General features: G+C 68.5%; 107 protein-coding genes, 2 tRNA genes and 1 other RNA gene (1 of these 110 running past the window's edge). 45 read left to right on the top strand and 65 right to left on the bottom strand.

Annotated elements, in window-relative coordinates:
- From FEI13_RS00540 to FEI13_RS00510, 7 genes are all read right to left on the bottom strand, one after another.
- A protein-coding gene (locus FEI13_RS00540; protein WP_138178723.1) for an alpha/beta hydrolase family protein crosses the window boundary here: on the bottom strand, positions 1-964 show its 5' portion. It extends 86 nt beyond the left edge of the window; 964 of the gene's 1050 nt are visible here — the first part of the coding sequence; the start codon lies at positions 962-964; its stop codon lies beyond the left edge, outside the window.
- Between the two features lie 10 nt (positions 965-974).
- Positions 975-1661 carry a BamJ family beta-barrel-assembly machinery protein gene (locus FEI13_RS00535; protein WP_138178722.1) on the bottom strand — a complete coding sequence of 229 codons (687 nt, stop codon included), beginning with the start codon at positions 1659-1661 and terminating at the stop codon, positions 975-977.
- 146 nt (positions 1662-1807) lie between these two features.
- Entirely contained in the window at positions 1808-2251 is a 444-nt protein-coding gene (locus FEI13_RS00530; protein ID WP_138178721.1) for a universal stress protein, read from the bottom strand.
- A 33-nt stretch (positions 2252-2284) separates the two neighbouring features.
- Complete coding sequence (locus tag FEI13_RS00525; protein ID WP_138178720.1) at positions 2285-3568, bottom strand: TRAP transporter large permease; 1284 nt, start codon at positions 3566-3568, stop codon at positions 2285-2287.
- 30 nt (positions 3569-3598) lie between these two features.
- Positions 3599-4177 (bottom strand): TRAP transporter small permease, encoded by a 579-nt coding sequence (locus FEI13_RS00520; protein WP_138178719.1) that lies wholly within the window; start codon positions 4175-4177, stop codon positions 3599-3601.
- Between the two features lie 199 nt (positions 4178-4376).
- A complete protein-coding gene (locus FEI13_RS00515; protein WP_138178718.1) occupies positions 4377-5399 on the bottom strand; it encodes a TRAP transporter substrate-binding protein in 1023 nt (340 codons plus the stop codon).
- 103 nt (positions 5400-5502) lie between these two features.
- Positions 5503-6018: a TIGR02444 family protein gene (locus tag FEI13_RS00510; RefSeq protein ID WP_138178717.1), complete on the bottom strand. Its 516-nt coding sequence runs from the start codon at positions 6016-6018 to the stop codon at positions 5503-5505.
- A 53-nt stretch (positions 6019-6071) separates the two neighbouring features.
- Between FEI13_RS00510 and FEI13_RS00505 the strand changes: the two genes are divergently transcribed.
- Positions 6072-8015 (top strand): ATP-binding cassette domain-containing protein, encoded by a 1944-nt coding sequence (locus tag FEI13_RS00505; RefSeq protein WP_138178716.1) that lies wholly within the window; start codon positions 6072-6074, stop codon positions 8013-8015.
- A 105-nt stretch (positions 8016-8120) separates the two neighbouring features.
- Here FEI13_RS00505 and dtd read toward each other — a convergent pair whose 3' ends face one another.
- The 4 genes from dtd to thiD all read right to left on the bottom strand — a co-directional run bounded on the left by dtd (position 8121) and on the right by thiD (position 11062).
- Positions 8121-8558, bottom strand: coding sequence for a D-aminoacyl-tRNA deacylase (dtd, locus tag FEI13_RS00500; RefSeq protein ID WP_138178715.1), 438 nt, complete (start codon positions 8556-8558; stop codon positions 8121-8123).
- 70 nt (positions 8559-8628) lie between these two features.
- Positions 8629-9207, bottom strand: a complete 579-nt coding sequence (locus tag FEI13_RS00495) for a chalcone isomerase family protein (protein WP_138178714.1) — start codon at positions 9205-9207, stop codon at positions 8629-8631.
- A 113-nt stretch (positions 9208-9320) separates the two neighbouring features.
- Positions 9321-10166, bottom strand: coding sequence for a universal stress protein (locus FEI13_RS00490; RefSeq protein ID WP_138178713.1), 846 nt, complete (start codon positions 10164-10166; stop codon positions 9321-9323).
- 83 nt (positions 10167-10249) lie between these two features.
- The gene (gene thiD, locus FEI13_RS00485; protein ID WP_138178712.1) at positions 10250-11062 is read right to left on the bottom strand and encodes a bifunctional hydroxymethylpyrimidine kinase/phosphomethylpyrimidine kinase; all 813 of its coding nucleotides are present in this window, start codon (positions 11060-11062) and stop codon (positions 10250-10252) included.
- Between the two features lie 63 nt (positions 11063-11125).
- Here thiD and FEI13_RS00480 point away from each other — a divergent pair, with 63 nt between their 5' ends.
- Entirely contained in the window at positions 11126-11557 is a 432-nt protein-coding gene (locus FEI13_RS00480; protein WP_138178711.1) for a YqaA family protein, read from the top strand.
- A 91-nt stretch (positions 11558-11648) separates the two neighbouring features.
- Here FEI13_RS00480 and FEI13_RS00475 read toward each other — a convergent pair whose 3' ends face one another.
- The 6 genes from FEI13_RS00475 to FEI13_RS00450 all read right to left on the bottom strand — a co-directional run bounded on the left by FEI13_RS00475 (position 11649) and on the right by FEI13_RS00450 (position 17291).
- The gene (locus tag FEI13_RS00475; protein WP_138178710.1) at positions 11649-12758 is read right to left on the bottom strand and encodes a TRAP transporter substrate-binding protein; all 1110 of its coding nucleotides are present in this window, start codon (positions 12756-12758) and stop codon (positions 11649-11651) included.
- A gap of 212 nt (positions 12759-12970) precedes the next feature.
- Positions 12971-14374 carry a TRAP transporter large permease gene (locus tag FEI13_RS00470; RefSeq protein ID WP_138178709.1) on the bottom strand — a complete coding sequence of 468 codons (1404 nt, stop codon included), beginning with the start codon at positions 14372-14374 and terminating at the stop codon, positions 12971-12973.
- Complete coding sequence (locus FEI13_RS00465) at positions 14374-14931, bottom strand: TRAP transporter small permease subunit (protein ID WP_138178708.1); 558 nt, start codon at positions 14929-14931, stop codon at positions 14374-14376. Before FEI13_RS00465 ends, FEI13_RS00470 begins: the two co-directional genes overlap by 1 nt.
- A gap of 115 nt (positions 14932-15046) precedes the next feature.
- A complete protein-coding gene (locus FEI13_RS00460) occupies positions 15047-15883 on the bottom strand; it encodes an endonuclease/exonuclease/phosphatase family protein (RefSeq protein ID WP_138178707.1) in 837 nt (278 codons plus the stop codon).
- Between the two features lies 1 nt (position 15884).
- Complete coding sequence (locus FEI13_RS00455; RefSeq protein ID WP_138178706.1) at positions 15885-16517, bottom strand: thiol:disulfide interchange protein DsbA/DsbL; 633 nt, start codon at positions 16515-16517, stop codon at positions 15885-15887.
- 153 nt (positions 16518-16670) lie between these two features.
- Positions 16671-17291, bottom strand: coding sequence for a c-type cytochrome (locus FEI13_RS00450; RefSeq protein ID WP_138178705.1), 621 nt, complete (start codon positions 17289-17291; stop codon positions 16671-16673).
- Between the two features lie 238 nt (positions 17292-17529).
- Here FEI13_RS00450 and yihA point away from each other — a divergent pair, with 238 nt between their 5' ends.
- Positions 17530-18168, top strand: a complete 639-nt coding sequence (yihA, locus tag FEI13_RS00445; protein ID WP_138178704.1) for a ribosome biogenesis GTP-binding protein YihA/YsxC — start codon at positions 17530-17532, stop codon at positions 18166-18168.
- 45 nt (positions 18169-18213) lie between these two features.
- Here yihA and FEI13_RS00440 read toward each other — a convergent pair whose 3' ends face one another.
- Genes FEI13_RS00440 through argH form a run of 7 tightly spaced genes read right to left on the bottom strand, consistent with a single transcriptional unit; the run spans position 18214 to position 24324 of the window.
- Positions 18214-18942 carry an HAD family hydrolase gene (locus FEI13_RS00440; RefSeq protein ID WP_138178703.1) on the bottom strand — a complete coding sequence of 243 codons (729 nt, stop codon included), beginning with the start codon at positions 18940-18942 and terminating at the stop codon, positions 18214-18216.
- A complete protein-coding gene (locus FEI13_RS00435) occupies positions 18939-19856 on the bottom strand; it encodes a tyrosine recombinase XerC (protein ID WP_138178702.1) in 918 nt (305 codons plus the stop codon). The genes FEI13_RS00440 and FEI13_RS00435 overlap by 4 nt, the downstream gene beginning before the upstream one ends.
- Complete coding sequence (locus FEI13_RS00430) at positions 19853-20569, bottom strand: DUF484 family protein (RefSeq protein WP_138178701.1); 717 nt, start codon at positions 20567-20569, stop codon at positions 19853-19855. The genes FEI13_RS00435 and FEI13_RS00430 overlap by 4 nt, the downstream gene beginning before the upstream one ends.
- A gap of 30 nt (positions 20570-20599) precedes the next feature.
- Positions 20600-21433: a diaminopimelate epimerase gene (gene dapF, locus FEI13_RS00425; RefSeq protein ID WP_138178700.1), complete on the bottom strand. Its 834-nt coding sequence runs from the start codon at positions 21431-21433 to the stop codon at positions 20600-20602.
- Positions 21433-22713, bottom strand: a complete 1281-nt coding sequence (gene lysA, locus FEI13_RS00420; RefSeq protein WP_138178699.1) for a diaminopimelate decarboxylase — start codon at positions 22711-22713, stop codon at positions 21433-21435. Before lysA ends, dapF begins: the two co-directional genes overlap by 1 nt.
- A gap of 1 nt (position 22714) precedes the next feature.
- Positions 22715-22915 (bottom strand): LPS translocon maturation chaperone LptM, encoded by a 201-nt coding sequence (gene lptM, locus FEI13_RS00415; RefSeq protein ID WP_138178698.1) that lies wholly within the window; start codon positions 22913-22915, stop codon positions 22715-22717.
- On the bottom strand, positions 22915-24324 hold the full coding sequence (gene argH, locus FEI13_RS00410; RefSeq protein WP_138178697.1) for an argininosuccinate lyase: 1410 nt from the start codon (positions 24322-24324) through the stop codon (positions 22915-22917). Before argH ends, lptM begins: the two co-directional genes overlap by 1 nt.
- Positions 24325-24557: 233 nt before the next feature.
- Between argH and hemC the strand changes: the two genes are divergently transcribed.
- The 5 genes from hemC (at position 24558) to FEI13_RS19025 (ending at position 29317) form a co-directional block, all read left to right on the top strand.
- Positions 24558-25499 carry a hydroxymethylbilane synthase gene (gene hemC, locus FEI13_RS00405; RefSeq protein ID WP_138178696.1) on the top strand — a complete coding sequence of 314 codons (942 nt, stop codon included), beginning with the start codon at positions 24558-24560 and terminating at the stop codon, positions 25497-25499.
- Entirely contained in the window at positions 25499-26293 is a 795-nt protein-coding gene (locus tag FEI13_RS00400) for a uroporphyrinogen-III synthase (RefSeq protein WP_138178695.1), read from the top strand. The genes hemC and FEI13_RS00400 overlap by 1 nt, the downstream gene beginning before the upstream one ends.
- 6 nt (positions 26294-26299) lie before the next feature.
- Positions 26300-27751, top strand: a complete 1452-nt coding sequence (locus FEI13_RS00395; protein WP_138178694.1) for a uroporphyrinogen-III C-methyltransferase — start codon at positions 26300-26302, stop codon at positions 27749-27751.
- Entirely contained in the window at positions 27748-28992 is a 1245-nt protein-coding gene (locus FEI13_RS00390; RefSeq protein ID WP_138178693.1) for a heme biosynthesis HemY N-terminal domain-containing protein, read from the top strand. Before FEI13_RS00395 ends, FEI13_RS00390 begins: the two co-directional genes overlap by 4 nt.
- 151 nt (positions 28993-29143) lie before the next feature.
- Positions 29144-29317, top strand: a complete 174-nt coding sequence (locus FEI13_RS19025; protein ID WP_158294499.1) for a hypothetical protein — start codon at positions 29144-29146, stop codon at positions 29315-29317.
- On the opposite strand, the gene ybiO is transcribed toward FEI13_RS19025, so the two are convergent.
- A complete protein-coding gene (gene ybiO / locus FEI13_RS00385; protein ID WP_420841543.1) occupies positions 29314-31632 on the bottom strand; it encodes a mechanosensitive channel protein in 2319 nt (772 codons plus the stop codon). The genes FEI13_RS19025 and ybiO overlap by 4 nt on opposite strands.
- A gap of 268 nt (positions 31633-31900) precedes the next feature.
- On the opposite strand from ybiO, the gene FEI13_RS00380 reads away from it, so the two are divergent.
- Positions 31901-32284, top strand: coding sequence for a fluoride efflux transporter FluC (locus tag FEI13_RS00380; RefSeq protein WP_138178691.1), 384 nt, complete (start codon positions 31901-31903; stop codon positions 32282-32284).
- A complete protein-coding gene (locus FEI13_RS00375; protein WP_138178690.1) occupies positions 32281-32670 on the top strand; it encodes a fluoride efflux transporter FluC in 390 nt (129 codons plus the stop codon). The genes FEI13_RS00380 and FEI13_RS00375 overlap by 4 nt, the downstream gene beginning before the upstream one ends.
- A 40-nt stretch (positions 32671-32710) precedes the next feature.
- Here FEI13_RS00375 and FEI13_RS00370 read toward each other — a convergent pair whose 3' ends face one another.
- Positions 32711-33184 (bottom strand): methylglyoxal synthase, encoded by a 474-nt coding sequence (locus FEI13_RS00370; RefSeq protein WP_138178689.1) that lies wholly within the window; start codon positions 33182-33184, stop codon positions 32711-32713.
- Positions 33185-33586: 402 nt separating this feature from the next.
- On the opposite strand from FEI13_RS00370, the gene gap reads away from it, so the two are divergent.
- Both gap and FEI13_RS00360 read left to right on the top strand, forming a co-directional pair.
- The gene (gap, locus tag FEI13_RS00365; RefSeq protein ID WP_138178688.1) at positions 33587-34609 is read left to right on the top strand and encodes a type I glyceraldehyde-3-phosphate dehydrogenase; all 1023 of its coding nucleotides are present in this window, start codon (positions 33587-33589) and stop codon (positions 34607-34609) included.
- 114 nt (positions 34610-34723) lie between these two features.
- A complete protein-coding gene (locus tag FEI13_RS00360) occupies positions 34724-35470 on the top strand; it encodes a sulfite exporter TauE/SafE family protein (protein ID WP_138178687.1) in 747 nt (248 codons plus the stop codon).
- A 3-nt stretch (positions 35471-35473) separates the two neighbouring features.
- On the opposite strand, the gene FEI13_RS00355 is transcribed toward FEI13_RS00360, so the two are convergent.
- The 13 genes from FEI13_RS00355 to tmpA form a co-directional block, all read right to left on the bottom strand.
- Positions 35474-36769 carry an aspartate kinase gene (locus FEI13_RS00355; RefSeq protein WP_138178686.1) on the bottom strand — a complete coding sequence of 432 codons (1296 nt, stop codon included), beginning with the start codon at positions 36767-36769 and terminating at the stop codon, positions 35474-35476.
- A 144-nt stretch (positions 36770-36913) separates the two neighbouring features.
- On the bottom strand, positions 36914-38068 hold the full coding sequence (gene nspC, locus FEI13_RS00350; protein WP_138178685.1) for a carboxynorspermidine decarboxylase: 1155 nt from the start codon (positions 38066-38068) through the stop codon (positions 36914-36916).
- 6 nt (positions 38069-38074) lie between these two features.
- Positions 38075-39274, bottom strand: coding sequence for a saccharopine dehydrogenase family protein (locus FEI13_RS00345; RefSeq protein ID WP_138178684.1), 1200 nt, complete (start codon positions 39272-39274; stop codon positions 38075-38077).
- A gap of 291 nt (positions 39275-39565) precedes the next feature.
- The gene (locus FEI13_RS00340) at positions 39566-41011 is read right to left on the bottom strand and encodes an aldehyde dehydrogenase family protein (protein WP_138178683.1); all 1446 of its coding nucleotides are present in this window, start codon (positions 41009-41011) and stop codon (positions 39566-39568) included.
- Between the two features lie 15 nt (positions 41012-41026).
- Positions 41027-41752, bottom strand: a complete 726-nt coding sequence (locus FEI13_RS00335; protein WP_108446074.1) for an ABC transporter permease — start codon at positions 41750-41752, stop codon at positions 41027-41029.
- 1 nt (position 41753) lies between these two features.
- Positions 41754-42461: an ABC transporter permease gene (locus FEI13_RS00330; protein ID WP_108446073.1), complete on the bottom strand. Its 708-nt coding sequence runs from the start codon at positions 42459-42461 to the stop codon at positions 41754-41756.
- A 77-nt stretch (positions 42462-42538) separates the two neighbouring features.
- Entirely contained in the window at positions 42539-43312 is a 774-nt protein-coding gene (locus FEI13_RS00325) for a transporter substrate-binding domain-containing protein (protein ID WP_138178682.1), read from the bottom strand.
- 33 nt (positions 43313-43345) lie between these two features.
- Positions 43346-44140, bottom strand: coding sequence for an ATP-binding cassette domain-containing protein (locus FEI13_RS00320; RefSeq protein WP_138178681.1), 795 nt, complete (start codon positions 44138-44140; stop codon positions 43346-43348).
- Positions 44137-45375: a pyridoxal phosphate-dependent aminotransferase gene (locus tag FEI13_RS00315; RefSeq protein WP_138178680.1), complete on the bottom strand. Its 1239-nt coding sequence runs from the start codon at positions 45373-45375 to the stop codon at positions 44137-44139. Before FEI13_RS00315 ends, FEI13_RS00320 begins: the two co-directional genes overlap by 4 nt.
- A gap of 81 nt (positions 45376-45456) precedes the next feature.
- Complete coding sequence (locus tag FEI13_RS00310; protein WP_138178679.1) at positions 45457-46413, bottom strand: glycine betaine ABC transporter substrate-binding protein; 957 nt, start codon at positions 46411-46413, stop codon at positions 45457-45459.
- Between the two features lie 69 nt (positions 46414-46482).
- Complete coding sequence (locus FEI13_RS00305) at positions 46483-48084, bottom strand: 5-guanidino-2-oxopentanoate decarboxylase (protein ID WP_138178678.1); 1602 nt, start codon at positions 48082-48084, stop codon at positions 46483-46485.
- Positions 48081-48692 (bottom strand): HD domain-containing protein, encoded by a 612-nt coding sequence (locus FEI13_RS00300; RefSeq protein WP_138178677.1) that lies wholly within the window; start codon positions 48690-48692, stop codon positions 48081-48083. Before FEI13_RS00300 ends, FEI13_RS00305 begins: the two co-directional genes overlap by 4 nt.
- Positions 48689-49807 (bottom strand): 2-trimethylaminoethylphosphonate dioxygenase, encoded by a 1119-nt coding sequence (gene tmpA / locus FEI13_RS00295; RefSeq protein ID WP_138178676.1) that lies wholly within the window; start codon positions 49805-49807, stop codon positions 48689-48691. The genes FEI13_RS00300 and tmpA overlap by 4 nt, the downstream gene beginning before the upstream one ends.
- A gap of 102 nt (positions 49808-49909) precedes the next feature.
- Here tmpA and FEI13_RS00290 point away from each other — a divergent pair, with 102 nt between their 5' ends.
- Positions 49910-50947, top strand: a complete 1038-nt coding sequence (locus FEI13_RS00290) for a GlxA family transcriptional regulator (RefSeq protein ID WP_138178675.1) — start codon at positions 49910-49912, stop codon at positions 50945-50947.
- 87 nt (positions 50948-51034) lie between these two features.
- On the opposite strand, the gene ssrA is transcribed toward FEI13_RS00290, so the two are convergent.
- Both ssrA and smpB read right to left on the bottom strand, forming a co-directional pair.
- Positions 51035-51414, bottom strand: a transfer-messenger RNA (tmRNA) gene (ssrA, locus tag FEI13_RS00285).
- Positions 51415-51454: 40 nt separating this feature from the next.
- Positions 51455-51946, bottom strand: a complete 492-nt coding sequence (smpB, locus tag FEI13_RS00280) for an SsrA-binding protein SmpB (RefSeq protein WP_138178674.1) — start codon at positions 51944-51946, stop codon at positions 51455-51457.
- A 129-nt stretch (positions 51947-52075) separates the two neighbouring features.
- On the opposite strand from smpB, the gene FEI13_RS00275 reads away from it, so the two are divergent.
- Both FEI13_RS00275 and FEI13_RS00270 read left to right on the top strand, forming a co-directional pair.
- Complete coding sequence (locus tag FEI13_RS00275) at positions 52076-52510, top strand: type II toxin-antitoxin system RatA family toxin (protein WP_138178673.1); 435 nt, start codon at positions 52076-52078, stop codon at positions 52508-52510.
- Positions 52500-52814, top strand: coding sequence for an RnfH family protein (locus tag FEI13_RS00270; protein ID WP_138178672.1), 315 nt, complete (start codon positions 52500-52502; stop codon positions 52812-52814). Before FEI13_RS00275 ends, FEI13_RS00270 begins: the two co-directional genes overlap by 11 nt.
- A gap of 55 nt (positions 52815-52869) precedes the next feature.
- On the opposite strand, the gene FEI13_RS00265 is transcribed toward FEI13_RS00270, so the two are convergent.
- Positions 52870-53298 carry an outer membrane protein assembly factor BamE gene (locus FEI13_RS00265; RefSeq protein ID WP_138178671.1) on the bottom strand — a complete coding sequence of 143 codons (429 nt, stop codon included), beginning with the start codon at positions 53296-53298 and terminating at the stop codon, positions 52870-52872.
- A 72-nt stretch (positions 53299-53370) separates the two neighbouring features.
- Here FEI13_RS00265 and fur point away from each other — a divergent pair, with 72 nt between their 5' ends.
- Positions 53371-53817 (top strand): ferric iron uptake transcriptional regulator, encoded by a 447-nt coding sequence (fur, locus tag FEI13_RS00260; protein ID WP_138178670.1) that lies wholly within the window; start codon positions 53371-53373, stop codon positions 53815-53817.
- Between the two features lie 115 nt (positions 53818-53932).
- Here the strand turns inward: fur and recN are convergent, their stop codons facing one another.
- Positions 53933-55606 (bottom strand): DNA repair protein RecN, encoded by a 1674-nt coding sequence (gene recN / locus FEI13_RS00255; protein ID WP_138178669.1) that lies wholly within the window; start codon positions 55604-55606, stop codon positions 53933-53935.
- A 236-nt stretch (positions 55607-55842) separates the two neighbouring features.
- On the opposite strand from recN, the gene grpE reads away from it, so the two are divergent.
- The 3 genes from grpE (at position 55843) to dnaJ (ending at position 59754) form a co-directional block, all read left to right on the top strand.
- Entirely contained in the window at positions 55843-56466 is a 624-nt protein-coding gene (grpE, locus tag FEI13_RS00250) for a nucleotide exchange factor GrpE (RefSeq protein WP_138178668.1), read from the top strand.
- Between the two features lie 121 nt (positions 56467-56587).
- Entirely contained in the window at positions 56588-58516 is a 1929-nt protein-coding gene (gene dnaK / locus FEI13_RS00245; protein WP_138178667.1) for a molecular chaperone DnaK, read from the top strand.
- Between the two features lie 92 nt (positions 58517-58608).
- The gene (gene dnaJ / locus FEI13_RS00240; protein ID WP_138178666.1) at positions 58609-59754 is read left to right on the top strand and encodes a molecular chaperone DnaJ; all 1146 of its coding nucleotides are present in this window, start codon (positions 58609-58611) and stop codon (positions 59752-59754) included.
- Positions 59755-59829: 75 nt separating this feature from the next.
- Here dnaJ and corA read toward each other — a convergent pair whose 3' ends face one another.
- On the bottom strand, positions 59830-60795 hold the full coding sequence (gene corA, locus FEI13_RS00235; RefSeq protein ID WP_138178665.1) for a magnesium/cobalt transporter CorA: 966 nt from the start codon (positions 60793-60795) through the stop codon (positions 59830-59832).
- A gap of 195 nt (positions 60796-60990) precedes the next feature.
- Between corA and FEI13_RS00230 the strand changes: the two genes are divergently transcribed.
- Together FEI13_RS00230 and FEI13_RS00225 are read left to right on the top strand one after the other, a co-directional pair.
- A complete protein-coding gene (locus FEI13_RS00230; RefSeq protein ID WP_138178664.1) occupies positions 60991-61269 on the top strand; it encodes a DUF2218 domain-containing protein in 279 nt (92 codons plus the stop codon).
- Positions 61266-62171: a DMT family transporter gene (locus tag FEI13_RS00225; RefSeq protein WP_240036374.1), complete on the top strand. Its 906-nt coding sequence runs from the start codon at positions 61266-61268 to the stop codon at positions 62169-62171. The genes FEI13_RS00230 and FEI13_RS00225 overlap by 4 nt, the downstream gene beginning before the upstream one ends.
- Here the strand turns inward: FEI13_RS00225 and FEI13_RS00220 are convergent.
- On the bottom strand, positions 62168-64102 hold the full coding sequence (locus FEI13_RS00220) for an MBL fold metallo-hydrolase (protein WP_204758326.1): 1935 nt from the start codon (positions 64100-64102) through the stop codon (positions 62168-62170). The two genes, FEI13_RS00225 and FEI13_RS00220, sit on opposite strands and share 4 nt — an antisense overlap.
- A gap of 123 nt (positions 64103-64225) precedes the next feature.
- On the opposite strand from FEI13_RS00220, the gene dapB reads away from it, so the two are divergent.
- The 4 genes from dapB (at position 64226) to greA (ending at position 70320) form a co-directional block, all read left to right on the top strand.
- Positions 64226-65029 carry a 4-hydroxy-tetrahydrodipicolinate reductase gene (gene dapB / locus FEI13_RS00215; RefSeq protein WP_138178663.1) on the top strand — a complete coding sequence of 268 codons (804 nt, stop codon included), beginning with the start codon at positions 64226-64228 and terminating at the stop codon, positions 65027-65029.
- A gap of 387 nt (positions 65030-65416) precedes the next feature.
- Positions 65417-66562 carry a glutamine-hydrolyzing carbamoyl-phosphate synthase small subunit gene (carA, locus tag FEI13_RS00210; protein WP_138178662.1) on the top strand — a complete coding sequence of 382 codons (1146 nt, stop codon included), beginning with the start codon at positions 65417-65419 and terminating at the stop codon, positions 66560-66562.
- 54 nt (positions 66563-66616) lie between these two features.
- Entirely contained in the window at positions 66617-69847 is a 3231-nt protein-coding gene (gene carB, locus FEI13_RS00205; RefSeq protein ID WP_138178661.1) for a carbamoyl-phosphate synthase large subunit, read from the top strand.
- The gene (gene greA / locus FEI13_RS00200; RefSeq protein ID WP_138178660.1) at positions 69844-70320 is read left to right on the top strand and encodes a transcription elongation factor GreA; all 477 of its coding nucleotides are present in this window, start codon (positions 69844-69846) and stop codon (positions 70318-70320) included. The genes carB and greA overlap by 4 nt, the downstream gene beginning before the upstream one ends.
- Positions 70321-70445: 125 nt before the next feature.
- Here greA and yhbY read toward each other — a convergent pair whose 3' ends face one another.
- A complete protein-coding gene (yhbY, locus tag FEI13_RS00195; RefSeq protein ID WP_138178659.1) occupies positions 70446-70772 on the bottom strand; it encodes a ribosome assembly RNA-binding protein YhbY in 327 nt (108 codons plus the stop codon).
- A gap of 192 nt (positions 70773-70964) precedes the next feature.
- Here yhbY and rlmE point away from each other — a divergent pair, with 192 nt between their 5' ends.
- The 15 genes from rlmE to pnp all read left to right on the top strand — a co-directional run bounded on the left by rlmE (position 70965) and on the right by pnp (position 86502).
- Positions 70965-71645, top strand: coding sequence for a 23S rRNA (uridine(2552)-2'-O)-methyltransferase RlmE (rlmE, locus tag FEI13_RS00190; protein WP_138178658.1), 681 nt, complete (start codon positions 70965-70967; stop codon positions 71643-71645).
- A gap of 200 nt (positions 71646-71845) precedes the next feature.
- Positions 71846-73810, top strand: coding sequence for an ATP-dependent zinc metalloprotease FtsH (gene ftsH, locus FEI13_RS00185; protein ID WP_138178657.1), 1965 nt, complete (start codon positions 71846-71848; stop codon positions 73808-73810).
- A gap of 65 nt (positions 73811-73875) precedes the next feature.
- A complete protein-coding gene (gene folP, locus FEI13_RS00180; protein WP_138178656.1) occupies positions 73876-74739 on the top strand; it encodes a dihydropteroate synthase in 864 nt (287 codons plus the stop codon).
- Entirely contained in the window at positions 74732-76081 is a 1350-nt protein-coding gene (gene glmM / locus FEI13_RS00175; RefSeq protein ID WP_138178655.1) for a phosphoglucosamine mutase, read from the top strand. Before folP ends, glmM begins: the two co-directional genes overlap by 8 nt.
- A gap of 80 nt (positions 76082-76161) precedes the next feature.
- Entirely contained in the window at positions 76162-76911 is a 750-nt protein-coding gene (gene tpiA / locus FEI13_RS00170; RefSeq protein WP_138178654.1) for a triose-phosphate isomerase, read from the top strand.
- A 4-nt stretch (positions 76912-76915) separates the two neighbouring features.
- A complete protein-coding gene (secG, locus tag FEI13_RS00165; RefSeq protein ID WP_138178653.1) occupies positions 76916-77275 on the top strand; it encodes a preprotein translocase subunit SecG in 360 nt (119 codons plus the stop codon).
- Between the two features lie 22 nt (positions 77276-77297).
- Positions 77298-77384 (top strand) — tRNA-Leu (locus FEI13_RS00160).
- A gap of 107 nt (positions 77385-77491) precedes the next feature.
- Positions 77492-77568 (top strand) — tRNA-Met (locus FEI13_RS00155).
- Positions 77569-77786: 218 nt separating this feature from the next.
- The gene (gene rimP, locus FEI13_RS00150; RefSeq protein ID WP_089847546.1) at positions 77787-78245 is read left to right on the top strand and encodes a ribosome maturation factor RimP; all 459 of its coding nucleotides are present in this window, start codon (positions 77787-77789) and stop codon (positions 78243-78245) included.
- Between the two features lie 43 nt (positions 78246-78288).
- On the top strand, positions 78289-79782 hold the full coding sequence (gene nusA / locus FEI13_RS00145) for a transcription termination factor NusA (protein ID WP_138178652.1): 1494 nt from the start codon (positions 78289-78291) through the stop codon (positions 79780-79782).
- Between the two features lie 27 nt (positions 79783-79809).
- Positions 79810-82350 carry a translation initiation factor IF-2 gene (gene infB, locus FEI13_RS00140; RefSeq protein ID WP_138178651.1) on the top strand — a complete coding sequence of 847 codons (2541 nt, stop codon included), beginning with the start codon at positions 79810-79812 and terminating at the stop codon, positions 82348-82350.
- Between the two features lie 18 nt (positions 82351-82368).
- Positions 82369-82794: a 30S ribosome-binding factor RbfA gene (gene rbfA / locus FEI13_RS00135; protein ID WP_138178650.1), complete on the top strand. Its 426-nt coding sequence runs from the start codon at positions 82369-82371 to the stop codon at positions 82792-82794.
- Complete coding sequence (gene truB / locus FEI13_RS00130; RefSeq protein ID WP_138178649.1) at positions 82794-83711, top strand: tRNA pseudouridine(55) synthase TruB; 918 nt, start codon at positions 82794-82796, stop codon at positions 83709-83711. Before rbfA ends, truB begins: the two co-directional genes overlap by 1 nt.
- A gap of 79 nt (positions 83712-83790) precedes the next feature.
- A complete protein-coding gene (gene rpsO, locus FEI13_RS00125) occupies positions 83791-84060 on the top strand; it encodes a 30S ribosomal protein S15 (protein WP_108446032.1) in 270 nt (89 codons plus the stop codon).
- Between the two features lie 306 nt (positions 84061-84366).
- Positions 84367-86502, top strand: a complete 2136-nt coding sequence (gene pnp / locus FEI13_RS00120) for a polyribonucleotide nucleotidyltransferase (RefSeq protein WP_193555702.1) — start codon at positions 84367-84369, stop codon at positions 86500-86502.
- Between the two features lie 167 nt (positions 86503-86669).
- Here pnp and FEI13_RS00115 read toward each other — a convergent pair whose 3' ends face one another.
- The 11 genes from FEI13_RS00115 to dksA all read right to left on the bottom strand — a co-directional run bounded on the left by FEI13_RS00115 (position 86670) and on the right by dksA (position 99035).
- The gene (locus tag FEI13_RS00115) at positions 86670-87845 is read right to left on the bottom strand and encodes an acetyl-CoA C-acetyltransferase (protein ID WP_138178647.1); all 1176 of its coding nucleotides are present in this window, start codon (positions 87843-87845) and stop codon (positions 86670-86672) included.
- Positions 87846-88141: 296 nt separating this feature from the next.
- Positions 88142-88522: an aspartate 1-decarboxylase gene (panD, locus tag FEI13_RS00110; RefSeq protein ID WP_138178646.1), complete on the bottom strand. Its 381-nt coding sequence runs from the start codon at positions 88520-88522 to the stop codon at positions 88142-88144.
- A 35-nt stretch (positions 88523-88557) separates the two neighbouring features.
- Positions 88558-89406, bottom strand: coding sequence for a pantoate--beta-alanine ligase (panC, locus tag FEI13_RS00105; protein WP_138178645.1), 849 nt, complete (start codon positions 89404-89406; stop codon positions 88558-88560).
- A 25-nt stretch (positions 89407-89431) separates the two neighbouring features.
- On the bottom strand, positions 89432-90223 hold the full coding sequence (gene panB, locus FEI13_RS00100; protein WP_138178644.1) for a 3-methyl-2-oxobutanoate hydroxymethyltransferase: 792 nt from the start codon (positions 90221-90223) through the stop codon (positions 89432-89434).
- Between the two features lie 113 nt (positions 90224-90336).
- The gene (gene folK / locus FEI13_RS00095; RefSeq protein ID WP_138178643.1) at positions 90337-90837 is read right to left on the bottom strand and encodes a 2-amino-4-hydroxy-6-hydroxymethyldihydropteridine diphosphokinase; all 501 of its coding nucleotides are present in this window, start codon (positions 90835-90837) and stop codon (positions 90337-90339) included.
- Between the two features lies 1 nt (position 90838).
- Positions 90839-92236 carry a polynucleotide adenylyltransferase PcnB gene (gene pcnB / locus FEI13_RS00090; protein WP_138178642.1) on the bottom strand — a complete coding sequence of 466 codons (1398 nt, stop codon included), beginning with the start codon at positions 92234-92236 and terminating at the stop codon, positions 90839-90841.
- Between the two features lie 874 nt (positions 92237-93110).
- Positions 93111-94499, bottom strand: coding sequence for a sigma-54-dependent transcriptional regulator (locus tag FEI13_RS00085; RefSeq protein WP_138178641.1), 1389 nt, complete (start codon positions 94497-94499; stop codon positions 93111-93113).
- On the bottom strand, positions 94477-97437 hold the full coding sequence (locus tag FEI13_RS00080; RefSeq protein WP_138178640.1) for an ATP-binding protein: 2961 nt from the start codon (positions 97435-97437) through the stop codon (positions 94477-94479). The genes FEI13_RS00085 and FEI13_RS00080 overlap by 23 nt, the downstream gene beginning before the upstream one ends.
- Positions 97427-97603, bottom strand: coding sequence for a hypothetical protein (locus FEI13_RS19150; RefSeq protein WP_166462108.1), 177 nt, complete (start codon positions 97601-97603; stop codon positions 97427-97429). Before FEI13_RS19150 ends, FEI13_RS00080 begins: the two co-directional genes overlap by 11 nt.
- A 12-nt stretch (positions 97604-97615) precedes the next feature.
- The gene (gene gluQRS, locus FEI13_RS00075; RefSeq protein ID WP_138178639.1) at positions 97616-98509 is read right to left on the bottom strand and encodes a tRNA glutamyl-Q(34) synthetase GluQRS; all 894 of its coding nucleotides are present in this window, start codon (positions 98507-98509) and stop codon (positions 97616-97618) included.
- A gap of 88 nt (positions 98510-98597) precedes the next feature.
- Positions 98598-99035, bottom strand: a complete 438-nt coding sequence (gene dksA, locus FEI13_RS00070; protein ID WP_108446021.1) for an RNA polymerase-binding protein DksA — start codon at positions 99033-99035, stop codon at positions 98598-98600.
- 218 nt (positions 99036-99253) lie between these two features.
- Between dksA and FEI13_RS00065 the strand changes: the two genes are divergently transcribed.
- Positions 99254-100414, top strand: a complete 1161-nt coding sequence (locus FEI13_RS00065; RefSeq protein WP_138178638.1) for a pyridoxal phosphate-dependent aminotransferase — start codon at positions 99254-99256, stop codon at positions 100412-100414.
- Positions 100414-101187, top strand: coding sequence for a DNA/RNA nuclease SfsA (gene sfsA / locus FEI13_RS00060; protein ID WP_138178637.1), 774 nt, complete (start codon positions 100414-100416; stop codon positions 101185-101187). Before FEI13_RS00065 ends, sfsA begins: the two co-directional genes overlap by 1 nt.
- Here the strand turns inward: sfsA and FEI13_RS00055 are convergent.
- From FEI13_RS00055 to FEI13_RS00025, 7 genes are read right to left on the bottom strand one after another with little or no spacing between them, the layout of a single operon-like run.
- Entirely contained in the window at positions 101146-101505 is a 360-nt protein-coding gene (locus FEI13_RS00055) for a Rieske (2Fe-2S) protein (RefSeq protein ID WP_138178636.1), read from the bottom strand. The genes sfsA and FEI13_RS00055 overlap by 42 nt on opposite strands.
- The gene (locus tag FEI13_RS00050; RefSeq protein ID WP_138178635.1) at positions 101502-101954 is read right to left on the bottom strand and encodes a DUF4426 domain-containing protein; all 453 of its coding nucleotides are present in this window, start codon (positions 101952-101954) and stop codon (positions 101502-101504) included. The genes FEI13_RS00055 and FEI13_RS00050 overlap by 4 nt, the downstream gene beginning before the upstream one ends.
- 43 nt (positions 101955-101997) lie before the next feature.
- Complete coding sequence (metW, locus tag FEI13_RS00045) at positions 101998-102594, bottom strand: methionine biosynthesis protein MetW (RefSeq protein ID WP_138178860.1); 597 nt, start codon at positions 102592-102594, stop codon at positions 101998-102000.
- Positions 102594-103751 (bottom strand): homoserine O-succinyltransferase MetX, encoded by a 1158-nt coding sequence (metX, locus tag FEI13_RS00040; RefSeq protein ID WP_138178634.1) that lies wholly within the window; start codon positions 103749-103751, stop codon positions 102594-102596. The genes metW and metX overlap by 1 nt, the downstream gene beginning before the upstream one ends.
- A 36-nt stretch (positions 103752-103787) precedes the next feature.
- On the bottom strand, positions 103788-104381 hold the full coding sequence (locus FEI13_RS00035; protein ID WP_138178633.1) for a YggT family protein: 594 nt from the start codon (positions 104379-104381) through the stop codon (positions 103788-103790).
- A gap of 57 nt (positions 104382-104438) precedes the next feature.
- Positions 104439-105263: a pyrroline-5-carboxylate reductase gene (proC, locus tag FEI13_RS00030; RefSeq protein ID WP_138178632.1), complete on the bottom strand. Its 825-nt coding sequence runs from the start codon at positions 105261-105263 to the stop codon at positions 104439-104441.
- A gap of 55 nt (positions 105264-105318) precedes the next feature.
- Positions 105319-106023, bottom strand: coding sequence for a YggS family pyridoxal phosphate-dependent enzyme (locus tag FEI13_RS00025; protein WP_138178631.1), 705 nt, complete (start codon positions 106021-106023; stop codon positions 105319-105321).
- A gap of 63 nt (positions 106024-106086) precedes the next feature.
- Here FEI13_RS00025 and FEI13_RS00020 point away from each other — a divergent pair, with 63 nt between their 5' ends.
- The gene (locus FEI13_RS00020) at positions 106087-107118 is read left to right on the top strand and encodes a type IV pilus twitching motility protein PilT (RefSeq protein ID WP_138178630.1); all 1032 of its coding nucleotides are present in this window, start codon (positions 106087-106089) and stop codon (positions 107116-107118) included.
- Between the two features lie 25 nt (positions 107119-107143).
- Positions 107144-108286 (top strand): PilT/PilU family type 4a pilus ATPase, encoded by a 1143-nt coding sequence (locus tag FEI13_RS00015; RefSeq protein WP_138178629.1) that lies wholly within the window; start codon positions 107144-107146, stop codon positions 108284-108286.
- Positions 108287-108317: 31 nt separating this feature from the next.
- Here the strand turns inward: FEI13_RS00015 and FEI13_RS00010 are convergent, their stop codons facing one another.
- Positions 108318-109448 carry an anhydro-N-acetylmuramic acid kinase gene (locus FEI13_RS00010; RefSeq protein ID WP_138178628.1) on the bottom strand — a complete coding sequence of 377 codons (1131 nt, stop codon included), beginning with the start codon at positions 109446-109448 and terminating at the stop codon, positions 108318-108320.
- 113 nt (positions 109449-109561) lie between these two features.
- On the opposite strand from FEI13_RS00010, the gene tyrS reads away from it, so the two are divergent.
- Positions 109562-110761, top strand: a complete 1200-nt coding sequence (gene tyrS, locus FEI13_RS00005; protein WP_138178627.1) for a tyrosine--tRNA ligase — start codon at positions 109562-109564, stop codon at positions 110759-110761.
- Positions 110762-111083: the final 322 nt, after the last annotated feature.

The following is a 111083-nucleotide window of genomic DNA, read 5'->3' as shown; positions in this document are numbered from 1 at the left end:
GGTCGAGCTGCCAGGCGCTTTCGGCGAAACCCCACCAGTCCCAGCAGCCCTGGGGATTGGGCAGGCTGGTCTCTGTCTGGGGATAGAGCACCACCCGCTCGTTGGCCGCGGCCCAGTCGTTGAGGCCGCTGTGGCGCACGAAGGCCTCGCCGATCTGTTCGGCGGCCATGGCGCAGCCGTGCAGCGCTACGGTGAGCGCACAGCCTCCCGCCTCGCAGCGCTCCGGCACGTAGACATAGCCGCTGTCGCCGAGTCCCCGGGCATCGAAGTCCGCCTGGTCGAAGGCGACCAGGCGGCCGGCGACCTCCCGGGTCTCGGGCGGTGCGAGTTCGCCATGCAGCCAGCCTAGCGCCTCGCCGGCGATGTCCCGGTCGCAGGACAGCAGATGCGTGCCACCGCCCTTGCGACAGTCCGCGAGCTCCTGCATGGGCGCCTGCGTGTCTGCCGCCACCGGCCAGCCGTGGCCCGCCTGCTCGCTCTCCACCAGGCTGAGTTGCTCCTCGGGCGAGGCCAGCCAGCCGCGGAACTGCTCGGCGAGGGCCTGGCCCAGCGCCGGGGCCACGGTGTCGTCCTGGCCGCCCTGCCAGATGAAGACCCTGAGATCGGCGAGCGCCTCGACCTCACCGACCAGGTCGCGCTCGCGATAATCGCGGTAGCGTTCCGCCAGGATGTCCAGGTCGGGCAGGCCCTTGTGGGTCCCCATGCACTGGCCCAGGGCTAGGCTCAGGGAGCCGCGAGCGCAGGCCCAGGGGCCGGCGGCGAGGACGCCGAGCCCCTGGAAGCGCTCCGGCCAGGCCACCGCCAGCTGGGTGGCCATGTAGCCCCCCGAGGAGACGCCGATCACGCTGGTATCGTCCGCGGCGAGTGAGAGGCGGGGCAGGGCGTCAGGCGTGGGCTGGGCGACCGCCGGGACCGCCAGGCTCAGGCAGAGGCTGGCGGTCGACAGGGCCCGGAGAGGTCGCATTGCGGCCGGATCATTCACCTGTGACGTCGAGCAGCTCGACCTTGAAGATCAGGGTCTCGTGGGGACCGATGGGGCCCTGGCCCTGAGCGCCATAGGCGAGCGCGGAGGGAATCACCACTTCCCAGGTATCGCCCACGCTCATCAGCTGCAGGGCCTCCTGCCAGCCCTCGATGACCTGGCCCACCTGGAAGCTAACCGGCTCGCCGCGCTGGTAGGAGCTGTCGAAGACGGTGCCGTCGATCAGTGCGCCCTGGTAGTGGACCTGGACGGTATCGCCGGCCGCGGGCGTGGCGCCGTCGCCGCTTTCCAGTTCGCGATACTGCAGGCCGGAGTCGGTGACCGTCACGCCCTCCTGCTCGGCGTTCTCGGCCAGGTAGGCCTCGCCCTCGGCGCGGTTGGCGGCGGCCTTCTGCTCGGCCTCGGCTTCGCGGGTGGCCATGGCCTGCTGCTGGAAGGCGGTCAGGGCCTCGGCCATCTCCTGGTCGCTCATCTCCAGCTCGTCGCCGCCGAAGACGTCGCGAATGGCCTGGGTGAAGGCGTCGATGTCGAGGTCCTCAACGTCCTGCTGGATGCTCTGGCCCAGGGTCACGCCGAGGCTGTAGCTCAGCTTCTCGTCCTCGGTTTCCGGTGCGGCGAGGGCCAGCGGGGCGGCGGTCAGCAGGGCCGCGAGGGAGGCGGTGGTCAGCAGTGTCTTCATGAAACAACCTTGTGGTCCGGCGCCGTGGCGCCGTGGATGGATAGAATAAGCAAGATCGGAATGCTGGGACTCTAACAGTGCCGAATCGGTTCCGCACCCGCGAACGATGCCGGCAAACCGGTCCGCTGGCGCCCCGCGGCGGGGGGTCAGGTGATCAGGGTGGGGCAGTGGGCGGAGCCGGCCACCCGCTGGGCGACGCTACCCAACAGCAGGCTCTTGTCGCCATTGGTGCCCTGGGAGCCGATCACGATCAGGTCGCACTCGCGCTTGCGGGCGAAGCGCACGATGGTACGCGATGGCCGGCCGCCCTTGACGAAGGCGCGCACTCGCTCCGAGGGCACCCCGAGTTCCACGGCCTGAGCCTTGGCATGCACCGCGATCTCGGTAGCGTACTCCTTGAGCACGTCGTCAGGGAGATCTAGCTTGTCGGGGCGCACCATCGAGAGCGAGGCCTCCAGCAGGCTGTGGTGCTTGAAGACACACAGGATGTAGAGCTCGGCGCCGGTGAGCATCTGCAGGCCCGAGCCCTTCTCCAGGGCCTTCATGGCGCCCTTGGAACCGTCTACCGGGACCAGTATGCGATTGAACATGATCATCGTTCTCCTAAGGCCAGGACGCGAGACTTACCGGAAGGCCAGGTCGCGAAGGAAGAGGGCGATCTGCGGAAACAGGATCAGCAGAGCCGCCGCCAGCACCAGGATCAAGATAAAGGGCGGCGTGCCCTTGATCACGTCCAGGTAGGGCCGCTTGAAGATGGCGATCGCGGTGAAGATGTCACAGCCGAAGGGCGGCGTCGCCGAACCGATGGCCACCTGCAGGGTGATCAGGATACCGACCAGCACCGGGTCCAGGCCGGTGGCCTCGACGGCGGGGGCGAAGATCGGCGTCAGCACCAGGATCACCACGATGGGATCGACGAACATGCACGCCACGAAGAAGGCGATGCAGATGGCGATCAGCACGCCGGTGGGGCCCGCCTCGTGAATGCCTGCTGCCGCCAGGAGCTCCTGGGGGATCTGGGCGAAGGAGATGATCCAGGAGAAGCCGTTACCCACCGCGACCAGGATGAACACCACGGCGGTGATCAGGCCGGTGGACTTGGCGATCGCATAGATGTCCGGGAGCTTCAGGGAACGGAAGATCAGGAACTCCAGGAAGATGGCATAGAGCACGCAGGCCGCCGCCGCCTCGGTCGGGCTGAACACACCGCCGTAGATGCCGCCGACGATGATCACCGGGAAACCCAGCGGCCACAGCGCCAGGCGCACCGCGGTGAAGCGCTCGCCCCAGCCCGACTTCGGCTCGGTGGGAACGTGGCGCAGGGTGGCGTAGATCACGCAGTAGACGGAGAACATCAGCAGGATCAGCAGCCCCGGGCCGATGCCGGCGATGAACAGCTCGGCGATGGAGGTCCCCGAGATGACCCCGTAGATGATCATGCCGATGCTCGGCGGGATCAGGAAGGCGATGTCGCTGGAGTTGATGATCAGCGCCAGGGTGAAGGAGTCGGAGTAGCCGGCCTTGAGCATCTTGGGGCGCAGGGGCGAGCCGACGGCCACCACGGTGGCCTGGGTGGAGCCCGACACCGCGCCGAACAGGGTGCAGGAGGCGGCGGTACTGACCGCCAGCCCGCCCTTCACGTGGCCGATGAAGGACATCACCATGTTGATCAGGCGCTCGGCCGACTGGCCCCGCGTCATGATGTCCGCGGCGAGGATGAACATCGGCACCGCAATCAGCGACGCCGGCCGGATGCCCGCCATCATCTGCTGGATCAGCGTATCCATCTGGCCCAGGCCGTTGAACATCATGAAGAAACCGATGACCGCCGCGGTGATCAGCGGGATCATCATGGGAAAGCCCAGCAGCAGCAGGGCGATCATGGTGGTAACCATTATTGTCGTCATCGTGCGTTCCCCCGGGCTCTCTGCCCTCCGTCAGACTTCCGTTTCCGTATCCTTGTAGCCGTCGAGCACGCCGGTCGACAGGTAGACGTCCCGCGAGGTCAGGTTCTTGATCGCGGTGAGCAGGTACTGGATGCCGGTGATCAGGAAGCCGAGCGGTGCCCAGACGTAGATGATCCAGATCGGGAAGCCCAGTGCCGGCAGGATCCTGCCCTTGCCGTAGAGATCCAGGATGTAGATGACCGAGTAGTAGAGCAGGAAGAACATCACCAGCGAGGTGACCAGCGCGATGAAGATCATCAGCGCCTTGCGCCCGCCGACGGGCAGGGCATCGTAGATGGCCGACATGCGGATATGGCGGCCGTGCCGGGCGGCGTAGCCGATGCCGGCGAAGGTGATCATGATGATCAGGATGCGGTTGATCTCGCCAGAGAAGTAGATGCTGTCGCCGAACACGAAGCGGGCGATGACGTTGGCGATGGTGTTGAAGGCCATCAGCAGCACGCCGAGCGCCAGGATGACCGCCTCGAGCTTGCTGATGAAGGTGTCGATGGTGCCCAGAAAGCCCGGCAATCCCGAGCGGTAATGCTTTTCGGACTCTTCTTCGGTCATGTCCGCGCTCCCTTTCAGCATGCGATGCGGGAAAACAGGGATTCCCTCAGGGCCAGCATACGCGTCGCGATCGGGCACCGAGACCCGAGACCTCAACGCTTTGTGTACGCTCGCCCGTGCCCGGAAATTCCCTGTCCAGAAACAGCAGGGGGGTGGCCCGGGCAGGCCACCCCCCTGTTAGGGCCGACGTCGGTTGCGGTTACTCCGCGTCGCTGCTCACGGCCTCGAGATCGGCCTTGAACTGCTCGAGCAGTTCCTTGCCTCTCTCGCCGGTCATGTCGATGAACTCTTCCTCGACCTGGGGCGCACGCTCCTTGAAGGCCTGGATCTGCTCATCGTCGAGACGCGTCACGGTGACCTCGTCGGAGGACGCCTGGATCTTTTCCAATGACTCTTCGGCCAGTCCCTGAATGTGCTCGATGGTGTGGTCGTAGGCCGCATCGGAGGCGGCACGTACCAGCTCCTTGTCCTCGTCGGAAAGGCCCTCGAAGAAGTCCTGGTTGGCCATCATCGCGGTGGTGAACCAGCCATGGCTGGTGAAGGTCAGATGCGGCGACACCTCGTAGAGGCCGCCGGACTCGATCCAGAAGATCGGGTTTTCCTGGCCGTCGATGATGCCGGTCTGCAGGCCGCCGTAGACTTCGCCCCAGGGCAGTGGCGTCGGCGTTGCGCCGAAGGCGCTGTAGGTCTCAGCCAGCAGCGGGTTGGTCATGGTGCGGATCTTCTTGTTCTCGAAGTCCGCCGGCGAGGTGATCGGCTCATCGGCGGTGACCACCATCTCGCCTTCCGGATACATCTGTAGCAGCTCCAGGCCCTGCTCGGCGTAGAGCTTCGGGAACATCTCGTTGATGGCCTTGCTCTCGTCGAAGAACTCGAGCACCTGCTCCATGTCGGTGGGCATCAGATAGGGGATGAAGAAGATCTGTGCCTCGGGGATCAGCGCGCCGGTAAAGCCAGGAGACTGGTTGACGAACTGCAGGATGCCGTTCTGGGTCTGCTCCATGATGTCGTCGGACTCACCGAGCTCGCCGAAGCGATAGATCTGCAGCGTGTGATCGGAGTTGGCCTCAATGTAGTCCTTGAAGGCGACCGCGAAGACGTCCTGGACGTCGCCATCGTACTCTTCGTGGGCATAGCGCCAGTTATCGGCGACGGCGGCGGTGGACATGCCAATCATCAGGGCGCCAATACCGGCGCTCGTCAACAGCTTCTGTGACTTCATTCTTGTGATCCCTCTACAGGTTTAACCCGTGATGGGATGATCCATCGGCGGGTGTCTGGTGAACATGGCATTCACGCGACTGATTTTCAGGCTAGCGTGGCGGCTATGAGGGGTCAAGCTGGCTTATTAGCATCTTAAGTTTGTTGAGGTTCGGCGCGTCGTGAAGCCGCAGGCGATCGGCGAGGAGCCCCAGCGGGTCGGGAAGCGGTGTGGGTAATCGGCGGATGCCGCGCCCGCTCAGGGCCAAGCGCTGCAGGCGAGAGAGGGCCTCGCGCTCGGCCTGGAGCTCGGCCTGCTGAAGCGTGCGGCGCAGCTCAGCGATGCCCTCGTCTTGCCGTGCCTCGGCCTTGAGGGCCCGGCGTAGATGGCGCAGCGGTGCCGTGACGTCGCGCTGCCAGTGGCGCACCGCGTCGGGGTCGGCATCCGAGGTCAGGCCGTGGCGATAGAGCCAGCAGTGCCAGAGCAGCTCGCAGACATCCAGGCCGGCCTCGTCCTGCAGCGTCAGGCAGGCCCCCTCGACCCCGTCGCGCCCGTAGAGGGCCAGCGCGAACTCCCAGAGTGGGTCGCGGCGCAGACGGGCCCGCAGAGCGTCGGGCAATTGGGTAGAATCGTGGGTCATGACACGCTGTCGCCCCTGGGCGGCGGCCTCACCGACTGCCGAGTGGAGCCTGCATGATCGCACTGCGCCAAGTTTCCCTGCAACGCGGCACCCAGACCCTGCTGGAGGGGGCCGACCTGACCCTGCACGCCGGCCACAAGGCGGGAATCGTCGGGCCTAACGGCGCGGGCAAGTCCAGCCTGTTCAAGCTGTTGCTCGGCGAGCTGGCCCCGGACAAGGGCGAGGTGGAGATGAGCGGCGGGCAGCGCATCGCCCACATGGATCAGGAGGTGGAGGCCCTGGAGCGCTCCATCGTCGACTATGTGCTCGACGGTGACCGCGAGCTGCGTCGCACCGAGGCGGCCCTCGATCAGGCCCGCCACCGGGAAGAGGCCCACCGCGAGGCCGAGCTGCACGGCGCCATCGAGGCGCTGGACGGCTACAGCGCACCGGCCCGCGCCGCCCAGCTGCTGGTGGGGCTGGGCTTCATCCAGGCCGACCTGGACCGGCCGCTGTCGGCCTTTTCTGGCGGCTGGCGCATGCGCGTCAACCTGGCGCGCACGCTGTTCAAGCCGTCCGATCTGCTGCTGCTCGACGAGCCCACCAACCACCTGGACCTGGATGCGTTGCTGTGGCTCGAGCAGTGGCTCACCCGCTATCCTGGCACCCTGTTGCTGATCTCCCACGATCGTGACTTCCTCGACGCGGTGTGCGACCACATCGTGCACTTCGATCGCCAATCGCTTGCGCTTTATCGCGGCAACTACTCCACTTTCGAGCGGACCCGCGCCGAGAAGCTGGCCCTGCAGCAGGCCGAGGCCGCCAAGCAGCAGGCCCGCCGCGAGGAGATCGAACGCTTCGTAGCGCGGTTCCGCTACCAGGCGACCAAGGCGCGCGCCGCCCAGAGCCGCCTGAAGATGCTCGAGCGCATGGGCGACATCGCCGTGGCCCACGCCGACTCGCCCTTCCACTTCACCATTCCCTCTGCCGACAAGGCCTCCCACCCGCTGCTGGTGCTCGACGAGGCGCGGCTCGGCTATCGTCACGCCGATGGCCACGAGACGGCGCAGCTCGACGACGTCAAGGTGACCCTGCTGCCGGGCCAGCGCATCGGCCTGCTGGGCCCCAACGGGGCCGGCAAGTCGACCCTGATCAAGTCGCTCACCGGCGATCTGCCACTGCTGGCCGGGCGACGGGTGCCCGGCGAGCACCTGGCGATCGGCTACTTTGCCCAGCACCAGCTGGAGGGGCTGGATCTGGCCTCCACGCCGTTCCAGCACGTGCAGCGCCTCTCGCCCACCGCGGCGGACCTGGACATCCGCAAGTTCCTGGGTGGCTTCGGGTTCCACGGCGATGATGTGTTCTCCGAGGTGGGGCGCTTCTCCGGTGGTGAGAAGGCGCGCCTGGCGCTCTCCCTGGTGGCCTGGCAGAAGCCCAACCTGCTGCTGCTCGACGAGCCTACCAACCACCTGGACCTGGAGATGCGCGAGGCGCTCACCGAGGCGCTGGCGAGCTTCGCGGGCACGGTGATCATCGTCTCCCACGATCGCCACCTGCTGCGGGCCACCGTGGACGAGTTCTGGCGGGTGGCCGACCACGGCGTCACGCCCTTCGACGGCGACCTGGAGGACTACCGGGCCTGGCTCAAGAGCCGTCTGGAGGACGAGCGCCGCGAGGTCCGGGCCGACAAGGCCGAGCGCCAGGAGGCGGGGAGCGCGCCTCGGGAGGATCGCAAGGCGACGCGCCGGGCGGCGGCGGAGCTGCGTGAGAAGCTGCGCCCGCTCAAGCGCGACCGCGACCGGGCCGAGCAGGCCATGGAGAAGGTCCAGGCCGAGCTCGCCGGGGTCGAGGAGGGCCTGGGGGATGCCGACCTCTATACCGACCCGGCGCGCAAGGAGGAGCTCACCGAGCGCCTCGGTCGCCAGGGCGAGCTCAAGTCGCGTCTGGAAGACTTGGAACAGGCCTGGCTGGAGGCCGAGGAGGCGCTGGAAGAAGCCGCGCTGCGCGCGGAGCTTTAAGCGGTAAGAGCGCCGCTTCGCGGCTGGAAGCTAGAAGAAAACCCCTTGGACCGAGTTTGGAAGTGACATGCTGGCTTCCAGCTTCCAGCTTCCAGCTTCCAGCTTTCAGCTTTCGAGCAGGAAGGTGACCGGTCCGTCGTTGATCAGCGAGACCTGCATGTCGGCGGCGAATTCGCCGCTCGCCACCGTCGGCCAGGCCGCCCGGGCGCGCTCGAGCAGGTAGTGGAAGAGGCGCTCGCCCTCGGCGGGCGGTGCCGCGCTGGAGAAGCTCGGCCGCAGCCCCTTGCGGGTGTCGGCGGCCAGGGTGAACTGCGAGACCAGCAGCAGTCCACCCTCGGCCTGCTGCAGGTTGAGGTTCATCTTGCCGGCCGCGTCGGCGAAGACGCGGTAGTGCAGCAGCTTGTGCAGCAGCCGGTCGGCCGCGGCCTCGTCGTCACCCTTCTCGACGCCCACCAGGGCCAGCAGTCCCGGGCCGATGGCGCCCACCTCCCGGTCTTCCACCTCTACGCTGGCGCGTCGCACGCGCTGGATCAGGGCCTTCATCGGATGGGCTCTCCTTGCGGATGTCTCGGGCGGTCAAGCCTAGCACGGCGGCTTCCTCGAGGGCCGCCCCTCAGCGGCCCAGCAGGTCGTCCCGGAAGCCCTCGCCCAGCGGGTCGTCGCCCAGCCAGATGCCGAACAGCGCGTTGGCGAGCGCCTGGTCGCCGCCTGAATAGAGGAGCTCGCCGTTCAAGGCGAGGGTCAGGGCCTCGCCGTCCCAGCCCAGGGCGTAACGGTCGCCGGGGCTGACGTCGCGATAACGCCCGTTGAAGGTGGAAAGGCTCGACGCGAGGCGGGCGAATTCGTTGTCGGGCAGGGACTTCTGCACCCGCTCGCGGGTCACCTCGGCGAAGTCGCCGGCCTCGATGGCGTGGAAGTACTCGAGCTCCAGGCGGCGCGGCACCTCGGATTGCGGCGCCGGGCGGGGGTAGCCGGCGGCCTGGTAGTAGGCGCCGGCATAGGCGTCCCAGATCATGTAGCGAAAGAGGCCGTGGCCGATACGCTCGTAGCGGCGCTCGTCGACCTCCAGCGTGGCGGGGAAGCGGGCGCCCTCGACCTCGACGGACGCCCGCTCGGCAGACACGGCCGCAGTGGGCAGCGCGGTCGCCAGGGCCGCGAGCAGCAGGACGCCGCGGGTGCGGAACGAAGCCATGGGGTGGACCTCACGCGACAGGGTGTGTTTCGTACTGACACCGGAGTAGCGTATAGGTTCTGTACAGCTACGTGTAGCCCTCTCGTCGGATGGCCCTCTAGATGGATGATCCTCTACCAGGCTCGACAGAGCATGATGTCGCAGTGGGGCTCCGAGAGCAGGCGCTCGGTGATCTGGCTCTGGCGGCCCAGCTGCCCGCGGCTGCCCAGCGCGAGCAGGTCGGGCGGCTGGCGACGCAGCCGGGTCATCAACACCTCCAGGGGGTCGCCCTGCTCGAGCACCAGCTCGAGTTCCGGGACGTCGTCGAGCTCGCCCATCAGCTGCTCGGTCTCGCGTTCGAGATGGGTGCGCAGCCGCTCCACCTCGCGGTCGCGCCAGCGGGCGTAGTCGCCGTTCGAGCCCAGCTCGCGCTCGCCGGGAATGTCCCAGGCGTGCAGCAGGGTCAGTCGCGCCTCGGGGAAGCGCCGCAGCGTCTCGCGCAGGGTTTGGCGGGAGGTCAGCGAGAAATCCACCGGCACGAGGATGTCGTGCCACGCCTGAGTCGCCAGGTGGCTGACCGAGAGCACCGGGCAGGGGGCGCTGCGCAGCACCCGGGCGAGGGTGGTGCCGGCCACCAGGTCGGGCTGCCCGCGCTTGCGATGGGCACCGAGGATGATCATGTCGGCCTGGCGCTCGTGGGCCTCGCGGATGATCTCGGCATAGGGTGCGCCGGCCATGGTCTGGATCAGGCTCTGAGGCTCGGGCAGGGCATAGTCCTCACGCAGGTCTGTGAGGGTGGTGCGGATGTCTGCCACCACGGCCTCCTCCAGGTCGTGGAGGACGCGACGGGGCAGGTAGGGGTCTAGCACATGGATGATGTCGAGGCGAGCGCCGCTCTCCACCGCGAGGCGCACGGCGCGGGCGAAGGCGGCGCGATTCTCGGCGGAGAGGTCGCTGGCGAACAGCAGGGTCTGGCTCATGATGACTCCCTCCCGGACAGGAAGATCTCGATGGCACCGCTCTCAGCATGGGTGGCCCCGGGGAAGGGCGCAAGGCCGCCTGCCTACCACCAGGCATGGAAGTGATGCACCGGGCCGTGTCCCCGCCCCACATCGAGGCGATGGCTCTGCTCGAGCGCCCGCGACAGCCAGGCCTTGGCGGCGGCCACCGCCTCGGGTAGGGCGTCGCCCAGGGCCAGGCGCGCGGTGATCGCCGAGGAGAGCGTGCAGCCGGTGCCGTGCAGGTTGCCGGTATCGATGCGTGGGCCCTCCAACCACGTCATGGCGTCGGCCGTGATCAGCAGGTCCGGGCAGGCCTTGCCGCGCAGTTGGCCGCCCTTGAGCAACACCGCTCCGGCGCTCAACTCACGCAGCGCGGGGGCCATCGCCTGCATCCCGTCGCGGTCCTTGGGTACCGGGCGGTCGAGCAGCACCGCCGCCTCCGGCAGGTTCGGGGTGATCAGGTCGGCCATCGGCACCAGGCAGTCGCGCACCGCGGCGATGCCGGCGTCGTCGACCAGGATGTCGCCGCTCTTGGCCACCATCACCGGGTCGAGCACCACCCAGCGTGGCCGCCGGCCGGCAAGGCCCTCGCGGATCGCCTCGGCCACCGGGTGGCTGGCCACCATGCCGACCTTCACCGCGTCGATGGCGATGTCGTCGAGCAGGGTGTCGAGCTGGGTGGCGATGAAGTCGGCCGGCACCGGGTGCACGCCGGTGACGCCGCGGGTGTTCTGCGCGGTCAGGGCGGTGATCACGCTGGTACCATAGCTGCCCAGGGCCGAGAAGGTCTTGAGGTCGGCCTGGATGCCGGCGCCGCCGCCGGGATCGGAGCCGGCGATGGTCAGGGTATTGGGAATCGAACGGGGGGTGGCCATTAGCGTCTTGTCATTGCTTTCGAAGGGAACCGATAGCCTACTGCAGGGAGGGGGCGCGGTGCCATGCTGATGCTGTTCCTGGTGGCGCTGGCCAGCGCCACCCTGCTGCCCGGCGGCTCCGAGGTGTGGCTGGCGCGACTCTGGTGCCAGGGCGAGCCGGGGTGGTGGCTGTGGGGCGTGGCCAGCGTCGGCAACACTCTGGGCAGCCTCGTCAACGTGGGCCTAGGGCGCTATGCCCGCCATTTCCAGGATCGCCGCTGGTTTCCGGTCTCGCGGCAGGGGTTGGCGCGCGCCGAGCGCTGGTACCTCCGCTTCGGCGAGTGGAGCCTGCTGGCGTCCTGGGCGCCGGTCATCGGCGACCCGCTCACCGTGCTGGCCGGTATCCTGCGCCTGCCCTGGTGGCGGGCGATCCTGCTGATCGCCGTGGCCAAGGGCGCGCGCTATGCCCTGGTGCTGTGGCTCGCCGAGGCCTGGCTGGCCCCGCTGTGCGCCTGACTGTGTGGCTGACCGCTTGACTGACTAACAGGCCGACAACGATGAGGGGCCACCCGCAGGCGGCCCCTCGTCGGTGCGCTACCTGCCGGGATCAATCGCCGGTGGTGTCGCCTTGCGGGTTGCGAGCGTTGTAGTAGGCCTGCTCGGAGATGGCGTGATAGTTCACGACCTTCTCCTGGAAGGCCTGGTAGGAGTCGTAGATCTTCTGGGCCATCTCGCTGGACTCGGCGAGCTCGGCGACCACGTCGGCGGAGTGCTCCTTGGCCTGGGCCAGCACATCGGCCGGCAGGCGGCGCAGCTCCACCTCGTGCTCGTCGACCAGGGTCTCGAGGGCGTCGTTGTTGCGCGCGGTGTACTCGTCGAGCACATCGGCGTTCACGTCGCGCACGGCAGTGCGCAGGATCGCCTGCAGGTCGGCGGGCAGCGACGCCATGGCCTCCTCGTTGACGATCGCCTCGAACATCACCGTCGGCTCGTGCCAGCCGGGATAGTAGTAGTACTCGGCGGCCTGGTGCAGGCCGAAGGCCAGGTCGTTGTAGGGGCCGATCCACTCGGTGGCGTCGATGGCGCCGGACTGCAGGGAGGTGAAGATCTCGCCGCCCGGCATGTTGACGATGGCCACGCCCATGCGGTCCATCACCTCACCGCCGAGGCCCGGCATGCGCATCTTCAGGCCGTCCAGGTCGTCGACGGAGGTGATTTCCTTGTTGTACCAGCCGCCCATCTGCACGCCTGAGGCACCGGCGGCCATGACGTCGACGCCGAAGTCGTCATACAGCTCGTTCCACAGCGTCAGACCATCGCCGTAGTGCAGCCAGGCATTCATCTCCTGGGCGTTCATGCCAAAGGGCACGGCGGCGAAGAACTGCGCCGCCGGGGCCTTGCCTTTCCAGTAGTAGGAGGCGGAGTGGCCCAGCTCGGCGGTGCCCCCGGCGACCGCGTCGAACACCTCGAAGCCGGGGACCAGCTGACCGGCGCCGAACACCTCGATAGTCAGCCGGCCGTCAGACATTTCCTCGACCAGCGTGGCCAGCCGCTCGGGCCCCTGGCCCACGCCGGGGAAGTTCTTCGGCCAGGAGGTGACCATCTTCCACTCGAAGGTCTCCTGGGCCTGGGCGGTGTTGTCGATGCTGGAGACCAGCAGCAGGCCGGATGCGCCGGCGCTCATGGCCATGGCCATGGCGAGTGATCTGAGTTTCATACGGTGCCTCTCGTGTTGTGGGACTTGGTGTCGAGATGCCCTAGGGGACGGTTGGCGGTCAGACAGTCGGGGCGTGCCCGCCGTGAACGGCGCTCGCGCCGGTTCAGGACGCTGGCACTATAGCGAACCGGGCCGCCTGTGCTGCTAACTCTCAGTCCACGCTCGGTGTCAGACAGCGCCGCGCCCGGGCCAGGCCCGGGCGAACGTGCGTGCTAGAACTGGTCCGGCAGCCAGGTGGCGAGCCCGGGGAAGAAGGCCAGGGCCAGCAGCATGGCCAGCTGCAGCACGATGAACGGCATGACGCCCCTGTAGATCGCCGAGGTGGGCACCGAGTCCGGCGCCACACCGCGCAGGTAGAAGAGCGCGAAGCCGAAGGGCGGCGTGAGGAAGGAGGTCTGCAGGTTGATGGCGATCATGATGCCGAGCCAGATGGGATCGAGGCCCATGGCCAGCAGGATCGGCCCGACGATCGGCACCACCACGAAGGTGATCTCGATGAAGTCGAGGATGAAGCCGAGGAGGAAGATCACCAGCATCACGATCAGCGTCGCCCCGACCACGCCGCCGGGCATGCCCTCGAAGACCTCGGTCACCAGCTCCTCGCCACCGTAGGCGCGGAACACCAGCGAGAACAGCGCCGCGCCGATCAGGATCAGGAACACCATGGTGGTGACGTGGGTGGTGGAGCGCAGCACCTCCTTGAGGGTGGCGAGGTCCAGACGGCGATAGGCCAGGGCCAGCATCAGCGCGCCGAAGGCGCCCACGGCCGAGGCCTCGGTGGGGGTCGCGAAGCCGCCGAGGATCGAGCCCAGCACCACCACGATCAGCACGATGGGCGGCACCAGCCCCTTGAGCAGCAGCAGACCGAGGCCGCCCTCGTGGCCGAGTTCTTCCATCAGCTCACGGCGGTCGACGGCCGGCGCGGCGCTGGGCTTCCACCAGGCGATCACGGCGACATAGGCGATATAGAACACCACCAGCACCAGACCGGGTATCAGCGCGCCCATGAACAGGTCGCCCACCGAGACCGTCTTGGGGCTGAAGATGCCCATGGAGAGCTGAGCCTGCTGGTAGGCCGAGGAGAGCACGTCGCCCAGCAGCACCAGGGCGATGGAGGGCGGGATGATCTGGCCTAGGGTGCCCGTGGCGCAGATGGTGCCGGTGGCCAGCGGCATGCTGTAGCCGCGCTTGAGCATGGTCGGCAGCGACATCAGGCCCATGGTGACCACGGTGGCGCCGACGATGCCGGTGGAGGCGGCCAGCAGCATGCCGACCAGGGTCACCGAGATGCCCAAGCCCCCGCGCAGCGAGCCGAACAGCAGGGCCATGGCCTCGAGCAGGGTCTCGGCGACCTTCGACTTCTCCAGCAGCACGCCCATCAGCACGAACAGCGGCACCGCCAGCAGCGTCTGGTTAGTCATGATGCCGTAGAGGCGATTGGGGAAGGCGCCCAGGTAGCCGGCATCGAAGTGGGCATCGATGCCCAGGGACTCGAGCCCGAGGCCGAGGCCGGCGAAGGCCAGCGCGGTGCCGGCCAGCGACAGCGCGACCGGGTAGCCGGCCATCAACACCAGGCAGATGACGACGAAGAGGACCAGTGGCATGAACTCCAACATCACAGGTGCTCCTCGTGGGTCTCGTCGTCATGGGTGGCGGCCAGGCGCCCGGTCAGCACGTAGACGTTCTTCACGGCCTCGACCAGGGCCTGGAGGATCATCAGGCCGGCGAACAGCGGGATCAGCGTCTTGAGCAGGAAGACGCCGGGAATGCCGCCGGAGTCGGGCGAGCCCTCGAGGATCGCCCAGGACTTGCCGACGTAGCCCAGGCTCGACAGGATCACGAAGCCCATTACCGGCAGCAGCAGCAGCAGGGTGCCGGCGAGGTCGACCAGCGCCTTGCGCTTCGGCGTCATCGCCCGATAGAAGATGTCCACCCGCACATGGCCGTCGTGCTTGAGGGTGTAGGCGGCGGCCAGCATGAACACCACGGCGTGCATGTACATCACCGACTCCTGCATGGGGATGCTGTTGACGCTGAAGGCGTAGCGCAGCACCACGATCAGGAACTGGATGAGCATCATCACAAGGATCAGCCAGGAGAGGCTGTTGCCTAGCCGCTCCGAGGCGCGGTCGAGCCAGGCGATGATGCCCGGCAGCTCGCGGGATTGGGCCATGGGGTGGTCTCGCTGTGTCGATCTGGGCATGTGAAGGGGCGGATGGTCGCACACCGGAGGCGGACTGACCGCCGCGGCGACCAACGCTGACTATACGTTACCGACCCACTGAGCGTCAGTGTCGACGGCGTTCGCTCGTCTGCCGGCCGGCGGCCAGACAGCTGGTCAGGCAGGCATCGGGCAGCCGCACGTCCACGGCGATGGGCAGGTGGTCCGAGAAGAGGTGCTCGAGCACCCGCACCTCGTCCGCCTGGAGCGAGTCGGAGAGCAGGATGTGGTCCAGGGCGCGGCGCGGCTGCCAGGAGGGGTAGCTGAGCGGAGGGCGCACCGGGTGCAGCGGCAGCGAGGCGCGGAAGCGTTCGTGGCCGTGCAGCTGGTCCGGGGTGCAGTTGAGATCGCCCATCACCACCACGTGGCGCAGCGGGCGGATGATCTCGCTGAGGTAGTCGAGCTGTCGCACCCGGCCGCGATGGCTCAGCGCCAGGTGGGCGACGAACAGGTGCAGGGCATCGGGGCCCTCGCCGTAGCGGACATGGATCGCCCCGCGGCCGGGCAGGGTCCCAGGCAGGCGGTGCTCCTCGATGCGTGATGGCGTCAATCGCGAGAGCAGCCCGTTGCTGTGCTGGGCGATATGGCCCAGGTTGCGGTTGAGCTGCTGGAAATGGTGGGGAAAGCCGGCATGGGTGGCGAGGTATTCCACCTGGTTGATGTGGCTCGAGCGGAAGCTTCCGCCGTCGGCCTCCTGGAGGCCGACGATGTCGAAGCGGCCGAGTACCTCGCCGATCATGTTCAGGCGCTGCCGCCGTTTCGGGTGCGGGAGGAAGTGCTGCCAGCTGCGCGTCAGGTAGTGATGGTAGGCCGAGGTCTGTATGCCCACCTGCAGGTTGAAGGTGAGCAGCTTCAAGTGGCCGCCCTCGAGTAGCGGTGTCCTTGCCTCGGCCAGGTGGGGCATCTCAGTCAGCGCGCTCCTCGCGGACCTTGTCGACCAGTGCGCCGGCGATCTGCGGCATGTTGCCGAGGCTGCCAGCGGTGCTCGGCGAGACTAGGTAGCGGCCGTCGACGATCAGCGCCGGCACGCCCATCAGCTGCATCTGGCGCATGCGCGCATGGGCCTGGTTTACCTTGCCCTTGACGCCGAAGGAGCCCAGCGCCTGCTTGGCCTCCTCCTCGCTGACGCCGTAGTCGCTGAAGAACTCGGCGATGGCATCGGGATCGGTCAGGCTGCGCCCTTCCTCGTGGATGGCGTGGAAGAAGTCATCATGCAGGTCGTCGAGGATCCCCAGCTGTTCGGCGGCATAGAAGGCGAAGGCATGGGTGTTCCAGTCGCCACCCATGGTGGCCGGCATGCGCTGGAAGGCGACATCCTCGGGCTGCTCGGCCACCCAGGCGTTGAGCGGGTCCTCCAGGTTGTAGCAGTGCGGGCAGCCGTACCAGAAGGCCTCGGTCACCTCGACCCGCCCGTCCTCGACCTGCGTCTCCACCGGGTTCTCGAGCACCGTATAGTGCTCGCCCTCGACGAGAGGGGCGGCGGATACCAGGGATGACAGGCCAAGGCCGGCCAGGGCGACCATCAGGGTCTTCAGCATGGGAGCTCTCCTTGAATGAAACTTGATCCGAGTGCCGGCGGGCGGCACGTCGCTGGGTTTGATGCCCCGGCGCCGTCCGGGTTCCCCACAGACACCGAGGGCGGCCAGCGGCCGCCCTCGAAGCACCGGTGCCCGGCGGGGCCAGGGCGGGGTTCAGTGCAGGCCGCGCACGTAGTTGGCTACGGCGGCCATATCGCCATCGCTCATCTTGGTGGCGATGCTGCGCATGATGGCGGCGGGGTCGTTGGCCCGCGCGCCGGTGGCGAAATCCTGTAGGGTGGAGACCACGTAGTCATGCTTCTGGCCGGAGAGCGCCGGGTAGACCGCGGAACCGATGCCTTCGCCGGTCGGGCTGTGGCAGGCCGAGCAGGCCGGGATGCCCTTGGCCATGTCGCCGGCGCGGTAGAGCTCGCGGCCGCGTTCGATCAGCGCCTCGTCGTCCTCGGCCTGGCCCAGGGCCGGGTCCATCTCGGCGAAGTACTTGGCCACGTCCCAGGCGTCCTGGTCGGAGAAGTTGTCCACCTGGCCGGCCATCTGCGCCACCATACGATTGCCGTCGCGGATGTCCATGATCTGCTTGGCCAGGTAGGAGGCCTGCTGGCCGGCCAGGTTGGGGAAGGCGCCGGAGGGGCTGATGCCCTGCTGGCCGTGACAGGCGGCGCAGGCCTGCGCCTTGTCCCGACCGGCTGCCGCATCGGCGTCCGCTTGAAGGTCGGCATGGGCCACGCCGACCGCGCCCATGGTGATTGCCAGGCTTGCCAGTAGCTTTCTCATCGCAGTTCCACTATCCCGTTACGTTGTTGGCCGGTACGTACCCCGGGTGCCGCCCGGGTTGGATCCGGGTGCCCTGTGGCCGGTCGTCGCCGACGCGGTGGTCGGTCGCTGGCGGCCGAAGCACGGTGGTATACTGACGCGCCCCGGGTCGCAGACAAAGACACTGCATTATAACGGAACACCCGAGCCGCGGGAATGCAAGCCGTGGCGCCCTTGATCAACGTCAGGATTCTCCCGCATGTCGCGACTCAACTCTCGTTTCAATTACCAGGCCGCTTGTTTCCTCACCAGCGCCCCGACCCTGGCCAAGTGCCCGCCGGACGACGGCGCCGAGGTGGCCTTCGCCGGCCGCTCCAACGCCGGCAAGTCCAGCGCCATCAATGCCCTGACCCGGCAGAAGGCGCTGGCCCGGATCTCCAAGACGCCGGGGCGCACCCAGCTGATCAACTTCTTCGGGCTCGGCGAGGACAGCGACCACCGGCTGGTCGACCTGCCGGGCTACGGCTATGCCAAGGTGCCGGAGCAGGTCAAGCTGGAGTGGCAGCGCCACCTCTCCGACTACCTGCGTCGGCGCGGCTCGCTGCGCGGCCTGGTGCTGGTGATGGACGTGCGCCATCCGCTCTCGGAGTTCGACCAGACCCTGCTCGGCTGGGCCGACGAGGCCGAAATGCCGGTGCACATCCTGCTGACCAAGGCCGACAAGCTGAAGAGTGGCGCGGCGAAGAACGCCCTGCAGCAGGTGCGCTCGCGGCTGCATGAGTGGGAGGACCTGGTCAGCATCCAGCTCTTCTCCGCCCTCAAGAAGCAGGGCATCGAGGAGGTGCATGCGCGTCTCGACCAGTGGCTGCTCGATGCGCCGGTGCCTGCCGCCGACTGACAGCGCTCCTCGCGGTATCTGCTCTAGCGTCTGCTGGTGTCGCGACTACGTCAGGTCGGCCAGCAGGGCCGGCAGCTCGCGGACATGCGCCAGCCGGTGCACGCCCTCGGGCAGCGCCCCCGCCGGCGCGTGCGGGGCGATCCACACCGCCCGCATGCCCAGGCGCCGCGCCGGCAGCACGTCTTCCTGCCAGGAATCCCCCACATGCAGCGCCCGCGAGGGCGCGGTCTCGAGCCGCGCCAGGGCCGCCAGGAAGGGGCGGGCGTCGGGCTTGGGGGCTTGGATCTCGCCGGCGGCGATGGCCACCCGGAAATGCCGGTGTAGCGCCAGGCGGTGCAGCGCCAGGTTGCCGTTGGTGATGGCGCCCAGCCGGTAGCGGTTGCCGAGCCCTTTGAGCAACGGCTCCACCTCGGGGTGGGGCGCGACGTCCAGGCGCAGCGCATGGAAGCGCCCCATGGCGGCCAAGGCCCACAGCCAGGCGGCGCTGCGCGGTAGCCCGTAGGCCTCCAGTAGTTCGACCAGGGCGCGTTCGCGCAGCCAGCTGAAGTCGCCCCGCCGCGGCGGGAAGCGCTCGGCCAGCCGGCCGCGCGCCGCCTGATAGGCCGCCAGGGGATAGCGCTCGGCGAAGCGTCCGCGTGACTCGCCGCGGCGCGCCAGCCAGTCCGCCAGTGCCTCGTCGAGCCAGGCATAGTGGCCGGTCTCGGTGCGCTCCATTACCCCGCGGTTGTCCCACAGGGTGTCGTCCAGGTCGAAGGTGATCGTCCGCAGGCTCATGAGGGCTCTCCGCTGTCGTTGTCGCGGCGTCGCGCCCGCGGATGTGCGGCGTCGTAGCTCGCCGCCAGGTGCTGCCAGTCGAGCCGGGTATAGACCTGGGTGGTGGCGAGGTCCGCGTGACCCAGCAGCTCCTGCACGGCGCGCAGGTCCTGGCTCGACTCCAGTAGGTGGCTGGCGAAGGAGTGGCGCAGTCGGTGCGGATGGAGATGCTCGGCGAGCCCTCGCACCTTGGCCAGCTCGGCGAGGCGCCGCTGGATGCCGCGATGCCCCAGCCGTCCCCCGCGCACGCCCACGAACAGCGCCTGGGCGTCGCGTTCGGCGAGCCGGCCGCGCACGCTGAGCCAGGCGTCCAGCGCCTGGCGGGCTCGACGGCCCACGGGGACCTGGCGGGGCTTGCCGCCCTTGCCGAGCACCCTGACCCGCTGGCGCTGGAGATCAGGGAGATCCAGCGCCGCCAGCTCGGCCAGGCGCAGCCCGCTGGAGTAGAAGAGTTCCAGCATCGCCTGGTCGCGGCGCGCCAGCGGCGAGTCGTCGTGGGGCGTGTCGAGGAAACGCGCGAGCTGATCCACGTCCAGCGGACGCGGCAGATGGCGGGGCTGGCGCGGGGCCTTCACCAGCGAAGCCGGGTTGTGCGCCAGCCGTCCCGTCTCCACCAGGTGGGCGGCGAAGCGCGAGATCGCGGCGCGGCGCCGGGCCAGGCTGCGCGGAGCCAGGCCGCGCAGCCGCTCACCGCCGAGGAAGCGGCGCAGCAGGGCGGCATCGAGCCGTGACCAGTCGTCGATGGCCTCGGCGACGAGGAAGGCCGTCAGGGCCGAGAGATCGCGCCGATAGGCGTCCGCCGTGGCGGGGCTGGCCGTGCGCGCCAGCCCGGCGAGGAAGGCCTCGACCGCGGGGAAAAGCGTCTCTTTGCTCACGACGAGGCGGGCGCCATGCGCACCAGCAGGCGCGCCACCACCTCGCCCACGTAGTCGGTGAACAGGGTATCCATGCTGGCGCGGAAGTGGTCCGGATCGGGGCTCGCCAACACCAGGTAGCCCAGCGGTTCGCCCAGGGTCAGCCGCGCCATCGCGCAAGAGCCGGCCTTGGCGGGCGCCGGCACATGGGGCAGCAGGCGCTTCCAGTCGGTGGGGGTCAGCCGCGTGCAGCGGCTGGGACGACCGTCGAGCAGCGCCGCGAGGCGCTGTCCGGCGTGATCGTCGAGCACCTGTCGGGGCGCCTGGGGCGGATGGGGCTCGGCATCGGTGAGGCTGGCCGGGCACCACAGCGCCACCGCCGGGGTGTGGAAGTGCTCACTCAGCTGGGTGGCCAGCGCCTGGCCCAGGGCGTCGTTGTCCTCGGCCTCGAGCAACGCGAGGACCAGCGCGCGGGTGCGTCGGTACTGGCCCTCGTTGAAGCGGGCCGACTCCAGCAGCTGCTCCAGGCGCCATTCGGCCTGCTCGGCGCGGGCGCGCAGGTCATGCACCAGCCGTTCGAGCAGCGACGTAGCGCCGCGGGTCTCGGGATGGGGCACCTTGAGCTGCTGCAGCAGCCCCTCGCGACCGACGAAGAAGTCCGGGTGACAGGCCAACCACTCGGCCACCCGGTCGGGATCGAGGGTCTTGCGCGGGTCGGGGGCGGCATGGGTCATGGGCACTTCTCCTGGGGTGGCGGGGACGGCTCAGTTCAGCACGACGCGGCCGTCGAAGACGCGCTCGGCCGGTCCGGTCATGATCAGCGGCGCGGCGTCGCCGCTCCACTCGATGCAAAGGTCGCCGCCGGGCAGGTGCACGGTAACGGGGCTCTCGAGCAGCCCCTGGCGGATGCCGCTGGCCACGGCCGCGCAGGCGCCGGTGCCGCAGGCCAGTGTCTCGCCGCTGCCGCGCTCATAGACGCGCAGGCGGATCTCGTGGGGCGACACCATCTGCATGAAGCCGGCGTTGACCCGCTTCGGGAAGCGCGGGTGGGCCTCGATGGCCGGCCCCAGCCGCTCGACGGGGGCCGTGTCGACGTCCGCGACCCGCAGCACGGCGTGGGGGTTGCCCAGGGAGACCACGCCGATCTCGAGGCGCTCGCCGTCTACCTCCAGGGCGTGCACGACGCGGTCCTCGGCGGCGTCGAAGGGCAGCGCCTCGGGGGCGAAGTGCGGGGGCCCCATGTCGACGCGCACCCGGCCATCGTCCTCGACCGCCAGGGTCAGCGGGCCGCCGGCGGTCTCGACGTGGATCTCGTGCTTGTGGGTCAGGCGCTGGTCGCGGACGAAGCGCGCGAAACAGCGCGCCCCGTTGCCGCAGTTCTCGACCTCGCTGCCGTCGGCATTGTAGATCCGGTAGCGGAAGTCCATCTCCGGGGCGCGGGGCGGCTCGACCACCAGCAGCTGGTCGAAGCCGATGCCGAAGCGCCGGTCGGCCAGGCGGCGGATCTCCTCCTCGGTGAAGCGTGCCCGCTGGGTGACCAGGTCGACCACCATGAAGTCGTTGCCGAGGCCGTGCATCTTGGTAAAGTGCAGGAGCATCAGCGGGCCTCTTCCGCGTCGTCGGGCAGCAGCGACTCGCCGGCCCACAGCGCCTCGAGGCGCTCGCGGCGACGCACCAGGTGGGCCCGGTCGCCGTCGACCATTACCTCGGCGGGACGCGGGCGGCTATTGTAGTTCGAGGCCATCACGAAGCCGTAGGCCCCGGCGGAGCGCACCGCCAGCAGGTCGTCGGCGGCGATGGCGAGCTCGCGGTCCTTGCCCAGGAAGTCACCGGTCTCGCAGACCGGTCCGACCACGTCATAGATGGCGGCGTCGCGCGGGTGACGGGTATCCACGGCCAGGATAGCCTGCCAGGCCTGATAGAGCGCCGGGCGGATCAGGTCGTTCATGGCCGCGTCGACGATGGCGAAGTTCTTGGTCTCGCCAGGCTTCAGGAACTCGACCCGCGTTAGCAGCACGCCGGCGTTGGCGGCGATGGAGCGGCCCGGCTCGAAGAGCAGGGTCAACCGCTCGCTGCCTGGCCACGCCGAGAGCCGCTCGAGCAGGGCGGTGGCGTAGTCGAAGGGCGCCGGCGGGCGCTCGTCGCGGTAGGGCACGCCCAGCCCGCCGCCGAGGTCGAGATGCTCGATCTCGATGCCGCGCTCGCGCAGTCGCTCGAGCAGCACCAGCAGGCGGTCGAGGGCGTCGAGGAAGGGCGCGAGCTCGGTGAGCTGGGAGCCGATATGGCAGTCCAGGCCGACCACCTCGAGATGGGGCAGCGCGGCCGCCAGCTCGTAGGCGGCCAGCGCCTCGTCCACCGGGATGCCGAACTTGTTGTCCTTGAGCCCGGTGGAGATGTAGGGGTGGGTGCCGGCGTCGACGTCCGGATTGACCCGCAGCGAGACCGGGGCCCGCAGGCCGAGCCGGCCCGCCACCGCGTTGAGGCGCTCGAGCTCGGGGCGCGACTCGACGTTGAAGCACTTGATGCCCGCCTCCAGCGCGCGGGCCATCTCGGCCTCCTGCTTGGCGACGCCGGAGAAGACCACCCGGGCCGGCTCGCCGCCGGCGGCGAGCACGCGCTCGAGCTCGCCCACGGAAACGATGTCGAAGCCGGCGCCCATCTTCGCCAGCAGGCCCAGCACCGCCAGGTTGGAATTGGCCTTCACCGCATAGCAGATCAGGTGCGGGTGACTGCCCAGGGCCTCGGCGTAGGCGCGGTAGTGGCGCGCCAGGGTCGCCCGGGAGTAGACGTAGCAGGGCGTGCCGAACTCGTCGGCGATGCGGGTGAGCGGCACGTCCTCACCGTAGAGGACGCCGTCGCGGTATTCGAAGTGGTCCATGCTAGCTCTCGTCGTCGCGGGCGGTGTCATCGTCCTGCCGGGTGGCGGCGTCGTCCGACGTCGCCTGCTCGCCGGCAGGGTCATAGCGTTCGGCGGCCGCTTCGTCGCCGGGCAAGTAGAGCGGACCCTTCTGGCCGCAGCCGGCCAGCGCGAGGGTCAGGGCCAATGCCAGGGCCAGGGCGGCGGGGAAGGAGCGTCGCATCAGGCCAGGCCCGCCAGGGCATCGCGGGCGCGCTGCGCCGCGGCCCGTACCTGATCCGGGGCGGTGCCGCCGATATGGTTGCGGGCCGCCACCGAGCCCTCGAGGGTTAGCACCTCGAAGACGTCCGCCTCGATGGTGTCCGAGAACTGGCGCAGCTCTTCGAGGCTCATCTCGGAGAGGTCCTTGCCCTCCTCGAGCCCGAAGGCCACGGACTGGCCGACGATCTCATGGGCGTCGCGGAAGGCCACGCCCTTGCGCACCAGGTAGTCGGCCAGGTCGGTGGCGGTGGAGAAGCCGCGGCGGGCGGCCTCGGCCATGTTGGGTTTCTTCGACTCGATGGCCGGGGCCATGTCGGCGAAGGCGCGCAGGCAACCCTTGACGGTGTCCAGGGTGTCGAACAGCGGCTCCTTGTCCTCCTGGTTGTCCTTGTTGTAGGCCAGCGGCTGGGACTTCATCAGCGTCAGCAGGCCCATCAGGTGGCCATAGACGCGTCCGGTCTTGCCGCGCACCAGCTCCGGTACGTCGGGGTTCTTCTTCTGAGGCATGATCGAGGAGCCGGTGCAGAAGCGGTCGGGCAGGTCAATGAAGTCGAACTGGGCGCTGGTCCACAGCACCAGCTCCTCGCTCATCCGCGACAGGTGCATCAGCAGGATGCTGGCGAAGGCGGTGAACTCGATGGCGAAGTCCCGATCGCTGACCGCGTCGAGGCTGTTCTCGGCGGGCCGCTCGAAGCCCAGCAGCTCGGCGGTGACGTGGCGATCGATGGGGTAGGTGGTGCCGGCCAGCGCCGCGGCGCCCAGCGGCAGCACGTTGACCCGCTTGCGGCAGTCGAGCAGGCGCTCGTGGTCGCGGGCCAGCATCTCCTGCCAGGCCAGCAGGTGGTGGCCGAAGGTCACCGGCTGGGCGGTCTGCAGGTGGGTGAAGCCGGGCATGATGGTGTCGGCCTCGCGGTCGGCCAGCGTGATCAGCCCCTCGCGCAGGCGCGCCAGCACGGCGGCGACGGCGTCGATCTCGTCGCGCAGGAAGAGGCGGATGTCGGTGGCCACCTGGTCGTTGCGTGAACGGCCGGTATGCAGCTTCTTGCCGGTGATGCCGATCTTGTCGGTGAGGCGCGCCTCGATGTTCATGTGTACGTCTTCCAGGGCCACCGACCACTCGAACTCACCGCGCTCGATCTCGCCGCGGATCTCGTCGAGGCCCTGGAGGATGGCGTCGCGCTCCGCGTCGGTCAGCACGCCGACCCGCGCCAGCATGGTGGCGTGGGCGACGGAGCCCTGGATGTCGTGGAGGGCGAGGCGCTGGTCGAAGCCGACCGAGGCGGTGAAGCGTTCGACGAAGGCGTCGGTGGGCTCGCTGAAGCGGCCCCCCCAGGACTGATTGGTGCCGGGGTTGGAAGGACTCGGGCTCATCGGGCTGGGCATCCTGCTTGACGATAGGGGTGGTGGGCGCCGCCTTGGCGGCGCTGCCTTGACATGGCGGAAAGTGTACCAGAGTCCGCGGGGCTGGCGAGGGGCGGCGCACGCTCGCCGCGACGCGATTTTTCCTGCTTCGCGCGGTGCTTTATGATGAAGCCATATCAAGTCATCACCGGGCGCCAGCGCATCGTGCGCCATTAGCAGGCCAACCGGTACGGGAGAATCACGTGCAAGCCATCAATACCCTGCGTATCGCCACCCGCAAGAGTCAACTGGCCATGTGGCAGGCCGAGCATGTCCGCGACCGTCTGATGGCCGCCCATCCCGGCCTGCAGGTCGAGCTGGTCGCCATGTCGACCCGCGGCGACAAGATCCTCGACACGCCGCTGGCCAAGGTCGGGGGCAAGGGGCTGTTCGTGAAGGAGCTGGAGGAGGCGATGCTCGACGGTCGCGCCGACATCGCCGTGCACTCCATGAAGGACGTGCCCATGCACTTTCCCGAGAGCCTGGGGCTCTCGGTGATCCTCGAGGGCGCCGAGCCCACCGACGCCTTTGTCTCCAACCACTACGCCTCGCTGGACGAGCTGCCCGAGGGCGCGCGCATCGGTACCTCGAGCCTGCGTCGCGGCCTGCAGATGCGCGAGGCGCGCCCGGACCTCGAGGTCCTCAACCTACGCGGCAACGTCCAGACGCGCCTCGGCAAGCTCGATGCCGGCGAGTACGACGCCATCCTGCTGGCCACCTCGGGCCTCAAGCGGCTGGGCCTCGAGGCGCGCATCGCCATGGAGCTGCCGCCCGAGGTCTGCCTGCCGGCCTGCGGCCAGGGGGCGCTGGGCATCGAGTGTCGCCTGCACGACCCCGAGCTGCTGGCGCTGCTGACTCCGCTGGATGACGCGGTCACCGCCACCCGGGTGCGGGCGGAGCGCGCCATGAACACCCGCCTGGAGGGGGGCTGCCAGGTGCCCATCGGCGGCCACGCCGTGTTCGAGAACGACGGCCAGACCCTCTGGCTGCGCGCCCTGGTGGGTAACCCGGAGGGCACCCGGGTGCTGCGCGCGGAGGGGCGCGGCTCCATTCACGAGCCGGAAGCGCTCGGCATCCGCGTGGCCGAGGAACTGCTCGACCAGGGCGCCGGCGAGATTCTCGCCGAGGTCTACGGCGCCGTTTGATGGCGAGCCGGCCGGTACTGATCTCCCGTCCGGGCGTGCGTGCGGCCCCGCTGGCCGAGGCCATCGAGGCTCGCGGCCTGTCCGTGGCGCGCCTGGACGTCATGCGGCTCGAGCCGCTGGCGGAGACGCCGGCGGCGCGCAGCACTTGGCTGGACGTCGACCTGTTCGACAAGGTGGTGGTGGTGAGCCCCTTCGCCGCCGAGTGCCTGGCGGCCGCGCTGGATCGCTACTGGCCGCAGCTGCCGGTCGGTATCGACTACTATGCGGTGGGCGCGTCCACCGCCGCCGCCTTGCATTACCACCTGGGGGTACGTGTGCACGTGCCGTCGCCGGCCAGCGGCGAGGACACCAGCGAGGCGCTGCTGCGCCTCGCGTCGCTGCGGACCCTCGACGAGCAGCGCGTGCTGCTGGTGGCCGGTGAGGGTGGGCGTACCCTGCTCGCCGATACCTTGGCGGCACGCGGGGCCAGAGTGACGCGCCTGGCGGTCTATCGGCGCCGTCTGATCGACCCCGCGCCGCCCCTGCAGGCGCGGCTGGCCGAGGGCGATTACCATGCGCTGGTGGTCAGCAGCGGAGAAATCCTCGAACATCTGGCAGGATGGTGTACGGATGCCGCCTTGAACCAACCGCTAATCGTTTCCAGCGCGCGGTTGGCTACACTGGCCGGCAGGCTGGGGTTTCGTTTCCCCGTTGTGGCGTCGGGTGCCACCCCTGCCGCCCTGGCGGCCGCGGTCGCCGGGAGCAGCGCCCCTGAGGAGGCCGATGTCGATCATGATGATCTCGAAAAGGGCTAGCGACAGATGAGCAAGCAACCAAACAATCAGGACGAACAGCAGACGCCTTCGGATGCGGCCCAGGGCGCATCGTCGACCTCGGGCGGTCAGGGGGGCGGCGAGGCCGACAAGGTCGGCGGTTCGGCCTCCCGCCGTTCACGCCGCCGGGGCAAGGGCGGATCATCGGCGCCGGCAGGCGCTGCGGCCGGGCAGGTGAAGCAGGACGCGGCAGCGTCGGGAGCGGAGGAGGCGAGCGCTGCGGCCGATAAGCCTACCTCGGGCGCTGCCAGCACCGATAAGAGCAAGACGCCGAGCGCCTCGACCGACAAGCCGGCATCGGGCGGCGCCAGCAGCGGCAAGGCCAAGGCCTCCGGCGGCGGCAAGCCCCCGGCTGGCGGCGCTGCCACCGCCACGAGCGACGGCGGACAGGGCGGCGGCAAGTCCGGCGCCGTGGCGCTGGCACTGGTGATCCTGCTGGCCATCGGCGTGGCCATCGCCGGCTGGCAGGCCTGGCAGAAGCTCGAGGTGCAGCAGCAGCGTCTCGACGCACTGCCCGCCGACGTCGCCAGCCAGTCCGCCTTGGGTGACCTTGAAGCGCAACTCCAGAGCGCCGAAAGCGAGCGTGATGCGGCCCTCGAATCGACCCTCTCCAGCCTGCGCAGCGAGTTCGCCGACTACCGCGGCAGCGTCGACGAGACCCTCGACCAGGTGCTCGACGAACTCTCCCGCGAGCAGGACACCGACGAGCGCGACTGGCTGCATGCCGAGGCCGCCTACCTGCTGCGCCTGGCCAACCAGCGGCTGCAGCTGGAGCGCGACGTCGAGGGGGCCGCGGCCCTGCTGCGCACCGCCGACGCGCGGCTGCTCGAGGCCGACAACCCCGCCCTAGTGCCGGTGCGTCGCGAGATCGCCTCAGAGCTCGCCGCCCTGGAAGCCGTGCCGACCATCGATCGCACCGGCCTCTTCCTGGCGCTCAATGCCCAGCAGGAGCTGATCGCCGACCAGCCCCTGGCCCAGGACATCGAGGAGATGACCGCCGACGCCACCATTGAGGAGACGCCCACCGGCGGCTGGCAGCAGCAGCTGTCGCGCTTCGGCAATGAGCTCAAGGACCTGGTCACCGTGCGCCAACACGACGAGGCCCTGGAGGCGCTGATCGCCCCCGAGCAGGAGTCCTACCTCCGCCAGAGCGTGCGCCTGGTGCTCGAGCAGTCCCAACTGGCGCTGCTCAAGGAGGAGCAGGCGCTCTATGAAGCTAGCCTCGATAAGGCCCTGACGCTGATTCGTGGCTACTACGACATGGACGCTTCCGGCGTGCAGTCGGTGATCGCACGCCTCGAGGAGCTCAAGCAGCGCAGCATCCGTCCCGAGCTGCCCGACATCAGCGGCTCCCAGCAGGCGCTGGCGAGCTTCATCGAGCGTCGCTTCGAGAGCCGCTCCGCCGACCAGGCCGAGGGCGGCCAGGGAGATGACGCATGAGAAAGCTGATCCTGATCGTGGTTCTGGGCCTCGCGCTCGGGGCGCTGTTCGGCCAGCTGATGATGTCGGTGCCGGGCTACTGGCTGGTGCGGGTGGGCGACACCTCCTATCAGACCTCCTTCTGGTTCGGCCTGATCATCCTGCTGGCGGTGTTCATCGTGCTGCACTTCGGCCTGCGACTGCTGATGCGCCTGACCCGGCCGGTCAGCCGCTTCAAGGTGTGGAACAGCCGGGCCCGCAACCGCACCGCCATGAAGCGCACCGTGCGCGGCCTGGTGGCGCTCGCCGAGGGGCGCTGGAAACGCGCCGAGAAGGCCCTGGTCAAGGCCGCCGATGACTCCAGTACGCCGCTGGTCAACTACCTCTCCGCAGCCTTGGCCGCCCACTACCAGGGGCGCTACGAGCAGGCCGATACCCTGCTCAAGCGGGCGCACCTGAGCACCGAGGGCGCCGATACCGCAGTGGGCATGATGCAGGCCCAGCTGATGCTGGATCGCCAGCAGTACGAGGAGGCGCTGGCGATCCTGACCCGCCTGGACCGCCACCTGCCGAATCACCCCCAGGTCCTCAAGCAGCTCAAGCAGGCCTACCTCAGCGTCAGCGACTGGGACGGCCTGCGCCGCCTGATGCCGCGGCTGGGGGCTCAGCAGCTGATTTCCCCCGAGGAGCGCGAGCAGCTCGAGCTGCGCGCCTACCGCGAGCTGATCGGCCAGGAGGCACGCAACCCCGGCGATATCGAGCGGGTGCGCAACCTCTGGGCCGACATGCCCGACTACCTGCGCACCAACAACGACCTGATCGTGCTCTATGCCGAGGCGCTGGTGCGCGGCGACCAGGAGGGCATCGCCGAGCGCCTGCTGCGTCACTCCCTCAAGGAGCACTGGGACAGTCGCCTGGTGCTGCGCTACGGCCTGCTCGACGTGGATGCCCGCCGACAGCTGGTGGTGGCCGAGAGTTGGCTGCAGGAGCGGCCCAACGATCCGGACCTGCTGCTCACCCTGGGGCGCCTGGCGCTGCGCAACGCCTACTGGGGCAAGGCGCAGGAGTACTTCGAGGCGAGCCAGCGCCAGCGGCCCAGCGGCGTGGCCTGCGCGGAACTGGCCCGGCTCTATGCCAACCTGGGCGAGCATCAGAAGAGCCAGCTCTTCTACCGCCAGAGCGTCGAGCTGCTCGACAAGTCGCTACCCTCGCTGCCGCAACCCACCGAGACACCTGACTCGGCGGCGAAGGCGGCGTCCTGAGCTACGCTCGAACCCGGGTCACTATGATGTGACCCACCATGAAGAGGGGCTGCCGGTTAGCAGCCCCTCTTGCTGTGCAAGTGATTTTACGAGACGCCGGTTTCCTCGCCTCCCGCGGCCCTAACGGCTGGGCTCTTCTCTTTGAGCGTCGATGATCGATCGTTGCCGCCTCGAGGGCTCTGCCATCGGGGGCGACGCCGCGACTGTTGTGGCTGACCCGCCCGCCGTGGCGGCCCCACGCCCGACCAACGACAGCGGGGCCGCCATGGGCGACCCCGCTGTCGAGACGGACAGGCGCCGCGGGCGCCTGCTGGTGAGCGCCTAGACCTCGCTATCGTTGGGCTGGCGATGGTCGGCGTCGGCGGTCTCCTGAATGCCATGCCCGGGATCATCCCCCTGGGGTGCATCTCCCGTACGTTGCCGCCCCTTGGGCTCCAGCACCCGCACATTGGCCGCCGGCGAGCGGCCCTGCTTGTCCTCGCCGAAGTAGAGCGTGGAGTGCGGGAAGGGAATCTCGATGCCGGCCTCGTCGAAGCGCAGCTTGACCAGGCGGTTGTAGGCGCGACCCACGGCCCACTGGTCGCCGGGGGTGGTCTTGATGACCACCCGGATGTTCACCGAACTGTCAGCGAGGGCCACGACGCCGGCCACGGTGAGCGGCTCCAGCAGCTTGTGCCCGTGCTCTTCGCTGGCCTGGAGGTCCTCGAAGGCCAGCTTCAGTTGCTCGATGGCCTCGTCGATGCTCTCGCGGTAGGCGATGCCGTACTCGCCGACATGGTTGCCGAACTCGCGCATGTAGTTGGAGACGGTGTCGACGCTGGAGAAGGGCACGATGTGGTAGGTGCCGGACAGGTCGCGGATGCCCACCGAGCGGATGCTGAGCTTCTCGGCGGTGCCGGTGACGCCGCCCACCGTGACCACGTCGCCGGTGTTCATGGCGTTCTCCACCTGTATGAAGATGCCCGTGATGATGTCCTGCACCAGCTTCTGGGAGCCGAAGCCGATGGCCAGGCCAAGCACACCGGCACCGGCGATCAGCGGCCCGATGTTGATGCCGATCTCGGCCAGCACGATCATCAATGTCATGGTGATCAGGGCGATGGCCAGGGCATTGCGGAACAGGGCCAGCAGGGTCTGCGCCCGGGCCGAGGGCACGCCGCCGCCGGTCTCCGGGTTGAGCTTGTGCTCGATCAGGCTGGCCAGCCCCAGCCAGGCGGCGACGGCAACCACCAGGATCACCGCCACGCTGACCACCTTGCCGACCAGGCCGCGGCCGGCCTCGGAGGCGTACCAGGCCGCCAGGTCGAAGGCGCCCCAGGCGTTCAGTACCACCAGGACCACCGTGATCAGGATCAGGGTACGGATCACTCGCAGGGCATTGGGCACGTAGCTGTTGAGCCGCGGCTCGAGCAGCGGCAGCTTGCGGCGCAGGTCATCGCTCAAGCGGATGCGCCGGCCGATGGTCTGGGTCAGCAGGCTCGAGACCAGCAGGCCTGCCACGACGGCGGCGATGGTCTTGAGGGTGGCGAAGAGCACGAAGGGCAGGGCGTCCGCCGGCCGGGTCAGTACCAGCACCAGCACCATCACGAAGTAGGCCAAGGCGAACAGGTGCCAGGTGCGTGCGAACAGCTGCAGCGAGACCCGGCTGGCCGCCATGGTGGCGTTATTGGCCTTGTGGTTGAGGGCGTCGCGGAGGCGAACACGGTTGCGCAGCACCACGGCGACCGCATAGACGAAGGCGCCGATCATGATCAGGGTGCCGATGCTCTGGCCCAGGGTCGGCGACAGGTAGACGTTGACCAGCGGCACCACCACCATCAAGCCATAGCCCACCAGCCCGATCAGTCGGGCGATCCAGCCATTCCAGTAGGAGGCGTCCTCGGCCCCCACCGGCAGCAGGCGCAGCCCTTCGTAGCGTGACGAGAAGAGCATGCGCACGGCCGCCTTGAGCAGCTCGATCACCAGGAAGGCGTTGAGGAACAGCGAGGCCCGGGTGGAGAGTTCGCCGGTCTCGCCCACTGCGAAGGTGGCGACCAAGTTGCCACCGACGTAGGAAAGCGCCACCACCGCCGCATCGATCACGGCTGCTAGGGCCACGCAGAGGACCAGGCGCAGCACCGGGGTCAGACCCTGGCCGTTGAGCGACCACTGGCTGATACGCGTGAACAGTGGCCGGGCCAGCCGGCGGATGATTAGAAACAGCGCGATGGTGGCCAGGATCACCAGGCCCAGGTTGATGGCGGCGTTGGTGAAGGCGGCCGTGTCGAAGCTGCTGGTCGCATCGGCACTGCCGGTGAACAGCCCGCCGAGTACGTCCACCAGGCTGGTGAACTGGCTACCGACATCACCGACGATGCGGCTGGTGGCTTCGGCCAGCTGCCTGGGCAGCGAGGGCTCGGCGCCAGCGGCGCTCTCCCCGGCACCCGCCGATTCGGAGGCGGCGACGTCACCGGCCATACCGCGCAGCTGGTCGATCAGCTGCTGGCGCGATTGCTCATTCTCGAGCAGGTCGGCCAGGGTAGAGTAGGCCGGCGGCTCGCCGCCGGCGTCGGCTTGTTGGGCTTGGGCCGGACCGGCGAAGGCCATCAGGGCCAGCAGCAGCCAGCCGCACAGGGCTGTCAGGGCTCGCATAGGATTCACGCAGTGACCTCCGTCTCTTGGCGCGTTGGCGATGGGGTGTCGGGAAAGGGATTCTCAGCCGGCATGGTACGGGTTTGGCTCCGCGATCACGACCCGCAGGCCGTGAGGATATTTCATATACAAGCATTGTACATCATGGGCGATATCTGCCAATATCACACCGTGTAGCGGCCAAGGGTCGCTGCCCACTGCAAGGCAAGCATGCGATACTCTTGGCCACCCTCATCGGGTGGCTTTTTTTGTGTAGGGATCGTGGCGTGGGGAAGGGATGAGCATCGAGCCGTTGACACTACTCGCCGTGGCGGCCGGCGGGGGTCTGGGCGGCATGGCGCGCCTCGCGCTGGGCGATGCCGTGGCGCGTCGCCTGGGTGCCGGCCTGCCGTGGGGCACCCTCGCGGTCAATCTCAGTGGCGCCCTGGCAATGGGCGGGCTGGTCGGTGTGCTGGGGCCGACGAACTCGGGAGCGGCATGGTCGCTGCTGGCCATTGGCCTGCTGGGGGGCTACACCACCGTCTCCTCGTTCAGCCTGCAGACCCTGACCCTCGCCCAGCAGGGGCGGCGCGGTGCCGCCGTGGCCAACGTCCTGGTGACCCTGGTGGCGGGGCTTGCGGCGCTACTGGCGGGGGCCTGGCTGTCGGGGGGGCTGTCTTGATCGCCTGGCGCGCCTACGGCGCCGTGGGGCTCGGTAGCGCCCTGGGTGCCTCGCTGCGCTACCTCGTCGGCGTCGCGCTGGCCGGGCCGGTCTTTCCCTGGGCCACGCTGGCGGTAAATGGCCTCGGCTCGTGGCTGATCGCCTGCTTCGCCGCCTTCGCCGCCCATCGGGTCCACGGTCGGGTGGCGCGCTGGCAGACCTTCCTGGTCGCCGGCTTCTGCGGCGGTTTCACCACCTTCTCCCTGTTCGGCCTCGAGACGCTCCAGCTGCTTCAGGCCGGTCGTCCCTGGCTGTCGCTTGGTTACATGCTGGCGAGCGTGACGCTATGGCTGGCGGCGGCCTGGCTGGGGCAGCGGACTGGCCAGCGAGCGGCGGCGAGGGCCTGACGATACCGGTTTCAGACGTCGCCGCGGCGCGCCAGGCGGCTCAGTCGGTGCGCGAGGAGATCCAGGCGCCGGCATCGGGGATGTTCATCTCGTAGTCCCGGTCGAGCCAGGGAGAGCTGACCATGAAGTCGGCGCTCGCCCCGTTGCAAGCCACCGGGACGTTCCACAGCGCCGCCAGGCGCAGCAGCGCCTTGACGTCGGGGTCATGGGGCTGCGGCGCGAAGGGATCCCAGAAGAAGATCAGCAGATCGAGGCGCTGCTCGGCGATGCGCGCGCCGATCTGCTGATCGCCGCCCAGCGGCCCGCTCATCAGGCCTTCCACCGCGAGCCCCAGCTGGCGTGAGATGCGCTCTGCCGTGGTGCCGGTACCGATCAGGGCATGCCCCGCCAGGGTCGACTCCCAGCGGGCCACCCACTCGAGCAGCTCATCCTTCTTGCCGTCGTGGGCCACCAGCGCGATGCGCTTGCGGGCCGGCAGGGTGCGCGTCACGTTGCGCGGCGGTCGGTGTGACATGTCGATGCTCCTCGAGAGGGGGACCCTCCGGTGACGATAACGTTTTAAAGGTAAGTTTACTACTTTGTGTCGCGTCTGGTGGCGTGCTTGTCGATGCCTCGCGTGTCCTGATGAGTCGAGGCATTCCTCGATAACGGCCCGAGAGGGTAGGCGCCTTGGCGATACGCGAGGCGCGGAGTGTCTGATCGCTTGCGCTAAATCATGTAGTAAAGTTACTTGAAAACATTGAGCCCCCGGAAGACCTGGTCCACATTGTAGGTCACGATCAGCGGGGCATGAGATGTGCGGCTCGGCGCAGGGCAGGACGTGCGTGCCGCGCCAGGCACAACCTTCACGCCCCGGGGCGCTCTAATCCCAGTAGGTCGATATCACCGAATGCACCGGACCGAGGAGAACCATCTCATGACGCTCAAAATCGCCATCAACGGCTTCGGCCGCATCGGCCGCAATGTGCTCCGGGCCCTGTTCGAAAACGGCTATCGCGACCGTGTACAGGTGGTCGCCATCAACGATCTCGGCGACCCGGCCCTGAACGCCCATCTGCTTCGCCATGACACCGTGCACGGTCATTTCCCCTTCGCCGTCGAGCACGACGAGGAGAGCATGAGCGTGGATGGCGAGCGCATCGCCATCCTCTCCGAGCGGGACCCCGCGGCGCTGCCCTGGAAGACTCTGGGCGTGGACCTGGTGATGGAGTGTACCGGCCTGTTCACCCAGCGCGAGGCCGCCGCCCAGCACCTCGCGGCCGGCGCCCAACGCGTGCTGATCTCGGCGCCGAGCCCCGATGCCGATGCCACCGTGGTCTTCGGGGTCAATGAGGACGTGCTCACGCCCGAACACAAGGTGGTCTCCAACGCCTCCTGCACCACCAACTGCCTGGCGCCGGTCGCCCAGGCGCTGCACGAGTCGGTGGGCATCGAGAACGGCCTGATGACGACGGTGCATGCCTACACCAATGACCAGAACCTCTCCGACGTTTACCACAAGGACCCCTACCGGGCCCGCAGCGCCACGCACTCGATGATCCCCACCAAGACCGGCGCCGCCGCCGCGGTGGGCCTGGTGCTGCCGGCGCTTGCGGGCAAGTTCGACGGCCTGGCCGTGCGCGTGCCGGTGATCAACGTCTCGCTGGTCGACCTGGTGTTCACCGCGGGTCGCGAGACCACCAAGGAAGAGATCAACGCCATCGTCGCCCGGGCGGCCGAGGCCTCCCCGGTGCTGGCGGTCAACGCCCAGCCGCTGGTCTCCATCGACTTCAACCACGATGCTCACTCCTCGACCTTCGATGCCAACCACACCCGGGTGAACGGCCGGCTGGTCAAGGTGATGGCCTGGTACGACAACGAGTGGGGCTTCTCCAACCGTATGCTGGATACCGCCCTGGCCATGCACGCGGCCGCCGGGCGCAAGCGCGACGCTACCTGATGGCCGGCCGTCTCTGACGCCCACTCTTGCACCGTGCGGTAGGATGACGCCGGGCCACCACCGTGGCCCGGCGTCGTCGCGTGCCGAAGGATGGATGAAACCCAAGGAAGGCTCATGTCGCTCCCCGACTACTCCTGGCTGGCCTGGACCCTCATCGTGGTGTCCACCTACCTCACTGGCGTCTCCAAGGGCGGGTTTGCCGGCGGCTTCGGCACCCTCTCGGTGCCGCTGATGGCGCTCGCCATCGGCCCCGTCGAGGCGGCCGGCCTGCTGCTGCCACTGCTGCTGGTGATGGATGCCTTCACGGTGAAGGCCTGGTGGGGGTATCACGACCGTACCGAGGTACGTCGCGTGCTCCCCGGCCTGGCCATCGGGGTGATCGTCGGCACCCTGCTGATCGGTCGCCTGGACGAGGATGGCGTGCGCCTACTGCTGGGCGTGATCTCCCTGCTGTTCGCTGCCTACATGCTGCTCAAGCCCAGCGCGGGGCGTCCCCTCTCGACCCGCTGGGCGCTGCCGGCCGGTGCCGGCTGCGGCTTCACCAGCTTCCTGGCCCATGCCGGGGCGCCGCCGCTCAACCTCTATCTGGTTCCCCGGCGGCTGAGCAAGCAAGCCTTCATCGCCACCAGCGCGATCCTCTTCGCCGCGGTCAACCTGATGAAGCTGCCGCCCTACCTGTGGCTCGGGGAGATCAACCTGACCAGTGCCGGGGCCTCGCTAATGCTGGTGCCGGTGGCGTGGGCAGGCGTTCGCAGCGGCCTGTGGTTGCAGCACCGGGTCAGCGAACGTCTCTTCTACCGCCTGGTGATCCTGGCCATGGCCATCGTCGGCGTGCAGCTGCTGGTCCGGGCGCTGGGCTGAGCCTCAGGTCGGGACGTGCCAGGTCGCCGGGCACTGGCTGGCGGGAAAGAGCCGCTGGGCGGTGTCGGCGTTGCGTCGTTCGGCCAGACAGTCGCGCCCCTCGCCGAGGGCGCGCAGCAGGGCGTCGTCGCCGTGGCGCACGGTGAGCAGGGTCAGGTCGTCGCGGCGCGTCACCGCATAGTTGCTGGAGAGCGAGGCGACCAGCGGCTCGAGGCGTTCGGGATGGCTATCCAGGCAGAGCGAAAGACGCGTGGCCCCGGCATCGATCAGGCCGGCATGCAGCCCGGCCGCCACCAGCCGGCCGAGGATGTCATGCTGGCGCGCCTCGTCCATGAAGGCGAAGTCCCGCGGGCGGACCTCCAGCAGCGTCTGCGCCTCGCAGAGCATGAGCGCGGGTACCTCGCCGTCGCGGCGCGCGTCATCGCCGATGGTGCTGCCCGACGCCGCGAGGTCCTGGAAGGAGCGCACCTTCAGCGGGATCGCCCGCTGCTGCAGCGGCGCCAGGGTCTTGGGGTGGATCACCTTGGCGCCGTGCCAGGCCAGGGCGATGGCCTCGCCGTAGGAGATCGTTTCGAGCTGCACCGCGTTGTCGACGCGGCGCGGGTCGGCGTTGAAGAGCCCCGGCACGTCCTTCCAGATGGTGACCGCCTCGGCCGCCAGGCAGTGGGCGAGGATCGCCGCCGAGTAGTCCGAACCTTCGCGACCCAGTGTCGTCGCGTCGCCCTCGGGCGTGGCGCCGATGAAGCCCTGAGTGACCCGTAGCCGGCCGTCGTCGAGGTCCAGGCCGCGCACTCGCTCTGCGGTGGCTGACCAGTTCACGTTCGCCGCCTGGTGAGTGCCATCGGTGACGATCAGCTCCCGGGCATCGCGCCATTCGCTGGCGAGGCCCGTGTCCTCGAGCCAGGCGGCCACGATGGTCGTGGAGAGCAGCTCGCCGAAGCAGACGGTCTGGTCGTAGTGGAAGGGGCGCTCGCGGCGCGCATGGCGGCGATGGCGGCGGTCGAGCTCGGTGATCAGTGCCTCGACCCGCTGTGCCACGGGGCCGGCACTGGCGCCGAACAGGGCCTCCACCGTGGCCAGGTGCTCCCGGCGCAGGGTCTCGAGGCGTTCTCGGTAGTCGGCCGGATCGTCGCCGCGGGCCGCCGCGAGCAGCGCCTCCAGGGCATCGGTGGTCTTGCCCATGGCCGAGACCACCACGATCAGCGGGCGCGCGGGGAACCGGGCGAGCAGGTCGCCCAGGTGGCGGATGGCCGCGGCGTCTCGGATCGAGGCGCCGCCGAACTTGAAGACCTGGGTCATCCGAATCCTCCCGCCGTTCAGTGTGGTCGCTGTCGCCACCTTGCGGGAAATTCCCGTTCGGGGAAAGGGCGTGTCAGCCGGTGGCACAACCAGAACAGGCACCCGAGGGTGCCTGTCGTGTCTGCGTCGAAGTCTCCGGCGGCGTCAGCTCAGCCGCTGACGGTAGTCCTCATAGCCGAAGGTCTTCACCGTGCGCACCTCGCGGCTCGCCTCGTCGATGCGGCAGATCGACGGCAGACGCATGCCATTGAAGGTGGTGGTCTTGACCATGGTGTAGTGGGCCATGTCGGTGAACACCAGGCGATCGCCGATCGAGAGCGGTACGTCGAAGCTGTACTCGCCCACCACGTCGCCGGCCAGGCAGGTCAGCCCGCCCAGGCGATAGGTGTGAGCCTTCTCGCCGGGCTCGCCCGCGCCGATGATCTCCGGCCGGTAGGGCATCTCCAGCACGTCGGGCATGTGCGCCGTGGCCGAGGTGTCGAGGATGGCGATGGCGCCGTCGTTCTCGACGATGTCGAGCACCGTGCAGACCAGGTAGCCGGTGTTGAGCGCGATCGCCTCTCCCGGTTCCAGGTAGACCTCGAGGTGCGGATGGCGTGCCTTGAAGTCGCGGATCACCCGCACCAGCCGCGCCACGTCGTAGGCGGGGCGGGTGATGTGGTGGCCGCCGCCGAAGTTGACCCATTTCCGATCGGCGAGATAGCGGCCGAAGGCCTCCTCGAAGGCCGCCAGGGTGCGCTCCAGGGCGTCGCTGTCCTGCTCGCAGAGGGTGTGGAAGTGCAGGCCGTCGAGGCCGGCGAGTTCCACGCCGGCGAGATCCGCCGCCCGGGCGCCGAGCCGCGAGCCGGGCGCGCAGGGATCATAGAGCGCGACCTTGCCCTCGGAGTACTCCGGGTTGATCCGCAGTCCGCAGGAGACCTCGCGCGGCGCCTCGGCCACGGCCGCGCGGAAGCGCTGCCATTGGGCCGGGGAGTTGAAGCTGAGGTGGTCCGCGTACTGCAGGACTACCGCCATCTCCGCCTCGCTGAAGGCCGGCGAGTAGGCGTGCACCTCGCCGCCGAAGGTCTCCGCGCCGAGCCGCGCCTCGTCCTGGCCGCTCGCCGTGGTGCCCACCAGGTACTGGCTGACCAGCGGGAAGGCATCCCACAGGGCGAAGCCCTTGAGCGCCAGCAGGATGCGCGCCCCGCTCTCTGCCTGGACCCGCGCGAGCAGTTCCAGGTTGCGGCGCAGCAGGGCGTCGTCCACCACGTAGGCCGGCGAGGGGCAGGCCGTCACGTCGAAGTCGGGCGTATCAACCATCGTCGATCAGGCCAGCGGGTCGGTGTCGGGGTCGAGCTCGACCATCTGCCACGGCAGCCCCATGTCGCCGATGCGGTCCATGAAGGGATCGGGGTCGAGCTGCTCGACGTTGAACACGCCGTCGCCCTTCCACAGGCCCTCGAGCATCAGCATGGCGCCGGTCACCGCCGGCACGCCGGTGGTGAAGGAGACCGCCTGGGACTGCACCTCGCGGTAGCAGGCCTCATGGTCGCAGATGTTGTAGATGTGCACCTTGCGCCGCTTGCCATCCTTGATGCCGTCGAGGATCACGCCGATGTTGGTCTTGCCCTTGGTGCGCGGCCCGAGCGAGGCCGGGTCCGGCAGCACGGCCTTGAGGAACTGCAGCGGGGTGACCTGGCGCCCCTCGAACTCGATCGGCTCGATGCTGGTCATGCCGACGTTCTCGAGCACCTTGAGGTGGGTGAGGTACTGCTCGGAGAAGGTCATCCAGAAGCGGATGCGCTTCAGGCCCTTGATGTTCTGGCAGAGGGACTCGAGTTCCTCGTGATAGAGCAGGTAGAGGTCCTTCTCGCCGATGCCGTCGAAGTCGAAGGTGCGCTTCTCGGCCAGCGGCGCGGTCTCCTTCCACTCGCCCGCTTCCCAGTAGCGGCCGTTGGCGGTGATCTCGCGGATGTTGATCTCGGGATTGAAGTTGGTGGCGAACGGGTAGCCGTGATCGCCGCCGTTGGCATCGAGGATATCGATGTGGTGGATCTCGTCGAAGAGGTTCTTCTGGCCCCAGGCGCAGTAGATGTTGGTCATGCCCGGGTCGAAGCCGCAGCCCAGGGTGGCCATGTTGCCGGCCTTGGCGAAGCGCTCCTGGAAGGCCCACTGCTCCTTGTACTCGAACTTCGCCTCGTCCGGGTGCTCGTAGTTGGCGGTGTCGAGGTAGGGCACGCCGGTGCGCAGGCAGGCCTCCATGATGGTCAGGTCCTGGTAGGGCAGGGCCACGTGGATCAGCAGGTCCGGCTGGTAGGACTCGATCAGCGCGACCAGCGCCTCCACGTCATCGGCATCCACCTGGGCCGTCTGGATGGGGCGGTCCAGCTGCGCCGCGATGGTGCGGCACTTGTCTTGGTTGCGGCTGGCCAGGCAGATCTCCGAGAAGACTTCGGGATACTGGGCGCACTTGTGAGTAACGACGCCACCGACGCCACCGGCGCCGACAATCAGGACTTTGCTCATGGGGTTTCGAATCCAGATCGAGAAATGTTCAACGATGATAGGGTCTTATCGGTCGATGGACTGCGTCTGCGAGCCCGGACCCGATGCCACCCCGGTCGACCTTACGCGCCGGGTCCCAGGAGGTCGGCGCGAGTGCGCGATGATGGCGTCGAAGCGAGTCGGGGGCAAGTGCTTTTCGCCCGCGAAGGGCGACGAAAGATGGGGGAAGAACGCAGCAGGGCCCGGCCTCGGAAGCAGGCCGGGCATGGCGCCGTGCGCTCGTTTCCCGCGCCCGGCGCCTCGCCGTGCCTGTCAGCCCGCCGTCGGGCGGGTGATGCGCTTGGGCTCCAGGTAGGCGTCGAGCCCGGCCGGGCCGAGCTCGCGGCCGATGCCGCTGCGCTTCATGCCGCCCCAGCTGGCGTGGGGCGGCGCGACCTGGTCGCAGTTGCACCAGACGTTGCCCGCCTCCAGGCGCCGGGCGATCGCCTCGGCCCGCGCCGGGTCGCCGGCCACCACGGTGGCCGCCAGGCCGAAGTCGCTGTCGTTGGCCAGGGCGATGGCCTCCTCGTCGCCGGCCACCCGCCGCGCGCAGAGCAGCGGCCCGAAGATCTCCTCGCGCCACAGGCGGCTGTCGGTCGGCACGTCGCGATAGAGGCGCGGCGCCACGAAGCAGCCGCGCTCGGGCGGCGCGAGGGCGGGGGTGGCGCTGGCAAGTGCCTCCCGTTCGGCCTGGAGGAGAAAGCCCTGCACCCGGTCGCGCTGGGTGGCGGTCGCCAGCGGGCCCATGTCGGTCTCGGCCGCCAGGGGGTCGCCCAGGCGTAGCGCGCCCATGGCCTCGTCGATGGCGTCGAACAGGGCCTCCGCCAGGCGCTCGTGGACCAGCAGGCGGCTGGTGGCGGAGCACATCTGGCCGGCGTTGTAGCAGATGCCGGCCATCACCAGGTCCCGCGCCTGGGCGAGGTCGGCGTCCTCGGTGACGATGATCGGCGACTTGCCGCCGAGCTCCAGGGAGACCGGTCGCACCCCGCGGGCGGCGGCCTGCATCACCGCCTCGCCCACCGCGTTGCTGCCGGTGAAGGAGAGCTTGTCGATGCCCGGGTGGCGGCTCAGCGGGGCGCCGATGCCCTGGCCGTCGCCGTGCAGCAGGTTGACCACCCCGGCGGGCAGGCCCGCCTCGCGCACGATCTCCGCCAGCACCCGCTCCGGCAGGGGGGTGACCTCGGAGGGCTTGAAGACCACCGTGCAGCCGGCGGCCAGCGCCGGGGCGAGCTTCCAGGCGCTGCTGACCAGCGGAAAGTTCCAGGGGGTGATCAGGCCCACCACGCCGACGGGGTCCCAGTAGCACCGGGCCGCGAGGCCCGGAAGGCCGCTCGCGTCGGCCTGGCCCTGGCGCTCGCCCAGGGCGCTGGCCTGGCCGGCATAGTAGCGGTAGCAGGCGATGGCGTCGTCGAGGTCCTGGTACGCCTCGGCCAGCGGCTTGCCGTTGTTGCGGCTCGAGAGCGCGGCCAGCGCCTCGCGGCGCGCCTCGAGCCCCGCGGCGATGGCGTCGAGATACTCGCCGCGCCGGCGCTCCGGGGTGGCGCGCCAGCCGGGCAGGGCGCGGCGGGCGGCGGTCACGGCCGCCTCCACGTCCGCCGGATCGCCGACGGTGACCTCGGCGATCACCGTCTCGTGGTAGGGATCGAGCACCGGGCGGCGGGCCTCGGCCCGGCTCGCCACCCAGTCGTTGTCGATGAATTGCTCGGTCAGGGCGTGCATAGGGCCTCGTCGTGCTCAGCGAATGGGCAGCCAGCGGCGCCGGGTCGGGCGCATGCCGGGGAAGTTCAGCTCCACCAGGCGCAGCCCGAGGGTCAGCACGATGGTGGTGGCCAGGTAGATGCCGGCGATCAGCAGCAGCGGCTCGTAGACCAGGAAGGTCTCGTCGCGAATGATGTTGGCGGCCTGCAGTAGGTCCATCAGCGCGATGGTGGAGACCAGCGGCACCGACTTGAGCAAAAGGATCATCTCGCCGGTTAGGGTCGGCAGGCAGAGCTGGATGGCCCGCGGCAGCCACAGCCGCGTTAGCACCTGGACGCCGGAGAGGCCGAAGGCGCGGCCGGCCTCCAGTTCGCCCCGGGGCACGCTCTGCATGGCGCCGCGGATCACCTCGCCGGAGTAGGCGCCGACGCTGAGGATGAAGGTCAGGGCGCCGAAGAAGAAGGGGTCGCGCAGCAGCGGCCAGAAGGCGCTCTCGCGGATGCCCGGCACGCCCTCCAGCAGGCGGCCGACGCCGTAGTAGAAGAAGAACAGCTGCACCAGCAGCGGGGTGCCGCGGATCACCGTGGTGAAGGCCAGGGCCAACCAGGCCAGCGGCCGGGGGCCGCGCAGGCGGGCCAGGGCCACCCCCACGGCGAGGATCAGGCCGCCGACGGCCGAGACCGCCAGCAGCCACAGGGTGTTGACGAAGCCCTCCCACAGGTACTCCTGATAGAAGGGATCACTCAGCCAGGAAAAGTCCATTTCAGGCCTCCGTGGGTTGGCCGCGGCGCACCAGGCGCTCGAGGCGGGCGAACAGCGCCGTGGAGGAGAGGGTCATCAGCAGGTAGATGACGCCGGCGGCGGCGTAGAAGAGGAAGTAGGCGCGGCTGCTGGCGGCGGCCTGCTGGATGGTGAAGAACAGCTCGTTGAAGCCGATCACGCTGATCAGGGCGGTGTCCTTGATCAGGATCAGCCACAGGTTGGACATGCCCGGCAGGGCATTGGGCAGCATGGCCGGCAGCACGATGCGATGAAAGCGGGTCCAGCGCGAGAAGCCGTAGGCGTCGGCGGCCTCCAGCTGGCCGCGGGGAATGGCCAGGATGGCGCCGCGGAAGACCTCGGTCATGTAGGCGCCCTGGACGAAGGCCAGTACTCCCACGGCGGTGGCGAAGCCGGTGATCTTCACCGCGCCGGCCATGCCGAGCTTCGCCAGCAGGGCGTCCAGCGCCTGGGCGCCGGCATAGTAGAGCAGGATGATCAGCAACAGCTCGGGCACGGCGCGGATCAGCGTCGAGTAGGCGCCCGCCAGGGCGCGCAGCGGCGCCCAGGGGCTCAGCTTGGCGCCCGCGCCCAGCAGACCCAGCAGCAGGCCGATGGCGTAGGCCAGCACGGCGATCTCCACCGTGGTCAGGGCCCCGGCCAGGATGGGGCCGGCCCAGTCGCCGAGCCCCTCCGGTGTCATGGCAGTCATGGTCGATGGTGTCCTTGGTCACGTGACGAGACGCCCCGACGCCGGCCGGCGTCGGGGCAGCGACTGGCGCGCGAGGCTCAGTCGTAGACGCAGACGTCGGTGCCCAGGTACTGCTCGGAGAGGCTGGCGCAGGTGCCGTCCTCGATCACCGCGGCGATGGCCGCGTTGAGCGACGCTTCGAGCGCGTCGTCCGCCTGGCGCAAGCCGATGCCGACCCCCTCGCCGTAGGCCTCATGGCGCGGCGCGTTGGCCTTGATCTCGAAGCCCTCGGCCTCGTCGCGCTCGAGGAACTGCACCATGGCGATCTCGTCGGCCAGGATCACGTCAAGGCGTCCGGAGAGCAGGTCGTTGTTGACCTGTTCGGCCTGGTTGTAGACGCGGATCTCCACGCCGCTGTCGCGCAGCGCGCGGCGGGCATAGGTGGCGTTGGTGGTGGCGCCCTGGACGCCCATCACCAGGCCGTCGAGGTCCTCGGGGCTGGTCATCTCACGCTCGTCGGCGGCCACGTAGGCGCCGGGCGTGAAGTAGTAGGGGCGGGTGAAGTCGATGACCCGCTGGCGCTTCGCGGTGATCGACATGGAGTTCATGATCATGTCGATGCGCTCGGCGTTGAGCGAGGCGATGATGCCGCTCCAGCCGGTAGGCGTGATCTCGCACTCGCGTTCCATGGCGTCGCAGAGCGCGCGGGCGAGATCCACCTCGAAGCCGGTCCAGTCGCCGCTGGCGGCCTTGAAGGTGAAGGGCGGGTAGGGCTCGCCGGAGATGCCCACCTTGAGGGGCTCGCTGGCCTGGGCGGTGACGGCGAGGCTCAGCGTGGCGGCGGCGAGGGTGCGCTTCAGGGGGAATGGCATGATCTTCTCCTGTCGTTGTGGTGTGTGGAGCGGTCAGGCGGCCGGCGCGACGAAGCGGCGGCAGCGGGGATCATCGAAGACGTCTTGCGAGCTTCCCGAAGCGGCGATGCGCCCCTGGTCGAGGTAGACCAGCTGGTCGGAGACCTCCCGGGCGAAGTGCATCTCGTGGGTGACCAGCAGCATGGTGCGGCCCTCGTCGGCGAGGTCGCGGATCACCCCCAGCACCTCGTTGACCCGTTCCGGGTCCAGCGCCGAGGTGGGCTCGTCGAAGAGCAGCAGGCGAGGTTCCATGGCCAGGGCGCGGGCGATGGCCACCCGCTGCTGCTGACCGCCGGAGAGAAAGGCGGGGTAGGCGTCGCGGCGGTCGGCCATGCCGACCCGCTCGAGGTAGTGCTCGCCGATGGCGGTGGCGCGGCGCCGGGAGAGCCCCTTGACCCGCATCGGGGCCTCGATGACGTTGCCCAGCACGCTGAGGTGTGGCCAGAGGTTGAACTGCTGGAAGACCATGGTCACCTTGGCGCGCAGCCGCTGCAGCTGGCGCCGGTCCAGGCCGACGATATCGCCCTGGGGATTGCGGGTGAAGCGAATCGCCTCATCCGCAATCGCCAGTTCGCCCCGGTCGGGCCGTTCCAGCAGGTTCATGCAGCGCAGCAGGGTGCTCTTGCCGGAGCCGCTGGAGCCGATGATGGAGGTGACGGTGCCTTCCTCGACCTCGAGGGAGACGCCCTTGAGCACCTCGAGGTCGCCGAAGTGCTTGATCAGGTGGTGGGCCGCCACCGCGGGGGCGGCGGCCTGGGGACGGGGGGACGGCTCGAACGATGCTGTCATAGGCAATCGGCCTCCGAGGCCGGGGTCGGTGACAGGGATGCCGCGCGCGGCCCGGCCAAGCGCTCGTCACGGGCACGCTCGGCGCAGGCCGACAGGCGGCGGCTGGCCGCGGCGAGACGCTCGGCGTCGACGGTCAGGCTCAGGCGCACGAAGCCGGCCGCCGAGGGGCCGAAGGCCTCACCGGAGAGCACCGAGACGCTCTCCTCGTCGAGCAGGCGGTCGGCGAAGGCCTGGGAGGAGAGGCCGGTGGCGCGGATGTCGACCATCAGGAACATCCCCGCCGGCGGGCGGATCGCGCTGACCGCGGAGCTCTCGGCCAGCGCCTCGCAGACGGCGTTGCGGCGTTCGCGATACGCCTCGCGCATCTCGGCGAGCTCGGCCGGCGGAGCGGTCAGGGCGGTGCAGGCCGCGTCCTGGACGAAGTCCGGGCAGCCGTAGAGCATGCACAGCGCCAGGTGGGAGAGGTGGCCGATCAGCGGCGCCGGGCCGACCACCCAGCCCAGCCGCCAGCCGGTCATGGCGTGGGACTTGGAGAGGCTGTTGATCACCACGCTGCGCTCGGCCATGCCCGGCAGGGTGGCGGGGCAGACGTGCTCGCCCTCGTAGATCAGCTCGGCGTAGACCTCGTCGGAGATCAGCCAGAGGTCGTGGCGGCGGCAGAGTTCGGCGACGGCCTCCCAGGTCTCGGCATCGATCAGCTGGCCGGTGGGGTTGTGGGGGCTATTGAGCAGCAGCGCCCGGGTGCGCGGGGTGATGGCCGCCTCGAGGGCCGCCGGATCGAGGCGGAAGTCCGCCTCGCCGCGCAGCGGGACCTGTACCAGCTCGGCGCCGGTGGCGCGCAGCAGCGCCTCGTAGGTGACGTAGCTCGGCTCGGGCACCAGCACCTCGTCGCCGGGATCGAGCAGGCACTGGGCGGCGGCGTAGAGGCCGCACTGGGCGCCGGCCATGACGATGACGTGCTCCGGCCCCACCTCGAGGCCCTGGTCGCGATAGCCGTCGGCGATGGCCTGGCGCAGCGCGAGCTTACCCTGCACGTCGGCGTAGTGGGTGGCGCCGCCGCGCAGGCTCTCGACGGCGCTCTCGATGATCGGCGCCGGGGTGATGAAGTCGGGATCGCCCACCGAGAGCACGGTGATCGCCTCGCCGGCGGCCTGGCGGGCCAGAGCGCGGTAGTGGATGTCCCAGGCCGCGGCACCCTCGCCGGCGATCCGGTGGGTCAGTTGGGAATAGCGCATGGAAAGCTCAGCCTCGCTCGGGGGAGTGGAAGGGGGGCGTCAGATCGCGTCGCACGCTGGCCTCGGTCTCGCGGGGCGCGCTCACAGGCTGGCCTCCACGGCGGCCAGGGCGTCGTCGCCGTCGCGGGTCTCGACGCCCTCGAGGAAGGCGGCGAGGCGCTCGGGATGGGCGGCCAGCCACTCGCGGGCCACCGCCTCGACGTCGCGCTCCTCCAGGCTGTACTCGCGAATGAAGTCGCTCTGATGGTCGGCGGAGAGCACGAACTGGTCGAGCAGCCGGGTCAGGTTGGGATTGGCCTCGGCGTAGTCCTTGGCGACGATGGTCTTGACGTCGCTGCGGCCACTGCCGGCGCCGAAGACGTTGGCGGCATCATCGAGGATGTGCACGTCGTACTCCGGCACCATCCAGTGCGGGGTCCAGCCGTAGAAGAGGATCCACTGCTGCTCCGCCACGGCGGCCTTGACCTCGGAGAGCATGCCGGGCGTGGACGAGGCCTTGAGCTCCCACGCCTGGAGCCCGTGGGTATCGGTCTCGATGGCGCCGTCGATCATGTCGGTGACGGTGGAGCCGCTCTCGATGCTGTAGATGGCGCGACCGAAGCGCTCGGCCACCTCGGGGGTGGCGAGCTGTTCGGCGTTGGTGATGCCGGCCTCGGCCACGTAGCCGGGCACGGCGAAGCCCATGCGGGCGCCGTTGACGTTGTTGCCCAGGTCGAAGATGGCACCGGCCGCCATGGCGGCGTCGTAGCTCTCCTGCTGGGCGGGCATCCAGCCGGCCAGGAAGGCGTCGCTGTCGCCGCTCTGCAGGGTGCTGTAGCCCACCGTGGAGCTGAGCTCCAGGGCCTCGGCGCGATAGCCGAGCGGTTCGATGAGTTGGGCGATGATCTCGCTCTTCACGGTCACGCCCGGCCAGGGCGGTACCACCAGGCGCAGGCGATCGTCGCGGTCGGCGGCGAGCGCCGGCGTCGCCAGGGCCAGGCCGGTGACGAGGCTCAGGCCGTTGATGAGGGTCAGGGTGCTTCGCGTCTTGATAGCCATGTGCAGACGTCTCCTTATCGTCGGGGCCGGTGGTGCCGGCCGGAAGTCAGTGCCGGGCCGTGGGCGGCGTCATACCGATGCGGCCCAGGCGGCGGCCTCCACCTCGATGATCAGCGGCGAGTCGGCCCCGCCGAGCCGGCCCAGGGCCTCGTGCAGGCCCGCCGGGTCGCCCACGCGGGCATAGCGGCAGGCGTAGGCCGAGGCCAGGTCCCGGAATGACGGGGCGGCCAGGTCGACGCCTACGTGCTGCACGTCGCTTGCCGACATGTAGCGGCGGATCTCGTCGTAGCCGTCGTTGTTCCAGACCACGATCGCCAGCGGCCGGCCCAGGTCGCGGGCGGTGCCCAGCTCGCCGAGCACGAACTGCAGGCCGCCGTCGCCGACCAGCGCCACCACCGGCAGCTCCGGCTGGGCCAGGGCGGCGCCCAGGGCGGCGGGCAGCCCGTAGCCGAGGGTGCCGTAGCCGGTGGCGGCGTTGAACCAGCGCCGCGGGGCCGGCATGGCGGCCAGGAAGTTGCCGGCATAGACGGGGCCGGTGGAGTCGCCGACCACCACGGCGTCGGGCAGTGCCTCGCGAAGGGTGGCGAAGAGCGGCACGTAGGGCGCGAGCTCCGGGTCCTCGGCGAGGGCGAGCTCGCGGCGCACGGCGGCGGTGCGGGCCTGGCCGTCGTGCTCGCCGGGCTCGGGCAGCCGTGCCGACAGCGCCTCGAGGGTCTCGCCGGCGTCGGCGACCAGCGCCAGGTCGGTCGCCTGATTGCGGCCCAGCTGCTGGGGATCGATGTCGACGCGGATCAGCCGGCCGTCGAGGCGGAAGCCCTCGTCGAAGACCAGGTCGTAGTCGGTCTCGCCGAGCTCGGTGCCGATCGCCAGCACCACGTCGGCCTCGGCGGCCAGCCGCCGGGCGCCGGGCAGGCTGGCGGTGGCGCCCAGGTCCAGCGGGTGATCCAGGCCGAGCACGCCCTTGGCGTTGATGGTGGTCAGGGTCGGGGCATCGAGGCGCTCGGCCAGGGCGCGAGCGGCCTCGGGAGCGCTGGCGCAGCCGCCGCCGAGCAGCAGCAGCGGGCGCTCGGCCCCCGCCAGCCACTCGGCGGCCCGGGCGGTGGCCGCGGGGGCCGGCGCCGGGGGAAACACCTCGATGGGGCGCGGCGCCAGCGCGGGGATCTCGGCATCGAAGAGGTCGATGGGGATCTCGAGGTGCACCGGGCCCGGCCGGGCGCCGCGGAAGATCGCGAAGGCCCGGGCCAGGAATTCCGGCAGCGCCTCGGGGTCGTGCAGGGTGTGGCTGAAGACGCTGACGCCGGCCAGGGTCTGCTGCTGGCTCGGCAGCTCGTGCAGGCGCCCCTGGCCGCGGCCCAGGGTCGGGCGGCGGTTGACGCTGGAGATCACCAGCATCGGCACCGAGTCGGCCAGCGCCTGACCCATGGCGGTGGCGATGTTGGTCATGCCGGGGCCGGAGATGATGAAGCAGGCCGCCGGGCGGCCGCTGGCGCGGGCATAGCCGTCGGCCATGAAGCCGGCGCCCTGCTCGTGGCGCGGGGTCATGTGGCGCAGGCGGCTCTCGCTCAGCTCGCGGTAGAGCTCGATGGTGTGCACCCCGGGGATGCCGAAGGCGGTGTCGACGCCGTAGGCTTCCAGCAGGCGCAGCAGCTGGTGGGCACAGGTCTGGCTCATGGCGTTGCCTCCTCGTCCACCGGCTCTTCCACCGGTTCTTCCACCAGGTCCGGCAGTCCGCCGCGCACCGGGCATCCCAGCACCCGCTCCACCATGGGCACGAAGTGCGCCAGGGGCAGGGTGTCGTAGTCGGGGTCGAAGCTCGCCTGGTCCCAGTCGTCGCAGAAGCGCACGGTGCGGTCAAAGGCCGGGTGGTCGCGGAACTGCTCCCGTGCGTGGGGGTCCTGACCGAAGAAGTGGCGGTAGTGGTAGCCCTGGAAGAGCTCGTGGTGGCGAATCATCCAGGCGTTGAGCGGGTCGACGAAGGGCTCGAGGATCGCCGCGGCGATCTCGGCATGATTGGCCGGGGCCAGGTCGTCGCCGATGTCGTGGAGCAGCGCGCAGACGACCATCTCCTCGTCGGCGCCGTCGCGCAGCGCCCGGGTCGCGGTCTGCAGGCTGTGCTGGTAGCGATCCAACGGATAGCCGTGGGTGTCGCCGGCCAGGGTGTGCAGGTGGGCCAGCACCCGGCGCGGGGCGTCGGCGACGTAGTCGCGAAAGCGGGCGTCGATCAGCGCCCAGTCGTCGCGGCGGGCCTCGCCGAAGTGGCGGAAGGTGGCCTGGTTCATGCGGGCTCTCCTGCGGTCGGGGCGGGGGTGGCCTGGCGGCGCAGCACGCGGCGGCGGCTGGCGGTGCTGTCGCGGTCGACGTAGCCCTGGCGCAGGTGGCGCACGCCACCGGCCAGCTGGAAGGCGCTGCGACCGTGCAGCAGGCGATAGTTGTCCATGATCAGCATCTGGCCCGGGTCGAGCTTGAGGTGCAGGGTCAGCTCCTCGCCGGTGATCAGCCGATAGAAGGCCGTGCGCGCGGCGTAGTAGGCCTCCAGCTCCTCGGGGGGCAGGGCCGGCACGCGCTCGGTGCGGTTGGAGTAGCGCACCCGGACCGGCTCGCCCTGGCTGTCCAGCTCGATCAGCGGCCCCTCGCCCTCGAGGTGGGTGGTGTCATCCTGGTAGTGGAAGCCCGGGGTGACCCGGGTCAGGCAGTCGTAGGCCGCCGGGTCGCGCTCGCGCAGCAGCCGTGCCGCCATGAAGCCGTCGGCCAGGGTGCTGTCGCCGCCGTCGGCGGCGTTGGTCAGGCAGTGCAGCCAGATATAGCCGGGGATGGGGTCCCGATAGGGGTTGTCCGTATGCGGCTCCAGGCCGCGCTGGGTCATGGTCAGGTCGTAGGCGTTGGCCACCGACTTGACGTCGGCGATGCCGCCCCAGTTGGTGCGCCGCAGCGGGCCGATGCGATCGATCAGCGGCTGCATGCCGTGCTCCTCGGTGGGCACGCCGGAAACCAGCACGAAGCCGTCGCGATGCAGCGCCTCGAGCATCGCCAGCAGGGCCGCATCGTCTTCCACTGCGGCGGCGAAGTCGGCCTCGGGGCGCGGGGCGCTGGCGGCGGCCCAGAGCCGCTGGGGCGGGTCGCTCGGCGCGTCGTCGAAGAGCGCTTTGAGGGCGAAGAGGCCGCAATGGCCGTCGCTGAAACGCAGGGAAAGCTCGCCGTCGCGAACGTCGGCCGACTCGATGGCGAGCGTGAGCGGCAGCTCGGCGGCCTCGATCAGGCGCTGGCCGGTGCGCGGGTCCAGGGTCTCGGCATCGGGACTGCGTTCACGCAGCCAGAGGGCGGCGAATGCGCGGGTCCGGCCGTGGTGGTCGATGACCAGGCGTCGGTTTTTGGCCAGGGATGTGACGTGTGTCATGGCGGCGTCTCCACGGACTATGCTTCGGGGTCGCGTTCCACCATAACCGCCTGCGACGACCATCACTTGATTAAATTGGCCTCAGACTTGACTCTATTAGCCATGATTGAGGCTCCCGACAGCGCGTGGCCCTATCCGCGCCCCGATTCCCCGCCCCTGCTCACCCCGGAGCAGGCTGAATACACCCTCGACGTGTGGCTGGTGCCGCGCTTCTCGATGCTGACCCTGTTCTGCTTGCTGGAGCCGCTGCGCGTGGCCAACCGTTTCGGCCGCGATCTCTTCGCCTGGCGGCTGCTCTCGGCGGACGGGGAGGCGGTGGTGGCCAGCAACGGCGTGCGCATCGACGTGGACGGCGCTCTGGAGTCGCTGGAGGACAGCGCGCGGCTGATGGTCGTCTCCTCCTATGAGGCGGAGGCGACGGTGCGCTTCCAGGACCGGGCCGTGCTGCGACGCATTGCCGCCCACGGTGGCTGGCTGGGCGGACTCGACACAGCGCCCTTCATCCTGGCCCGGGCGGGGGTGCTGGAGGGGTGTGGGGTGGCGTTGCACTGGGAGAGCGTGCCGGCCTTCCGGCTCGAGTTTCCGGAGCTTGAGATCAGCCCGGCGCGCTATGAATTCGATGCCACGCGGATGACCGGGTCCGGCGGTGCGGCGAGCATCGACATGATGCTGGAGTGGATCGAGCGCGCCTACGGGCCGGCCCTGGCCGACGCCGTGGGCCGCCAGCTGGTACACGAGCGGGGTCGCGGCGAGGGCGGCGGAAAGCGCCAGCGCTACGGGGAGTTGCCGCGCAGCGCGGTGCGGGCGCTGGCGGTGATGGAGGCCAACCTGGCCCAGGCGCTGCCGATCCCCGAGGTGTGTCGGCTGGCGGGGCAATCCCAGCGCCAGCTGACACGGCTCTTCCAGCGTCACTTCGGCGAGACGCCCCGTCAGTGCTATCTGGGCATGCGCCTAGACCGGGCGCGTCAGCTGTTGGCCGATAGCCGCTGCCTGGTGACCGAGGCGGCCCTGGCCACCGGCTTCACCCAGCCGGCGCACTTCACTCGCGCCTATCGCCGCCGCTTCGAGGAAGCGCCCAGCGTCACCGCCGAACGCGGCAGCAGCGTCGAGTCGGGGCGCGAGGGTGGGGTGGCCGTCTAACGGTGGGCGAGGCGTCGGGCGGGGGCGTCTGCGAGAGGCAGACAGAAACGAAAAAAGCGCCCGTAGGCGCTTGATTCGTCGACTGTTTGGTGGAGGCGGCGGGAATTGAACCCGCGTCCGCCGGCACTCACCCATTGGCTCTACATGCTTAGTTTCGTCATTTGATTTAACGCCACTGGCTCCGACGACCAGGATCCAGCAACGCGATTCCTCTAAGGTTTAACGACAGGCGAGAGGACACCACCTATCGCGATCCCATCAGTCTTGGCTCATATCCCGTCAGCAATGAATGGGCACATTGCCTTCGGGCCGGGCTAGAAGCTAGCGGCGTTTAAGCTGCCAGCGCGCCCTGAGCGTAGTTGTCGTCGTTTGCGACTATTTAGTCGTGATGTTGGATTTACGAGATACATCACGCTCTCGGCATGCACCTCAGGGATTGTCACCGGCGTCGAAACCGTGTCGCCCCCGTCGCACGTATCCTAACAGGATGTGCAGTTCTGTGACACCTCAGGCCTTGGTTTGTTCACGCATGATGCGCCCTTTCTGCCGCTGCCAGTCGCGGTCCTTCTCGGTGGCGCGCTTGTCGTGCAGCTTCTTGCCGGTCACCAGCGCCAGTTCGCACTTCACCCGGTTGTTCTTCCAGTAGAGCTTGAGCGGCACGCAGGTGTGCCCCTTCTCCTGGGTTCGCGAGAAGATCTTGGCGATCTCCTTACGATGCATCAGCAGCTTGCGGGTGCGCGTCGGATCCGCGATCTCGTGGGTGCTGGCGGTGTTGAGCGGCGTGATGTGGCTGCCCAGCAGCCAGGCCTCGCCGTTCTTAATCAGGATATAGGTGTCGGTGAGCTGCGCCTTGCCGGCGCGTAGGCTCTTCACCTCCCAGCCGGCCAGCACCAGACCCGCCTCGAAGGTCTCGTCGATATGATATTCGAAGCGTGCCTTCTTGTTCTGGGCGATGACGTTGCCGCCGGGACCCTTGCTCTTGCCTTTCTTGTTGGCCATGAAACCTCGTGTCCTGTATCTGCCGGTGGCGCCTGCCCCTTCGATGTGGGGGGAAGCGTGGTACCATTCAAGGCCTGAAATAACCGCTCATGATACGCCCTGGGCACTGTGAAGTCAGCGGAGAGCTCAATGCCAACGGTCAATCGGTCCGCCATGGTGCGGCACACCCCCCAGGACATGTTCGACCTGGTCAACGACTTCGAGCGCTACCCGGAATTCCTCCCGGGATGCCGGAATGCCCGTCTGCTCGAGCGTGACGACGCGCACCTGATCGGCGAGATGACCCTGGGTCGTGCCGGCATCGAGCAGAGCTTCACCACCCGCAACGACCTGATCGAACCCGAGCGCATCGAGATGTCGCTGGTCAGCGGCCCCTTCAAGCGCCTGCGCGGCCGCTGGCTGTTCATGCCGATGGGCGAGGGGGCCTGCAAGATCAGCCTCGAGCTGGAGTTCGAGTTCGCCAACCGTCTGCTGGGGATGGCCTTCGGCAAGCTCTTCCAGCAGGTCGCCGGGCAGCTGGTGGACTCCTTCACCCGCCGCGCGGACAGCCTCTATGGCCGCTAGGGCGCCGGATACGATCGAGGTCGAGGTGGTCTTCGCCCTGCCCGAGCGGCAGTGCATCGTGGTGCTCAACGTGAGCGAGGGCACCACGGCGCGTCAGGCGGTCGCGATGGCGGGGCTGGAGGCGCGGTTTCCCGAGCTTCCGGCGGCGAGCTTCCGCGATGCCGACCTGGGGCTCTTCGGCAAGCGGCTGCGCGACCCTGCTGCGCAGCGCCTGAAGGCGGGGGATCGCGTTGAGGTCTATCGGCCGCTCAAGATCGATCCCAAAGCGGTGCGCGCCGAGCGCGCCGCGGCCAAGACGCGCTGACGCCCCGTCCGGCGGGGGCCGGTGCGGGGCGTCGGGGACAGGCTCGCGGGTTGGCTCAGGGGCGGTCCGGCGTGAGGTTGTCGATCGACGCGTCCTGATCGTCTGCGGCGACTTCGCTGTCGGGCCCGATGCCGCGCTCGTCGCCGATGGGCGGTGCCGTCGAGAAATCGCCCTCCCGCTCGATGTTCACGACGCGCTCGCCGTCGAAGGTCAGGGTGATGCGCCGCTGCTCGACGCCGCCGTAGGCCTCGTCGAGGCGGTAGACATAGTCCCACTGGCGGGCATCGAAGGGCGCCTCGAGCAGCGGGCTACCCATCAGGTCGACGACCTGCTGGCGGCTCATGCCCGGCCGCAGCTGTTCGGCCATGCCCTCGGTCACCAGGTTGCCCTGGGGCAGGTCGCGCTTGTAAACCCCGAAGTAACTGCAGCCGCTGATCATCAGCAGGGCGACGGAAAGGGTGACGATTCTTGTCAGCTTTTGCATTTGCGCCTGTTCTTCACTATCGTGGATTCGGTCGATCATAACCGACCCTACCCGATACTGCGAAGAGCGACCATGGCCGACCAGAACCATGAATTGCGCAAGGCCGGTCTCAAAGTGACCCTGCCGCGCGTCAAGATCCTGCAGATTCTCGAGAGCGCCTCCGAAAAGCATCATCTGAGCGCCGAGGATGTGTACAAGACCCTACTGGACACGGGCGAGGACGTGGGCCTGGCCACCGTCTATCGCGTGCTGACCCAGTTCGAGACCGCCGGCTTGGTGATCCGCCATAACTTTGATGGCGGCCACGCCGTCTTCGAGCTCTCCCAGGAGGAGCACCACGACCACATGGTGTGCCTGGAGAGCGGTGAGATCGTCGAGTTCTTCGATGAGACCATCGAGCGGCGCCAGCAGGAGATCGCCGAGGAGCACGGCTTTGAGCTCGTCGATCATGCCCTGGTGCTCTACGTGAGGCCGCGGGGCTCCCGGGCGACTCGCCAGGAAGGCATCCAGAAGAAGTAGCGCCGACGGGATCACCCGAACGGCGACTCACCCCAACGCAGCGCGGCCCCGATCCAAGGATCGGGGCCGCGCTGCGTTGGGGCAACCCTTGAAGAGCGAGCCGCGTTCGGCGGGCTCAGTGGTGGGCGCGCTGGCTGGCGTCGAGCATCTCCCGGGCGTGGGCCAGGGTGCGGTCGGAGAGGTTCACGCCGCCGAGCATGCGCGCCAGCTCGCCGACCCGGCCGGCCTCGTCGAGCAGGGCCATGCGGGTCAGGGTGGAGGCCTTCGCGGCCTGCTTCTCGATGTGCAGGTGATGGTGGGCCTGGGCGGCCACCTGGGGCAGGTGAGTCACGGTCATCACCTGGCCGTTCTCGCCCAGCCGGCGCAGCAGCTGGCCGACGATCTCGGCGGTGGCCCCGGAGACCCCCACGTCCACTTCGTCGAAGACTAGGCTGGCGATGGTCGAGTGCTGGGCCGCCACCACCTGGATCGCCAGGCTGATGCGCGAGAGTTCCCCACCCGAGGCCACCTTGGCCAGCGGGCGCGCCGGCTGGCCGGGGTTGGCGCTGATCAGCATGCGCGCGCCCTCCAGCCCCTCGAGGGCCGGGGTCTCCCGGGTGGCGAGTTCGACCTCGAAGGTGGCCTTGTCCATGGCCAGGAAAGCCAGCTGCTCCTGCACGGCCCGGCCGAAGCGGCGGGCGGCCTGGCGGCGCGCCTTGGAGACCGCCGTGGCCTGCTCGTGCCAGCGCGCATTCTGTGCCTCCACCTCGGCGGCCAGTGTCTCGAGGTCGCCGTCGCCGCCCTCCAGGCCCTCGAGCTCCTCAGCCAGGCGCCGGTGCAGGGCGACCAGCTCCTCCGGCAGCACGTGGTGCTTGCGGGCGATGCGGTGCACCTCGCCCAGGCGCTCCTCCACCCAGGCCAGCCGCTCCGGGTCCAGCTCGACGCCGGCGGCGAAGTGGCCGAGCTCCCGGCCCGCCTCCTCGATCTGGATGCGCGCCTCGGCGAGCATGGTGAGCGTGTCGGCCAGGCTGCCGCGGTCGCTGCCCGGCAGCTCCGAGAGATGCTGGATCGCCTGATTGAGTCGCGTCAGCGCACCGGTCTCGTCGCCGTCGCAGCACTCGGCGGCGAACTGCGCCTCGCGCAGGCGCTCCTCGGCGTGGGCCAGCTCCTCCTGCTCCTCCCCGAGCCCCTTGAGCTCGCCATCGGCCAGGGCCAGGGCCTCGAGCTCCTCCACCTGATAGCGTAGCAGCTGGCGGCGGGCGCGAATCTCATCGCCATCCTCGGCCAGGCGCTCGAGGCGCCGGCGACTGGCCTGCCACTCGCGGAAAGCCCGGCGCATCTCGGCCACCCGTTCGCGATGGCCGGCGAAGTCGTCGAGCAGGCGCAGGTGGGTCTCCTCGTTCAGCAGCGCCTGATGGGCGTGCTGGCCGTGGATCTCGATGAGGTACTCGCCCAGGGCGCGCAGGTCGGCCACCGTGGCCGGCTGGCCGTTGATCCAGGCCTTGGAGCGACCGCTGCGCGTCACCACGCGACGTAGTAGGCAGTCGTCGGTGGGGAGCTCGCGGGACTCGAGCCAGGCGCGCGCCGCGGGCAGGGCCTTGAGGTCGAAGCGCGCACTGAGGTCCGCGCGTTCGCTGCCGTGGCGCACGCTGGCGCTGTCGGCGCGCTCGCCCAGGCAGAGCCCCAGGGCGCCGAGCAGGATGGACTTGCCAGCCCCTGTCTCGCCGGTGATGGCGGTCATACCGCCGGCCAGATCCAGTTCGAGGTGGTCGACGATGGCGAAGTCGCGAATGGCAAGCTCTGTCAGCATGGTGCCTCCCGGGGCCTGTCTGATCGTGCTGTTCTAGAACTACTGTCTATCCATACAAGTATTGTGCTTTTATACAGTAGTCGAGCATTCTCCACAATGCACCCGCGAATTCGTCTCGCGACGACGCCTTGAGTTCACCGCGGCCAGCCCCATATACCCCGCAGATCATCGTTCACGCCATCATTCATGCCTTGCCAGCGGCCCCTGGCCGCTGATTGCCATTCAGGAGACCCCACATGGCCAAAGACTCTCAGACCCCGCTGGACGACGAACTCGCTCGCGAAGAGCGGGAAGCCGAGCCGCAGGCCGAGACCGTGGAGGGTGAGCTGGAGGACGCCATCGAGGGCGCCGATCAGGCCGCCACCGAGGCCGAGGCCGCCGACAACCCCGAAGCCGAAGTACTGGCGGCGCGTGTCGAGGAGCTCGAGCAGAGCGTCGCCGAGGCCAAGGACCAGGCCATGCGGGCGGCCGCCGAGGCACAGAACGTGCGTCGGCGCGCCGAGCAGGAGGCCGAGAAGGCCCGCAAGTTCGCCCTGGAGAAGTTCGTCAAGGAGCTGCTGCCGGTGATCGACAGTCTCGAGAAGGCGCTCGAGTCCATGGGCGACGAGGCCAGCGAGGCGCACATCGAGGGCGTCTCCATGACGCTCAAGATGCAGCACGACGTGCTGGCCAAGTTCGGCGTCGAGGTAGTGGAGCCCCACGGCGAGCCCTTCGACCCGCAGTTCCACGAGGCCATGGCCATGGTGCCCAACCCCGAGATGGAGCCCAACACCGTGATGGACGTTATGCAGAAGGGCTACCTGCTCAACGGGCGCCTGGTCCGTCCGGCCATGGTGGTCGTCAGCCAGGCCGCCGGCTGACACCGAGCCATAGAAAAGCGGCCCTCGGGTCTTGAAAAGGTTTCGAGGGCCCCCAGATAGACGGCAACCCCGCGGCGAAAGCCGCAGATCACGAATTCAACTGCCAGTTTGAGGATTTCCTATGGGACGCATCATCGGTATTGACCTGGGGACCACCAACTCTTGCGTCGCCGTGCTCGACGGTGACCAGGCCAAGGTGATCGAGAATGCCGAAGGCGCGCGGACCACGCCGTCCATCATCGCCTACACCGACGACGGTGAGACGCTGGTGGGCCAGGCGGCCAAGCGCCAGGCGGTCACCAACCCCCACAACACCCTGTATGCCATCAAGCGCTTGATCGGTCGTCGCTTCAAGGACGATGTCGTCCAGAAGGACGTCAAGATGGTCCCCTACACCATCACCGAAGCCGACAACGGCGACGCCTGGGTGCAGGTCAAGGACAAGAAGCTGGCGCCCCCGCAGGTCAGCGCTGAAGTCCTGAAGAAGATGAAGAAGACCGCCGAGGACTACCTGGGCGAGGAAGTGACCGAGGCGGTGATCACCGTGCCGGCCTACTTCAACGACTCCCAGCGTCAGGCCACCAAGGACGCGGGTCGCATCGCCGGCCTCGAGGTCAAGCGCATCATCAACGAGCCGACCGCGGCCGCGCTGGCCTACGGCATGGACAAGGCGCGTGGCGACAAGACCATCGCGGTCTATGACCTGGGTGGCGGCACCTTCGATATCTCCATCATCGAAGTGGCCGACGTCGACGGCGAGACCCAGTTCGAGGTGCTGGCCACCAACGGCGACACCTTCCTGGGCGGCGAAGACTTCGACATGAAGCTGATCAACTACCTGGTCGATCAGTTCAAGGCCGACAGCGGCATCGACCTGTCCGGCGACAACCTGGCCATGCAGCGCCTCAAGGAAGCCGCCGAGAAGGCCAAGATCGAGCTTTCCAGCGCGCAGCAGACCGATGTCAACCTGCCGTACATCACGGCCGATAACACCGGTCCCAAGCACCTTAACGTCAAGGTGACCCGCGCCAAGCTCGAATCGCTGGTCGAGGATCTGGTCAAGCGCTCCATGGAGCCGTGCAAGACCGCCCTCAAGGATGCCGGCATCTCGGCCTCCGAAGTGGATGACGTCATCCTGGTCGGCGGCCAGACCCGCATGCCCATGGTGCAGAAGTCCGTGGCCGAGTTCTTCGGCAAGGACGCCCGCAAGGACGTCAACCCGGACGAGGCCGTGGCCGTGGGTGCGGCGATCCAGGGCGGCGTGTTGGGCGGTGACGTCAAGGACGTGCTGCTGCTCGACGTGACCCCGCTGACGCTGGGCATCGAGACCCTGGGTGGCGTGATGACGCCGCTGATCGAGAAGAACACCACCATCCCGACCAAGAAGACCCAGACCTTCTCGACCGCGGATGACAACCAGACGGCCGTGACCATTCACGTGCTGCAGGGGGAGCGCAAGCAGTCCAGCGGCAACAAGTCGCTCGGTCGCTTCGACCTGGCCGACATTCCGCCGGCGCCGCGCGGCGTACCGCAGATCGAGGTCGCCTTCGACCTGGACGCCAACGGCATCCTCAACGTGTCCGCCAAGGACAAGGCCACCGGCAAGGAGCAGTCCATCGTGATCAAGGCCTCCAGCGGCCTGTCCGAGGAAGAAGTCGAGCAGATGGTCCAGGACGCCGAGGCCCACGCCGACGAGGACAAGAAGTTCGAGGAGCTGGTCCAGCTGCGCAACCAGGCCGACGGCATGATCCATGCCGCCCGCAAGACCCTCGAAGAAGCCGGCGACAAGGCCAGCGACGAGGAGAAGCAGGCCATCGAGACTGCCGCATCCGAGCTGGAAGAGGCGATCAAGGGCGACGACCAGGAGGACATCCAGGCCAAGCTCGACAAGCTGACCGAGGCCTCCGGCACCCTGGCGCAGAAGATGTACGCCGAGCAGGGTGAGGCCGCGCAGCAGGCCGGTGAGGCCGACGAGGCCGCCGCCAAGCAGGAAGATGACGTGGTCGACGCCGAGTACGAAGAAGTCAACGACGACCAGAAAAAGCAGTAAACCACGACATCTGTTTGACGGATGATGCCAGCGCGGGGGCCTGACTCCCGCGTTGGTGTTTCCGCAGAGTCCCTACGGAGGCGGACAGACTCATGTCCAAGCGTGACTATTACGAAGTACTGGGCCTCGAGCGCGGTGCCGACCAGAAGGACATCAAGAAGGCCTACCGACGCCTCGCCCAGAAATTCCATCCGGACCGCAATCCGGATGATGACTCTGCAGCCGAGAAGTTTCGCGAGGTCTCGGAGGCCTATGAGGTCCTGAGCGACGGCGAGAAGCGCGCGGCCTACGACCAGTTCGGCCATGCCGGGGTGGACGGCCAGGCCGGCGGTGGCTTCGGTGGTGCCGGGGCCGGTGCCGGCGGCTTCAGCGACATCTTCGGCGATGTCTTCGGCGACATCTTCGGCGGGGGCGGCGGTCGTCGCCACCCCAACGCCCCGCAGCGCGGCAGCGACCTTCGCTACAACCTCGAGCTCGACCTCGAGGACGCCGTGGCCGGCACCAGCGTGGATATCCGCGTGCCGCGCCATATCGAGTGCGAGCGCTGCGACGGCGGCGGTGCCGAGCCGGGCTCGAGCAAGGAGACCTGTCCGACCTGCAACGGCATGGGGCAGGTGCGCATGCAGCAGGGCTTCTTCGCCGTGCAGCAGACCTGCCCGACCTGTCACGGCAGCGGCCAGCACATCAAGGTGCCGTGCCACAAGTGCCATGGCGAGGGCCGGGTGCGCGAGACCCGCACCCTGTCGGTGAAGATTCCGGCCGGCGTGGATACCGGCGATCGCATTCGCTTGAACGGCGAGGGCGAGGCCGGCGTCAACGGCGGGCCGCCCGGGGACCTCTACGTCCAGGTGGCAATCAAGCCGCACCACATCTTCCAGCGCGACGGCCGTCACCTGCAGTGCGAGGTGCCGATCAACTTCGTCGACGCCGCCCTCGGCGGTGAGCTCGAGGTGCCGACCCTGGACGGTCGGGTCAAGCTGAAGATTCCGCCCGAGACCCAGACCGGCAAGCTGTTCCGCCTGCGCGGCAGGGGCGTCAAGCCGGTGCGCGGTGGCCCCCCCGGCGACCTGCTGTGCAAGGTGGTGGTCGAGACCCCGGTCAAGCTCAGCGAGGAGCAGAAGGACCTGCTGCGCGCCTTCCAGGACAGCCTGGGCGGCAGCCACGGGCACCATCACTCGCCGAAGAAGTCGAGCTTCTTCGACGGCGTGAAGAAGTTCTTCGAGGACATGAAGCCCTAAGGGCCGTCCCGTAGGCAACGACGAGGCCCCGCGCTCCGCAAGGAGGCGGGGCCTCGTCGTATATGGCCCCGGTCGCTACAGCCATCCCGCTCGCCGGAAGCGTCGGTAGAGCACGCCGCAGGCGCCACCCATCACCAGCAGGGCCAGGGGGTAGCCCAGGCGCCAGTCGAGCTCCGGCATGTGGGCGAAGTTCATGCCCCAGATGCCGGCGAGGATGGTGGCCACCGCGAAGATGGCGGCCCAGGCCGCGAGTCGCTTGTGCACCTCGCCCTCGTCGATGGCCACCATCGAGAGGTTCACCTGGATCGCGGTGATGGTCATCTCGCGCAGGGTATCCACCGCCGCCTCGATGCGGCTCAGGTGATCGTAGACGTCGCGAAAGTACTCCCGCGTCTTGCGACACAGTGCCGGCACTCGGCCGCCGAACATGTGGCTCGCCGCCTCACCCAGGGGCATGGCGGCGTGCTTGAGCCGCATGGTCTGGCGCTTGAGCTGATAGAGCCGCTCCAGGCTCTGGCGCGCCGTGCCCTTGACGAAGATCTGGTCCTCGACGCTCTCGAGTTCGGCCTGCAGGGCCTCGACCACCGGGAAGTAGCGGTCGACGATGGTGTCCATCAGGGCGTAGATCACGAAGGCTGGGCCGTGTTTGAGCAGTTTCGGTTCGTGCTCGCAGCGCCGGCGCACCTCGGCGAAGCCGCGGCCCGGATGGTGGCGCACCGAGAGCACGTAGCCGGGGCCGGCGAACACCGCCACCTGGCCGGTCTCCAGCTGCTCGTCGCGCAGGGTGACCATGTGCATGGTCACGAACAGCGCCTCGCCATACTCCTCGAGCTTGGGCCGCTGGCCCCCGTTCAGGGCGTCTTCCACGGCCAGCTCGTGGAGGCCGAAGATCGCCTGGAAGCGGGCCATCTCCGCCTCGTCGGGTTCGTGCAGGGCCACCCACACGAAGCGATCCGGCTGCCCCAGGGTATCGCCGATCTCCTCGATCGCGATATCGCGCAGGCGATGTCCCTTCTCGTAGGCCACGCAGTTGATAATCATTGCCGAACCCTCCCGCTTCATGGTGATGCCTTGTGCCACAGCATAGTGCCTGCGGGCGGTGGTTCGGCCCCGTCGGTCGGGTCGGATGAGACGGGACGGGCGACGGGGAGCGCGACCGCGTCACGGCGGGGTGGCGTTGGCGGGGGCTGGCGTCATAGTCTGCAGGGACATGTCCAAGGAACACGGAGTCCCCCCATGCCGATTTCACGTGCCGATATTCCCGCCGAGGATGCCAAGGGGCTGATCGAGCGGCTGTGCCAGGAGTGGGTCGACACCCAGCCGATCGACCGGCAGGAGACCCAGGTGCGGGTGAGGTTCGACGAGGGAAGCTGCCTGCTCGAGGCGCGGCCGGAACACCTGAGCGTGGCCGTCGAGACCCTGGATGACGAAAGCCTGGATCGCCTGGAGGGCAAGGTGAATGCCGCCCTCGAGGGGCTCGCTGGCGTCACCCTGGACATCGTCTGGGAAAATTGACCGGCACGCTCTCGGCCCGTGCCGCCCACCTCGGCATGCTGCTGTGGGCGGCGCTGGTGGGGCTCTCGTTCCCCGCGGTGGGGGTGATGAGCGAGCTGCCGCCGCTGTCGCTGACCGCGCTGCGCTTTCTCATCGCCTGCATGGGGCTGTGGTGGCTGGCCCGGTGTTCGCCGGATTTCCTGCCCGACGGGCGGGCCCTGCCGCTCTACGCCCTGATGGGGCTCTGCCTGGCCGGCTTCTTCGGCGCCATGTTCTGGGCGGCGCATCATGCCACGGCGCTCTCCATGGCCACCCTGTTCGTGACGGTGCCGCTGCTGGCCTTCCTGCTCGGCGCGGGCTTCGGGGTCGAGCGGCTGAGCTGGCGGCTGCCGGCGATCCTGGCGCTCGGCGCGGCGGGCGCCCTGGGACTGGCCATCGCCGAGTCCATGGGGCAGGGCGGTCGCCTGCGGTTCGGCATCGGCGAGGCCGTATTCTTCCTGGGGTGCCTCTCCACGGCGCTCTATCCGGTGCTCAGTAAATGGGGGCTGGCGACGGGGCGCCTGCCGGCCTCGGCGGCGGTGCGCACCTTCTGGAGCCTGGGGCTCGGCGCCCTGCTGGTCGGGCTGGCGGGGCTTGTTGTCGAGCCGGTGGCGCGCCTGGCCACCATGACCGGCCGCGACCTGCTGCTGCTGATCTATCTGGGCCTCTTCTCCAGCGCCCTGACCTTCTGGCTCCTGCAGCGCGCCACCGCGGTGCTGACGCCGGGGGCGGTCACCGCCTACAGCTACCTGGTGCCCTTCGTCTCGATGCTGCTGCTGTTCGTCCGCGACCCGGGGCGCATCGACTGGGCCTGGCTGCCGGGCAGCCTGCTGGTGATCGTGGCGATCGCGCTGCTGATGCGCCGCGGCCGCGCGGCCGGCTAGCCGGTGTCGCCATCGCCCGCAGGCTCGCCGGTAAAGGCGAGGCGGATCTCGTCGTGAAGGCGGCGGGTGTCGGTGATATGGCGCCGCGAGAAGTGGAAGGGCACCAGGCGCGCCACCCCGGCTGCCGCGGCGATCTCGCCGCAGGCCCGGGCGGTCAGGTGGCCGGTGCGTTGGGCCTGCTCTGCCTCTGCCTCGAGGAAGGGGGCCTCGCAGAAGAGCACCCGGGCGCTCCGCGCCAGGGTGACCAGGCGCCGGCGGTTCTCCGCGGTGTCGCCCAGGTCGGTGGCATAGACCAGCCGCTCCCCCGGCTGGGTCATCAACAGCAGCGCCGCCAGTCGGGCTGCGGTCCGGGTGGTGCCGTCCGGCAGCCGGATCCGGGCCTCTCCCTCGCCCGCCAGGACGTGATGCTTGAGCGTGCCGAGCCAGGGGCCCGGCGGCCAGCCATGGGCCTCCAGTCGCTCCTTGCGCACCGCGACCTGCCGGTCGGGCTCCAGGGCAAAGGCCAGCACCGGCGTGCCGTGGTCGAGCGTCGTGGCCCGCACGCGAAAGCCGAGCTCCTCGTGCAGCAGGCCGCCGGGGGCCGGGCATTCGGGCAGGGGCGTGGGGCGCGCCTCGCCGGCGACGATCTCCCAGCGTAAGAGGCGCTCGCCATGCAGTTCGCCGACCTCGAAGCGGGGCGCCTTCTCGCCGACCCGATCCCAGAGAATGCCGCCCACCAGCCCCTGTAGGTGCTCCGCTAGCCCCGGTGGGCCATAGAGCCGGCAGGGTGGGTACTGGCCGATGCGCGAGCGCAGAAGCCACATGAAGCCGCCGATGTGGTCGAAGTGGGCATGGCTGATGAAGACGTCGCTGACCTGGTGGGCGAGGCGCGCCGGCAGGCGGCCGGGGTCGCCCAGGTCGAACAGCAGGCTGCGCGACTGGTGGCGCAGCCGAAGGTGCAGCAGCGGGTCGCCGAAGACGCCGTTGACCAGGGTCGCGGTGACGGTGCCGAGGTCGGCCCGGGGGCACGGGCCGTCGCGGCTTTCCAGGGGCACGGGGATGTCGTTCGGCGCAGGCGTTCCGGGGGTGGAGGCGTGAGGGCGGGCGGTGCCCAGCTGGCCGTCCCGCCCGCGACCGGCATCGCGAACCACCAGGGCATGGGGCCTGCCGACAAGCCTGGGCGTGCGAATCCGCAGCCGGTCACCGTCCAGCGCCAGGATCTCGCCCAGCCCCAGGGTGTCGCCCCGCGTGTCGAGCAGCCCGACCTGGCGCCCTGTCCAGGCCTCGGGGGCGCTGCGCGGCGGGGCGTTGCCGGTCAGGGCCAGTCTGGGCAGCGCGAGCACAGTCTCGCGGGCCGACGCCAGCCAGGCGTCCCAGTCATCGCTGCGACGCTGGCGGCGTCGGCGCTTTCCGGGATGGCGGGCATGCGGCTCCGGTGCCAGGGTGACGGCCTCCAGGCCCAGGGCGCGACACTCCTCCTGGAGCGGGAAGGGGGTGTCTTCCGCTGCCAGCAACAGCAGGGCGCCGACGCCTGCGGCCTCCGCCAGTGCCGGCAGCAGCTCGGCCCCGGCGGTGCCGCGCACCACCCCCGGGGCATCCAGCAGCAGCGCCCCGGCGGCTGCCTGCTCGGCCAGGCGTCGCACCGCCTGCACCAGCGGCAGCCGGAAGCGGGCGGCATCTAGGGTGGCCAGGGCGGCGATGGCCTCGAGCCGCCAGTCTCCGGCCTGCCAGCGGCCCAGGCAGGCTGCGCCGGGCGGCCCGATGGCGGGCAGTCCCGGATCGGCGCTCAGGCAGTGACACGCCTGGTGCCGGTGGGCCAGCGCCGCCGCGGCGGCACGCACCAGGGTGCTCTTGCCGCTGCCCGGCGCGCCGGCCACCAGCACGCGCTCATGGCGCTGCAGCAGGGCCAGCAGGGGGTGGTCCGCGGGAAGGGGCTCGCTCGGTGCAGGCATGGTGACGGCCCTCGGCATCGATATGCCCAGTGTGGGGGGAGTGCCGCGGGGCGGCCACCCGGTGCGGGCCCCCTCTGGTATACTGCTGTCCTTATCGCAGCCATCGCATTCGCAGGAGTCCGCATGACCCGTATCGCCATCGTCGGTGTCGCCGGCCGCATGGGCCGCACCTTGGTCAACGCCGTGCAGCAGGACGCCGAAGCCACCCTGGCCGGCGGGATCGTCGAGCCGGGCAGTTCGCTCGTCGGCACCGATATCGGCGAGCTCGCCGGCATCGGCAAGCTGGGCGTGACGGCGGCGGACAGCCTCGGCACCATCGTCGACGACTTCGACGTGCTGATCGACTTCACCGCGCCACGCGTCACGCTGGCCAACCTGGCCTTCTGTGCCGAGCACGGCAAGCGCATCGTCATCGGCACCACCGGCCTCGATGACGACGAGCTCGCCGAGCTCGATGGCTTCGGCGAGCGGGTGCCGATGGTCTTCGCGCCGAACATGAGCGTCGGGGTCAACCTGACGCTCAAGCTGCTGGAGACCGCGGCCAGGGCGCTGGGCGACGAGGGCTACGACATCGAGGTGATCGAGTCCCACCATCGCCACAAGGTCGACGCCCCCTCCGGCACCGCGCTCAAGATGGGCGAGGTGATGGCCGACGCCCTGGAGCGCCCGCTCAAGGAGTACGGCGTGTTCGAGCGGGTCGGCCAGTGCGGGCCGCGTACCGACAAGGAGATCGGCTTCGCCACCGTGCGCGCCGGCGACATCGTCGGCGAGCACACCGTGATGTTCGCCACCGAGGGCGAGCGCATCGAGATCACCCACAAGGCCAGTAGCCGCATGACCTTCGCCAAGGGCGCGGTGCGCGCGGCGCGCTGGGTCGCCGAGCAGGGCAACGGCCGCTATGCCATGCAGGACGTGCTGGGCCTTTAATCCCAAGGCGAGCAGAATTGCATGCGGTGAGGGACGTCGGGGACAGGCCGAAGGGGAGGTCCTATGCCATGGATGGCATCGGTAGCGCCCAGGGATGGGTTCACAGCGCCTCCCCGTAAGCCTGTCGCCGAACGAGTCCCGAGCATCACTGGCCTCTCGGTTATCCGGGGGTAGTCGCCGAGCCCCATTTCCTGTAATATCCCCAAAATTTTGGCCGGGCGCACGGGCGAAAGCCCCCTCATAGCGCTTGTTGCTTCGGCCCAGGCATTCCGAGCGAATGACAACAAGCGGGATGAAACCGGTCTAGCCATCGGGTTCGTCCCGCTTTTTTGCGGCCCGGCGAACGGCATTCCTTGACGAGCGGTTAACACTTGGGAGGACCTAGCATTGAACAAACCCGCGATACTGGCCCTGGAAGACGGCAGTGTATTCCACGGCACGGCCATCGGTGCCGATGGACAAACCAGCGGTGAGGTGGTGTTCAATACGGCCATGACCGGCTACCAGGAAATCCTGACCGACCCCTCCTATACCCGACAGATCGTCACCCTCACTTACCCCCATATCGGCAACACCGGCGTCAACGCCGAGGACGTCGAGTCCGGCAGCATCGCCGCGGCGGGCCTGGTGATCCGTGACCTGCCGCTGCTGGCCAGCAGCTTCCGCTCCGAACAGTCGCTCTCCGACTACCTCAAGGGCGAGAACGTGCTGGGCATCGCCGACATCGATACCCGCCGCCTGACCCGCATCCTGCGCGACAAGGGCGCCCAGAACGGCGCCATCCTGGCAGGCAGCGAGGCCGAGGGCGACGATGCCGTCGAGCGCGCCCTGGCCGCGGCTCGGGCCTTCCCCGGTCTCAAGGGAATGGACCTGGCCAAGGTGGTCTCCTGCCAGTCGCCCCACGACTGGAACGAGGGCGAGTGGGCCCTGGGCCAGGGCTACGCCGATGCGGGGGCCGCGCAGCGCCCCTACCACGTGGTCGCCTACGACTTCGGCGCCAAGCGCAACATCCTGCGCATGCTGGCCTCCCGCGGCTGCCGGCTGACCGTGGTGCCGGCCCAGACCCCGGCCGATGAGGTGCTGGCCATGGCCCCGGACGGCATCTTCCTCTCCAACGGCCCCGGCGACCCCGAGCCCTGCGACTACGCCATCAAGGCCATCGAGGCGTTCCTCGAGACCGAGATCCCGCTGTTCGGCATCTGCCTGGGCCACCAGCTGCTGGCGCTGGCCAGCGGCGCCGCCACGGTGAAGATGGGGCATGGCCACCACGGCGCCAACCACCCGGTGCAGGACCTCGACGGCGGCCAGGTGATGATCACCAGCCAGAACCACGGCTTCGCCGCCGACGAGGCGAGCCTGCCGGCCACCCTGCGGGCCACCCATCGTTCGCTGTTCGATGGCACCCTGCAGGGCATCGAGCGCACCGACCGCCCGGCCTTCAGCTTCCAGGGCCACCCCGAGGCGAGCCCCGGCCCGCGCGACGTGTCGCCGCTGTTCGACCGTTTCGTCACCATGATGAAGGCACGCCGCTAGGCGCGAATCGTCCTACATCAGACCGTCATTCATCGATTAGCCGCGGAAACCGTCATGCCCAAGCGTACCGACATCAAGAGCATCCTGATCATTGGTGCTGGCCCCATCGTCATCGGCCAGGCCTGCGAATTCGACTACTCCGGCGCCCAGGCCTGCAAGGCGCTGCGCGAGGAGGGCTACCGGGTCATCCTGGTCAACTCCAACCCGGCCACCATCATGACCGACCCGGCGATGGCCGATGCTACCTACATCGAGCCGATCACCTGGCAGACGGTGGAGAAGATCATCGAGGCCGAGCGCCCGGACGCGATCCTGCCCACCATGGGCGGGCAGACCGCGCTGAACTGCGCCCTGGAGCTCGACCAGCATGGCGTACTGACCCAGTACGGCGTGGAGATGATCGGCGCCAACGCCGATGCCATCAACAAGGCCGAGGATCGCGACCTCTTCGACAAGGCGATGAAGAACATCGGCCTGGAGTGCCCCAAGGCCAAGGTGGCCCACAGCATGCAGGAGGCCTGGGAGATCCAGGCCGAGCTGGGCTTCCCGACCATCATTCGTCCCTCCTACACCATGGGCGGCTCCGGCGGCGGCGTGGCCTACAACAAGGAGGAGTTCGACGAGATCTGTCAGCGCGGCTTCGAGCTCTCGAATAACCACGAGCTGTTGATCGACGAGTCGCTGCTCGGCTGGAAGGAGTACGAGATGGAAGTCGTGCGCGACAAGCACGACAACTGCATCATCGTCTGCGCCATCGAGAACTTCGATCCGATGGGCGTGCACACCGGCGACTCCATCACCGTGGCCCCGGCCCAGACGCTGACCGACAAGGAATACCAGATCATGCGCGACGCCTCCCTGGCGGTGCTGCGCGAGATCGGCGTCGAGACCGGCGGCTCCAACGTCCAGTTCGGCATGGATCCGGCCACCGGGCGCATGGTGGTGATCGAGATGAACCCGCGGGTGTCGCGCTCCTCGGCGCTGGCCTCCAAGGCGACCGGCTTCCCGATCGCCAAGATCGCCGCCAAGCTGGCCGTGGGCTACACCCTGGACGAACTGCAGAACGACATCACCGGTGGACGCACCCCGGCCTCCTTCGAGCCGTCCATCGACTATGTCGTCACCAAGATCCCGCGCTTCACCTTCGAGAAGTTCCCCCAGGCCAACGATCGCCTGACCACCCAGATGAAGTCGGTGGGCGAGGTGATGGCCATCGGCCGGACCTTCCAGGAGTCGCTGCACAAGGCGTTGCGCGGCATGGAGACCGGCAACGACGGCCTCGACCCCAAGGTCACACACTTCACCGCCGAGGCCATGGCGCACATCAAGGGCGAGCTGCAGGCCGCCGGTGCCGAGCGCATCTTCTTCGTCGCCGACGCCATGCGTGCCGGGATGAGCGTCGAGGAGGTCTTTGCGCTGACCAACATCGATCGCTGGTTCCTGGTGCAGATCGAGGAGCTGATCCGGATCGAGGCCGAGGTAGCCACGCGCTCGCTCTCCGAGTTCACCCCCCGCGAGCTGTTTGCCCTCAAGCGCAAGGGCTTCAGCGACGCCCGCCTGGCGCGCCTGCTGGGCGTCGCCGAGAAGGAGTTCCGGCGCACGCGACAGCGGGCCGGCATCCGCCCGGTCTACAAGCGGGTCGACACCTGTGCCGCGGAGTTCGCCTCCGACACCGCCTACATGTACTCCACCTACGAGGAGGAGTGCGAGGCCGAGGTGAGCGACAAGCAGAAGATCATGGTGCTGGGCGGCGGGCCCAACCGCATCGGCCAGGGCATCGAGTTCGACTACTGCTGCGTCCACGCCGCCTTCGCCATGCACGACGACGGCTATGAGACCATCATGGTCAACTGCAACCCGGAGACCGTCTCCACCGACTACGACACCTCGGACCGCCTCTACTTCGAGCCGGTGACCCTGGAGGACGTGCTGGAGATCGCCGACAAGGAGCAGCCCGTCGGGGTGATCGTGCAGTTCGGCGGCCAGACCCCGCTCAAGCTGGCCCGCGAGCTCGAGGCCGCCGGCGTGCCGATCATCGGCACCACCCCGGACGCCATCGACCGCGCCGAGGACCGTGAACGCTTCCAGCAGATGATCGGCAAGCTGGGCCTCAAGCAGCCGCCCAACGCCACCGCGCGCAGCTTCGACGAGGCCTTCGCCAAGGCCGAGGCGATCGGCTATCCGCTGGTGGTGCGTCCCAGCTACGTGCTCGGCGGCCGGGCCATGGAGATCGTCTACGACGCCTCGGAGCTGGAGAACTACATGACCCACGCGGTCAAGGTCTCCAACGACTCACCGGTGCTGCTCGACCACTTCCTCAATGCCGCCATCGAGATCGACATCGACGCGGTCAGCGACGGCAGCCAGGTGGTGATCGGTGGCATCATGCAGCACATCGAGCAGGCCGGCGTTCACTCCGGCGACTCCGCCTGTGCGCTGCCGCCCTATTCGCTGCCTGCCGAGGTGCAGGACGCGATGCGTGAGCAGGTCAAGCAGATGGCCGTGGAGCTCGGCGTCAAGGGGCTGATGAACGTCCAGCTGGCCTGGCAGGACGGCGAGATCTACGTCATCGAGGTCAACCCGCGCGCCTCGCGCACCGTGCCCTTCGTCTCCAAGTGCATCGGCACCTCCCTGGCCCAGATCGCCGCGCGCTGCATGGCCGGCCAGACCCTGGCCGAGCAGGGCTTCGAGCGCGAGATCGTGCCGCACTTCTACAGCGTCAAGGAGGCGGTCTTCCCGTTCAACAAGTTCCCGGGCGTCGACCCGATCCTGTCGCCGGAGATGAAGTCCACCGGCGAGGTGATGGGCAGTGGCGACACCTTCGCCGAGGCCTTCTACAAGGCGCAGCTGGGCGCCGGCGAGGCGATCCCGCGGCTCGAGGGCGAGCGCAAGGCGTTCCTCTCGGTGCGTGACCCGGACAAGGCGGGAGTTATCGAGGTGGCTCGTTCTCTGGTAACCTTGGGGTTCACTCTGTGCGCGACCCGTGGCACGGCGGAGGCCCTCGAGGCCGCCGACCTGCCGGTGGAGATCGTCAACAAGGTCTATGAGGGCCGTCCGCATATCGTCGATCTGCTCAAGAACGACGAGGTCGCCTATATCGTCAACACCACCGAGGGCCGCCAGGCCATCAATGACTCCTCGGTGATCCGCCGCACCGCACTCGCTCGCAAGGTACCCTATGCCACCACCCTGGCAGGAGCCAATGCGGTGTGCATGGCGCTCGAGTATGGCAATGCCATCACCGTGCGGCGGCTACAGGAACTGCATGCAGGAGCTACGCAATGAACAAGGTCCCGATGACCGTCGCCGGTGAGCAGCGGCTTCGCAAGGAGCTCGAGCAGCTGAAGGGCGAGGCGCGTCCGCGGGTGATCGCCGCCATCGCCGAGGCTCGCGAGCACGGCGACCTGAAGGAGAACGCCGAGTATCATGCGGCTCGTGAGCAGCAGGGCTTCATCGAGGGGCGTATCCAGGAGATCGAAGGCAAGCTCTCGAGCGCCCAGGTGATCGACGTCACCAAGCTGCCCCAGACCGGCAAGGTGATCTTCGGCGTCACCGTGGGGCTGATCAACCTCGATAACGACGAGGAGGTGACCTACCGCATCGTCGGCGAGGACGAGGCCGACATCAAGGCGCGTCGCATCTCGGTCACCTCGCCGATCGCCCGTGCCCTGATCGGCAAGGAGGAGGGCGACGTGGTGGTGGTCAAGACCCCCGGCGGCGAGGTCGAGTACGAGATCTCAAGCGTCGAGCATCTGTAACCCTTCGGGCAGCTGTAAGCCATAAGCTTTAAGCTGTAAGAAAACACCCCCGAGGCAGAACCCCGGGGGTGTTTCGGTTTGACTTACAGCTTACGGCTTAACGCTTACGGCTCGCGCGAAGCGCGTCAGCGCCGCCCGTGGTGTTCCTCGAAGCGCGTGATATTGGAGAGCTTCGGGTTGACCCGCGGGTTGTGGCGATAGAGCAGGGCCATCTTGCCGATCGTCTGCACCGGTTCGGCGCCGCTCGCCGTGACCAGCTCGTCGAGCATGGCCGCGCGGTCGTCGCGGTCGGGCAGGGCGAGCTTGACCTTGACCAGCTCATGGTCGCGCAGGGCTCGGTCGAGTTCGGCGAGCACCCCTTCGGAGGCGCCGTTCTCGGAGACCGTGACCACGGGGTCGAGATGGTGGCCGATGCTGCGAAATGCTTTCTTTTGTGCCTGTGACAAGCTCATGGTATCTTGCTTCTTCCCGGTTGGCGCGCAGCGCACATGGTACGGTGAATCGCCCCGCGGCGAAAGCTCGTTACCGGTAAGCCTGCTTCTCCATCGGCCGGGTCCGCAGGTCAGCACCCCGTCGCACCTCCCTCGGGTCTTCCCGGATTTCGCTCGACTACCTGTCATTCATGGCCATTCACAGGTGATGCCGTGGCACGTCCCCATGCTTCCCGCGCCAAGGGCGCTACCGGCAAGAAGCCGGCCAGCAAGGCCTCCGTCAGCAAGACCAGCAAGGGCTGGATGAAGGAGCACTTCGACGACCGCTTCGTGCAGCAGAGCTGGCAGGACGGCTACCGCAGCCGGGCCAGCTACAAGCTGCTGGCGCTGGACGAGAAGGACCGGCTCCTGCGCCCCGGCATGACGGTGATCGACCTGGGCGCCGCCCCGGGCGGGTGGAGCCAGGTGGCCGCCGAGAAGGTCGGATCGAGCGGCGTGGTGATCGCCTCGGACATCCTCGAGATGGATGCCCTGGCCGACGTCGACATCGTGCAGGGCGATTTCACCGAGGCGCACGTGCTCGAGGCGATCCTCGAAACCCTCGGCAATCGTCCGGTAGACCTTGTGATGTCGGACATGGCCCCCAATATGAGTGGGATGGCCGCCATCGACCAGCCCCAGGCAATGTACCTGGTGGAGTTGGCGTTGGATCTGGCGCGCCAGACGCTGTCACCCGGTGGCACCTTCCTGGCCAAGGTCTTCCAGGGCGAGGGATTCGACGAGTTCCTGAAGGAGCTGCGCGGCAGCTTCAAGCGGGTGGTGACGCGCAAGCCGGAGGCCTCCCGGGCTCGTTCTCGTGAGGTCTACCTGCTGGCGGAGGGGTTCCGCGGCTGAGGCATGGCCTCGGCGGCAAAACGGGGCACTGCCACGATAGGCAGCGCCTAATGGGCCGATGGCCGGACAGGGTGCCCGGACTGTGTCACAGTGACGGTGATTCCCGCCCCGGTCGGAGGCTGGCTGAACATGTGCCGCTCATGTAGTGTCGAAGGACCAGGCATTTTCGGCCGACAGATTCTTGCAATGAGGGTAGTCCCTTGAACGACATGGCGAAGAACCTGATTCTGTGGTTGGTCATCGCGGCAGTGCTGCTGACGGTGTTCAACAACTTCAGCGTCGACAGCTCACCGCAGGCGATGAACTATTCCCAGTTCGTCGAGCAGGTGCAGAACCAGCAGGTCAAGAGCGTGACCATCGATGGCTACACCATCGCCGGTGAGCGTACCGATGGCTCCCAGTTCCGGACCATCCGCCCGGCGGCGGAGGATCCGAAGCTGATGGACGACCTGCTGGCCAACGATGTCACCGTGGTGGGTAAGGAGCCCGAGCAGCAGAGCCTGTGGATGCGTCTGCTGATCGCCAGTTTCCCGATCCTGCTGATCCTTGCCATCTTCATGTTCTTCATGCGCCAGATGCAGGGCGGCGGGGCCGGCAAGGGCGGGCCCATGAGCTTCGGCAAATCCAAGGCCAAGCTGCTCTCCCAGGACCAGATCAAGACCACCTTCTCCGACGTCGCCGGCTGCGACGAGGCCAAGGAGGAGGTCGAGGAACTGGTCGACTTCCTGCGCGATCCGACCAAGTTCCAGCGCCTGGGCGGCACCATCCCGCGCGGCGTGCTGATGGTCGGCCCGCCCGGCACCGGTAAGACGCTGCTCGCCAAGTCCATCGCCGGCGAGGCCAAGGTGCCGTTCTTCTCGATCTCCGGTTCCGACTTCGTCGAGATGTTCGTCGGCGTCGGTGCGTCGCGCGTGCGTGATATGTTCGAGCAGGCCAAGAAGCAGTCGCCCTGCATCATCTTCATCGACGAGATCGATGCGGTGGGCCGCTCGCGCGGCGCCGGCATGGGCGGCGGCAACGACGAGCGCGAGCAGACGCTGAACCAGCTGCTAGTCGAGATGGACGGCTTCGAGGCCAACGAGGGCGTCATCGTCATCGCTGCCACCAACCGTCCCGACGTGCTCGACCCGGCGCTGTTGCGCCCGGGCCGCTTCGACCGCCAGGTGGTGGTGCCGCTGCCCGACATCCGCGGCCGTGAGCACATCCTCAACGTGCACCTGCGCAAGGTGCCGCTCGCCGACGATGTCAAGCCGTCGCTCATCGCTCGCGGTACCCCGGGTTTCTCCGGTGCCGATCTGGCCAACCTGGTCAACGAGGGGGCCCTGTTCGCGGCGCGGCGCAACAAGCGTCTGGTGGGCATGGAAGAGCTCGACATGGCCAAGGACAAGATCATGATGGGCGCCGAGCGCAAGTCCATGGTCATGACCGACAAGGAGAAGCTCAACACGGCCTATCACGAGTCGGGCCATGCCATCATCGGGCTGGTCATGCCGGAACATGATCCGGTCTACAAGGTGACGATCATTCCGCGTGGCCGGGCCCTCGGCGTGACCATGTTCCTGCCGGAGGAGGATCGCTATAGTCTCTCCCGCCAGCAGATCATCAGTCAGATCTGTTCACTGTTCGGCGGCCGCATCGCCGAGGAGATGACCCTGGGGCCGAACGGTGTCACCACCGGTGCGTCCAACGACATCAAGCGTGCCACCGAGCTGGCGCACAACATGGTCGCCAAGTGGGGCCTCTCCGAAGAGATGGGCCCGATCATGTACGACGAGGATGAGTCGCACCAGTTCATGGGGGGTCCGGGTCAGGGCGGTAAGCTCAAATCCGGCGAGACCACCACCCGTCTGGACAAGGAAGTGCGCAAGATCATCGACGGCTGTTACGAGCAGGCCAGGAACATCCTCGAGGAAAACCGCGACAAGCTGGACGCCATGGCCGAGGCGCTGATGAAGTACGAGACCATCGACTCCACTCAGCTCAAGGACATCATGGCAGGCCGCGACCCGCGTCCTCCCGAGGGCTGGGACGACCCGAGTGGCGGCGCCCCCACCGGTGGCGAGCCCCGCGCCGAGACTGGCCCGGCGGCGAGCGACGACGCCGAGGACGACGACACGCCCTCGCGTCGCCCCTCCGACCCGCTGGGTGGCCCGGCCGGCAGCTGAGCCGCACCGGCAGTACACTCAGGCGCCCTGCGGGGCGCCTTTGCCGTTCGACCAACAGGAAGACGATGGATACCAGCACAGCGACCCACCTGCAGTGCGGCCGGCACCGCCTCGACCTCTCCTTTCCCCGGGTCATGGGGATCCTCAACGTCACTCCCGACTCTTTCTCCGACGGCGGGCGCCATACGGTGCCGGACGACGCCTTGCGTCATGCCGAGCAGATGCTGGCCGAGGGCGCCGCGATCATCGACGTGGGCGGCGAGTCCACGCGCCCCGGTGCCGAGCCGGTGCCGCTCCAGCAGGAGCTGAATCGGGTGGTGCCGGTGGTCGAGGCGCTGGTGCGCGAGTTCGATGCGCTGGTCTCGGTGGACACCAGCTCGCCCGAGGTGATGCAGGCGACGGCCCGGGCCGGGGCGGGCATGATCAACGACGTGCGCAACCTACGCCGCGAGGGCGCCCTGTCGGCGGCGATCGCCAGCGGCCTGCCGGTGTGCCTGATGCATATGCTCGGCGAGCCCGGCGACATGCAGGAGGAGCCGCACTACGATGCGCCGGTGGAGGAGGTCGTGGCCGACTTCCTGGCGCAGCGGGTGGCCGCCTGCGAGGCCGCCGGGCTGCGCCGCGAGCGCCTGTTGCTCGATCCCGGCTTCGGCTTCGCCAAGACGGTGGAGCACAACCTGCGCCTGCTCAAGCAGCTGGATCACGTGGCGCGACTCGGCCTGCCGCTGCTCGCCGGCATGTCGCGCAAGAGCATGATCGGCAAGGTGCTGGGTCGGCCGGTGGAGGAGCGCCTCTCCGGTGGCCTGGCGCTCTCCGCCATGGCGGTGGAGCGCGGCGCACGTATCCTGCGCGTTCACGACGTGGGGCCCCACGTGGACGCGGTGAACATGACCTGGGCCGTACTCGAGGAAGGTTGCGCGCATGACTAGACGCTATTTCGGCACCGACGGCATCCGCGGTACTGTGGGGGAGCCCCCCATCACCGCCGATTTCATGCTCAAGCTGGGCTGGGCCACTGGTCGCGTGCTGACCCGCGAGACAGGGCGGGCCCGGGTGATGATCGGCAAGGACACGCGGATCTCCGGCTACATGTTCGAGTCGGCGCTGGAGTCCGGGCTCTCCGCCGCCGGCGTCGACGTGATGCTGCTGGGGCCGATGCCGACGCCGGCCATCGCCTATCTGACCCGCACCTTTCGCGCCGACGCGGGCATCGTCATCTCGGCCTCGCACAACCCCTTCCAGGACAACGGCATCAAGTTCTTCTCCGCCGCCGGGACCAAGCTGGCCGATGAGGTCGAGGCGCGCATCGAGGCGATGCTCGAGGAGCCATTGACCACCGTCGGGCCGTCGCGGCTGGGCAAGGCGATGCGGGTCGATGATGCCCCCGGCCGCTATATCGAGTTCTGCAAGTCGACCATTCCCGACCGGGTCAGCCTGCACGGCCTGAAGATGGTGATCGACTGCGCCCACGGCGCCACCTATCACATCGCCCCCAGCGTGTTTCGCGAGATGGGCGCCGAGGTCAGCCTGATCGGCGCCTCGCCCGACGGCCTCAACATCAACCAGGCGGTGGGCTCGACCCATCCCCAGGCCCTGAGTGCCGCGGTCGTCGAGCAGGGTGCCGATCTCGGCGTGGCCTTCGACGGCGACGGCGACCGGGTGCTGCTGGTGGATGCCGACGGCCGCGAGATCGACGGCGATGACATTCTCTATCTGATCGCCCGCGATCGCCACGCCCGGGGCGACCTGGGCGGCGGCGTAGTGGGCACTCTGATGTCCAACTTTGGCCTCGCCACCGCCATGGAGGCGCTCGAAATCCCCTTCGAGCGAGCCAGGGTCGGCGACCGCTACGTCATGGAACGCCTGGCGGCCAACGGCTGGCAGCTGGGTGGCGAGTCTTCGGGGCATATCGTCTGCGGCCACGTGCAGACCACCGGCGACGGCATCGTCTCGGCGTTGCAGGTGCTGGCGATCATGGTTCGCGAGGGGCAGTCGCTGGAGCGTCTGCTCGCCGGGCTGGAGAAGGCGCCCCAGGCGCTGGTCAACGTGCGCCTGACGCCAGGCGGCGACGCCAAGGCGCTGCTCGAGCAGGCGTCGCTCAAGCAGGCGGTCAGCGCCCTGGAGGCGGAGCTCGGCGACCAGGGGCGCGTGCTGCTGCGTGCCTCGGGCACCGAGCCGCTGATTCGCGTGATGGTCGAGGGGCGGGCGCACCTGGACGTCGATGGCCTGGCGCGGCGCCTGGCCAGTGACGTCGAGGCGCTGCTCGGCTGAGGAGCCCAAGCCGCGGGCCCTGGTTGTCTTGACTGGGCCCCTCCTATACCATTTCGCACCACCTTGAAAGAGGAAGCTCCATGCGCATGCCGCTGATCGCCGGGAACTGGAAGATGAACGGCTCCCTGTCCCTTGTCGAGGAATTCGGCCGGGCCTTCGCCGGCATCTCCCTGCCCGTGAACGTCGAGGTAGCCCTGATGGTGCCCTTCCCCTTCCTGGGAGCCGCGGGCCAGGCGTTGGGCGAGACCGCCGTGACAGTGGGCGCCCAGACGCTCAGCGATCGGCCCTCCGGCGCCTTCACCGGCGAGGTCAGCGGTGCCATGCTGCGCGAGTGTGGCGCCCGCCTGGTGCTGGTCGGCCACTCCGAGCGCCGCGCCCTGTTCGGCGAGGACGACGCGGCGGTGTTGGCGCGCGTTCAGGCGGCGCTCCACGCGGGTCTCACTCCGGTGCTCTGTGTCGGCGAGACCCTCGAGGAGCGCGAGGCCGAGCGCACCGAGGCGGTGGTGCTGGGCCAGGTCGAGGCGGTATTCGATGCCCTCGATGCGGCCGAGCGCGCCCGCCTGGTGGTCGCCTATGAGCCCGTCTGGGCCATCGGCACCGGACGTACGGCGAGCCCCGAGCAGGCCCAGGCGGTGCATGCGGCCATCCGCAGCTGCCTGGCGCGCTACGACGCCGGCCTGGCCGGCGGCATGCGTCTGCTGTACGGCGGCAGCATGAAGGCGGATAATGCCGCCGAGTTGCTCGCCCAGCCCGACATCGACGGCGGCCTGGTAGGGGGTGCCTCCCTCAAGGTCGACGATTTTCTAGCCATTTGTCAGTCAGCAGGTTGAATCCATGCAAGTTGCCATTCTCATGACCCACGTGGCGATCGCCATCGCCCTGGTCGTCCTGATCCTGCTGCAGCAGGGCAAGGGCGCCGAAGCCGGTGCCGCCTTCGGTGGCGGTGCCTCACAGACCGTGTTCGGTTCGCGGGGCAGCGGTAACTTCCTGGCGAAGTTCACCGGCCTGCTGGCCGTCGCCTTCTTCACTACCTCGCTGACCCTGGCGTACTTCGCGTCTCAGGCCGGCGATGCGCCCGAGGCCGGCATTCCCGATGCCGAACTGATCGAGCAGCAGAATGCCGTACCGACCCTTGACGGCGGCAGCAGTGATATGGATAATACTGCGCCAGTGCTGGAGGAAAGCGGCGACTGAGTCGCCATCCAGCCTCCCCGATGCCGAAGTGGTGGAATTGGTAGACACGCTATCTTGAGGGGGTAGTGACCTTACGGTCGTGCGGGTTCAAGTCCCGCCTTCGGCACCAAATCGAAGCATGCGAGCAGTTCGCACCTTCGAAGCAGGATTGGCAGAATGCGGTGTTGCCGCTTGACCATCGGGTCATGTGGGCTTACAATCACCGACCTAGATTGATGCGGGGTGGAGCAGTCTGGTAGCTCGTCGGGCTCATAACCCGAAGGTCATCGGTTCAAATCCGGTCCCCGCTACCATTTTCTTGGCAGGCATGCGCAGCTTCAGGGGCGTGTCAGAGTGCCGAAGTGGTATACAGGTTTCTTGTAAAAGCCCCTTCCTGTGAAGGGGCTTTTTGTTAGCAGCTTGCCAGCCGGAAATGCCGGCGGCGCTGTTCGGGCAACGCCAATCAGCCACCTGACTCTTCTCTCGACTCCCGGCCAGGTGCCTGATGCAACGGCTGTAGGAGCTTTCTTCCGTGGCAATCAAGGACGCTGCGCTGCATGCGCTGATCGAACCGGTGGTCTCGGCCATGGGGTTCGAACTCTGGGGCATCGATCATCTGTCTCAGGGCAAACACTCCCGCCTGGTGATCTACATCGATCACGAGAATGGGATAAGCGTGGACGACTGCGCCGACGTCAGTCGTCAGGTCAGTGCGGTGTTCGATGTCGAGGACCCGGTGCCGGGCGAGTATCGACTGGAAGTCTCCTCGCCGGGCATGGATCGGCCGCTCTTCACTCTCGAGCAGTTCGCCCAGTACGCCGGCCATGTGGTCACCGTGAAGTTGCGCGCGCCCTTCGACGGCCGACGCAAGTTCAAGGGACTGCTGGCAGGCGTCGAGAACGACGAGGTGCTGCTGCAGGTCGACGGCGAGGAATATTGCTTTCCCATCGAGGGCATCGATCAGGCGCGGGTCGTCCCGCAGTTCACATGACGAGCTCGGTGTATAAGGACAGGTTCACTGGCGAGGCTAAGGCATGAGTAAAGAAATTCTGGCGGTCGTCGACACGATCTCCAACGAGAAGGGGGTCTCCCGCGAGGTGATCTTCGAGGCCGTCGAGGCGGCCCTGGCCAGTGCATCGCGCAAGCGCTTCGAAGACGAGGAAGCCAGCGTGCGCGTGCACATCGATCGCCACACGGGCGACTACGAGACCTTCCGCCGCTGGGAGGTGGTCGAGGACGACGACTTCGACGGGCCCGACGCCCAGATCAAGCTCTCCTTCGCCGAGCGCCGCGACCCGCCCCTGGGGCTGGGTGACGTGATCGAGGAGCGTATCGAGAACGCCGTCTTCGGCCGCATCGCCGCCCAGACCGCCAAGCAGGTCATCGTGCAGAAGGTCCGCGAGGCCGAGCGCGCCGAGGTGGTGCGCCAGTATGCCGAGCGCGAGGGCGAGCTGGTCGCCGGCATCGTCAAGAAGACGACGCGCGACGGCCTGATCATCGACCTGGGCGAGAACGCCGAGGCGTTCCTGCCGCGCAGCGAGATGATCCCGGGCGAGCGCTACCGCATGAACGAGCGGGTCCGTGCGCTGCTGGTCAAGGTCGATGCCGAGGCCCGCGGGGCTCAGCTGATCCTCTCGCGCACCTGCCCGGAGCTGATCATCGAACTGTTCAGCATCGAGGTGCCGGAGATCGCCGAGCAGCTCATCGAGATCAAGGGCGCGGCGCGCGACCCCGGCTCCCGGGCCAAGATCGCGGTCAAGACCAACGACCGTCGCATCGATCCGGTCGGCGCCTGTGTCGGCATGCGCGGTTCGCGCGTACAGGCCGTCTCCTCGGAGCTGCAGAACGAACGCGTGGATATCGTGCTGTGGGACGACAACCCGGCCCAGCTGGTGATCAACGCCATGGCGCCGGCCGATGTCGCCTCGATCCTCGTCGACGAGGAGTCCCATGCCATGGACGTGGCCGTCGCCGAGGATAACCTGGCGCAGGCCATCGGCCGCAGCGGCCAGAACGTGCGTCTGGCCTCCGAACTCACCGGCTGGCGTCTCAACGTCATGACCGAGGAAGAGGCCGAGGCCAAGCGCGACCAGGAAGTGGATAGCCTCGTCGAGCACTTCATCCAGCACCTAGACATCGACGAGGACGTGGCGCGCCTGCTGGTGGACGAGGGCTTCACCTCCCTGGAGGAGGTCGCCTATGTGCCGGTCGAAGAGATGCTGGAGGTCGAGGAGTTCGACGAAGATCTCATCGAAGAGCTGCGCGCTCGCGCAAAGGATGAACTGCTGAACCTCGCCATCGCCTCCGAGGAGGAACTCGACGGCGCCCAGCCGGCCGACGACCTGCTGGAGATGGACGGCATGGAGCGTCACCTGGCCTTCATTCTGGCCAGTCGGGGCATTGTCACCATGGAGGACCTGGCCGAGCAGTCCGTCGATGATCTGATCGACATCGAGGGAATCGACGAGGAGCGCGCCGCGGCACTGATCATGACTGCCCGTGCGCCATGGTTCGAGAACGAACAGTAAACGGGTCACGGGCTGAGGAGGGTCGTAATGTCAGAAATGACCGTTAAGGATTTTGCAGCGAAGGTGGGGCGCGACGTGCCTCGCCTGCTGGAGCAGATGAAGGAAGCAGGGCTTGGCCAGAAGGCCGAGAACGACGCCGTGTCCGAAGAGGACAAGCGTCAGCTGCTCGACTATCTCACCAAGAGCCACGGCGGCAGCGGCGCCGGGGCAGCGAAGAACCGCATCACCCTGACGCGCAAGACGCGCAGCCGCATCAAGACCGGCGAGCGCGGCAAGAGCATCGAGGTGCAGGTGCGCAAGAAGCGCACCTACGTCAAGCGCGCCGAGGAAGAGACCGAGAAGAGCGAGCCAGAGGTCGATGCCGGTCCGCGCCAGCTGGTCGGCGACATGGCCGATTCCCAGCAGGCTCAGGCCGCCAAGGATGCCCGCGAGGCCGAGGAAGCCAAGGCGCGTGCCGCCGAGGAGTCCGCGCGTGAGGCCGCCGCCAAGCTCGAGGCCGAGAAGGCCGAGAAGGCCGAGAAGGCCGTCAGCGAGCCGGCTATTCCGGTGCCCGAGCTGGAGACGCAGCCGTCGTCCAACGAGCCGCCGGCACCCCCCAAGGAGGGGCGTGCCGAGCCACGCCGTGCCGCGGTCAAGAAGGCCAGCGGCAAGGGTGGCAAGAAGGGCCGTGATGATCGCGAAGACGATCGTGGTGATCGCGAGGAGCGTCGCCGGGGCGGCAAGAAGGCCAAGCGCGCCGAGCGTCGTGGCGGTCGCCGCGGTGGCGGCAGCCAGGGTGGCGGCAAGCACGGCTTCCAGAAGCCGACCCAGCCGATCGTTCGCGAGGTCTCCATCCCCGAATCGATCAGCGTCGCCGACCTGGCCGACAAGATGTCGATCAAGGCGAACGAGGTCATCAAGGCCATGTTCACCATGGGCGCGGCGGTGACCATCAACCAGACCATCGATCAGGACACCGCGGCCATCGTGGTCGAGGAGATGGGCCACACGCCCAAGCTGGTCAAGGACGATGCGCTGGAGACCGAGGTCCTCGAGGGCATCTCCTATGAGGGCGAGGAGATCACCCGCTCGCCGGTGGTCACGGTCATGGGTCACGTCGACCACGGCAAGACCTCGTTGCTCGACTACATCCGCAAGGCCAAGGTGGCCACCGGTGAAGCCGGCGGCATCACCCAGCACATCGGTGCCTACCATGTGGAAGACGATCACGGCGGCGTGACCTTCCTGGATACTCCGGGCCACGCGGCGTTCACCGCCATGCGTGCTCGCGGTGCCAAGGCCACCGACGTGGTGGTGCTGGTGGTGGCCGCCGATGACGGCGTCATGCCCCAGACCATCGAGGCCATCGAGCACTCGCGTGCCGCCGAGGTGCCGATGGTGGTCGCGGTCAACAAGATCGACAAGCCGGGCATCGACCTGGACCGGATCAAGAACGAGCTCTCCCAGCACGGTGTGATCTCCGAGGAGTGGGGCGGTGACACCCAGTTCGTGCACGTCTCCGCGCACACCGGGGAAGGCATCGAGTCGCTGCTGGAGTCGATCCAGCTGGTCTCCGAAGTGCTCGAGCTCAAGGCCGTGCCCGAGGCGCCCGGCAAGGGCGTGGTGGTCGAGTCGCGCCTGGACAAGGGGCGTGGTCCGGTGGCCACCGTGCTGGTCCAGAACGGCACCCTGAAGAAGGGTGACATCGTGCTCGCCGGCCTGCACTACGGCCGCGTGCGTGCGCTGACCAACGAGCTGGGCAAGCAGGTCGACGAGGCTGGTCCTTCCACCCCGGTGGAGATCCAGGGCCTGGGCGGCACCCCCGAGGCGGGCGACGACTTCATGGTGCTGGCCGACGAGCGCAAGGCCCGCGAGGTCGCCAACTTCCGTCAGGGCAAGTACCGCGAGGTGCGCCTGGCGCGCCAGCAGAAGGCCAAGCTGGAGAACATGTTCAGCCAGATGGGCCAGGACGTCGCCGCCAAGCTCAACATCGTGCTCAAGGCCGACGTCCAGGGCTCCCTGGAGGCGATCAAGGGCGCTCTGGAAGAGCTCTCTACGGACGAGGTCGAGGTGGCCGTGGTCTCCTCCGCCGTGGGCGGCATCACCGGCACCGACGCCAACCTGGCGCTCGCCAGTGACGCCATCGTGGTCGGCTTCAACGTGCGTGCCGACGCCGCGGCCCGCGAGATCATCGAGCGTGAAGGCCTGGATCTGCGCTACTACAGCGTGATCTACCAGCTGATCGACGAGGTCAAGCAGGCCATGAGCGGCATGCTGGCGCCGGAGTGGAAGGAAGAGATCGTCGGCGTGGCCGAGGTCCGTGACGTCTTCCGCGCACCGAAGATCGGCGCCGTGGCCGGCTGCATGGTCGTCGAGGGCACCGTGCATCGCAACAAGAAGATCCGCGTGCTGCGCGACAACGTGGTGATCTACGAGGGCGATCTCGAGTCGCTGCGCCGCTTCAAGGACGACGTCCAGGAAGTGCGCAACGGCATGGAGTGCGGCATCGGCGTGAAGAACTACAACGATGTCCAGGTCGGCGACAAGATCGAGGTCTTCGATCAGGTCAAGGTCGAGCGGACGCTCTAAGGGCCCCAGGAGGCGACCATGCGGGAATTCAAGCGTACCGACCGGGTCGCCGACCAGCTCCAGAAGGAGCTGGCGGTACTCATCCAGCGCGAGGTCAAGGACCCGCGCCTGGGCATGGTCACCGTGAGTGGCGTCGAGGTCAGCCGTGACCTCGGCTATGCCGATGTCCACGTGACCCTGCTGGGTGAGCAGGCGCCCGAGCGCATCAAGGAGAACCTGGCGGTGCTCAAGCGCGCCGCCGGCTTCCTGCGCAGCCAGATCGCCCGGCGCATCAAGCTGCGTCACGTGCCGGAGCTGCGCTTTCATTACGATGAGAGCGTGGTGCGCGGTCAGCGGTTGTCGTCGCTGATCGACGAGGCCGTGGCCAGCGATCGTGGCGAGACGGACGACGCTCCGGGCGTCGCGCCGCGCGACGGTGCTTCCGACGACCACGAGCGCGACTGATGGCTCGGCGACGTCGCGGACTGCCGGTGAACGGCGTGCTGCTGCTGGACAAGCCTGCGGGGGCGTCCAGCAACCATGCCCTGCAGCGGACACGGCGCCTGTTCCAGGCCCAGAAGGCCGGCCATACCGGGACGCTCGATCCCATGGCCACCGGCCTGCTGCCGGTCTGTTTCGGCGAGGCGACCAAGTTCTCCGCTCATCTGCTGGAGGCCGATAAGGTCTACCGCACCCGGGTGGAGCTCGGCGTGGTCACCGACAGCGGCGATGCCGAGGGCGCGGTGATCGAGCGTCATGCGGTGCCGCGGCTCACCGAGGCCGACATCGAGGGCGTGCTGACACGTTTTCGCGGCGAGATCGATCAGGTCCCGCCGATGTATTCGGCCCTCAAGCACCAGGGCCGTAAGCTCTACGAACTCGCCCGCGAGGGCAAGTCGATCGAGCGTGCAGCCCGTCGCGTGACGGTGTATGATGCCCGGCTTCTCGCCTGCGAGGCCGAGGCCTTCGAGCTGGAGGTCCGCGTCAGCAAGGGCACCTACATCCGCACGCTGGCCGAGGACATCGGCCGCGCCCTGGGGTGCGGGGCCCACATCAGCGCGCTGCGGCGGCTGGCGACCGGCCCCTTTACGAGCGACGGCATGCGGGATTTCGCCTCGCTCGAGGCCCTGGCCGATCAGACCGAGCGCGAGGCCACGCTGTTGCCGATGGACGTGCTGGTCGATCACCTGCCGCGCCTCGATGTCGATGCCGAGGCCGCGGGACGCCTGACCCATGGCCAGTCGGCCCGGGTCGAGGCCTGCGAACTCGCCGAGGGCGAGATCGCCAGACTCTATCGTGGCGAGGCCTTCCTGGGCCTCGCCACGGTGACGGGGCCACAGGAGGTGGCGCCGAAACGGCTGCTAAGCACCGCAGCCGAGTGAAGGGAGAGACGCCCGAGACTGCAAATATGCGTGGTCTCACACATTCAACCCCCAAGCATATTGCTTACTGGAGAGACAGATGGCACTGACAGCCGAGCAGAAGTCCGCAATCGTCAGCGAGTACGGTCGTGGCGACAACGACACCGGTTCCCCCGAAGTGCAGGTGGCCCTGCTGAGCGCCAACATCGATGGCCTGCAGGATCACTTCAAGACCAACAAGCAGGATCACCACTCTCGTCGTGGCCTGATCCGCATGGTCAACCAGCGCCGCAAGCTGCTGGACTACCTGAAGCGCAAGGATTTCGAGCGCTATCAGTCGCTGATCCAGCGTCTGGGCCTGCGCCGCTAAGCGACGCGCCCCACGCGGTAACGAAACGGGCAGCCTTTGGGCTGCCCGTTTTGTGTCTATGGATGGTCAAGCCGCGGCTCGGGGCTGACCCGGAGGACAGGCCTGCGAGGGGGCGCTGTGAACCCCTCCCTGGGCGCTACCGACGCCTTCCCTGGCGTAGGACCCCCTCTTCGGCCTGTCCCCGGCGCCCCTCGTAGCCTGCCTCCATTGGAAATGTCGCTAACCGGTGGCCGCCGCGGGCGTCAACCCCTAAAATGGTCGCCGAGTCAAAACGACCCAAACACAGAAAAGTTGAAGGAAGTCGCCGTGAACCCGGTCAAGAAAACGTTTCAGTACGGTCGCAGCACCGTCACCCTGGAAACCGGGCGCATCGCCCGCCAGGCTACCGGTGCCGTGATGGTCACCATGGACGACACCGTGGTGCTGTGCACCGTGGTGGCCAAGAAAGAGGCCAATCCTGCTCAGCCCTTCTTCCCGCTGGGGGTGTTCTATCAGGAGAAGACTTACGCGGTCGGCAAGATTCCCGGCGGCTTCTTCAAGCGCGAGGGGCGTCCCACCGAGAAGGAGACCCTCACCTCGCGGCTGATCGATCGCCCGATCCGCCCGCTCTTCCCCAAGGGTTTCATGAACGAGGTGCAGGTGGTCTGCTCGGTGCTCTCCACCGATCGCAACCACGATCCGGACATCGCGGCGATGCTCGGCACCTCCGCCGCCTTGGCGATCTCCGGCGTGCCCTTCAACGGCCCGATCGGCGCCGCGCGGGTGGGCTTCACCGAGGACAACGGCTACTTCCTCAACCCCACCGTGGAAGAGCTGGGTGACTCCGAGCTCAACATGGTGGTCGCCGGTACCGAGAAGGCGGTGCTGATGGTCGAGTCCGAGGCCAAGGAGCTGCTCGAGGACGAGATGCTGGGCGCCGTGCTCTACGCGCACCAGGAGATGCAGGTGGCGATCACCGCCATCAACGAGCTGACCGCCGAGGCCGGCAAGGCCAAGTGGGACTGGCAAGCCCCCGCCGAGAATGTCGCCCTCAAGGGCGCCATGGCCGAGGCTTTCGAGGCGAAGGTCGGCGAGGCCTACCGCATCATCGACAAGATGGCTCGCCAGGACGCCCTGTCCGCCCTCAAGGATCAGGCCGTCGAGCAGTTCGCCGGTGAGGAAGAGGGCCAGTTCGCGGCCGACGAGGTGAAGGGCGCCTTCGCCGGCCTCGAGAAGCGCGTGGTGCGCTCGCGAGTGGTCAAGGGCGAGCCGCGCATCGACGGTCGCGATCACAAGACCGTGCGTCCGCTCTCCATCGAGGTCGGCAGCCTGCCCAAGACCCACGGTTCGGCGATCTTCACCCGCGGCGAGACCCAGGCCATCGTGGTGGCGACGCTGGGCACCCTGCGCGACTCCCAGCTGATCGAGTCGCTGGAGGGCGAGCGCAAGGACCGCTTCCTGCTGCACTACAACTTTCCTCCCTACAGCGTGGGGGAGGCCGGCTTCATGGGCGGACCCAAGCGTCGCGAGATCGGTCACGGCCGCCTGGCGCGTCGCGGCGTGCAGGCCATGCTGCCCAACGAGGCCGATTTCCCTTACACCATTCGCGTGGTCTCCGAGATCACCGAGTCCAACGGTTCGAGCTCCATGGCATCGGTGTGCGGCTCGTCGCTGGCGCTGATGGATGCCGGGGTGCCGATGAAGGCGCCGGTGGCCGGCATCGCCATGGGCCTGGTCAAGGATGACGACGGCTTCGCCGTGCTCACCGACATCCTCGGCGACGAGGATCACCTGGGCGACATGGACTTCAAGGTGGCCGGTTCCTCCGAGGGCGTCACCGCCCTGCAGATGGACATCAAGATCGAGGGCATCAACGAGGAGATCATGGAGCAGGCGCTGCAGCAGGCCCACGGGGCGCGCCAGCAGATCCTCGAGCAGATGAACACCGTGATCGCCCAGAGCCGCACCGAGGTCTCCGAGAACGCGCCCTCCATGGCGACCCTCAAGATCGATCCGGAGAAGATCCGCGACGTCATCGGTAAGGGCGGCGCCACCATCCGCAAGATCTGCGAGGACACCGGCGCCTCCATCGACCTGGACGACGACGGCACCGTGCGCATCTACGCCGAGGACAAGACGGCGGCCAAGGCGGCCATCGACACCGTGCTCGCGATCACCGCCGAGCCCGAGATCGGCAAGCTCTACCGTGGCAAGGTGGTGCGCATCGCCGACTTCGGCGCCTTCGTCAACATCATGCCGGGCACCGACGGCCTGGTGCACATCTCCCAGATCGTGCCGGAGCGGGTCAATGACGTGCGCGACTTCCTCAACGAGGGCGACGAGCCCATCGTCAAGGTGCTCGATATCGACAACCGCAACCGGGTGAAGCTCACCATCAAGGAGATCACCCCGGAAGAGAAGGCCGCCTTCGAGGCTGAAGCGGCCGCCGAGCCCGAGCTGTAAGCGACCGCCTGCGGCGAGCTGAAAGCCGGAAGCTTGAAGCTGGAAGAAAAACCGCCCCCGCAGCCTGGCTGCGGGGGCGGTTCTGTTTAGGCTCTGCTTCGAGCTTCGAGCTTCGAGCTTCGAGCTTCGAGCTTCGAGCTTCGAGCTTCGAGCTCGCGCGTAGCGCGTTACCGCTCGATGGCCAGCGCCACGCCCTGCCCGCCGCCGATGCACAGCGTCGCCAGGCCCTTCTTGGCATCGCGGGCGATCATCTCGTGCACCAGGGTCACCAGGATGCGGCAGCCGGAGGCGCCGATGGGGTGGCCGATGGCGATGGCGCCGCCGTTGACATTGACCTTGTCGGTATCCCAACCCAGCTCCTTGTTGACCGAGAGCGCCTGAGCGGCGAAGGCCTCGTTGGCCTCGACCAGGTCCAGGTCGTCCAGGCTCCAGCCGGCCTTCTCCAGGCAGCGGCGGGTGGCCGGGGCCGGACCGATGCCCATGATCGACGGGTCGACGCCGGCGTTGGAGTAAGCCTTGATGCGGGCCAGCGGCTCGAGGCCCAGCGCCTTGGCCTTCTCGGCGGAACAGAGCATGACCACGGCGGCGCCATCGTTGATCGAGGAGGCGTTGCCGGCGGTGACGCTGCCGTCCTTCTTGAAGGCGGGACGCATGCCGGCGAGCTTCTCGGCGGTCACGTCGCGCGGGCCCTCGTCGGTGTCGAAGACCACCGGGTCGCCCTTGCGCTGGGGAATCTCGACCGGCACGATCTGGCCCTTGAACTTGCCCTCGCGGATGGCCGCGGCGGCCTTCTGCTGGGAGCCGGCGGCGAACTCGTCCATCTGCTCGCGGGTGATGCCGTACTTCTCGGCCAGGTTCTCGGCGGTGATGCCCATGTGGTAGTTGTTGAAGGCATCCCAGAGCCCGTCGTGGACCATGGTGTCGACGGCCTTCCAGTCACCCATGCGCTGGCCGTTACGCGAATTGGGCAGCACATGGGGCGAGGCGGACATGTTCTCCTGGCCGCCGGCGATGATCAGCTCGGCATCGCCGAGCATGATGGCCTGAGCGCCCAGGTGCAGGGCCTTGAGGCCAGAGCCGCAGACCTTGTTGATGGTCATGGCGGGCACCGCGTCCGGCAGGCCGGCCTTGATGCTCGCCTGGCGGGCGGGGTTCTGGCCGACGCCGGCGGTCAGCACCTGGCCGAGCAGGACCTCGTCGACCTGGTCGCCGGCGACGCCGGTGGAGGCCAGGATGTCCTTGATGACATGGGCACCCAGGTCGCTGGCGGGGATACCGGCCAAGGAGCCGCCGAAGGTGCCGACGGCGGTACGGCGTGCGGCAACGATCACCACGTCTTGCATGCGAGATACTCCTGAAAATAGGTAGCGGACTGGCGGCCGTGTCTGGTGGACACCCTGCACTCGATGACGTCTCAGACAGAGCCGAGGTTCTCAGCATAGGGGAGTCTTGTGCGTCGCGGCAATGCTTCCATGGCCGTAGGGGTGCGTCGCGGGGCGCGCGTCGCCAAGAGGGCGGCAGGCTGAGGGGGCACGGCAGGGAAAGAGCGGCGCGCAGAACTCGACGAAGAGAGCTCGTCGAAGAGCGCGCGGCGCGCGGAGGAAGCGCGGGCACCCCGGGGCGGGGTGCCCGCGAGGCGTCAGGCCAGCTGAACGGGAATGGCGTTGCTGGTGTGGCTGACGACGTTGCCTTCCTGGAGATAGACCAGAGCCGGCTGGTGAGCGTCGAGCTCGGCCTCGCTGTAGTGGGCGTAGCTGCAGATGATCACGCGCTGCCCTTCGGTGGCGAGGTGGGCGGCCGCGCCGTTCACCGAGATGATCCGCGAGCCTTCCTCGGCGCGGATGGCGTAGGTGGTGAAGCGCTGGCCGTTCTCGACGTTGTAGATCTGGATCTGTTCGTTCTCGCGGATGCCGGACATGTTCAGCAGCTCACCGTCGATGGCGCAGGAGCCTTCGTAGTTGAGCACGGCATGGGTGACGCGGGCCATGTGTAGCTTGGCCTTGAGCATGATGGTCTGCATGGGACAAGGGTTCCTCTGGTCGCGATGCCGCGGGTTCAGCGCGGCAGGGTCAGGCTCAGGTTGTCGATCAGTCGGGTCGGGCCCAGGCGGGCCGCGGCGAGCAGTACGGCCTCGCGCGTCGTCGCCTCGACGGGGCCCAGGTCGGCGGCGCGCAGCTCCAGGTAGTCCGGCGCGAAGCCGGCCGTCTCCAGGCGGGCGAGGCCGTCGCTCAGGGTGTCGTGCGGGGCGGCGCCGTCCTCCAGCGCCGTGCGCAGCGCGCACAGGGTGGCGTAGAGGATCGGCGCCACGGCGCGCTGCGTCGCGTCCAGGTAGCCGTTGCGCGAGGAGAGCGCCAGGCCGTCCTCGGCACGTACGATCGGCACGCCGGCGATCTCCACCGGCAGGTGTAGATCGGCCACCAGACGGCGGATCACCGCCAGCTGCTGGTAGTCCTTCTCGCCGAAGCAGGCCACGTCGGGCTGCACCAGCTGGAGGAGCATGGTCACCACGGTGGCGACTCCGTCGAAGTGGCCGGGCCGGTCGCCGCCACACAGCCCCTCGCTGACCTCAGGCACGCTGACGCGGGTCTGGGCCTCGAGCCCGCGGGGGTAGAGCGTGGTGGTCTCGGGGGCGAACAGCAGGTCGCAGCCGGCCGCCTCCAGTTTGGCCTGGTCCTCGGCGAGGGTGCGCGGGTAGGCATCCAGATCCTCGCCGGGACCGAATTGCAGCGGATTGACGAAGATGGTCGCCACCACCAGGTCGCCGCGGCGGCGGGCTTCCGCGATCAGCGCCAGGTGGCCCTCGTGAAGGTTGCCCATGGTCGGCACCAGGGCGATGCGCTGGCCGCGTCGACGGGCATCGTCCAGGGTCTCACGCAAGGGGGCGATCTCGTGCAGGGTACGCATCGTCTAGAGCTCCCGGAATAACGGCTTAGAAGCAGTGCGCTTCGGCGGGGAAGCGACGGGCCTTGACGTCCTCATGGTAGTGACGGAAGGCGCCCTGGATGTCGTCGGCATCCACCATGAAGTTCTTGACGAAGCGCGGCGCGCGGCCGTGGCTCACGCCCAGCACGTCATGCATCACGAGGATCTGGCCATCGGTATCGGGGCCGGCGCCGATGCCGATCACCGGCACCTCCAGCGTCTCGCTCACCGCCCGACCCAGGCTCGCCGGCACGCACTCCAGCAGGATCACCGAGGCGCCGGCCTCGACCAGCGTGCGGGCGTCCTCGAGGATCCGCGTCGCCTGATCGGCCTCGCGGCCCTGCACCTTGTAGCCGCCCAGCTGGTAGACCGACTGGGGCGTCAGGCCAAGGTGGGCACAGACCGGAACGCCGCGGCGCGTCAGCTCGCGAATGCCCTCGGCCATCCAGGCCTCGCCCTCGACCTTGACCAGCTCGGCGCCGGCGCGCATCAGGGCGCCGGCATCCTGGAGCAGGCGCTCTTGGCTTGCGTTGCTCATGAAGGGCAGGTCGACCATCAGCAGGCTCCGGCCCTTGCCGCGGGCCACGCAGCGGGTGTGATAGCAGACCTCGTCGAGGGTCACCGGCAGAGTGCTAGCGTGTCCCTGCAGGACCATGCCCAGTGAATCGCCCACCAGCAGCACCTCGATGCCGGCTTCGCCGGCCGCCCGCGCAAAGGAGGCGTCGTAGGCGGTCAGGCAGCTGAAGGGTTCACCGGCGCGCTTGAGGGCCGACAGCGTGCTCAGGGTGACGGTTTTCATGGCGTGTTCTCATCGTCTGGTCGGGGGAGGCCTCTGGCGGGCCGTCCTCGGTGTAACCCCCGATTGTTACCCGAATCATGCCGGAGTGTCGATAGGTAACAGTATAGGGGTGATCATCTGTCGGTCGGTAACACTGGGGCCAGGTCCTGGGGTTCGAGCTCGGCCGCAAGGCGGGACAGCGAATGTCCGTCGAGGGCGAGGCTCGGAGCCAGCTCGGCCAGCGGCACCAGCACGAAGGCGCGCCGGGTCATCTCCGGGTGGGGAAGGGTCAGGCGCGGCAGCGCGAGCCGGCGGTCGTCGTAGAGCAGCAGGTCCAGGTCCAGGGTGCGAGGGCCCCAGCGGCGGCCGCGCACCCGGCCGTGGCGCTGCTCGAGCGCCTGCAGCTGATCGAGCAGGGCGAGCGGCGAGAGCCGCGTCACCAGGTGCGCCACGGCGTTGACGTAGTCGGGCTGATCGGCGGGCCCCACCGGGCGGCTGGCATAGAGCCTTGAGGCGGCGACGCGACGCGTCAGCGGCAGGCAATCGAGCTCCTCGAGGGCGCGTGCGACGTGCTCACGCGGGTTCTCGAGGTTGCTGCCCAGGCCGATCCAGGTGTGATGCTCCGCGCTGCTCATGTCATGCGTCGCTCGCGGGGCCCCGCGGCTTGCGGCGACGCCGGCGGCGCTTGCGCGGGGCCCCGCTACCGGCCGGGTCGGCGCCGGCCTTGCTCAGCAGGCGGCGTTGCTCGTGCTCGTCGGCCTGCTGGAAGGCGGTCCACCAGTCGCCGAGCCCTGGGTCGAGCTCGCCGGCCGCCTCGCGCAGCAGCAGGAAGTCGTAGGCGGCCCGGAAGCGCGGATGCTCGCGCGTCTGGAAGACGCGCTTGCCGCGGCGCAGCGGCAGCCGCTGCTGAAGATCCCAGATGTCGCGCATCGGCAGGCTGAAGCGCTTGGGAATGGAGATGTGCTGGAGCTGACGCGACACCACCTGCTGGGAAGCCGCCTGCAGCGCGGGGATCGCCGGCATGCCATCGGCCTCGAGGATCGCCTGACGCTGCTGTACGGGCGCCCAGAGCAGGGCGGCGAACAGGAAGGCCGGTGTCACCGGGCGCTCCTCGCGAATGCGTCGATCGGTGCTCTCCAGCGCGTGCTCGACCAGACGCTCGGCCCAGGGCAGCTCTTCCATGGCCTCGTCGGCCTCGGGGAAGAGCATGGCGAACAGCCCGTAGCGGCGCAGCAGCTGGAAGGTGGCGACCCCGTGGCCGGCCATGAACAGCTTGAGGATCTCGTCGAACAGCCGAGCCGGCGGAATCTGCAGCAGCAGCGGCGCGGCGTCGGCGATGGGCGCCTCGGTGGCCGGGTCCAGGTGGAAGTCGAGCTTGGCGGCGAAGCGCACCGCGCGCAGCATCCTCACCGGGTCTTCGCGGTAGCGCGTCGCCGGATCGCCGATCAGCCGCAGGGTGCGGGCCTCGATGTCCTTCACACCGTCGGCGAAGTCGTGGATCGAGAAGTCGGCGATATTGTAGTAGAGGGCGTTGACCGTGAAGTCGCGGCGCAGGGCGTCCTCCTCGAGGTTGCCCCAGACGTTGTCGCGCAGCAGTAGGCCATCGTCCGACTGCTGGGAGATATGATCGGCATGGTCGTCGTTGGGCTTGCCGCGGAAGGTGGTGACCTCGATCACCTCGCGGCCGAAGCGGACGTGCACGATGCGAAAGCGCCGGCCGATGATCCGCGAGTTGCGAAATAGCTCGCGAATCTGTTCCGGCGTCGCATCGGTGGCGACGTCGAAATCCTTGGGCATGTGGCCGAGCAGCGAGTCACGGATGCACCCCCCGACCAGGAAGGCCTGGAAGCCGGCATTGTGCAGGCGGTAGAGCACCTTGATGGCAGCGTCACTGAAGTGCTGACGCGAGACCGGGTGTTCCTGGCGGGGAATGATGCGAGGACCGGTGCTGCCGGCCGGCGCATCCTGAGGGCCGAACAGCGACTTGAGGCGCTGGCCCGGGCTCTGCAGAAAGCGGGTAAAACCTTTGATCATGCGGCGATATCGACTCGCGGGACGCGGAAAAGCGTTGAGTGTAGCCGACCACTGACACCTTGCAAAGCGCGGCGCGGCGATGAGGGGGTGACGTCGACGCCAGACACGGGTCGCCAGACAGAGAAAGGGGAGGCCGATGGCCTCCCCTCAAAAGCAGGATGCTGCGTCCGTGCAGCTGATTCTTCTTCGTGATGGCGCATCGCCCTGAATACGCACCACAGTCACCAAGGAGTGTTCAGGCAAGCGGTGTTGTTATGATTGTTGATGCTCCTGACGGCGACCGTCTCGTATTCAAAACAATAGTCCAACCACGACGGCATGGAAGTATGCCTCCTCCCGGATTGTTGGCATTGTTGCCGGGAGTGCACCTCGCTGGCCGTTGTCATTGTTGTTGGCCGTACTTGGGTGCGTCGCGTCCTGATGGCTCCGGTGCTTCGAGTCGCTTGTTGTTGTTGAGTCTCGAAGGCCTCGCGCCGTGCCGCTGCTGTTCTTGTTGTCGGCAAGCGCCGAAGTCGTAGGGGCCCGAGTCTCTTGTTGTTGTCGGGGCGGGCCCTGTCACGCCTGGCTGCCTTGTTGTTGTTGTTGGCACCCGGTGACGTCCGGATTTGTTTTTCTTGGCCTGATAGTAGCAGGTGGTGTGCCACTGCCGAGAAAATATATATAAAACAAGTAGATATGGATGGTGTGCGAGGGCCAGGTTCCGACGCGGCGGCGGAGTGTTACCCATCTGGCCCCGCCATGGGGCAGTGGCTGTGTGGGAAGGTAACAAATGGTGCAGAACGCGGGTCGGAGGGGCGAAAAACAGCGCCCGCGGCGTCGGCCGCGGGCGCTTGCACTATGGTCGTATGGCCAGAGGTCGTATGGCCAAGCGGCGTCATCCCGTGTTGCGTCGTGGGCTCTTCTTGCGCGGGATGCCCAGGCGCTGGCGACGCTCCCACAGGCACTTGCGGCTGATACCGAGTTTCTGGGCGAGCTCGGTCTCGCTCATCTGGTCCTGGTGCTCCAGCACGAAGTGCTGGAAATAGTCCTCCAGGGAGAGATCGTCCCCCTCGCCCGGAGCTGGCTCCGCGGGGGGGGGCGAGGTCGACACGTCGCTGGCCGGCTCGACGGGTGGCCGGGGCGCGGCGGCCAGCCCCAGATCGTCGGGATGGATCAGGTGCCCCTCGGAGAGGATGACGCCGCGCTCCAGGGCGTTCTCCAGCTCACGCACGTTGCCGGGCCAGGGGTAGTCACGAATGGTGCGGCGGGCGGCCCGTGAGAGTCTGAGGCCCTCGCGCTCGTGGCGCCGACAGGCCTTCCCCAGCAGCACGTCGGCGATCTGCAGGATGTCGTCGTCGCGCTCGCGCAGGGAGGGCAGGTCGATCTGCATCACGTTGAGGCGGTAGTAAAGATCGAGGCGAAACTCGCCGGTCGTCGACAAGTGTTGCAGGTCGCGGTGGGTGGCGGCGATCAGGCGCACGTCCACGTGGCGGGTCTCCACCGAGCCGATCTTGCGGATCTCGCCCTCCTGTAGCACGCGCAGCAGGCGCGCCTGGGCGTCGAGGGGCAGCTCGCCGATCTCGTCGAGGAACAGGGTGCCGCGGTCGGCGGCCTCGACGAGTCCGGTGCGAGCGGCGCTGGCGCCCGTGAAGGCGCCCTTCTCGTGGCCGAACAGCTCGGACTCGATCAGCGTCTCGGGGATCGCCGCACAGTTGACGCAGATCAGCGGCGCGCCGGCGCGTCGGCTCTGCTGGTGCAGGGCCCGGGCCACCAGCTCCTTGCCGGTGCCCGACTCACCCTGCACCAGTACCGTGACATCGGCGGGCGCCGCCTTGCGGATGCGGGTGTAGACCACCTGCATGGCGGGACAGTTGCCGATCATGGTCTGGCGCTTGCCGCCGGGCTCGGTGATGTCGGGCGGCTCGCCCTGCTGCGTGGCCTGCTGGTGCAGGACCCGGGCCACCGTCTCGAGCAGCTCGTCGTGATCGAAGGGCTTCGCCACGTAGTCCACGGCGCCCTGCTTCAAGGCCTCCACCGCCGAGCGCATGCTCGCGTAGCTGGTCATGATCAGCACCGGCACGGGGGCGGCGCGGGCGATCAGATCGGTGCCGGGCTCGCCGGGCAGGCGCAGGTCGCTGATCACCAGGTCGAAGCCCTGGGGCTCGAGGGACAGGGCCTCGGCCACCGACCCCGCCTCGCTGACCCGGTGGTCGTGCCGTTCCAGCAGCCGCCTCAGGGCGCTGCGGATGATGGCTTCGTCTTCAACGATCAGGATCCGGCTCATCGGTGGGGTCACCATGCTCTGTGTTAAGGGGCAGCCACAGGTTGATGCGGGTGCCCTGGGCCTGCCCGGGGGGCGGGGAGTCGATGTCGATCTGGCCGCCGTGCTCGGCGATGATGCTGTAGACCAGCGGCAGGCCGAGCCCGGTGCCCTCGCCGGGAGGCTTGGTGGTGGTGAAGGGCTCGAACAGGTGGTCGCGCACGTGCTCGGCGATACCGTGGCCCTGGTCGGTGACGGTGACGTGCAGCCACGCGCCCTGGCGGCCGGCGTCGACGACCACCTCGCCGCCGGGGACGCTGGCATCCCGGGCGTTGCCGAGCAGGTTGACCATCACCTGCAGCAGCCGCTGGGCATCGCCCTCGATCTCGAGGCCCTCGGGGCAGCGATTACGGTAGTGGATATCCTCCCCCGAGCGGGCGAGGTGGATCAAGTGCAGGGCCTCGTCGGTCACCTCGGCCAGCGAGACCGAGGCGAAGGCTTGCCCCGCCACGTGGCGACCGCCGTGGGCGAAGCCGACCAGCGACTCGACGATGCGCGAGATGCGGTCGGTGAGCTGCTGGATCTGGGTCGCGGTCTCCAGCACCTCCGGGTCGTCGGTGTCGTAGCGCAGGTTCTGCGCCAGTGAGGAGATGCCGGTGACCGGATTGCCGATCTCGTGGGCCACCCCGGCCGCCAGCTGGCCGATGGAGGCGAGCCGCGCGGCGTGCACCAGCTCGTCCTCCAGCCACTTCATCTCGCTGTGATCCTCGACCAGCACCACGGTGCCGCCGCGGATGTCCTCGTCGGCGGTGAGCTCGGCCTTGTGCAGGCTCAGGTAGCGGGGCCTGCCGTCGAGGACCACCGGCTGCTTGTAGAGGTGGTCGTGATGCTCGAGGAACATGCGCCCCAGCAGGTCGTTCCAGGGCGGCGGCAGGCTGTCCCGGCGGGAGCCAACCACGCTGGCGCCGTCGATGCCGGTCAGCTCGGCGAGGGCGTCGTTCCACATCAGCAGCTCGTCGTCGACGCCGAAGGCGCACAGGCCCACCGGGAGTCGGGTGAGGATGCGGCGGTGGTAGCGGCGCAGGCCGTCGAGCTCGCGGGCCAGGCCGGTCAGCCGGGTGCGGTAGGCTTCCAGACGGCTCTCGACGAAGTGGATGTCGTCGGTGGGCTCCAGGCCGCCGCGGCGATAGGGCAGGTGACGATCGACGATGTCCTGGGCCACCGAGGGGCCCATCAGCCCCGAGAGGTTGGCCTGGATGCGATCGCGCAGGCGGCGCAGCGCGTAGGGACGCCCATCCAGCGGCGACAGCCCCAGGTCGGTCAGCGCCCGGTCGACCTCGCGGCCGGCGACCTCCTCGCCCAGGGCGCGGGCCAGGTGGTACTTGAACTCCTCGCCGTTGCCGGCGACCAGCGGCAGGCGCTTGGGGCGGATCACCGCGTCCACCGAGCAGGCCTCCGCCGCGGCGCGCTCCCCGTCGGAGGTGGGCGTGAGCAGCGAGACCAGGATGAAGGTGAGGATGTTGGCCGCCAGCGAGACGATCGTCACCACGTACCAGTCCGGCTGGCCGGCCAGGGCCTCGAGGCCCGGCGGCAGCAGCACCTGGGCCGGGAAGTCGGTCAGCAGCGGCACCCAGCTGCCGGCGAGCCACACCAGCACGCCGGCCGTCAGCCCGCTGACCATGCCCTTGCGGTTGGCGCCGGGCCAGTAGAGCAGCGCCAGCATACCCGGCAGGCACTGGGCCATGCCGATGAAGGCGGCCAGTCCCAGGGTGGTGAGGTCGTGGTTCACCCCCACCAGGCGGTAGAAGAGCCAGCCGGCGAAGATCACCGCGCCGATCAGGGCGCGCCGCAGCCAGCGCAGCCAGTGGTAGAGGTCCGGCTGGTCCACCGGAGGGTGGGCGACCAGCACCAGGTGGTTGAGGATCATCCCCGACAGCGCCAGCGAGATGATGATCATGGTGCCGCTGGTGGCCGCGAGGCCGGCGATGAACACCACGCCCTGCAGCCACAGCGACTCCGAGAGCCCGTAGGCCAGGTAGGCGCTGCCGAGCCCCGCGGCATCGACGCCCAGGCGCTGGGCGGCCCACAGGATCAGCGGCACCGGCAGCGCCATCAGCAGCAGGAACAAGGGCAGTGCCCAGGCGGCCTGCAGCAGGGTACGCCGCGAGAGCGTCTCGGCGAAGGTGATGTGGAACATGTGCGGCATCAGGAAGGCCGCGGCGAAGAACAGCAGCAGCAGGGTCCGCCACTGGGCCGGATCCAGGTGGTTCACGTGTGCCTGGGCCAGGCGTCCCGGGCCGTCGAGCCAGGCCTGCAGGTCGCCGGGGCCGTTGAAGACCACGAACAGCGCGAAGCCGCCCAGCGCCAGCATGGCGACCAGTTTGACCAGCGACTCCAGGGCGATGGCCGCCAGCAGGGTGTCGTGGCGGGCGTGGAGCCGGGTATGGCGGGCACCGAAGAGGATCGCGAACAGCGCGATCAGCGCGCAGAACGCAAGCGCCAGCAGGGCCGGCGAGGCGCTGCCGGTCAGCAGGTGGATGGTGTCGCCCAGGGTCTGCACCTGGAGGGCCAGCAGCGGCAACACGGCGAGCAGGCTGACCAGGGTGATCAGGGTGCCGACCCAGCGCGAGCGGAAGCGGAAGGCGAAGAGGTCGGCCAGCGAGGCGAGCTGGTAGGTGCGGGTCATGCGCTGGATCGGCACCAGCAGCACCGGGGCGAGCAGGAAGGCGCCGGCCACCCCCAGGTAGTAGGCCAGGTAGCCGTAGCCGGCGCGGCTGGCCAGCTCCAGGCTGCCGTAGATCGCCCAGGCGCTGGCGTAGGTGCCGAGTGCCAGGGTGTAGACCACCGGGTGGCGCGCGATGCGCGTAGGAATCCAGCCGCGCTCCACCGCCAGGGCGCAGAGGAACAGCAGCAGCAGGTAGCCGCTGCCCAGTGCCAGGACGGCGCCGAGACTAGCGTTCATCGAGCTTTCTCTTCTGTTCCAGCCACAGGGTCAGGGCGATCAGCACGCCCCAGACCACGAAGGGGCGATACCAGGCGATCTCGGGACTCGCCCAGCCGCTCATCAGCAGTGGCGAGAGCAGATACCCGCCGAAGACCAGGAAGAGCATGATGCGATAGACGTACACGTCGGGCTCCTCTCAGGGGGTGGTGGCGTCGGTCTGGCGATGGGGCGCGGCGCGCAGCCGGGCGACGTCCCAATGGGCGATACCCCACTGCAGCTGCTCGGCCACCGGGGCCGTGGCCATCGACTCCGGCGGCGCCTGGTCCAGCGCGGCCAGGGCCGTATGCAGCAGCGGGCGCACCGCATCATCGGCCTCGGGCAGGGCCGGCGCCAGGTTTTGCTTGGAGAGTTTCTGGCCGTCGTCGCCGAGGATCAGCGGCAGGTGTAGGTAGCGCGGCTCGGGATAGCCCAGCGCCTGCTGCAGCTGGCGCTGCCAGGGGGTGTTGTCGAGCAGGTCGACACCGCGCACCACGTCGCTGATGCCCTGGTCGGCATCGTCCACCACCACCGCGAGCTGATAGGCCCAGAGGCCGTCCTTGCGTTTCAGCACCACGTCGCCGAGCGCGGCGGGGTCGAAGCGCTGCTCGCCGAATAGCCGGTCCGGCCAGACCACCGGGCGCGGGCCTAGGTCGCTGCGCAGCCGCCAGGCCACCGGCCTGGTAAGGTCGCAGACGCCGTGGCGGCACCAGCCGGGATAGACGGCATGCTCGCGCCACTGCTTGCGCGAGCAGCTGCAGGGGTAGGCGAGGCCCGCGGCCTCGAGGCGCTCGAGCGCGGCGCCGTAGGCCGCGTCGCGGTCGTGCTGCCAGCTCACCGGGCCGTCCCAGCCAAGGCCGAAGGCCTCGAGCTGGCGCAGGATGGTGTCGGCGGCGCCGGCCGGGCAGCGCGGCGGGTCGATGTCCTCGATGCGCAGCCGCCACTCGCCGCCCGCCCGACGGGCATCGAGGAAGCTCGCCAGGGCCGCCACGAGGGAGCCGAAGTGCAGCGGTCCCGAGGGGGTTGGGGCGAAGCGCCCACGGTAGTCGCTCATCGCGCGGCTCCGGCGCGGGTGGCCGACACGCAAACGGGCACCCTCAGGTGCCCGTCGCGGGGGGAGATCCGGGGCATCGGCATCGCCGTTAGCCGCCCAGCTGCTTTTCCTTGAGCTCGGCCAGGGTCTTGCAGTCCACGCACAGGGTGGCGGTGGGACGCGCCTCGAGGCGGCGGATGCCGATCTCGACGCCGCAGGCCTCGCAGAAGCCGTAATCGTCCTCGTCGATCTTGTCGAGGGTCTCGTTGATCTTCTTGAGCAGCTTGCGCTCGCGATCGCGGGTGCGCAGCTCCAGGTTGAAGCCCTCTTCCTGGGTAGCGCGGTCGGCGGGGTCGGCGTAGTTGTTCGCCTCTTCCTGCAGGTGGCGAACGGTGCGGTCGACCTCTTCCATGAGCTCCTGTTTCCAGCCCAGCAGGATCTTGCGGAAGTGCTCCAGCTGCTTCTCGTTCATGTACTCTTCACCCGCCGCCGGCTCGTACGGGGTGAATTTCTTGGGAGCATCCATCTTCTTTTCTGCTACTGGCATGGGTCTGCCTCGTGTCTTGAGTGACTGCTGATCGATACCTGCCGCGGGCAGGGTATTTCACGCCAAAGGGATGCTTGTTTATCGGAAAAAGACCGGCGTTGCAACCTCTGGCGGCATCGGGACTGCGGCGTCACGCCAAAAGTCGTAACATGTCAAATTTGACCACCGGCCGTCGGAAAGATGCCCCTCGCTCTCCGGCGCGACCAGAGGAGCCACGGATGTCCTGGAATGCCCGGGTGGCACGTATTGCCCCCTTTCGCGTGATGAGTCTGCTAGAGATCGCCCAGGCCCGGGAGGCCGCCGGCCACGACGTCATCCACCTGGAGATCGGCGAGCCCGATTTCGCCACCCCCGCGCCCGTGGTGGCGGCCGGGCAGGCGGCCCTGGCGGCCGGCCAGACCCGCTACACGCCGGCGGCCGGCCTGCCGGCGCTGCGCGAGGCGATCGCCGGGCACTACGCCGAGCACTTCGGTGCCGAGGTCGACCCGGCGCGCATCCTGATCACGCCCGGGGCCTCCGGAGCGCTGCTGCTGGCCAGCCAGCTGCTGGCGGGTCCCGGCGACCGGGTACTGATGGCCGACCCCAACTATCCCTGCAACCGCCACTTCATGGCCCTGGCTGGCGCCGAGGTGGATGCCGTGCCGGTGGACGCGAAGAGCGGCTGGCAGCTGGATGCCGAGCTGGTGGCGCGCCACTGGCGCGACGAGACCCGGCTCGCCATGCTGGCCACGCCCTCCAACCCCACCGGCCACATGCTCGACGCCGACCGGCTCGCGGCGGTGGTCGACACCGTCAAGGCGCGCGGCGGTGCGTTGCTGGTCGACGAGATCTACCAGGGGCTCTGCTTCGATCTGCCGCCGATCTCGGTGGCCGCGACCACCCCGGACGCCTTCGTGGTCAACAGCTTCTCGAAGTACTTCGGCATGACCGGCTGGCGCCTGGGCTGGCTGGTGGCGCCCGAGGCGGCGGTCGAGCCACTCACTCGGCTGGCCCAGAACGTCTTCCTGGCCGCCTCCACTCCGGCCCAGCACGCCGCCCTGGCCGCCTTCATGCCCGAGTGCCGCGAGATCCTCGAGGCGCGGCGCCGCGAGCTCGGCCGGCGTCGCGACGCCCTGCTGGCCGGGCTCTCGCGGCTGGGGCTGGCGCCGTCGCTTCCCCCCCAGGGGGCCTTCTACCTGTGGCTCGATATCTCGCGCTACAGCGACGACAGCGAGGCCTTCTGCCGCGCGCTGCTCGAGGAGGAGAACGTCGCCATCACCCCGGGCACCGACTTCGCCCTGTCGGGGGGTGAGCATCACGTGCGCATCGCCTTCACCACCGGCGAGGCGCGGCTGGAGGAGGCGGTGAGTCGCCTCGAGCGCTTCCTGGCGCGCCGCTGATGGAGTATCCGACCCTGGTGCCCGGTACCCTGCTGCGTCGCTACAAGCGCTTCCTGGCCGACGTGCGCCTCGATGACGGCCGCGAGGTGGTGGCCCACTGCCCCAACACCGGTTCGATGCGCGCGGTGAACGTGCCGGGCTGCCGGGTGTGGCTCGCCGCCAGCGACAACCCGGCGCGCAAGCTGGGCTGGACCTGGGAACTGATCGAGCTGCCCCAGCTCGACGGCGGCCTGGCGGCGGCCTCGGTGCACACCGGACGCGCCAACCGCATCGTCGAGGAGGCGCTGCGCGCGGGGTGCGTGGCGGAGCTGACGGGCTACGCGGAGATCCGCCGCGAGGTGCGCGTCGAGGGCATCGACCATGACCGCACGCGACTCGATTTCTGCCTCGAGGATCCCCGCCGCGCCACGACCTTCGTCGAGGTCAAGCAGGTGACGCTGAGGGAGGCCGACGGCCACGGCTACTTCCCCGACGCGGTCAGCGCGCGGGGACGCCGGCACCTGGAGGCACTGGCGGCATTGGCCGCCCGGGGGCATCGCGCCGTGCTGCTGTTCTGCGTGGCCCACGAGGGCATCGAGGACGTGGCGCCGGCCGCGCACCTGGATCCGGCCTATGCCGCGACCCTGCGCGAGGTGGCCGCGCGCGGTGTGGAGGTGCTGGCGCGGCGCTGCGAGATCATCCGCGAGGGTGGCGTGCCGGTCGCGGTGCGCCTGGGGAAGGCGCTTCCGGTCTCACTCAACCGCCAGGTGGATGCGTCCGTCGTCGTCGACTGAGACGGGGATCTGGCGCAGGTGATCGCCCTGGCAGGGGCCGAACACGCACTCACCGTCCTCGGGCAGGAACAGCGCGCCGTGCATGGCGCACTGGATCAACTCGCCGCCGGCCTCCAGGAAGCGGTCCGGCTCGGCCTCGAGCGGCACGTCCTGGTGGGGGCAGCGGTTCTCGAAGGCGCTGACCCGGCCGTGCACCCGCACCAGCAGGGCGTCGCGCCCGTCGGACAGGCGTACGCCGATCGAGGCGCTGGTCTCGAGGTCGGCGAGATGGGCAATGGGGCGCGCGGCCCCCGCGATGGCGTCGGTCGGGGGGCTCATCGATCGATGTAGAAACGCTGGATGAAGCTCACCTCGGCGGGCTCGGCATTGCGGTCGTAGCGCACGCGCAGGTCGAAGCGCATCGGCTCGTCCTCGCGGATGCGAAACACCGCGACCTGGGAAGGCGTGTCGTCGATGCGCAGGCTGCGAAAGGCCAGCGGGCTGCCGTCGCTGCCGTCGAGCGCGGCGCTGCGGCCGTCGACCGAGGCGATCACAGGGCGGGTCGAGCCGTCCTCGAGGCGCTCCATCACACTGACGTTGAGCAGCGCCATGGCCTGGCTGCGCTGGATGCCGTGCTCCCGGGCCACCGCCTCCGGCAGGAAGCTGGTGTTCACGGCGCTGTAGTGGATCTGGTAGTCCCCCACCTGCTCGAACTGCTGGGCCTGGGCGGGCAGGGCCGCCAGCAGGATCAGGCCCAGCATCAGGGCTGTCAGGCTGTGTCGCATCATCGTCGGTTCTCCCTCTGGGCAGCGTCTGGGGACTCCTCCGGGCTCATGGCCGGCGGGCGACCCGGAAGATGGCGATCTCGCCGAACAGGTTGGGCCACCAGCGTGAAGTCCAGTGGCCCTCATGGTCGCCGATGCCCACCGCCCGGTCGACAATGCTCAGACCCTTGTCGCGGCACAGCCGTTCAAAATCGTTGAAGGTCGAGAGGTGGATGTTGGGCGTGTCGTACCAGGCGTGGGGCAGCGAGCGGGAGACCGGCATGTAGCCCTTGAAGCCGAGGTAGGCGCGGTGACGCCAGTAGGCGAAGTTGGGGAAGGTGATGATCGCTTCGCCGGCGACACGCAGCATCTCGTCGAGCATCAAGTCGGGGCGGCGCAGCGCCTGTAGTGCCTGGGTCATCACCACCAGGTCGCAGGCGTTGTCGTCGAAGTTGGCGAGCCCCTCGTCGAGGTTCTGCTCGATGACGTTGACGCCCTTGGTCAGGCACGCGGTGATGCCCTCCGGGTCGATCTCCAGGCCGAAGCCGGTGACCCGCTTGTCGCGGGCCAGCGCCGCCAGCAGCGTGCCCTCGCCGCAGCCGAGATCGAGCACCCGGGCGCCCTCGGGAATCCAGGCGTGAATCAGCTTCAGGTCGGCGCGCATCATGAGCGGTCCTCCAGGCCCAGGTCCCGGGCCACGCGGTTCATGAAGCCGGCGAACACCGCCTGATAGCGGGGCTCGGGCATCAGGAAGGCGTCGTGGCCGTGGGGCGAGTCGATGTTGACGTAGCTGACCGCCTTGTCGGCGCGGATCAGGGCATTGACCAGCTCCTTGGAGCGCGACGGCGGGAAGCGCCAGTCGGTGGTGAAGCTGACCACCAGGAAGGGGCAGGCCGCCGGCGCCAGGGCTCGGGCCAGCTCGCCGTCATGGGCGGCGGCGGGATCGAAGTAGTCCAGCGCCTTGGTCATCAGCAGGTAGGTGTTGGCGTCGAAGGAGTTAGAGAAGGTGTCGCCCTGATAGCGCAGGTAGGACTCCACCTGGAACTCCACGTCGAAGCCGAAGTTCAGGTCGGTGCTGCGCAGGTCGCGGCCGAACTTCGTGCCCATGGCGTCTTCGGAGAGGTAGGTGATGTGGCCCACCATGCGCGCGAGCTTGAGGCCGCGGCGCGGCACCGTGTCGTGATCGGCGTACCAGCCGTCGTGGAAGTCGGGGTCGGAGCGGATCGCCTGGCGCGCCACCTCGTTGAAGGCGATGTTCTGGGCCGACAGCTTCGGCGTCGCCGCGATGACCACGGCGTGGGCGATGCGCTCGGGATAGGAGAGCGTCCACTGCAGCACCTGCATGCCGCCGAGGCTGCCGCCGATCACCGCGGCGAAGCGCTCGATGCCCAGCCGGTCGGCCAGCCGCGCCTGGCTGTGCACCCAGTCGAGCACCGTCATGATCGGGAAGTCCGGTCCCCACTGGCGTCCCGTCTCCGGATTCACGCTGGTGGGGCCGGTGCTGCCGTGGCAGCCGCCGAGGTTGTTCACCGAGACCACGAAGAAGCGGTCGGTGTCGATCGACTTGCCGGGGCCGATGTGCGCGTCCCACCAGCCCGGCTTGCGCTCGTCGGTGGCATGGTAGCCGGCGGCGTGATGGTGCCCGGAGAGGGCATGGCAGATCAGGATGGCGTTGGAGCGCTCGGCGTTGAGCGTGCCATAGGTCTCGTAGACCAGGTCATAGGCCGGCAGCGTCCTGCCGCAGGCCAGGGCCAGGGGGTCGGCGAAGTGCGCCGCCTCGGGCGTCACTATGCCGACCGAGTCGTGGGGAAACTCGGGCATCGGTGTGTGGTGTCCAGTCGTTGTCATGGGCCAGCGTCAGAGACCGACCAGGGCCCCGACGACACCCGCAGCGCGGGTCAGCGAGCCCACCACGATACCATCGATCAGGCTGATGGCGATGAACACCACGATGGGCGACAGATCGATCATGCCCAGCGGCGGAATCACTCGGCGCACCGGCGCCATGATCGGTTCCACCAGCTGCATCACCAGCAGCGCACCGGGATGGCTGGCCTGTGGCGCCACCCAGCTGAGGATGATCATCACGATCAGCGCGAAGAAGTAGATCTTGAGGATGGCGTTGGCGACGGCGGCCACCGCTCCGATCGCCACGCTTCCGATCGGCGCCATGCCGAAGCCGGCGATCTGCAGGATCAGGATGATGCCGACCGCCTTGATCACGAAGGCCGTGGCCAGGGTCGCCAGGTCGAAGCGGCCCATCACCGGCCCCAGGAAACTCTGGAAGGGGCGCACCGCCGGCTGGGTGATCCTCACCACCGACTGGCTGATGGGGTTGTAGTAGTCCGCCCGGGATGCCTGCAGCAGGAAGCGCAGCATCAGCAGGAAGATGTAGATATTGATCAGGGTGTTCACCAGCAGTAGGCCGGCGCTTCCCAGTTGACTGCCCATCGGGGATCCTCCATGTCCTTGAAACGTGATCGTGGGGGCGCGTGTCGCCCCGAGGGCTCAGCGCTGGCCGAGCTCGTCGGCCATCTCGGCGGCGCGGTCGGCACAGGCGGTCATCGCCTCGGCCATGATGCGGCGCAGCTCAGCCTGCTCCAGATGCGCGATGGCGCGTTCGGTGGTGCCGCCCGGCGACATCACGTTGCGCTTGAGCTCGGCCGGCGGCTGGTCGCTTGCCAGCGCCATCTTGGCCGCCCCCAGCGCCGTCTGCATGGCCAGGCGACGGGCGGTATCGGCGGGCAGGCCGAGTGTCACGCCGGCCTCCTCCATGGCCTCGAACATCAGGAAGAAGTAGGCCGGGGCGCTGCCGGAGACGGCGGTGACCGCGTCCAGCAGGGCCTCGTCCTCGACCCACTCCACCAGGCCCACCGCCTCCATCAGCTCGGTGGCGAGCCGGCGCTGGGCCTCGTCGACCCGGTCGTTGGCGAAGAGGCCGGCGGCCCCGGCGCCGACCAGGGCGGGGGTGTTGGGCATGCAGCGCACCAGCGGCAGCGCGCCGCCGAGCCACGCTTCGAGGATCTCGGCCGGCAGCCCCGCGGCCACCGAGACGATCAGCGGCCGGCGCGCCTGGACAGCCTCGCGCATCTGCTCGCACACCTCGCGCATGATCTGCGGCTTGACCGCCAGCACCACCACGTCGGACTGGGCAACGGCCGTGGCGTTGTCGGTCTCGGTGCGGATGCCTAACCGCTCGCGCAGCGGGGCGAGCACATCGTCGCTGGGCGAGGTGGCGATGACGTCGTCGGGCGAGAAACCGCTCTCGATCATCCCGCCGATGATGGCGCCGGCCATGTTGCCGGCGCCGATGAAGGTGATTGTGCTGGCCATGGGAACTGTCCTTCTGATGGTGGAAAGCCTCGGCCGGCTGCCGGCGCGGGCGGGATTATCGCGTGTGACGTTCGCCGAAGATGGCGGTGCCCAGGCGTACCAGGGTGGCGCCCTCGGCGACCGCGGCCTCCAGGTCGGCGCTCATGCCCATGGAGAGGGTATCCAGCGGCGCCTCGGGGAAACGCTCGCGAAGCGCTTCCAGGGCCTGGCGCAGCCGAGCGAAGGGCACGCGCTGCTCGGCCGGTGTCTCGGCTGGCGCGGGGATCGCCATCAGGCCGCGCAGGCGCAGGCGCGGCATCGACAGCACGGCCTCGGCGAGCGCCGCAAGTGCCTCGAGGGAGACGCCGGACTTGCTCGTCTCGTCGCTGATGTTGACCTGCAGGCAGATGTCCAGCGGCTCGAGGCCCTCGGGGCGTTGATCGCTCAGGCGTCGGGCGATCTTCTCGCGGTCTACGCTATGCACCCAGGCGAAGTGTTCGGCCACGTCGCGGCTCTTGTTGGATTGCAGCGGCCCGATGAAATGCCAGACGATGCCCGTGAGGTCCGCCAGTTCGGCCTGCTTGTCCAGTGCCTCCTGGACGTAGTTCTCGCCGAACTCGCGCTGGCCCTCGTGCCAGGCCTGGCGGATCAGCGCGGCGGGCTTGGTCTTGCTCACGGCGAGCAGCCTGGCGGCGTCGGCAGGCCGGCCCGCGGCGTCGAGCGCCTCAGTGAGCCGGGCGCGAGCGGCGGCCAGCGACTCGGAAAGTACCAGGTCCGTCATGTCGTAGGGTCTGTCATACTGGTCATACAGAAGGGAACCTTATCCCGGAAGCAGGGGAAACGCATGGATATTACCGAACTGCTGGCATTCTCGGCAAAACAGAACGCCTCGGACCTCCACCTCTCGGCGGGCCTGCCGCCGATGATCCGCGTCGATGGCGACATTCGCCGGCTCAACGTGCCGGCCATGGAAGACCGCGAGGTCCGCAAGCTGATCTACGACATCATGGCCGACCGCCAGCGCCGCGACTACGAGGAATTCTTCGAGACCGACTTCTCCTTCGAGGTGCCCGGGGTCTCCCGCTTCCGCGTCAACGTCTTCAATCAGGCCCGCGGCGCCGGGGCGGTGTTTCGCACCATCCCCACCGAGGTGCTGACCATGGAGGACCTGGGCATGGGGCAGGTCTTCCGCCAGCTCTCGATGCTGCCCCGCGGCTTGGTGCTGGTGACCGGCCCCACCGGTTCGGGCAAGAGCACCACGCTCGCGGCGATGATCGACTACATCAACGATAACCGCTTCGAGCACATCCTCACCATCGAGGACCCGGTAGAGTTCGTCCACCGCAGCAAGCGCTGCCTGGTCAACCAGCGCGAGGTGCACCGCGATACTCACGGCTTCGCCCCGGCGCTGCGCAGCGCCCTGCGCGAGGACCCGGACATCATCCTGGTCGGCGAGCTGCGCGATCTCGAGACCATTCGCCTCGCCCTCACCGCGGCCGAGACTGGCCACCTGGTGTTCGGCACCCTGCACACCACCTCGGCGGCCAAGACCATCGATCGGATCATCGACGTCTTCCCGGGCGACGAGAAGTCCATGGTGCGTTCGATGCTTTCCGAGTCGCTGCAGGCGGTGATTTCCCAGACGCTTCTCAAGCGCCAGGGCGGCGGCCGGGTGGCGGCCCACGAGATCCTGGTCGCCACGGCGGCGGTGCGCAACCTGATTCGCGAGGACAAGGTGGCGCAGATCTACTCGGCGATCCAGACCGGCGGCAACCTCGGCATGCAGACCATGGATGCTGCGCTGGCGAAGCTGATTACCGACAATACCGTGGCGCGAGAGGAGGCTCAGGCCAAGGCCAAGGGCGTGCTGGCCTGAGCATGGATAACGAGGAGGCAGGGACATGACGGCAAAAGAGTGGCTCCACCAGCTGCTGGACATCATGGTGCAGAAGGAGGCGTCGGATCTGCTGATCTCGGTGAATGCGCCGCCCACGCTGAAGATGGCCGGCCAGCTCATTCCCCTCGGCGACCAGGGGCTCAGCGTGGCGCAGGTCAACGAGCTGGTCGGTGTCTCGCTTCCCGAGGCGCAGCAGGAGCGCTTCAAGCATGAGCATGAGGCCAACTTCGCGCTGAGCCTCAAGGGCATGGGGCGCTTTCGCGTCAGCGCCTTCCAGCAGCGCAACCAGATGGCCATGGTCGTGCGGCGCATCGGCTTCGACATTCCCCATCTGGAGGAGCTCTCGCTGCCCACCACCCTCGGCGAGCTGGCCAACAACAAGCGTGGCCTGGTGTTCGTGGTCGGTGGTACCGGCACCGGCAAGTCGACTACCCTGGCGTCGATGATCCAGCAGCGCAACGAGACGATCGGCGGCCACATCATCAGCGTCGAGGATCCCATCGAGTACGTGCACCCGCACCGCAAGGCGATCATCAATCAGCGCGAGGTGGGCATCGACACCGAGTCCTTCGAGGTCGCCCTGAAGAACACCCTGCGCCAGGCGCCGGACGTGATCCTGATCGGCGAGGTGCGCACCCGGGAGACCATGGAGCACGCGCTGACCTTCGCCGAGACCGGCCACCTCTGCCTGGCGACCCTGCACGCCAACAACGCCAACCAGGCGCTGGATCGCATCATCAACTTCTTCCCCATCGAGCGTCACCCCCAGGTGTGGCTCGACCTCTCGCTCAACCTGCACGCCATCGTCGCCCAGCAGCTGCTGCCCACGGTCGACGGCGGGCGCTGTCCGGCGATCGAGATCATGCTCAAATCGCCGCTGATCGGTGACCTGGTGCGCAAGGGGCAGGTCGGCGAGATCAAGAAGGTCATGTCGCGCTCGCGGGACCTCGGCATGCAGACCTTCGATCAGGCGCTCTTCGAGCTCTTCAAGGCCGGCAAGATCACCGAGGAGGTGGCGCTGGTGCACGCCGACTCGGCCAACGATCTGCGCATGATGATCAAGTTCGGCGACGAGAGCAGCGACGGGGTGGCCGGGGCCAAGGAGGCGGCCAGCCACCTCTCGCTGAGGGGCGAGGACGACTTCTAGCGGCTCGGCTCGCGCTCGCTCTTCAGGGAGCTCAGGGGGCATAGAGCCCGCCGAGCACCCGGTCGCCGGCGGCGCCGGTCACCGAGGGCAGGTTGCCCGGCTGGCCGGCGAGGCGCCGGGCGGCCAACCAGGCGAAGGCACCGGCTTCCAGCCAGTCGGCGGGCCAGCCCCAGTCGTCGCCGGGGGTGAGCGTTGTCTCGGGCAGCCGGCGCGCCAGGCGTGCCAGCAGATCCGGGTTATGGGCGCCGCCGCCGCAGGGAATCAGCCGCGCGGCCGGCGGGGCCGCGAATCGCTCCCGCGCCATCTCCACGCCCAGCGCCACGCTGGCGGCGGTCAGCTCGGCCAGCGTCGCCTGCACCTCCTCCGGCGTCTCGTCTCCCTCCAGGTGTCCCTCCAGCCATGCCAGATGGAACACCTCACGCCCGGTGCTGCGGGGCGGCGGACGGTGGAAGAAGGGCGCCGCCAGCAGGCGGGCCAGCAGCGCCTCGTCGACGCGTCCGGAGGCTGCCCAGGCGCCGTCGGCGTCGAAGCGCCCGCCGCGATGACGGGCGTGCCAGGCATCCATCAGGGCATTGGCCGGTCCGGTATCGAAGCCCAGCGGCGGGCGCGGGTCTTCGCTCGGCGGCAGCAGCGTGAGGTTGGCGAAGCCGCCCAGGTTGAGCACCAGGCGCCATTCACCAGGCGCTCGAAACAGCGCTTCGTGGAATGCCGGGGCCAGCGGCGCGGCCTGGCCGCCGGCGGCCAGGTCGCGGCGGCGCAGATCGCCGACCACCGGACGGCTGGTGAGCTCGGCGAGCAGGCTGGGGTTGTCGAGCTGCAGGGTATAGGCCGGGCCGCCGTCATGGCCCCAGGGCGCGTGCTCGATGGTCTGGCCATGGCTGCCGATGGCCGCGATGCTCTCCCGCGCCACGCCGCTCGAGGCGATCAGCGCCTCGACGGCGGTGGCTTGCAGGCGGCAGAAGGCGTCCTCGGCGGCTGCCAGCTCGGCGAAGGCCACGCGATCGGCATGACAGAGGCGCCACAGCAGGTCGCGCAGCGGCTCGGGCATCGATTCGGCATGGGTGGCGATCAGGCTCGGCGCTCGCTCTGGGGTGATATCGACGAGGGCGGCATCGACGCCGTCGAGACTGGTGCCTGACATCAGGCCGATGAAGCGGCTCATGGGGACTCCCGGGCGGGCTCAACCGTGGGTGGTCGGACATGGTACCATCCTCGACCATTCGAACACCGAGTGCCCGCCGGGTCGCGGGCCGCCTGCTGAGTGGAGAGGAGACAATGACCGATGTAGCCGGCGCCCTGGCGCTGCTCAAGCGCGGCACCCACGAGATCCTGCTCGAGGATGAGCTGGAGAAGAAGCTGGCCTCCGGGCGCACGCTGCGCATCAAGGCGGGCTTCGATCCCACGGCGCCGGACCTGCACCTCGGGCATAGCGTCCTGCTGACCAAGATGCGTCAGTTCCAGGACCTGGGGCACGAGGTGATCTTCCTGATCGGTGATTTCACCGGCCGCATCGGGGATCCCACCGGAAAGAACGTGACGCGCAAGCCGCTCACTGAGGAGGAGGTCAAGGCCAACGCCCAAACCTACAAGGAGCAGGTGTTCAAGATCCTCGATCCCGACAAGACCGAGGTGCGCTTCAACGCCGAGTGGTTCTCGGCCATGAGCGCGGCCGACATGATCGAGCTCGCCGGTCAGAGCACCGTGGCGCGGATGCTTGAGCGGGACGACTTCGACAAGCGCTACAGCGCAGGCCAGCCGATCTCCCTTCACGAGTTCCTCTACCCGCTGGTGCAGGGATATGACTCCGTGGCGCTGGAGGCCGACGTGGAGCTCGGCGGCACCGATCAGAAGTTCAACCTGCTGATGGGTCGCGAGGTCCAAAAGCACTTCGGCCAGTCGCCCCAGGTGGTGATGACCATGCCGCTGCTCGAGGGCCTCGACGGCGTGCAGAAGATGTCCAAGTCGCTGGGCAACTATGTCGGCGTCGACGAGTCGCCGGGGGCGATGTTCAATAAGCTGGTCTCTATGCCCGACAGCCTGATGTGGCGCTACTTCGAGCTGCTCTCGCTCAAGCCCAACGAGGAGATCGAGGCGCTCAAGCGCGATGTCGAGGCCGGTGCCAACCCGCGCGACATCAAGATGGTCCTCGCCCGCGAGCTGATCGGTCGCTATCACGGCGAGGAGGCGGCCGCCAACGCCCATCGCAGCGCCGGCAATCAGCTCGCCGCGGGCGAGCTGCCGGAAGACTTGCCCGAGGTCGAGGTCGACTTCGCGGGCAGCTTCCAGGCGCCGATCGCCGCGGTGCTCAATCGCTCGGGGCTGGCCAACAACAGCGCCCAGGCCAAGGACATGCTCGGCAATGGCCGGGTCAAGGTCGATGGCGTGGTGGTCGAGCGTGATCATATGCTCGACACCGGCAAGAGCTATGTCATCCAGGCGGGCAAGAAGCGCTATGCTCGAGTGACCCTCGGCTGAGGCCGCGACGCTATCTCTTTAGTCCGTCCAGACTGCCCTTATCACGACGCCCGCCTCGCGCGGGCGTTCGTGTCTCTGGAAAGCGGAGAGCTTATCCACAACTGGTAGCGCTGCAGCGCTGGTGGATAAGCGCGGCGAGTGCTGAGAGCGTGGCGTGAGAGTGGCACCCCGGGGTGCCGTGTCACCGCCGCGTCACGCTCGCGACACGCGCCTGACATTTTTCTTCGCCGAGGCCTTGCACGGCCCCGGGGAAATCCGTAAAGTACGCATCCGCTGCCGGCAACGGGCAAACGTTGCAGGCGGTGTTGGTGGCAGAAGTGCT

This window comes from Halomonas urmiana (assembly GCF_005780185.1).
In the GTDB taxonomy this organism is placed as follows: domain Bacteria; phylum Pseudomonadota; class Gammaproteobacteria; order Pseudomonadales; family Halomonadaceae; genus Halomonas; species Halomonas urmiana.
This window is presented reverse-complemented; position numbering and strand designations above follow the sequence as displayed.

Coding starts and splice junctions, on each gene's coding strand:
- FEI13_RS00535 (WP_138178722.1), bottom strand. CDS start 1,661: ATGAAGACACTGCTGACCACCGCCTCCCTCGCGGCCCTGCTGACCGCC.
- FEI13_RS00530 (WP_138178721.1), bottom strand. CDS start 2,251: ATGTTCAATCGCATACTGGTCCCGGTAGACGGTTCCAAGGGCGCCATG.
- FEI13_RS00525 (WP_138178720.1), bottom strand. CDS start 3,568: ATGACGACAATAATGGTTACCACCATGATCGCCCTGCTGCTGCTGGGC.
- FEI13_RS00520 (WP_138178719.1), bottom strand. CDS start 4,177: ATGACCGAAGAAGAGTCCGAAAAGCATTACCGCTCGGGATTGCCGGGC.
- FEI13_RS00515 (WP_138178718.1), bottom strand. CDS start 5,399: ATGAAGTCACAGAAGCTGTTGACGAGCGCCGGTATTGGCGCCCTGATG.
- FEI13_RS00510 (WP_138178717.1), bottom strand. CDS start 6,018: ATGACCCACGATTCTACCCAATTGCCCGACGCTCTGCGGGCCCGTCTG.
- FEI13_RS00505 (WP_138178716.1), top strand. CDS start 6,072: ATGATCGCACTGCGCCAAGTTTCCCTGCAACGCGGCACCCAGACCCTG.
- dtd (WP_138178715.1), bottom strand. CDS start 8,558: ATGAAGGCCCTGATCCAGCGCGTGCGACGCGCCAGCGTAGAGGTGGAA.
- FEI13_RS00495 (WP_138178714.1), bottom strand. CDS start 9,207: ATGGCTTCGTTCCGCACCCGCGGCGTCCTGCTGCTCGCGGCCCTGGCG.
- FEI13_RS00490 (WP_138178713.1), bottom strand. CDS start 10,166: ATGAGCCAGACCCTGCTGTTCGCCAGCGACCTCTCCGCCGAGAATCGC.
- thiD (WP_138178712.1), bottom strand. CDS start 11,062: ATGGCCACCCCCCGTTCGATTCCCAATACCCTGACCATCGCCGGCTCC.
- FEI13_RS00480 (WP_138178711.1), top strand. CDS start 11,126: ATGCTGATGCTGTTCCTGGTGGCGCTGGCCAGCGCCACCCTGCTGCCC.
- FEI13_RS00475 (WP_138178710.1), bottom strand. CDS start 12,758: ATGAAACTCAGATCACTCGCCATGGCCATGGCCATGAGCGCCGGCGCA.
- FEI13_RS00470 (WP_138178709.1), bottom strand. CDS start 14,374: ATGTTGGAGTTCATGCCACTGGTCCTCTTCGTCGTCATCTGCCTGGTG.
- FEI13_RS00465 (WP_138178708.1), bottom strand. CDS start 14,931: ATGGCCCAATCCCGCGAGCTGCCGGGCATCATCGCCTGGCTCGACCGC.
- FEI13_RS00460 (WP_138178707.1), bottom strand. CDS start 15,883: ATGCCCCACCTGGCCGAGGCAAGGACACCGCTACTCGAGGGCGGCCAC.
- FEI13_RS00455 (WP_138178706.1), bottom strand. CDS start 16,517: ATGCTGAAGACCCTGATGGTCGCCCTGGCCGGCCTTGGCCTGTCATCC.
- FEI13_RS00450 (WP_138178705.1), bottom strand. CDS start 17,291: ATGAGAAAGCTACTGGCAAGCCTGGCAATCACCATGGGCGCGGTCGGC.
- yihA (WP_138178704.1), top strand. CDS start 17,530: ATGTCGCGACTCAACTCTCGTTTCAATTACCAGGCCGCTTGTTTCCTC.
- FEI13_RS00440 (WP_138178703.1), bottom strand. CDS start 18,942: ATGAGCCTGCGGACGATCACCTTCGACCTGGACGACACCCTGTGGGAC.
- FEI13_RS00430 (WP_138178701.1), bottom strand. CDS start 20,569: ATGACCCATGCCGCCCCCGACCCGCGCAAGACCCTCGATCCCGACCGG.
- dapF (WP_138178700.1), bottom strand. CDS start 21,433: ATGCTCCTGCACTTTACCAAGATGCACGGCCTCGGCAACGACTTCATG.
- lysA (WP_138178699.1), bottom strand. CDS start 22,713: ATGGACCACTTCGAATACCGCGACGGCGTCCTCTACGGTGAGGACGTG.
- lptM (WP_138178698.1), bottom strand. CDS start 22,915: ATGCGACGCTCCTTCCCCGCCGCCCTGGCCCTGGCATTGGCCCTGACC.
- argH (WP_138178697.1), bottom strand. CDS start 24,324: ATGAGCCCGAGTCCTTCCAACCCCGGCACCAATCAGTCCTGGGGGGGC.
- FEI13_RS00400 (WP_138178695.1), top strand. CDS start 25,499: ATGGCGAGCCGGCCGGTACTGATCTCCCGTCCGGGCGTGCGTGCGGCC.
- FEI13_RS00395 (WP_138178694.1), top strand. CDS start 26,300: ATGAGCAAGCAACCAAACAATCAGGACGAACAGCAGACGCCTTCGGAT.
- FEI13_RS00390 (WP_138178693.1), top strand. CDS start 27,748: ATGAGAAAGCTGATCCTGATCGTGGTTCTGGGCCTCGCGCTCGGGGCG.
- FEI13_RS19025 (WP_158294499.1), top strand. CDS start 29,144: ATGATCGATCGTTGCCGCCTCGAGGGCTCTGCCATCGGGGGCGACGCC.
- FEI13_RS00380 (WP_138178691.1), top strand. CDS start 31,901: ATGAGCATCGAGCCGTTGACACTACTCGCCGTGGCGGCCGGCGGGGGT.
- FEI13_RS00370 (WP_138178689.1), bottom strand. CDS start 33,184: ATGTCACACCGACCGCCGCGCAACGTGACGCGCACCCTGCCGGCCCGC.
- gap (WP_138178688.1), top strand. CDS start 33,587: ATGACGCTCAAAATCGCCATCAACGGCTTCGGCCGCATCGGCCGCAAT.
- FEI13_RS00360 (WP_138178687.1), top strand. CDS start 34,724: ATGTCGCTCCCCGACTACTCCTGGCTGGCCTGGACCCTCATCGTGGTG.
- FEI13_RS00355 (WP_138178686.1), bottom strand. CDS start 36,769: ATGACCCAGGTCTTCAAGTTCGGCGGCGCCTCGATCCGAGACGCCGCG.
- nspC (WP_138178685.1), bottom strand. CDS start 38,068: ATGGTTGATACGCCCGACTTCGACGTGACGGCCTGCCCCTCGCCGGCC.
- FEI13_RS00345 (WP_138178684.1), bottom strand. CDS start 39,274: ATGAGCAAAGTCCTGATTGTCGGCGCCGGTGGCGTCGGTGGCGTCGTT.
- FEI13_RS00340 (WP_138178683.1), bottom strand. CDS start 41,011: ATGCACGCCCTGACCGAGCAATTCATCGACAACGACTGGGTGGCGAGC.
- FEI13_RS00335 (WP_108446074.1), bottom strand. CDS start 41,752: ATGGACTTTTCCTGGCTGAGTGATCCCTTCTATCAGGAGTACCTGTGG.
- FEI13_RS00330 (WP_108446073.1), bottom strand. CDS start 42,461: ATGACTGCCATGACACCGGAGGGGCTCGGCGACTGGGCCGGCCCCATC.
- FEI13_RS00325 (WP_138178682.1), bottom strand. CDS start 43,312: ATGCCATTCCCCCTGAAGCGCACCCTCGCCGCCGCCACGCTGAGCCTC.
- FEI13_RS00320 (WP_138178681.1), bottom strand. CDS start 44,140: ATGACAGCATCGTTCGAGCCGTCCCCCCGTCCCCAGGCCGCCGCCCCC.
- FEI13_RS00315 (WP_138178680.1), bottom strand. CDS start 45,375: ATGCGCTATTCCCAACTGACCCACCGGATCGCCGGCGAGGGTGCCGCG.
- FEI13_RS00310 (WP_138178679.1), bottom strand. CDS start 46,413: ATGGCTATCAAGACGCGAAGCACCCTGACCCTCATCAACGGCCTGAGC.
- FEI13_RS00305 (WP_138178678.1), bottom strand. CDS start 48,084: ATGAGCCAGACCTGTGCCCACCAGCTGCTGCGCCTGCTGGAAGCCTAC.
- FEI13_RS00300 (WP_138178677.1), bottom strand. CDS start 48,692: ATGAACCAGGCCACCTTCCGCCACTTCGGCGAGGCCCGCCGCGACGAC.
- tmpA (WP_138178676.1), bottom strand. CDS start 49,807: ATGACACACGTCACATCCCTGGCCAAAAACCGACGCCTGGTCATCGAC.
- FEI13_RS00290 (WP_138178675.1), top strand. CDS start 49,910: ATGATTGAGGCTCCCGACAGCGCGTGGCCCTATCCGCGCCCCGATTCC.
- smpB (WP_138178674.1), bottom strand. CDS start 51,946: ATGGCCAACAAGAAAGGCAAGAGCAAGGGTCCCGGCGGCAACGTCATC.
- FEI13_RS00275 (WP_138178673.1), top strand. CDS start 52,076: ATGCCAACGGTCAATCGGTCCGCCATGGTGCGGCACACCCCCCAGGAC.
- FEI13_RS00270 (WP_138178672.1), top strand. CDS start 52,500: ATGGCCGCTAGGGCGCCGGATACGATCGAGGTCGAGGTGGTCTTCGCC.
- FEI13_RS00265 (WP_138178671.1), bottom strand. CDS start 53,298: ATGCAAAAGCTGACAAGAATCGTCACCCTTTCCGTCGCCCTGCTGATG.
- fur (WP_138178670.1), top strand. CDS start 53,371: ATGGCCGACCAGAACCATGAATTGCGCAAGGCCGGTCTCAAAGTGACC.
- recN (WP_138178669.1), bottom strand. CDS start 55,606: ATGCTGACAGAGCTTGCCATTCGCGACTTCGCCATCGTCGACCACCTC.
- grpE (WP_138178668.1), top strand. CDS start 55,843: ATGGCCAAAGACTCTCAGACCCCGCTGGACGACGAACTCGCTCGCGAA.
- dnaK (WP_138178667.1), top strand. CDS start 56,588: ATGGGACGCATCATCGGTATTGACCTGGGGACCACCAACTCTTGCGTC.
- dnaJ (WP_138178666.1), top strand. CDS start 58,609: ATGTCCAAGCGTGACTATTACGAAGTACTGGGCCTCGAGCGCGGTGCC.
- corA (WP_138178665.1), bottom strand. CDS start 60,795: ATGATTATCAACTGCGTGGCCTACGAGAAGGGACATCGCCTGCGCGAT.
- FEI13_RS00230 (WP_138178664.1), top strand. CDS start 60,991: ATGCCGATTTCACGTGCCGATATTCCCGCCGAGGATGCCAAGGGGCTG.
- FEI13_RS00220 (WP_204758326.1), bottom strand. CDS start 64,102: ATGCCTGCACCGAGCGAGCCCCTTCCCGCGGACCACCCCCTGCTGGCC.
- dapB (WP_138178663.1), top strand. CDS start 64,226: ATGACCCGTATCGCCATCGTCGGTGTCGCCGGCCGCATGGGCCGCACC.
- carB (WP_138178661.1), top strand. CDS start 66,617: ATGCCCAAGCGTACCGACATCAAGAGCATCCTGATCATTGGTGCTGGC.
- greA (WP_138178660.1), top strand. CDS start 69,844: ATGAACAAGGTCCCGATGACCGTCGCCGGTGAGCAGCGGCTTCGCAAG.
- yhbY (WP_138178659.1), bottom strand. CDS start 70,772: ATGAGCTTGTCACAGGCACAAAAGAAAGCATTTCGCAGCATCGGCCAC.
- folP (WP_138178656.1), top strand. CDS start 73,876: ATGGATACCAGCACAGCGACCCACCTGCAGTGCGGCCGGCACCGCCTC.
- glmM (WP_138178655.1), top strand. CDS start 74,732: ATGACTAGACGCTATTTCGGCACCGACGGCATCCGCGGTACTGTGGGG.
- tpiA (WP_138178654.1), top strand. CDS start 76,162: ATGCGCATGCCGCTGATCGCCGGGAACTGGAAGATGAACGGCTCCCTG.
- secG (WP_138178653.1), top strand. CDS start 76,916: ATGCAAGTTGCCATTCTCATGACCCACGTGGCGATCGCCATCGCCCTG.
- nusA (WP_138178652.1), top strand. CDS start 78,289: ATGAGTAAAGAAATTCTGGCGGTCGTCGACACGATCTCCAACGAGAAG.
- infB (WP_138178651.1), top strand. CDS start 79,810: ATGTCAGAAATGACCGTTAAGGATTTTGCAGCGAAGGTGGGGCGCGAC.
- rbfA (WP_138178650.1), top strand. CDS start 82,369: ATGCGGGAATTCAAGCGTACCGACCGGGTCGCCGACCAGCTCCAGAAG.
- truB (WP_138178649.1), top strand. CDS start 82,794: ATGGCTCGGCGACGTCGCGGACTGCCGGTGAACGGCGTGCTGCTGCTG.
- rpsO (WP_108446032.1), top strand. CDS start 83,791: ATGGCACTGACAGCCGAGCAGAAGTCCGCAATCGTCAGCGAGTACGGT.
- FEI13_RS00115 (WP_138178647.1), bottom strand. CDS start 87,845: ATGCAAGACGTGGTGATCGTTGCCGCACGCCGTACCGCCGTCGGCACC.
- panD (WP_138178646.1), bottom strand. CDS start 88,522: ATGCAGACCATCATGCTCAAGGCCAAGCTACACATGGCCCGCGTCACC.
- panC (WP_138178645.1), bottom strand. CDS start 89,406: ATGCGTACCCTGCACGAGATCGCCCCCTTGCGTGAGACCCTGGACGAT.
- panB (WP_138178644.1), bottom strand. CDS start 90,223: ATGAAAACCGTCACCCTGAGCACGCTGTCGGCCCTCAAGCGCGCCGGT.
- folK (WP_138178643.1), bottom strand. CDS start 90,837: ATGAGCAGCGCGGAGCATCACACCTGGATCGGCCTGGGCAGCAACCTC.
- pcnB (WP_138178642.1), bottom strand. CDS start 92,236: ATGATCAAAGGTTTTACCCGCTTTCTGCAGAGCCCGGGCCAGCGCCTC.
- FEI13_RS00085 (WP_138178641.1), bottom strand. CDS start 94,499: ATGAGCCGGATCCTGATCGTTGAAGACGAAGCCATCATCCGCAGCGCC.
- FEI13_RS00080 (WP_138178640.1), bottom strand. CDS start 97,437: ATGAACGCTAGTCTCGGCGCCGTCCTGGCACTGGGCAGCGGCTACCTG.
- gluQRS (WP_138178639.1), bottom strand. CDS start 98,509: ATGAGCGACTACCGTGGGCGCTTCGCCCCAACCCCCTCGGGACCGCTG.
- dksA (WP_108446021.1), bottom strand. CDS start 99,035: ATGCCAGTAGCAGAAAAGAAGATGGATGCTCCCAAGAAATTCACCCCG.
- FEI13_RS00065 (WP_138178638.1), top strand. CDS start 99,254: ATGTCCTGGAATGCCCGGGTGGCACGTATTGCCCCCTTTCGCGTGATG.
- sfsA (WP_138178637.1), top strand. CDS start 100,414: ATGGAGTATCCGACCCTGGTGCCCGGTACCCTGCTGCGTCGCTACAAG.
- FEI13_RS00055 (WP_138178636.1), bottom strand. CDS start 101,505: ATGAGCCCCCCGACCGACGCCATCGCGGGGGCCGCGCGCCCCATTGCC.
- FEI13_RS00050 (WP_138178635.1), bottom strand. CDS start 101,954: ATGATGCGACACAGCCTGACAGCCCTGATGCTGGGCCTGATCCTGCTG.
- metW (WP_138178860.1), bottom strand. CDS start 102,594: ATGCGCGCCGACCTGAAGCTGATTCACGCCTGGATTCCCGAGGGCGCC.
- metX (WP_138178634.1), bottom strand. CDS start 103,751: ATGCCCGAGTTTCCCCACGACTCGGTCGGCATAGTGACGCCCGAGGCG.
- FEI13_RS00035 (WP_138178633.1), bottom strand. CDS start 104,381: ATGGGCAGTCAACTGGGAAGCGCCGGCCTACTGCTGGTGAACACCCTG.
- proC (WP_138178632.1), bottom strand. CDS start 105,263: ATGGCCAGCACAATCACCTTCATCGGCGCCGGCAACATGGCCGGCGCC.
- FEI13_RS00025 (WP_138178631.1), bottom strand. CDS start 106,023: ATGACGGACCTGGTACTTTCCGAGTCGCTGGCCGCCGCTCGCGCCCGG.
- FEI13_RS00020 (WP_138178630.1), top strand. CDS start 106,087: ATGGATATTACCGAACTGCTGGCATTCTCGGCAAAACAGAACGCCTCG.
- FEI13_RS00015 (WP_138178629.1), top strand. CDS start 107,144: ATGACGGCAAAAGAGTGGCTCCACCAGCTGCTGGACATCATGGTGCAG.
- FEI13_RS00010 (WP_138178628.1), bottom strand. CDS start 109,448: ATGAGCCGCTTCATCGGCCTGATGTCAGGCACCAGTCTCGACGGCGTC.
- tyrS (WP_138178627.1), top strand. CDS start 109,562: ATGACCGATGTAGCCGGCGCCCTGGCGCTGCTCAAGCGCGGCACCCAC.